General features: G+C 55.2%; 103 protein-coding genes and 1 tRNA gene (1 of these 104 only partly in view). 50 read left to right on the forward strand and 54 right to left on the reverse strand.

Annotated elements, in window-relative coordinates; genetic code table 11:
• The 4 genes from GJQ55_RS04675 to sufB all read right to left on the reverse strand — a co-directional run.
• Positions 1-1012 carry the 5' portion of an aminotransferase class V-fold PLP-dependent enzyme gene (locus GJQ55_RS04675; RefSeq protein WP_228346348.1) on the reverse strand. It extends 221 nt beyond the left edge of the window, so the window shows 1012 of its 1233 coding nt (coding positions 1-1012); the start codon lies at positions 1010-1012; its stop codon lies beyond the left edge, outside the window.
• Positions 1009-2364: a Fe-S cluster assembly protein SufD gene (gene sufD / locus GJQ55_RS04680; RefSeq protein ID WP_228346349.1), complete on the reverse strand. Its 1356-nt coding sequence runs from the start codon at positions 2362-2364 to the stop codon at positions 1009-1011. The genes GJQ55_RS04675 and sufD overlap by 4 nt, the downstream gene beginning before the upstream one ends.
• Before the next feature lies 1 nt (position 2365).
• The gene (gene sufC, locus GJQ55_RS04685; RefSeq protein ID WP_479266821.1) at positions 2366-3166 is read right to left on the reverse strand and encodes a Fe-S cluster assembly ATPase SufC; all 801 of its coding nucleotides are present in this window, start codon (positions 3164-3166) and stop codon (positions 2366-2368) included.
• A gap of 93 nt (positions 3167-3259) precedes the next feature.
• Positions 3260-4702, reverse strand: a complete 1443-nt coding sequence (gene sufB / locus GJQ55_RS04690; protein ID WP_228346351.1) for a Fe-S cluster assembly protein SufB — start codon at positions 4700-4702, stop codon at positions 3260-3262.
• Between the two features lie 207 nt (positions 4703-4909).
• Here sufB and GJQ55_RS04695 point away from each other — a divergent pair, with 207 nt between their 5' ends.
• From GJQ55_RS04695 to tcdA, 3 genes are all read left to right on the forward strand, one after another.
• Positions 4910-5380: an SUF system Fe-S cluster assembly regulator gene (locus GJQ55_RS04695; protein WP_228346352.1), complete on the forward strand. Its 471-nt coding sequence runs from the start codon at positions 4910-4912 to the stop codon at positions 5378-5380.
• A 182-nt stretch (positions 5381-5562) separates the two neighbouring features.
• Positions 5563-6192, forward strand: coding sequence for a hypothetical protein (locus GJQ55_RS04700; protein ID WP_228346353.1), 630 nt, complete (start codon positions 5563-5565; stop codon positions 6190-6192).
• A gap of 44 nt (positions 6193-6236) precedes the next feature.
• Positions 6237-7031 carry a tRNA cyclic N6-threonylcarbamoyladenosine(37) synthase TcdA gene (gene tcdA, locus GJQ55_RS04705; RefSeq protein WP_228346354.1) on the forward strand — a complete coding sequence of 265 codons (795 nt, stop codon included), beginning with the start codon at positions 6237-6239 and terminating at the stop codon, positions 7029-7031.
• 333 nt (positions 7032-7364) lie between these two features.
• Here tcdA and GJQ55_RS04710 read toward each other — a convergent pair whose 3' ends face one another.
• Both GJQ55_RS04710 and GJQ55_RS04715 read right to left on the reverse strand, forming a co-directional pair.
• Entirely contained in the window at positions 7365-8462 is a 1098-nt protein-coding gene (locus tag GJQ55_RS04710) for a nucleoid-associated protein (RefSeq protein ID WP_228346355.1), read from the reverse strand.
• Positions 8463-8472: 10 nt separating this feature from the next.
• Positions 8473-9015 carry an adenine phosphoribosyltransferase gene (locus tag GJQ55_RS04715; RefSeq protein WP_228346356.1) on the reverse strand — a complete coding sequence of 181 codons (543 nt, stop codon included), beginning with the start codon at positions 9013-9015 and terminating at the stop codon, positions 8473-8475.
• Positions 9016-9205: 190 nt separating this feature from the next.
• Here GJQ55_RS04715 and GJQ55_RS04720 point away from each other — a divergent pair, with 190 nt between their 5' ends.
• The 3 genes from GJQ55_RS04720 (at position 9206) to GJQ55_RS04730 (ending at position 11625) form a co-directional block, all read left to right on the forward strand.
• Positions 9206-10498: an NCS2 family permease gene (locus GJQ55_RS04720; protein ID WP_228346357.1), complete on the forward strand. Its 1293-nt coding sequence runs from the start codon at positions 9206-9208 to the stop codon at positions 10496-10498.
• 68 nt (positions 10499-10566) lie between these two features.
• Positions 10567-10950 carry a DUF2750 domain-containing protein gene (locus GJQ55_RS04725; RefSeq protein ID WP_228346358.1) on the forward strand — a complete coding sequence of 128 codons (384 nt, stop codon included), beginning with the start codon at positions 10567-10569 and terminating at the stop codon, positions 10948-10950.
• Between the two features lie 165 nt (positions 10951-11115).
• Complete coding sequence (locus GJQ55_RS04730; RefSeq protein WP_228346359.1) at positions 11116-11625, forward strand: glutathione peroxidase; 510 nt, start codon at positions 11116-11118, stop codon at positions 11623-11625.
• Between the two features lie 81 nt (positions 11626-11706).
• On the opposite strand, the gene GJQ55_RS04735 is transcribed toward GJQ55_RS04730, so the two are convergent.
• Positions 11707-13614 carry a phytase gene (locus GJQ55_RS04735; RefSeq protein WP_228346360.1) on the reverse strand — a complete coding sequence of 636 codons (1908 nt, stop codon included), beginning with the start codon at positions 13612-13614 and terminating at the stop codon, positions 11707-11709.
• A gap of 68 nt (positions 13615-13682) precedes the next feature.
• Complete coding sequence (locus tag GJQ55_RS04740) at positions 13683-16400, reverse strand: TonB-dependent receptor (protein ID WP_228346361.1); 2718 nt, start codon at positions 16398-16400, stop codon at positions 13683-13685.
• A 197-nt stretch (positions 16401-16597) separates the two neighbouring features.
• On the opposite strand from GJQ55_RS04740, the gene GJQ55_RS04745 reads away from it, so the two are divergent.
• Together GJQ55_RS04745 and GJQ55_RS04750 are read left to right on the forward strand one after the other, a co-directional pair.
• Positions 16598-17491 (forward strand): diguanylate cyclase domain-containing protein, encoded by an 894-nt coding sequence (locus tag GJQ55_RS04745; protein ID WP_228346362.1) that lies wholly within the window; start codon positions 16598-16600, stop codon positions 17489-17491.
• Positions 17491-18537, forward strand: a complete 1047-nt coding sequence (locus tag GJQ55_RS04750; RefSeq protein ID WP_228346363.1) for an AraC family transcriptional regulator — start codon at positions 17491-17493, stop codon at positions 18535-18537. Before GJQ55_RS04745 ends, GJQ55_RS04750 begins: the two co-directional genes overlap by 1 nt.
• 25 nt (positions 18538-18562) lie before the next feature.
• Here GJQ55_RS04750 and GJQ55_RS04755 read toward each other — a convergent pair whose 3' ends face one another.
• A complete protein-coding gene (locus tag GJQ55_RS04755) occupies positions 18563-19231 on the reverse strand; it encodes a glutathione S-transferase family protein (RefSeq protein ID WP_228346364.1) in 669 nt (222 codons plus the stop codon).
• 152 nt (positions 19232-19383) lie between these two features.
• Here GJQ55_RS04755 and GJQ55_RS04760 point away from each other — a divergent pair, with 152 nt between their 5' ends.
• Positions 19384-19614 (forward strand): hypothetical protein, encoded by a 231-nt coding sequence (locus GJQ55_RS04760; RefSeq protein WP_228346365.1) that lies wholly within the window; start codon positions 19384-19386, stop codon positions 19612-19614.
• Between the two features lie 19 nt (positions 19615-19633).
• Here GJQ55_RS04760 and GJQ55_RS04765 read toward each other — a convergent pair whose 3' ends face one another.
• Genes GJQ55_RS04765 through arsC form a run of 3 tightly spaced genes read right to left on the reverse strand, consistent with a single transcriptional unit; the run spans position 19634 to position 20960 of the window.
• Entirely contained in the window at positions 19634-20005 is a 372-nt protein-coding gene (locus tag GJQ55_RS04765; RefSeq protein WP_228346366.1) for a DUF2069 domain-containing protein, read from the reverse strand.
• Entirely contained in the window at positions 20005-20610 is a 606-nt protein-coding gene (gene wrbA, locus GJQ55_RS04770) for an NAD(P)H:quinone oxidoreductase (RefSeq protein WP_228346367.1), read from the reverse strand. Before wrbA ends, GJQ55_RS04765 begins: the two co-directional genes overlap by 1 nt.
• Positions 20607-20960 (reverse strand): arsenate reductase (glutaredoxin), encoded by a 354-nt coding sequence (gene arsC / locus GJQ55_RS04775; RefSeq protein WP_228346368.1) that lies wholly within the window; start codon positions 20958-20960, stop codon positions 20607-20609. The genes wrbA and arsC overlap by 4 nt, the downstream gene beginning before the upstream one ends.
• 55 nt (positions 20961-21015) lie before the next feature.
• Here arsC and GJQ55_RS04780 point away from each other — a divergent pair, with 55 nt between their 5' ends.
• The 4 genes from GJQ55_RS04780 to pgm all read left to right on the forward strand — a co-directional run bounded on the left by GJQ55_RS04780 (position 21016) and on the right by pgm (position 26232).
• Positions 21016-22257 carry a YihY family inner membrane protein gene (locus GJQ55_RS04780; protein ID WP_228346369.1) on the forward strand — a complete coding sequence of 414 codons (1242 nt, stop codon included), beginning with the start codon at positions 21016-21018 and terminating at the stop codon, positions 22255-22257.
• A 13-nt stretch (positions 22258-22270) separates the two neighbouring features.
• Complete coding sequence (locus tag GJQ55_RS04785) at positions 22271-23602, forward strand: DUF3422 family protein (protein WP_228346370.1); 1332 nt, start codon at positions 22271-22273, stop codon at positions 23600-23602.
• 195 nt (positions 23603-23797) lie between these two features.
• Positions 23798-24505 (forward strand): hypothetical protein, encoded by a 708-nt coding sequence (locus GJQ55_RS04790; RefSeq protein ID WP_228346371.1) that lies wholly within the window; start codon positions 23798-23800, stop codon positions 24503-24505.
• 152 nt (positions 24506-24657) lie between these two features.
• Positions 24658-26232, forward strand: a complete 1575-nt coding sequence (pgm, locus tag GJQ55_RS04795; protein ID WP_228346753.1) for a phosphoglucomutase (alpha-D-glucose-1,6-bisphosphate-dependent) — start codon at positions 24658-24660, stop codon at positions 26230-26232.
• A 286-nt stretch (positions 26233-26518) separates the two neighbouring features.
• On the opposite strand, the gene GJQ55_RS04800 is transcribed toward pgm, so the two are convergent.
• The 4 genes from GJQ55_RS04800 to pyrC all read right to left on the reverse strand — a co-directional run bounded on the left by GJQ55_RS04800 (position 26519) and on the right by pyrC (position 30669).
• Positions 26519-28408: a polysaccharide biosynthesis protein gene (locus GJQ55_RS04800; protein WP_228346372.1), complete on the reverse strand. Its 1890-nt coding sequence runs from the start codon at positions 28406-28408 to the stop codon at positions 26519-26521.
• 163 nt (positions 28409-28571) lie between these two features.
• Positions 28572-28937, reverse strand: coding sequence for a YacL family protein (locus tag GJQ55_RS04805; RefSeq protein WP_228346373.1), 366 nt, complete (start codon positions 28935-28937; stop codon positions 28572-28574).
• A gap of 9 nt (positions 28938-28946) precedes the next feature.
• Positions 28947-29627 (reverse strand): ribonuclease T, encoded by a 681-nt coding sequence (gene rnt / locus GJQ55_RS04810; protein WP_228346374.1) that lies wholly within the window; start codon positions 29625-29627, stop codon positions 28947-28949.
• 4 nt (positions 29628-29631) lie between these two features.
• Positions 29632-30669: a dihydroorotase gene (pyrC, locus tag GJQ55_RS04815; protein ID WP_228346375.1), complete on the reverse strand. Its 1038-nt coding sequence runs from the start codon at positions 30667-30669 to the stop codon at positions 29632-29634.
• Between the two features lie 185 nt (positions 30670-30854).
• On the opposite strand from pyrC, the gene GJQ55_RS04820 reads away from it, so the two are divergent.
• The gene (locus GJQ55_RS04820; RefSeq protein ID WP_228346376.1) at positions 30855-31814 is read left to right on the forward strand and encodes a flagellar protein MotY; all 960 of its coding nucleotides are present in this window, start codon (positions 30855-30857) and stop codon (positions 31812-31814) included.
• Between the two features lie 84 nt (positions 31815-31898).
• On the opposite strand, the gene GJQ55_RS04825 is transcribed toward GJQ55_RS04820, so the two are convergent.
• The 3 genes from GJQ55_RS04825 to GJQ55_RS04835 form a co-directional block, all read right to left on the reverse strand.
• A complete protein-coding gene (locus GJQ55_RS04825) occupies positions 31899-33122 on the reverse strand; it encodes an argininosuccinate synthase (RefSeq protein ID WP_228346377.1) in 1224 nt (407 codons plus the stop codon).
• A gap of 122 nt (positions 33123-33244) precedes the next feature.
• Entirely contained in the window at positions 33245-33769 is a 525-nt protein-coding gene (locus GJQ55_RS04830; RefSeq protein ID WP_228346378.1) for a M48 metallopeptidase family protein, read from the reverse strand.
• A 458-nt stretch (positions 33770-34227) separates the two neighbouring features.
• Positions 34228-35121 (reverse strand): LysR family transcriptional regulator, encoded by an 894-nt coding sequence (locus GJQ55_RS04835; RefSeq protein WP_228346379.1) that lies wholly within the window; start codon positions 35119-35121, stop codon positions 34228-34230.
• Positions 35122-35244: 123 nt separating this feature from the next.
• On the opposite strand from GJQ55_RS04835, the gene GJQ55_RS04840 reads away from it, so the two are divergent.
• The 3 genes from GJQ55_RS04840 to GJQ55_RS04850 all read left to right on the forward strand — a co-directional run bounded on the left by GJQ55_RS04840 (position 35245) and on the right by GJQ55_RS04850 (position 37829).
• Positions 35245-36018, forward strand: a complete 774-nt coding sequence (locus GJQ55_RS04840; protein ID WP_228346380.1) for a ferredoxin--NADP reductase — start codon at positions 35245-35247, stop codon at positions 36016-36018.
• A 206-nt stretch (positions 36019-36224) separates the two neighbouring features.
• Complete coding sequence (locus GJQ55_RS04845) at positions 36225-36674, forward strand: hypothetical protein (protein ID WP_228346381.1); 450 nt, start codon at positions 36225-36227, stop codon at positions 36672-36674.
• A gap of 108 nt (positions 36675-36782) precedes the next feature.
• Positions 36783-37829: a phospholipase A gene (locus tag GJQ55_RS04850; protein ID WP_228346382.1), complete on the forward strand. Its 1047-nt coding sequence runs from the start codon at positions 36783-36785 to the stop codon at positions 37827-37829.
• A gap of 21 nt (positions 37830-37850) precedes the next feature.
• Here GJQ55_RS04850 and GJQ55_RS04855 read toward each other — a convergent pair whose 3' ends face one another.
• From GJQ55_RS04855 to GJQ55_RS04865, 3 genes are all read right to left on the reverse strand, one after another.
• On the reverse strand, positions 37851-39728 hold the full coding sequence (locus GJQ55_RS04855; RefSeq protein WP_228346383.1) for a methyl-accepting chemotaxis protein: 1878 nt from the start codon (positions 39726-39728) through the stop codon (positions 37851-37853).
• A 73-nt stretch (positions 39729-39801) separates the two neighbouring features.
• Positions 39802-40335 carry a DUF1439 domain-containing protein gene (locus GJQ55_RS04860; RefSeq protein ID WP_228346384.1) on the reverse strand — a complete coding sequence of 178 codons (534 nt, stop codon included), beginning with the start codon at positions 40333-40335 and terminating at the stop codon, positions 39802-39804.
• Positions 40332-41270, reverse strand: a complete 939-nt coding sequence (locus GJQ55_RS04865) for a bile acid:sodium symporter family protein (RefSeq protein WP_228346385.1) — start codon at positions 41268-41270, stop codon at positions 40332-40334. Before GJQ55_RS04865 ends, GJQ55_RS04860 begins: the two co-directional genes overlap by 4 nt.
• 118 nt (positions 41271-41388) lie before the next feature.
• Here GJQ55_RS04865 and GJQ55_RS04870 point away from each other — a divergent pair, with 118 nt between their 5' ends.
• On the forward strand, positions 41389-42018 hold the full coding sequence (locus GJQ55_RS04870) for a flavin reductase family protein (RefSeq protein ID WP_228346386.1): 630 nt from the start codon (positions 41389-41391) through the stop codon (positions 42016-42018).
• 20 nt (positions 42019-42038) lie between these two features.
• On the opposite strand, the gene GJQ55_RS04875 is transcribed toward GJQ55_RS04870, so the two are convergent.
• The 4 genes from GJQ55_RS04875 to GJQ55_RS04890 form a co-directional block, all read right to left on the reverse strand.
• Entirely contained in the window at positions 42039-42806 is a 768-nt protein-coding gene (locus GJQ55_RS04875) for an SDR family oxidoreductase (RefSeq protein WP_228346387.1), read from the reverse strand.
• Positions 42807-42868: 62 nt separating this feature from the next.
• Positions 42869-45700 (reverse strand): insulinase family protein, encoded by a 2832-nt coding sequence (locus tag GJQ55_RS04880; RefSeq protein ID WP_228346388.1) that lies wholly within the window; start codon positions 45698-45700, stop codon positions 42869-42871.
• 29 nt (positions 45701-45729) lie between these two features.
• On the reverse strand, positions 45730-45990 hold the full coding sequence (locus GJQ55_RS04885; RefSeq protein ID WP_228346389.1) for a hypothetical protein: 261 nt from the start codon (positions 45988-45990) through the stop codon (positions 45730-45732).
• A gap of 63 nt (positions 45991-46053) precedes the next feature.
• Positions 46054-47904, reverse strand: a complete 1851-nt coding sequence (locus GJQ55_RS04890; RefSeq protein WP_228346390.1) for an EAL domain-containing response regulator — start codon at positions 47902-47904, stop codon at positions 46054-46056.
• An 81-nt stretch (positions 47905-47985) separates the two neighbouring features.
• Here GJQ55_RS04890 and GJQ55_RS04895 point away from each other — a divergent pair, with 81 nt between their 5' ends.
• On the forward strand, positions 47986-48528 hold the full coding sequence (locus GJQ55_RS04895) for a helix-turn-helix domain-containing protein (protein WP_228346391.1): 543 nt from the start codon (positions 47986-47988) through the stop codon (positions 48526-48528).
• On the opposite strand, the gene GJQ55_RS04900 is transcribed toward GJQ55_RS04895, so the two are convergent.
• On the reverse strand, positions 48529-48936 hold the full coding sequence (locus tag GJQ55_RS04900; protein ID WP_228346392.1) for a hypothetical protein: 408 nt from the start codon (positions 48934-48936) through the stop codon (positions 48529-48531).
• A 128-nt stretch (positions 48937-49064) separates the two neighbouring features.
• Between GJQ55_RS04900 and GJQ55_RS04905 the strand changes: the two genes are divergently transcribed.
• Positions 49065-50252, forward strand: a complete 1188-nt coding sequence (locus GJQ55_RS04905; protein ID WP_228346393.1) for a 1-acyl-sn-glycerol-3-phosphate acyltransferase — start codon at positions 49065-49067, stop codon at positions 50250-50252.
• On the opposite strand, the gene GJQ55_RS04910 is transcribed toward GJQ55_RS04905, so the two are convergent.
• Positions 50224-51021 carry a tetratricopeptide repeat protein gene (locus tag GJQ55_RS04910; protein WP_228346394.1) on the reverse strand — a complete coding sequence of 266 codons (798 nt, stop codon included), beginning with the start codon at positions 51019-51021 and terminating at the stop codon, positions 50224-50226. The two genes, GJQ55_RS04905 and GJQ55_RS04910, sit on opposite strands and share 29 nt — an antisense overlap.
• 165 nt (positions 51022-51186) lie before the next feature.
• Here GJQ55_RS04910 and GJQ55_RS04915 point away from each other — a divergent pair, with 165 nt between their 5' ends.
• The 3 genes from GJQ55_RS04915 (at position 51187) to GJQ55_RS04925 (ending at position 54468) form a co-directional block, all read left to right on the forward strand.
• Positions 51187-52050 (forward strand): cation diffusion facilitator family transporter, encoded by an 864-nt coding sequence (locus tag GJQ55_RS04915; protein ID WP_228346395.1) that lies wholly within the window; start codon positions 51187-51189, stop codon positions 52048-52050.
• 7 nt (positions 52051-52057) lie between these two features.
• Positions 52058-53065, forward strand: a complete 1008-nt coding sequence (locus tag GJQ55_RS04920) for a hypothetical protein (RefSeq protein ID WP_228346396.1) — start codon at positions 52058-52060, stop codon at positions 53063-53065.
• 152 nt (positions 53066-53217) lie between these two features.
• Positions 53218-54468, forward strand: a complete 1251-nt coding sequence (locus GJQ55_RS04925) for a GGDEF domain-containing protein (RefSeq protein ID WP_228346397.1) — start codon at positions 53218-53220, stop codon at positions 54466-54468.
• A gap of 3 nt (positions 54469-54471) precedes the next feature.
• Here GJQ55_RS04925 and GJQ55_RS04930 read toward each other — a convergent pair whose 3' ends face one another.
• From GJQ55_RS04930 to GJQ55_RS04960, 7 genes are all read right to left on the reverse strand, one after another.
• Entirely contained in the window at positions 54472-55353 is an 882-nt protein-coding gene (locus tag GJQ55_RS04930; protein ID WP_228346398.1) for an acyltransferase, read from the reverse strand.
• Between the two features lie 26 nt (positions 55354-55379).
• Entirely contained in the window at positions 55380-57494 is a 2115-nt protein-coding gene (gene pta / locus GJQ55_RS04935; RefSeq protein WP_228346399.1) for a phosphate acetyltransferase, read from the reverse strand.
• Entirely contained in the window at positions 57491-58672 is a 1182-nt protein-coding gene (locus GJQ55_RS04940; RefSeq protein WP_228346400.1) for an acetate kinase, read from the reverse strand. Before GJQ55_RS04940 ends, pta begins: the two co-directional genes overlap by 4 nt.
• Positions 58673-58701: 29 nt before the next feature.
• Positions 58702-59076 carry a PilZ domain-containing protein gene (locus tag GJQ55_RS04945; protein ID WP_228346401.1) on the reverse strand — a complete coding sequence of 125 codons (375 nt, stop codon included), beginning with the start codon at positions 59074-59076 and terminating at the stop codon, positions 58702-58704.
• Position 59077: 1 nt separating this feature from the next.
• Complete coding sequence (locus GJQ55_RS04950) at positions 59078-59872, reverse strand: glucosaminidase domain-containing protein (RefSeq protein WP_228346402.1); 795 nt, start codon at positions 59870-59872, stop codon at positions 59078-59080.
• Between the two features lie 89 nt (positions 59873-59961).
• The gene (locus tag GJQ55_RS04955) at positions 59962-60291 is read right to left on the reverse strand and encodes a hypothetical protein (protein ID WP_228346403.1); all 330 of its coding nucleotides are present in this window, start codon (positions 60289-60291) and stop codon (positions 59962-59964) included.
• Between the two features lie 130 nt (positions 60292-60421).
• Positions 60422-61198 (reverse strand): GNAT family N-acetyltransferase, encoded by a 777-nt coding sequence (locus tag GJQ55_RS04960; RefSeq protein ID WP_228346404.1) that lies wholly within the window; start codon positions 61196-61198, stop codon positions 60422-60424.
• A 238-nt stretch (positions 61199-61436) separates the two neighbouring features.
• On the opposite strand from GJQ55_RS04960, the gene GJQ55_RS04965 reads away from it, so the two are divergent.
• Positions 61437-61913 carry a hypothetical protein gene (locus tag GJQ55_RS04965; protein ID WP_228346405.1) on the forward strand — a complete coding sequence of 159 codons (477 nt, stop codon included), beginning with the start codon at positions 61437-61439 and terminating at the stop codon, positions 61911-61913.
• 4 nt (positions 61914-61917) lie between these two features.
• Here GJQ55_RS04965 and GJQ55_RS04970 read toward each other — a convergent pair whose 3' ends face one another.
• Both GJQ55_RS04970 and hemN read right to left on the reverse strand, forming a co-directional pair.
• Positions 61918-62436: a TlpA family protein disulfide reductase gene (locus GJQ55_RS04970; protein WP_228346406.1), complete on the reverse strand. Its 519-nt coding sequence runs from the start codon at positions 62434-62436 to the stop codon at positions 61918-61920.
• Positions 62405-63784 (reverse strand): oxygen-independent coproporphyrinogen III oxidase, encoded by a 1380-nt coding sequence (gene hemN, locus GJQ55_RS04975; RefSeq protein ID WP_228346407.1) that lies wholly within the window; start codon positions 63782-63784, stop codon positions 62405-62407. The genes GJQ55_RS04970 and hemN overlap by 32 nt, the downstream gene beginning before the upstream one ends.
• Positions 63785-64067: 283 nt before the next feature.
• Here hemN and gyrA point away from each other — a divergent pair, with 283 nt between their 5' ends.
• The 8 genes from gyrA (at position 64068) to rpsA (ending at position 76053) form a co-directional block, all read left to right on the forward strand.
• Entirely contained in the window at positions 64068-66722 is a 2655-nt protein-coding gene (gene gyrA / locus GJQ55_RS04980) for a DNA gyrase subunit A (protein WP_228346408.1), read from the forward strand.
• Positions 66723-66734: 12 nt separating this feature from the next.
• Positions 66735-67826, forward strand: coding sequence for a Wzz/FepE/Etk N-terminal domain-containing protein (locus tag GJQ55_RS04985; RefSeq protein WP_228346409.1), 1092 nt, complete (start codon positions 66735-66737; stop codon positions 67824-67826).
• Between the two features lie 84 nt (positions 67827-67910).
• Positions 67911-68993, forward strand: coding sequence for a 3-phosphoserine/phosphohydroxythreonine transaminase (gene serC, locus GJQ55_RS04990; RefSeq protein ID WP_228346410.1), 1083 nt, complete (start codon positions 67911-67913; stop codon positions 68991-68993).
• Between the two features lie 10 nt (positions 68994-69003).
• Positions 69004-70095: a prephenate dehydratase gene (pheA, locus tag GJQ55_RS04995; protein ID WP_228346411.1), complete on the forward strand. Its 1092-nt coding sequence runs from the start codon at positions 69004-69006 to the stop codon at positions 70093-70095.
• Positions 70096-70103: 8 nt separating this feature from the next.
• A complete protein-coding gene (gene hisC / locus GJQ55_RS05000) occupies positions 70104-71216 on the forward strand; it encodes a histidinol-phosphate transaminase (RefSeq protein WP_228346412.1) in 1113 nt (370 codons plus the stop codon).
• Complete coding sequence (locus GJQ55_RS05005; protein WP_228346413.1) at positions 71213-73456, forward strand: bifunctional prephenate dehydrogenase/3-phosphoshikimate 1-carboxyvinyltransferase; 2244 nt, start codon at positions 71213-71215, stop codon at positions 73454-73456. Before hisC ends, GJQ55_RS05005 begins: the two co-directional genes overlap by 4 nt.
• Before the next feature lie 81 nt (positions 73457-73537).
• Positions 73538-74218 (forward strand): (d)CMP kinase, encoded by a 681-nt coding sequence (gene cmk, locus GJQ55_RS05010; protein ID WP_228346414.1) that lies wholly within the window; start codon positions 73538-73540, stop codon positions 74216-74218.
• Positions 74219-74370: 152 nt separating this feature from the next.
• The gene (gene rpsA, locus GJQ55_RS05015) at positions 74371-76053 is read left to right on the forward strand and encodes a 30S ribosomal protein S1 (protein WP_228346754.1); all 1683 of its coding nucleotides are present in this window, start codon (positions 74371-74373) and stop codon (positions 76051-76053) included.
• Between the two features lie 106 nt (positions 76054-76159).
• Here rpsA and GJQ55_RS05020 read toward each other — a convergent pair whose 3' ends face one another.
• The 3 genes from GJQ55_RS05020 to purM form a co-directional block, all read right to left on the reverse strand.
• Positions 76160-76990 carry a DUF3108 domain-containing protein gene (locus tag GJQ55_RS05020; RefSeq protein WP_228346415.1) on the reverse strand — a complete coding sequence of 277 codons (831 nt, stop codon included), beginning with the start codon at positions 76988-76990 and terminating at the stop codon, positions 76160-76162.
• Between the two features lie 89 nt (positions 76991-77079).
• On the reverse strand, positions 77080-77751 hold the full coding sequence (gene purN, locus GJQ55_RS05025) for a phosphoribosylglycinamide formyltransferase (RefSeq protein ID WP_228346416.1): 672 nt from the start codon (positions 77749-77751) through the stop codon (positions 77080-77082).
• Positions 77748-78800, reverse strand: coding sequence for a phosphoribosylformylglycinamidine cyclo-ligase (gene purM / locus GJQ55_RS05030; RefSeq protein WP_228346417.1), 1053 nt, complete (start codon positions 78798-78800; stop codon positions 77748-77750). The genes purN and purM overlap by 4 nt, the downstream gene beginning before the upstream one ends.
• 166 nt (positions 78801-78966) lie before the next feature.
• Here purM and GJQ55_RS05035 point away from each other — a divergent pair, with 166 nt between their 5' ends.
• Together GJQ55_RS05035 and hda are read left to right on the forward strand one after the other, a co-directional pair.
• On the forward strand, positions 78967-79977 hold the full coding sequence (locus tag GJQ55_RS05035; protein ID WP_228346418.1) for a DUF2066 domain-containing protein: 1011 nt from the start codon (positions 78967-78969) through the stop codon (positions 79975-79977).
• Between the two features lie 8 nt (positions 79978-79985).
• Complete coding sequence (gene hda, locus GJQ55_RS05040) at positions 79986-80678, forward strand: DnaA regulatory inactivator Hda (protein WP_228346419.1); 693 nt, start codon at positions 79986-79988, stop codon at positions 80676-80678.
• A gap of 699 nt (positions 80679-81377) precedes the next feature.
• Here hda and GJQ55_RS05045 read toward each other — a convergent pair.
• Positions 81378-82562 carry a pyridoxal phosphate-dependent aminotransferase gene (locus GJQ55_RS05045; RefSeq protein ID WP_338149188.1) on the reverse strand — a complete coding sequence of 395 codons (1185 nt, stop codon included), beginning with the start codon at positions 82560-82562 and terminating at the stop codon, positions 81378-81380.
• A 111-nt stretch (positions 82563-82673) separates the two neighbouring features.
• Between GJQ55_RS05045 and uvrB the strand changes: the two genes are divergently transcribed.
• From uvrB to GJQ55_RS05060, 3 genes are all read left to right on the forward strand, one after another.
• Positions 82674-84707 (forward strand): excinuclease ABC subunit UvrB, encoded by a 2034-nt coding sequence (gene uvrB, locus GJQ55_RS05050; protein WP_228346421.1) that lies wholly within the window; start codon positions 82674-82676, stop codon positions 84705-84707.
• A gap of 138 nt (positions 84708-84845) precedes the next feature.
• Positions 84846-84922: transfer RNA gene (locus tag GJQ55_RS05055), tRNA-Val, on the forward strand.
• Between the two features lie 248 nt (positions 84923-85170).
• Positions 85171-85575 carry a ribonucleotide reductase subunit alpha gene (locus tag GJQ55_RS05060; RefSeq protein WP_228346422.1) on the forward strand — a complete coding sequence of 135 codons (405 nt, stop codon included), beginning with the start codon at positions 85171-85173 and terminating at the stop codon, positions 85573-85575.
• 31 nt (positions 85576-85606) lie between these two features.
• On the opposite strand, the gene ubiT is transcribed toward GJQ55_RS05060, so the two are convergent.
• Positions 85607-86095, reverse strand: coding sequence for a ubiquinone anaerobic biosynthesis accessory factor UbiT (ubiT, locus tag GJQ55_RS05065; protein ID WP_228346423.1), 489 nt, complete (start codon positions 86093-86095; stop codon positions 85607-85609).
• Positions 86096-86253: 158 nt separating this feature from the next.
• Between ubiT and ubiU the strand changes: the two genes are divergently transcribed.
• The gene (gene ubiU, locus GJQ55_RS05070) at positions 86254-87249 is read left to right on the forward strand and encodes a ubiquinone anaerobic biosynthesis protein UbiU (RefSeq protein ID WP_228346424.1); all 996 of its coding nucleotides are present in this window, start codon (positions 86254-86256) and stop codon (positions 87247-87249) included.
• 3 nt (positions 87250-87252) lie between these two features.
• Positions 87253-88131, forward strand: coding sequence for a U32 family peptidase (locus GJQ55_RS05075; protein ID WP_228346425.1), 879 nt, complete (start codon positions 87253-87255; stop codon positions 88129-88131).
• Between the two features lie 72 nt (positions 88132-88203).
• Here the strand turns inward: GJQ55_RS05075 and GJQ55_RS05080 are convergent, their stop codons facing one another.
• From GJQ55_RS05080 to GJQ55_RS05120, 9 genes are all read right to left on the reverse strand, one after another.
• A complete protein-coding gene (locus GJQ55_RS05080; protein ID WP_228346426.1) occupies positions 88204-88599 on the reverse strand; it encodes a putative zinc-binding protein in 396 nt (131 codons plus the stop codon).
• Positions 88600-88693: 94 nt separating this feature from the next.
• The gene (locus tag GJQ55_RS05085; protein WP_228346427.1) at positions 88694-89011 is read right to left on the reverse strand and encodes a c-type cytochrome; all 318 of its coding nucleotides are present in this window, start codon (positions 89009-89011) and stop codon (positions 88694-88696) included.
• A gap of 31 nt (positions 89012-89042) precedes the next feature.
• Positions 89043-89309: a hypothetical protein gene (locus GJQ55_RS05090; RefSeq protein WP_228346428.1), complete on the reverse strand. Its 267-nt coding sequence runs from the start codon at positions 89307-89309 to the stop codon at positions 89043-89045.
• 9 nt (positions 89310-89318) lie between these two features.
• Positions 89319-89906, reverse strand: coding sequence for a cytochrome c oxidase subunit 3 (locus GJQ55_RS05095; RefSeq protein ID WP_228346429.1), 588 nt, complete (start codon positions 89904-89906; stop codon positions 89319-89321).
• Entirely contained in the window at positions 89903-91750 is a 1848-nt protein-coding gene (locus tag GJQ55_RS05100; protein ID WP_228346430.1) for a nitric oxide reductase activation protein NorD, read from the reverse strand. The genes GJQ55_RS05095 and GJQ55_RS05100 overlap by 4 nt, the downstream gene beginning before the upstream one ends.
• A 2-nt stretch (positions 91751-91752) precedes the next feature.
• A complete protein-coding gene (locus GJQ55_RS05105; protein ID WP_228346431.1) occupies positions 91753-92655 on the reverse strand; it encodes a 4Fe-4S binding protein in 903 nt (300 codons plus the stop codon).
• A gap of 43 nt (positions 92656-92698) precedes the next feature.
• Positions 92699-94102, reverse strand: coding sequence for a cbb3-type cytochrome c oxidase subunit I (locus GJQ55_RS05110; protein ID WP_228346432.1), 1404 nt, complete (start codon positions 94100-94102; stop codon positions 92699-92701).
• A gap of 43 nt (positions 94103-94145) precedes the next feature.
• The gene (locus GJQ55_RS05115) at positions 94146-94592 is read right to left on the reverse strand and encodes a c-type cytochrome (protein WP_228346433.1); all 447 of its coding nucleotides are present in this window, start codon (positions 94590-94592) and stop codon (positions 94146-94148) included.
• 30 nt (positions 94593-94622) lie between these two features.
• A complete protein-coding gene (locus GJQ55_RS05120; RefSeq protein WP_228346434.1) occupies positions 94623-95441 on the reverse strand; it encodes a CbbQ/NirQ/NorQ/GpvN family protein in 819 nt (272 codons plus the stop codon).
• Between the two features lie 398 nt (positions 95442-95839).
• Here GJQ55_RS05120 and GJQ55_RS05125 point away from each other — a divergent pair, with 398 nt between their 5' ends.
• Positions 95840-97870, forward strand: coding sequence for a TonB-dependent receptor plug domain-containing protein (locus tag GJQ55_RS05125; protein ID WP_228346435.1), 2031 nt, complete (start codon positions 95840-95842; stop codon positions 97868-97870).
• A gap of 91 nt (positions 97871-97961) precedes the next feature.
• Positions 97962-99617, forward strand: a complete 1656-nt coding sequence (locus tag GJQ55_RS05130; protein WP_338149189.1) for a cytochrome D1 domain-containing protein — start codon at positions 97962-97964, stop codon at positions 99615-99617.
• A 76-nt stretch (positions 99618-99693) separates the two neighbouring features.
• Here the strand turns inward: GJQ55_RS05130 and GJQ55_RS05135 are convergent, their stop codons facing one another.
• Both GJQ55_RS05135 and GJQ55_RS05140 read right to left on the reverse strand, forming a co-directional pair.
• Complete coding sequence (locus GJQ55_RS05135) at positions 99694-100821, reverse strand: NnrS family protein (protein WP_228346436.1); 1128 nt, start codon at positions 100819-100821, stop codon at positions 99694-99696.
• Entirely contained in the window at positions 100808-101224 is a 417-nt protein-coding gene (locus GJQ55_RS05140; protein WP_228346437.1) for a MarR family winged helix-turn-helix transcriptional regulator, read from the reverse strand. The genes GJQ55_RS05135 and GJQ55_RS05140 overlap by 14 nt, the downstream gene beginning before the upstream one ends.
• A 102-nt stretch (positions 101225-101326) precedes the next feature.
• Between GJQ55_RS05140 and GJQ55_RS05145 the strand changes: the two genes are divergently transcribed.
• The gene (locus GJQ55_RS05145) at positions 101327-101887 is read left to right on the forward strand and encodes a Yip1 family protein (protein ID WP_228346438.1); all 561 of its coding nucleotides are present in this window, start codon (positions 101327-101329) and stop codon (positions 101885-101887) included.
• A gap of 34 nt (positions 101888-101921) precedes the next feature.
• Here GJQ55_RS05145 and GJQ55_RS05150 read toward each other — a convergent pair whose 3' ends face one another.
• Positions 101922-103712 carry an ATP-binding protein gene (locus tag GJQ55_RS05150; RefSeq protein ID WP_228346439.1) on the reverse strand — a complete coding sequence of 597 codons (1791 nt, stop codon included), beginning with the start codon at positions 103710-103712 and terminating at the stop codon, positions 101922-101924.
• A gap of 358 nt (positions 103713-104070) precedes the next feature.
• On the opposite strand from GJQ55_RS05150, the gene GJQ55_RS05155 reads away from it, so the two are divergent.
• The 8 genes from GJQ55_RS05155 to GJQ55_RS05190 all read left to right on the forward strand — a co-directional run bounded on the left by GJQ55_RS05155 (position 104071) and on the right by GJQ55_RS05190 (position 115325).
• Positions 104071-107871 carry a nitrate reductase subunit alpha gene (locus GJQ55_RS05155; protein WP_228346440.1) on the forward strand — a complete coding sequence of 1267 codons (3801 nt, stop codon included), beginning with the start codon at positions 104071-104073 and terminating at the stop codon, positions 107869-107871.
• 20 nt (positions 107872-107891) lie between these two features.
• On the forward strand, positions 107892-109427 hold the full coding sequence (narH, locus tag GJQ55_RS05160) for a nitrate reductase subunit beta (protein ID WP_228346441.1): 1536 nt from the start codon (positions 107892-107894) through the stop codon (positions 109425-109427).
• Between the two features lie 2 nt (positions 109428-109429).
• On the forward strand, positions 109430-110149 hold the full coding sequence (gene narJ, locus GJQ55_RS05165; RefSeq protein WP_228346442.1) for a nitrate reductase molybdenum cofactor assembly chaperone: 720 nt from the start codon (positions 109430-109432) through the stop codon (positions 110147-110149).
• A gap of 11 nt (positions 110150-110160) precedes the next feature.
• On the forward strand, positions 110161-110850 hold the full coding sequence (gene narI, locus GJQ55_RS05170; protein WP_228346443.1) for a respiratory nitrate reductase subunit gamma: 690 nt from the start codon (positions 110161-110163) through the stop codon (positions 110848-110850).
• 51 nt (positions 110851-110901) lie between these two features.
• Positions 110902-111672 (forward strand): peptidylprolyl isomerase, encoded by a 771-nt coding sequence (locus tag GJQ55_RS05175; RefSeq protein WP_228346444.1) that lies wholly within the window; start codon positions 110902-110904, stop codon positions 111670-111672.
• An 83-nt stretch (positions 111673-111755) separates the two neighbouring features.
• On the forward strand, positions 111756-112904 hold the full coding sequence (locus GJQ55_RS05180) for an alginate export family protein (RefSeq protein ID WP_228346445.1): 1149 nt from the start codon (positions 111756-111758) through the stop codon (positions 112902-112904).
• A gap of 307 nt (positions 112905-113211) precedes the next feature.
• Positions 113212-114807: an MFS transporter gene (locus GJQ55_RS05185; RefSeq protein WP_228346446.1), complete on the forward strand. Its 1596-nt coding sequence runs from the start codon at positions 113212-113214 to the stop codon at positions 114805-114807.
• Between the two features lie 59 nt (positions 114808-114866).
• Positions 114867-115325, forward strand: a complete 459-nt coding sequence (locus tag GJQ55_RS05190) for a universal stress protein (protein ID WP_228346447.1) — start codon at positions 114867-114869, stop codon at positions 115323-115325.
• Positions 115326-115343 lie beyond the last annotated feature (18 nt).

Here is a 115343-nt window from a genome sequence, read left to right on the forward strand (position 1 = left end):
CAGAGGCTTTATGGCGGGCGTTGCCGATAATGCGGATACCGCCGATTTGCGCTGCCCGTTGATTAGCGTGCGCCAGCAGGGCATCTTCATGGGCTGCCAGCGCCACGCGATCGAGGCTGTGCAGGTAATCCACCGCTGCCGCCAGGCCAATAGCACCGGCAATATTCGGGGTACCGGCTTCAAATTTATATGGCAGACCGTTGTAGGTGGTTTTACTGAAGCTGACGTGCTCAATCATTTCGCCACCGCCCTGATAAGGCGGCATGGCGTTTAATAAGGCTTCTTTGCCGTACAGCACACCGATGCCGGTCGGGCCGAATAATTTATGCCCGGAAAAGGCGTAAAAATCGGCGTCCAGCGCTTGTACGTCAACATTCCAGTGGGCGACGGCCTGGGCGCCATCCACCAACACTTTCGCGCCCACGTCATGCGCCATGCGGATAATATCGGCCACCGGGTTAATGGTGCCCAGCGCATTGGACACGTGCACGACAGAGACGAATTTTACCTGCGGTGTCAGCAGGCTTTTGTAGGCATCCATATCCAGTTCGCCGTTATCCAGTACCGGAATCGGCAGCAGTTCGGCGCCGGTTTGCTCGCACAGCATCTGCCAGGGCACGATATTGGAGTGGTGCTCCATACCGGAAACCAGAATGCGGTCGCCGGCTTTGATAAAGGCGCGGCCCCAGGTGGCCGCCACCAGATTGATGGATTCGGTGGTGCCACGGGTCCAGACGATTTCTTCGGCTTTTTTTGCGTTCAGAAAACGCTGCAGGGTTTTGCGGGCATTTTCAAAGTGTTCGGTCGCACGGTCGCTTAAGGTGTGCGCGCCACGGTGCACGTTGGAGTTGTCGTGCTCGTAATAACGCTGCAGGGCGTCGATAACCGCTTTGGGTTTTTGCGTGGTGGCGCCGTTATCCAGATACACCAGCGGTTTGCAGTTTACTTCCTGATGCAGCGCCGGAAATTGCTCACGGATCGCATTTAACAGCTCGGCAGACAAAGCACTCATGCGTTGGCTCCTGTCAGACCGGCCGCTTCATTTTCCAGCAGGTGCTGGTTCAGGCTGTCGTCACGGCCAAAGCGCTGCGCCAGCACCGGCCGCAGTAAATGGGTAATGGCGGCATCCGGAAGGGCTTCCAGCAGTTCATTGATAAAACCAAAGCTCAGCATCACTTCTGCTTCGCGCTGGCTGATGCCACGGCTCTGCAGATAAAAACGCGCTTTTTCTTCCAGCTGGGCGACGGTAGCACCGTGGGCACATTTAACATCGTCGGCGTAAATTTCCAGTTCCGGCTTGGTGTAAATTTCTGCGGTATTGGTTAACAGCAGATTTTTATTACTGAGCTGGGCGTTGGTTTTTTGCGCCTGCGGGTGGATATGAATGCGGCCATTAAAAATGGCTTTGGATTTGTCATTCATAATGCCGCGGAATACTTCATTGCTGGTGCAGTGCGCGACTTTGTGTTCAATGCAGGTATGGAAATCCACCACCTGCTGATTCTGCGGTACATAAACACCGGCAATTTCTGCGTGGGAGCCGCCTTCGTTGTGGTTTACCACAATATCGTTGCGGGTCAGGCGGGTGCCCATGCCCAGATGGAACGCGTTGTACTGCGCGTCACGGCCCAGGGCCACATGGGTGCTGCCGATGTGCAGCGCCTCTTCCTGCAGGGTTTGCAGGCGGTAATGCTGCAGGCGTGCATTGGCACCGACAGCGATTTCGGTAATGGCATTGGTAAAGCTGGATTGCGCTACAGAATCGGAACCGTATTGTTCAATCACGGTGGCGGCGGCACCGCTTTCCAGTACCAGTAGCATGCGGGCCGTTACGGCAAAGGGCTGCGGATTGGCAGTGGTTAACTGCACAATCTGAATGGGCTGCGCCAGTTGCTGGTTTTTACCGATATGAATCAGCACACCGTCGTTCACGCTGGCGTTGTTCAGGTCATTGAACAGGTGCGTGGTGCTGGGTGTCTGCGCCAGAATACTGCCCAGTTGTTCGGCAATAACGGCCTGCTGTTGCGCATCGGCCTGCGAAAACAGGCACACTTCCGGCAACGTTAAGGCATCGGATAAGCCGGTATCTAACTGGCCGTTAATAAACACCAGCCGGGCGGTTTTCAGTTCTTTAATGTCGCAGGCCGCCTGCAGTTCGGCGGTTATGCTGGCGCTTTCCGGTGCGATAAATTCACTGGTGCTTAAATTGTGCAGCGAGGTGTATTTCCAGGCTTCGGTTTTACGCGTTGGCATGGTGGCAGACGCAAAGGCGCTGCGGCCTTGTTCATTCAGTGCCGCCAGCAAGGGCAAACTGGTCTGTTGGCTGGCGAGCGCCAGCTGCTGAGTGTGGAATTCACTGGCCATATCATTCTGCTCCGTTGCTGTTTTCCAGCCAGCCGTAGCCTTTTTCTTCCAGTTCCAGTGCCAGTTCTTTGCCACCGGATTTCACGATACGGCCATTCGCCAGCACGTGAACGTAATCGGGCACAATGTAGTCGAGCAGGCGCTGATAGTGAGTGACTACGATAAAGCTGCGGTTGGCATCGCGCATGGCGTTAACACCCTGAGCCACCACCTGCAGTGCATCGATATCCAGACCGGAGTCGGTTTCATCCAGAATGCACAGGCTGGGTTCCAGCAGCATCATCTGCATCAGTTCGTTGCGCTTTTTCTCGCCGCCGGAAAAGCCTTCGTTCACTCCACGCTTGAGGAAACTCTGATCCAGATTCACGGCTTTGCATTTTTCCCGCGCCAGCTTCAGAAACTGTACGGAGTCCAGTGCCGGTTTGCCCTGATGAGCACGCACGGCATCGACCGAGGCTTTCAGGAACTCGAGGTTGGATACGCCCGGAATTTCTACCGGATACTGGAACGCCAGAAACACACCTTCGCGGGCGCGCTGTTCCGGTTCCATTTCCAGAATGTCTTTGCCGTTCAGGGTGACGGAACCACCGGTCACTTCATAACCATCACGACCGGCCAGCACATTGCCCAGGGTACTTTTACCGGCACCGTTCGGGCCCATAATGGCGTGCACTTCACCGGGTTTAATCTCCAGGTTCAGGCCTTTGAGGATCTCTTTGTCTTCCACTTGGGCGTGCAGGTCTTTAATGCTGATCATGGTGGTACCTATGTCTTTTAAGTTCGGTGTCTGCTTTGCAGCCACCTGAGTCAATATCTTGAATTATCTTATGTCTGGTCGTTATCTATCTGGGCGTTACCTATCCTGCGTTACGAGCGCAGTAGCCCGGACGGATCCTTACCCGACCGAGCCTTCCAATGACACTTCCAGCAACTTGCCGGCTTCCACGGCAAATTCCATCGGTAATTCTTTGAATACTTCTTTGCAGAAGCCATTCACAATCATGGATACCGCTTTTTCAGTATCAATACCGCGCTGGCGGCACAGGAATAACTGGTCGTCGCTGACGGTTGAGGTGGTGGCTTCGTGCTCGACCACTGCGCTCGGGTGTTTGCTTTCAATGTACGGGAAGGTATGCGCGCCGCACTGATCGCCGATTAACAGCGAATCACATTGGGTATAGTTACGCGCACCTTCAGCGGTCGGGTTCATACGCACCAGGCCACGGTAGGCATTCTGGCTTTTACCGGCCGAAATCCCTTTGGAAATAATGGTGGATTTGGTGTTTTTACCCAGGTGAATCATCTTGGTGCCGGTATCGGCCTGCTGGAAATTATTGGTTAAGGCCACCGAGTAAAATTCACCCACGGCGTTGTCGCCTTTAAGGATGCAGCTGGGGTATTTCCAGGTAACGGCAGAGCCGGTTTCCACCTGGGTCCAGCTGACTTTGGCGTTGGTATGGGCCACGGCGCGTTTGGTGACGAAATTGTAGATGCCGCCTTTGCCTTCTTTGTCGCCGGGGTACCAGTTCTGTACCGTACTGTATTTAATTTCGGCGTTATCCAGCGCGATCAATTCCACCACGGCGGCGTGCAGCTGATTTTCATCGCGCATCGGTGCGGTGCAGCCTTCCAGATAGGACACATACGAGCCTTCGTCGGCGATGATCAGGGTGCGTTCAAACTGGCCGGTTTTGGCTTCGTTGATACGGAAATAGGTGGACAGCTCCATCGGGCAACGAACGCCCTTGGGGATATACACAAAGGAGCCGTCAGAAAACACCGCGCAATTAAGAGCGGCGTAATAGTTGTCACGTTGCGGTACCACGGTGCCGAGGTATTTTTTCACCAGCTCCGGGTGCTCATGCACGGCTTCGGAAATGGGCATAAAAATAACACCGGCTTCAGCCAGTTTGGCGCGGAAGGTGGTGGCAACGGATACCGAGTCAAAAACCGCATCCACCGCGATGCCGGCCAGCGCCATCTGCTCATGCAGCGGAATACCCAGTTTTTCGTAGGTGCGCAGCAGCTCCGGGTCAACTTCATCGAGGCTTTTCGGTTTGTCGGCCATGCTTTTGGGGGCGGAATAGTAGGACACCGCCTGAAAGTCGATTTCCGGGTAGTGCACGTGCGCCCAGGTCGGCTCTGCCATTTCCTGCCAGATGCGGAAGGCTTTCAGACGCCATTCGGTCATCCATTCAGGCTCGCCCTTCTTGGCGGAGATAAAGCGCACCACGTCTTCATTCAGACCGGGCGCAATGGTGTCGGACTCAATGTTGGTGATGAATCCGGCCTGGTAGTCGTTACCGATGCGGCGTTCGATTTCGGCGTTGCTGCTCATAGTGCGCTCTCTTGTCTGGCTGGCCTGAAAGACGCCGGGATTTTAACCCGGATCAGGATAAAGTCAGAGTAAAATAGTAGGGTATATTAATCAATACCAAGTTGGTATGCTTTCTCGAATGTCGCGCATTCTAGCAAAGTGGTTGTTATCTGACCAATTGCGACAGTTTCTCGTTTAAGCCCGTCGTTGTGGCTCTTTGGGGGCGTTATGTTACGCATCAGTAAACTCACGGATTATGGTGTGGTGGTGCTCAGCCAGCTGGCGGATGCCGGATCGGTAAAGCTGTCCACCGATGATCTGGTCAGCCAGACCGGGCTGGCCCTGCCAACCGTGCGTAAAGTCATGAAGGCGCTGGCCGACAGTGGTCTGGTGATCGCGCAGCGCGGTGCTCATGGTGGTTACCGGCTGGCGCGGGCACCGGCGCAGATAAGAATGCTGGATGTGGTGCAGGCTTTTGAAGGGCCGGTGGCATTAACCGAATGTGCCGCGGAGGAGCATCAGTGTGAGATTACCGCCAGTTGTTCGCTGGCCAGTAACTGGGGCGGCATTAACCAGCTGCTGACGCAGGTATTGGCGCGGGTAACGCTGCAGGATATCCGTAACCCGCAGCGCCAGGAGCAGCTGATCCGCGACACAGTGCCCTTAACCTCGTTTATTGAACTGGTGAATGTGGTCTGAATCACGGCCGGGGCGGATGTGCGTCACAATTTTCGGGTTTATTCCTTATAAATTCTTTTTGACCATGAAACAGCGCACAAAAATACGGATGCAAAACACTACAGGGCTGGCGCTGTGGGTCGTAGAGTAAGTGGCCATTAATGGCCATGCTGTTACCTGTGAAATATTTGCAGGTAGTGGTTATGTGGCGCTGGTTTTTTATGGTTTTTACCCTGTTTTTTACCTCGGCTCAGGCCGCCGAGCTGCAAGGTGTGGGGGTATTCTCTACGCTGGAAAAGCCTTGGTTTTTAACCGGTCTGTATACCGATAAAGAACAACAGCCGCAGCGGCTGGAATTCCGTATTGTGGAAGAAAAAATTACCCCGTACCGCTTCCGTCAGTTATGGCAGCAAGCCTTTGCCGTAGCCCATGAAAATGATGTCTGGCAGCAGCATCAGCAGGATCTGGAACAGTTTTTTTCTGTACTGCACGGTCCGCTGCAGACGAATGATCAGCTGCTGGTTGAGCAGCAGGATGGCAGCACGGTGGTGAGTATTAATTACCGTGAGCATGCCCGTTTAAGTGAAGAATTCTTGCCGTTGCTGGTACAAACTCTTACCGCCCGCATCACGCTGGTGCCGGAATTGCGTGAGGGGTTAACCGGTCAGCAACCGGCGGCAGAGCAACGCGACTTGTTGCGTGATTACGACCGTGCTCAGCCGAGCCTGGGCCGCATTGCCGAAACGGCCCGCTGGTTACGCCAGCGTCAGCAGGCGGCGTCCGCGGCATCTTCTGCATCGTCTTCCTATTCCGGCTCCGTCGGCCAACTCTGATATACTGCGCGCCTTGTTTGATCTGATCTGACCGGCAGGTGCGCATGTCCCCCGATTATCTTGACCGCTTTGGTGGTATTGGCCGTTTATACGGCGTGGCTGGTTTGCAACGCCTGCACGATGCACAGGTGTGCGTGGTGGGTATTGGCGGGGTGGGTTCCTGGGCGGCGGAAGCGCTGGCGCGTTCCGGCATTGGCGCCATTACCCTGATTGATATGGATGATATCTGCGTCACCAACACCAATCGTCAGATTCATGCGTTAGATGGCGACATCGGTAAGCTGAAAGTGGATGTGGTGGCTGAGCGTATCCGCCGGATTAATCCGCAATGCCGGGTGCAGGCAGTGATGGAGTTTGTGACCGAAAAAAATCAGCAGCAGCTGATTCATAGCGGCTTTGATTACGTGGTTGATTGCATCGACAGCGTGAAAAGCAAAGCTGCCCTGATTGCCCACTGCAAACGCAATAAAATCCGCATTGTCACCACCGGTGCTGCTGGTGGCCAGACCGATCCGACGCAGATTCAGGTAACCGATCTGAATAAAACGGTGAACGATCCGCTGGCGAAAAAAGTGCGCTCGTTACTGCGCCGGGATTACCATTTTTCCCGCAATACCAGCCGTAATTATTCCATTCCCTGTGTGTATTCCACCGAACAGCTGCAATACCCGCAGGCCGATGGTTCGGTGTGTCAGACCAAGGCGTTTGCCGGTGACAGTACCAGGCTGGATTGCTCGTCGGGTTTTGGTGCCGCCACTATGGTGACGGGTACCTTTGGTTTTGTGGCCGCAGCAAGGGTGGTGAAGCGCATCGCTGAGGGGGCGGGGAAAAAAGGCTGAGGTTTTTCGATACTTACAGTCAGAGAATCGTGCATATTCAGAAGCAGCTGATGCAACTCGCCGTAAACCCATCCATGGGGGCTCGAGCGCGCCATCCATGGCGCACACGGTTGTATCAGCTGCTTCTGAACAGCACTCTAGCGAACTAATTTTCTAAGAAGATTGATGAGTTGCAGCCGCTTTCGTTGTGGTGTTCCGGGGTGTGCAGCACAGACCGTATGCCGCAGGGATGCGGCATTCGAGCCTACAAGGATGTATTTACGGTGAGTCTGTGCTGCACGCCCAGGAAGATAGCCACTGATAAGAAAGCGGCCTTTGCAAAGGCTGAAAATCTCAGCCTTCTTTCAATTGCTTCAGCAAGGATTCGGGCAGTTTGGTAAAGCGTAATTCGTTGGTCGCTTTATCGAACACCACTTCATGTTTCTCCAGCAGGCTGGCAGAAAAACTCAGGCTCAGTTCTTTGTTTTTGCCGCTGAAACGCACAAAACCGCGCAGTTTTTTCCGGTCGGGGATTAACTCGGTTTTAATGGCTTCGGCCACGTCCTGCATGCTGGCGCCGCTGGCGGCCAGTTGTTCGGGCGTTAAGCGCGGTTGTTGCTGGCTCAGGCGTTCTTTCTGTTTTTCCACCACATAATGCGCAAAGGCGCGGGCCGGTTCGGCTTTGACTTCGGCGGCTAAATAATCAGCCAGCTCGTCAAATTTAACCGGTTCACCGCGTAAATCCTGCTCCATGCAGTAATCCACCACCTTGGTTTTGCACTCAAACCCCTGTTCCGGCGGTAAGGTGTGGCTGAATTCTTCGACAATATCCAGAAAGGCTTCGGTTTCGGCGGCGGTGTTTAAGGTATCGGTAAAACCGAAGCTTTCGGCAAACAGGTTCTGCAGCGGCTTATCGCCGCGGCCAAAACTGAAGGTTACATAACGGCTGTCGTCATCGGCAATAAAATCGGTGAGGTTCAGCAGCAACCCAAAACCGGTATTGGAAAAATCCAGGTAATGGGTTTCGGTTAAGGTCATATCCGTATTAATCATCACGCTGCTTTTACGGCGCAGATGGAAAATATACAGCCGGTCACTGTCGGCCAGTTGTTCCATGAAAAACGCCAGGTAGCCGTCCACTGCCAGCTCGGTGTTATCCAGCGCATTGGCAAAGTGTTTGCTGAGGCGGCGGGTCAGGGCGATAAAGCTTTGCCGTTCGCCCAGCCAGTCCTGAATTTGCGCCCGGGCGTAGGTTATTTCCGGGTGGAACACGCCGTAACGCTTGCCGGAGCGCTGGGTCAGGATGCCTTTTAACTGCGCGGCGGTCTGGGCATAGAAGTGCGCCACGGCATCATTATCCAGATCGGTTTCCTGCTCGCTGCACAGCAGTGTGGCCGCGGGTTCCTGCAGTTCTTTGCTGATCTTGTGGGTAACGAAATGGCGCAAGCCCATACGGTGCTCCTCAGTGGCCGTCGAATTCGCAGATGGCGTACACCGGGAAACCGGCGTTACGCAGTTTTTCACCGCCTTTTAAGTCGGGCAGATCAATAATGGCAGCCACTTCCACCACTTCGGCCTGCAGTTTGCGCACCAGCTCGCAAGCGGCCAGCATGGTGCCGCCGGTGGCGATCAGGTCGTCCATCACCAGGACGCGGTCGCCGGGCTTGAAGGCATCGGTGTGCAGCTCAATGGTGGCGCTGCCGTATTCCAGATCGTAGCTTTGGGTAACGGTTTTGAACGGCAGTTTGCCTTTCTTACGCACTGGCACCAGGCTCAGGCCCAGTTCGTAGGCCAGCGGAGCACCCAGAATAAAACCGCGCGCATCAATGGCGGCAATGGCATCCAGCTGCATGTTCTGGTAACGGTGCACAAAGCTGTCGATGAGTTTGCGGAAGGCATTGCGGTTCTGCAGCAGTGGCATGATATCGCGGAACATCACACCGGGCTCCGGCCAGTCGGGCACAGTACGGATAGCGTTTTTGATTTCGTCGCGGTAGGCGCTCATAAGTGTCTCTTGATGTCTGGACCGCTGGCGTTGAACCCAGCATGCAGGCCGATGGTTAACAATGGCTGATCAGCCGGTCAGGTTTTCTTGGGGATTCGCTGGTCCGGCATTATAATCGCCGGCCACAAAAAGTCTCCCCCGGCTGACTGGCCGGTTAAGACCCCCGTTAACCACCACAAAGGTTCTTCCCATGCTGGAAAAGCTGTTTCAGCTGTCGCGTTTCGGCAGCAACTGGCGCACTGAGGTGCTGGCTGGCATTACCACTTACCTGACCATGGCCTACATCATTTTCGTTAACCCGGCCATGCTGGCCGACGCCGGTATGGATCGTGGCGCGGTGTTTGTTGCCACCTGTGTGGCAGCCGCCATTGGCTGTCTGGTAATGGGCCTGTGGGCGAACCTGCCGGTGGCGCTGGCGCCGGGCATGGGCCTGAATGCCTTCTTTACCTACGGCGTGGTGCTGGGCATGGGTTATACCTGGCAGGCGGCGCTGGGCGCGGTATTCCTGTCGGGCTGTTTGTTTATTCTGCTGAGCCTGTTCAAGGTGCGTGAGTGGGCCATTAATGCCATTCCGGATACGCTGAAAAAGGCCATCGCCGCGGGTATCGGTACCTTTCTGGCGCTGATTGCCCTGAAAAACGCCGGCATTATTGTTGACCATCCGGCCACCCTGGTGACTCTGGGTGACGTTACTCAGTTTGGCCCGGCGATGGCGATTCTGGGCTTTTTCCTGGTCATTGCTTTCGTACAGCGCAACGTGCCCGGCGCGGTAATGCTGGCGATTCTGCTGGTAACGGCAGCGGCCATTATGTTTGGCAAGGTGGAATACCACGGTGTGGTTTCGGCGCCGCCGTCGATTGCGCCGACCTTTATGCAGATGGATCTGGCCGCCGCCCTCGATGTGGCGATGCTGAGCGTGATTTTTGCCTTCCTGTTTGTGGATTTGTTTGACACCTCCGGCACCTTAATTGCGGTAACGCAGCGCGCCGGGCTGATCAAAGAAGATGGTCAGGTGCCGCGCCTGAAGCAGGCGTTAATGGCCGACAGCACAGCCACGGTTGCCGGTGCGGTACTGGGTACCTCCACCACCACCAGTTATGTGGAAAGTGCCGCCGGGGTTGCCGCGGGTGGCCGTACCGGTTTAACCGCCGTGGTGGTGGGGGTGCTGTTCCTGCTGAGCATTTTCTTTGCCCCGCTGGCGGGTATGATTCCGGCCTATGCGACCGCCGGTGCCATTTTTTATGTGTCCATTCTGATGCTGTTCACTCTGAAAGATGTGAACTGGGATGATCTGACCGAAGCCGCGCCGGTGGGCGTGGTGCTGTTGCTGACCCCGCTGACCTTCTCCATTGCGCATGGTATTACCCTGGGTTTTATCACCTATGCACTGGCGAAAGTGCTGGCGGGTAAAACCCACGAACTGTCGGGTGCCGTATGGGTGCTGTCGGCGCTGTTGCTGCTGAAAGTGATTTTTGTCCGCTGATATTCGCCGTAGGCATGACAGGGGGTGGCCGTTTACAATGGCCGCCCCTTTTTTTATTGGCGTCTATCATGAGCTACTCCCTCAGCCGCAGCGAGCATCTGGCAACCCTGAAACTGTCCAACCATCAGCGCTTTCAGCACTTTGTCGATAAAGTCACGGAGCATGGTGAGATCTGGAGTCTGGCCAACGCCGACGGCTGGGTTACCTTAACGTCCGAGGGCGACAACTGCCTGCCGGTATGGCCACACCCGGATTACGCCGCCGAATGGGCGACCGGGGACTGGGCTGATTGTCAGCCGAAAAGTGTGCCGCTGGCGCAATGGCTGGAACGCTGGACCAAGGGCCTGACCGCTGATGAAACCCTGTTGGTGGTTTTCCCTAACCTGAAAGAAGAGGCCCTGCTGGCCGAACCCGGCGAGCTGGATGAAGCACTGCGCGAAGCACAGGAATAAGCGTTTACTTCTTGTATAAGGTTTGTATAAAGTAACGGGGTAATCCACTGGTCTGGAGCCCCGCTTATGACGCTGTCTGCACAATTCCCCGTTTTTTTTCGTCCTATCCTGCGCCTGGTTTTGCTGGTGGCGGCAGCCGGCCCATTAGTCGTTCAGGCTGAATCTGTGGCTGAACCTGGTGCGCCTGATTCTGTTGCACCAGCCCATTGCCCACCGATTTTTCAGCATGAAATGAAACAGCTGCACAGTTCTAAGATTCTGAATCTGTGTGACCTGGTGCAGGGCCGCCCGGTGTTGCTGGTGAATACCGCCAGCCATTGTGGTTTTACCAAGCAGTTTGGTGACCTGGAGAAAATCCATCAGCAGTACAAAGATCAGGGCTTGGTGGTGATTGGCGTTTCGTCCGATTCATTTAACCAGGAAGCCGATGACGAAGCCGCCGCCGCCGATGTGTGCTTCAAAAACTTTGGCGTCAGCTTCACCATGCTGGCAACCGTGCCGGTAAAAGGTGCTGAGGCGCACCCATTATTTAAAGAAGTGGCGCGCCAGGATACCGCACCGAAATGGAATTTTTATAAGTACCTGGTGAACCGTCAGGGACAAATTGTGGATTCCAATTCCAGTATGACGTTGCCATCGGATAAAGCCTTACAGAAATTACTGGCAGCAGAATAAAAAACACCCCTGAAGGTTGCGTCAGGGTGCAACCTTTGGGGTGCCGTTCATCAGTACTGGCTTGTTATTGTTCAGTCGTTTTCAGTCAGCCTGCAGTTGTTTAAGAACATCCCGCATCGACAGATATTTATAATTCTGATTTGCCGCCGGTAATTGATTGCGGCCATCCTGTACCACCAGTAAACCGTGCGAAAAATCACCGCCCAGATCAGCAGAGGTGACCGTCAGTCCGTCGGTTTCGGAAGCGCCATCAATGCTTTTTCCGGTATTTAATCCGGCACGGAAGCGTCCGATATAGTCGTAAGGGGGCAAGGCGCTGAAAACCACATAGCTGTCATTGCCCTGGCTGGAAACAATTAACAGGCTGTTATCGCCGTTCTGATAAATATCCATGCCTTCGATATCATCCACCAGAATGTCTGAGACTGCGGCAACCTGAGTTAATGCTGTGCCGGCATCCGCTTCGGCACCGATGGTCCAGATGGCCACATCTTCTTCACCGACAAATAAACGCTGACGCAGATCGTCGGCGGCACAGCCTTCCGGTTGTGAATTTACCCGGAATTCCCGCACTTTTTTACCGCTCCAGCCCTCATTGGCACGGTCGGTAATTTCGTATTGCTCAAAGCGGCCGTCTTCATCGTTAATAAAAGCGTACACCGCCCCTTGCGGGTTTTTATACAGACAGAAGCCGTATACATCATCCAGCGTGGTGGGAATATCACCGGCACTCTGTACCTCACCGGTTTGCGGGTGAATGCTGAACAGGGCAATACTCTGGCGATCGCGCTGGCTGGCGGCGGCAATATCCATCGGCTTTCCATGCAGGGTAAAACCCTGCCGGACATCCACGTTATTCACCCGGCCCGCGGCCAGAAATTGCTGTTCATGGCCCTGCAGATCATAGACGTGCAGACCGGCTTTTTTATTTGTGCCCAATACCAGGCTGCGTTCCGGTTGTTGCGGATGAATCCAGATGGCCGGATCATCGGCCGCATCACCACTGGTATTAACCGGGTCGGTCTGTGTGTGTACCGCGACATAGGGAATACGCTGCTGTTGCACTGACATTGGGCGAGCCTCAACGCGGGTTTGCAGCAATTGGCTGCGGTTGTCATCACGCATTACTAATTGCAGGTTATCGCCCTGAATAACCGCACTGAGTGCATCCAGAGCAATATCATCGCCCAGTTTAAAATGCTGCGCGGTGGCACCGCTCAGGGAATAACGATGCAGTTGTGAATGGTCTTTTTCGGCCAGCCACAGGTCATCACCGGCAATTGTTACCGGGCCAGCGCCGTGCTGAAGGTTGCCCCAGGGCTGTACCAGATCAACCGGGGTGCGTATCAGTTCGCTTTCTGCGCGGGCATTGTATTGCCACAGCCCCATGGTTTCTTCGGTAATAAATAACCGGTCGGTATGGTCATCTACCACGCAAAACTCAGCCGCTGGTGGCAGCGGAAACTGGCGCAGCGTTTGTTCGTTTAAGCGGCCATTGGCGGGGTTAATAACCCACTGATGGGCCGTTTGTTGTTCGTCCAGCACGAATAATTGCAACGGCTGTCCCTCAGCCTGATACAGACACAGACCTTCTACCGGCTGCGCCAGCGGGGCGGCAAAATTCAGGTCACTGATGCGCTGGTCACGGACACGAAAACTGAACGGGCGGTTGCTGCGCTGATCGACACTGACAAAAATACTGCCCTCAGCATCGGTGCGCTGGTCCAGTATTTCGGCAGCAATATTCTGCTGATCCAGTAATTGGCCGGCAGCATTTAATAAACGCAGACCCTGTTCTTCATCCACGCTCAGCCACAGGGTATTGACCTGGGCAACCTTCATGCCGGTCCAGGCCAGAGGCTGAGAGACTAACCCGGACAGGTTGGCCGCTGCTGCCGGTGCGGCTGGTTTATTGGCCTGGCAGGCACTGAGCAGCGCACTGATGAGTGCCAGGGTTAACAGGGAAAATTTATATTCTGGTTTGTTCATTGGGGTGTTTCACCATTATAAAGAACCCGGCGCACAGCGCCGGGCGTAATAAATGAATACAGTGGATATCAGAAGCCGGTATAGCTGATACCGAAGCGATAAGTCGGGCCGTATTCTTCGTACTGAGCGTTGTATTTCTCCTGATGCTGATAGGCGTAGTAAGGCTCATCGGTCAGGTTGCTGATATCAAAGGTCAGTTTCAGTTTATTGGTCAGAGCGTAGGCTGAACTTAAATCCAGCTGGGTATGCGAGGCCTGGTGAATATCCCCGCGCTCATCGGCAACATCGCTGACTTCCAGCAGATAATCCGACTTGTAGTTGGCGGCTAAGCGGAGCATAAAGCCATTTTTTTCGTAACCAATAATCAGGTTGCCGGTTACGTCGGACTGGCTGGGCAGATCAATATCACGCTTAATCAGAGTGCCGCCATCATAGGTGCTGATGCTGGCATCGGATTGGCTGACGGTGGCGTTGGCGGATACCAGCAAACCATCGAACGGCGCCGGCAGCATGCTCAGTTTTTGTGAGAACGCCAGTTCGATACCACTGAGAGTGGCATCGTCACCATTACGGTAAGTAATGACTTCGTCGTAACCGGCCCATTCCGGTGAGCCAGCCAGGTCGGTTACATACACAAAGTTTTTAATGTCTTTGTAGAACAGCGAGGCTGACAACAAACCGGCGGTACCTGTGTAGTGCTCAATGCTCAGATCGAAGTTGGCTGCTTCCAGTGCTTTCAGGGCCGGATTACCCAGCTCGGCTTCCAGGCCGTCATTGGTAAAGCTGGGTGACATCTGCTCGAAGGTCGGGCGTACTACGGCATTGCTCCAGGCGGCGCGCAGCAATGTGCTGTCGCTCAGCGCATAGCGGATGTGCAGTGACGGTAGCAGATGGTCGTAATCATTACGGGCATTGGAGGCCACCAGGTTGCCCGTGCTGTCGAGGCCGGTACCCGTCAATTCCAGGTCGGTTTGCTCATAGCGGAAGCCGCCCAGAATGCGCAGATCGTTAATATCCACGCGGCCCATTACATAGGCAGCATCGATACTCTCATCAATCTGATAATCGCCAACGCGGGAGGCTTCTTCGTCCAGTGCCGCGGCTTTATCCAGACCATTAATTAAGGCATAAACTGAATCCGGGCGGATGTCGTTACCAAAATCACCCAACTCGTAATCCAGCTTGCCGCCACTGAAATTATCCAGCGTGGTGGCTGCACCACCAAAAGTGTCGAAAACGTATTCGCTGATGTCCTGGGTTTTTTCCCGACGGGTCATTTTGCCGCCGAATTTCACCAGTGCCGGGTAATTGCCGGCAAAAAAGTCGCGGGTAATATCCAGATTAACGCTGGTTTGTTCGTCTTCGGTTAAGCCTTCGGTGTATTCCACTTCATCCAGATCATAATTGGCCGGATCAAAAAAGGCGGCTGGGGCAATCAGGCGTGGTTTACGGGTACCGTTAAAGCCCATGTCGGTAAAGTCACCGGTAAAACCGGCACCACTGATGCCACCGCTTTCATCTTCGCTGGATTTACTGAAACCTGCGGCATATTCCACGGTCCAGGCATCGATAAAATGTTCGCCGCCGAGGGTAAAGGCCTGCATTTCCTGCGTTTCTTCCCGGTCTTTTAATTCACGGATGACTTCGGCCGGGCCGGTTGCGCCACTTAATTGCGCATCGTCGAACTCAACTGCGTTAGCAATGCGCTGCTCATCGTCTTTAAACGAGCTGAACAGAGTGCGCAGATACAAACGGTTGTTCATATCCAGTTCGTAATCGAAGTTCAGTGCCGCGCCGATGCGTTCGCGTTCGATGCTGTAATCGCGTTGCTCAAATTCTTCCAGCGCTTCGGTGCCGTCGAGATCCCATTTGCCACCGGTTTCGACGTTATCGGAACCGAATTGGCGCTGGTCGTAACTGAAGGCTCCGGCTACGCCTAAGCGCTGGCCGTTGCTGAAGGTGACGGTGTTACCGCCCGACAGGGCATAAGCCGGGCTGGTTTGATCGGTGTGTTCGTCGTAGCTGGCTTCGGCGCGCAGAGTATAAAACGCGCCTTCACGATCCAGCGCTGACAGGCTTTCCACTTCAATGCTGCCGCCGATGGCGTTGGCATCCATATCCGGGGTCAGGGTTTTGGTCACCACCAGAGAGCCGATCAGGTCGGAGGGAATCACATCCAGCGCCACTGCCCGGGTACCGGCTTCCGGTGCCGGTAACTGGGTGCCGTTCACCGTTACCGAGTTTAAGTCCGGGCTGATGCCACGCACACGCACAAAGCGGCCTTCGCCCTGATCGCGCTCAATGGATACACCGGGCACACGCTGCAGGGCTTCAGCGGCGTTATTGTCCGGCAGCTGACCGATGGCATCGGCGTTAATGGCATTGATCATATTGTCGGCGAACCGCTGACGGTCGATGGCGCGCTGCATCTGCGCGGCCTGGCCAACCACCAGTACTTCTTCCACCACCTCAGAGCCGCTGTTCAGCAGAATATCGGCGTTCAGGGTTTCGTTGTCGGTAATAACAATGCGCCGTTGTTCCAGCAGCTGATTACCCATGCGCACGCTTAAGGTGTATTCCCCCGCCGGTAACTGCGGTACGCGGAAACGACCTGCCGGCCCGGCCAGCACATCGCGCCTGAGTTCATCGATGCTGATAACGGCACCACGATAATTGGTATCGCCGCGGGCATCGGTAATACGTCCTTCCAGTTGACCGTCAGCCTGCACCAGGGCGGCACCCGAGAGGGCTATGGCCAGTACCAGGGGTTTTAATCGTGTTGTCATCGTCTGCTCCGTGATAGTTGGTAATTACGATGACAGCGACGTTAGGCAGGGCAGGTTGCAGTCCGGTTACAACCGGCGGTACCGGTATGAGCTGATTTAACCCGCTGAGGTCCTTGCCGGGCTGGTTGTCATATAACAGTAACACGAGTGACATATTTAATTGTTAATCAGTAACGCCCATTTACCGGAATTTGTGCATGTTTACCCATCTGCTTTTACACCGGCATAAATTGCTGCTGATTTCAGTGCTGGCCGTGATGTCGTTGCTGGTTACCTTATGGTTCGGCAATGCCAAGGAATGGCTGGAAATCGATTGGCTGGATGTGGTCGGCGAAGGTGGTACCGGACTGGCACTGGCGGTGTGGATGCTGCTGATACTGGGCAGCCGGCCGGCCGGACGGGTAACCGACTGGCTGACGCTGGGGCTGGGCTTTTTATTTCTGGCGCTGTGGCAGGATACGCTGGACGAATTTATCCGCCTGCCCGGTGAGCAATGGTGGGACCAGTCGCTGGAATCCATCACCATGCCCATTGGTATGGTGTTGCTGACGGTCGGTTTATTTTTATGGCACCGCGAACAGCTGGTATTAAACGAGCATTTACGTAAACGCGAACAGTTATTCCGCGAACATCACCTGAGCGATGATCTGATGTATCTGGGCCGGGCAGACTTTCTGCACCAGCAGTTGCAGCAATTTCAGCACCGTCAGCCAGCCATGCTGGTGCTGGTGGAATTAACCGATGCCGCCAACTGGCCACGCCGTTTGGGCATTACGGATGCAGACCGTCTGCTGCGTGAAAATGCGGAATTATTACTGATGAACCTGCGGCGTCAGGATCTGGTGTGTCGTTATGCCGGTGCGCGTTTTGCCATTGTTATGCCTGATACGACCGAAGCGCAGGCCTGTACCATCGCCTGGGAGTTGCAGCAGGCGCTGGAGCATTGTGCGCTGCGCAGTTCTTCCGGCGAGCGGGTGTTTCAACAGATTAACTGGTTTGCTTTACCGCTTACCGGCGAGGATGCCGGTACGTTATTGCAACGCGCCAACAGCGGGCTGGAAGCCCGTCAGCAGGCCAGGTCGGCAGCCTGATGAACGGCGCGGAACATAACGCGGGCGTAACCTGGTACGAACAGGATGAACGCTATTTAGCGGCGCATTATCAGCCCGGTTTATTACTGGATTTACTGCTGACACGGAATATTTCCAGCCATAAGGTGCTGCGCGGTACCGGCCTTTTTTATGATGATATTCTGGCCGGGAGCAGTCGTTTATCTGTCCGGCAATTACGGCAATTAATCAGCAATGGCGAAAAAATATCGGCCAGTGGTGATCTGAGTTTCCGTTGGGGGCAACTTCTGTGGCCGGGCCATTATGGGCTGCCCAGCCAGTTGTTGCAGCATGCCGGTTGTTTGGATCAGGCTCTGACGGTGCTTGGCCAATACCGTCGCCAGCTCAGCCCATTGCTGGTGCCCCGGGTCTTTACCGACCGGGATTATTGTTATGTGCAATGGCTGGATGCCTGTGGCTTAGGCGAGCAGAAGCGGTTTATGGTGGAAACCGCCATGACCGCGCTCAGCAGTTACAGCCGCTGGCAGTCACGGCAGCCACTGCCCTGGGAATATGGCTTCAGCTATGCGCAACCACGCACCTATGAACAGTACCGCACGCATTTGGGCGGGACGCTGTATTTTGACCTTGGTGTGGATGTGATGCGCATACCGAAAGCCTGGCTGCACGAACCCTGGCCACAGGCCTCGGCCACGGCCTTCCGGGTGGCGGCCCGGCATCTGCACTATGAGCCGCCACAGCCGGGGTCGGGCTTCAGCGAAGCCGTGTATCAGCATCTTTTGCAGCATATTCAGCAGCCACTATCACTGGCAGAAACGGCAGAGCATTTCGGCATGAGCAGTGCCACGTTCAAGCGCAAATTGCAGCGTCACGATACGCATTTTCAGCATTTACAGGATCAGGTGCGCCTGCACGCCAGCCTGTATTGTCTGCACATATTGGGCTGGAGCAACGAGCAGCTGGCGCAGTATCTTCAATTTAATGATCTGACCAATTTCCGGCGTGCGTTCCGCCGCTGGTGCGGTCGCACGCCGGGAGAAAGCCGCCAGTTGTTTTTACAGATCTGAGCGGTATTCCCGGGTTGCTCTGATTTCAGGCGTAATCGTACGGGCCACCCTGACGCAATGCTTCCTGATACGCCGGTAAGGCATGCACGCGCTGCACAAACGCGGCAATGTGCGGATAATCTTCCGCTTTGATGCTGGCTTTAATCGCCGCTTCCAGTGGGAATATCATCTGAAAATCGGCTCCGCTCATCTGCTCGCCGGCAAACCATGGCTGCTGGCTTAAATGTGTTTCGATAAATGTAAGGTTGTTGGCCATATTCGGGCCGACGTAGCTTTTCATTACCTGATCGGCAATGCCTTTGGCAATGGGGCGGATAAAAAACGGCATGGGGGCGGTTTTGATTTTGTTGAAAATCAGCGACATCACCATCAGCGGCATTAAGGTACCTTCGGAATAATGCAGCCAATATAAATACTGCCAGTAAGCAGGTGTATTTTCGGTGGGTAAAAACCGACCGTTATCATAGGTTTTTAACAGGTATTCAATAATCAGCCCGGATTCGGCAATGGTGTTTTCGCCATCGGTGATGACCGGTGATTTACCCAGCGGATGGATCTTTTTTAACGATTCCGGCGCCAGCGATGTTTTCGGGTCGCGGTTATAGCGCTCAATGCGGTATTCCACGCCCAGTTCTTCCAGCAACCATATAAGACGCTGGGAACGGGAATTTTCCAGATGATGCAGGGTAATCATAATAAGGCGTCCTGAATAATAGAAAGCCGACAGAATGCCCGAGGCTATTCAGCCTGAACAGTGCTGAATGTGCCAGCGACATAATCGGTTACCCCCATAGGCCCGCCGGTCTTTTGCGCGTAAAATGCGGCAAAAACCAACAGGAAACCGTTATGGAACGCATCGAACGCGATTTTTACGCCCGCGACAAAGACGACCAGCAGGCCTTCTTAACCCAGACCTGGTGCAACCACTGTATGGAAGCCGACCTGGGCATGGTTGAACCGGTGGAGTTTGAACTCAACGGTGTAATTTATGTAGAAGGTAAATGCGCTCGCTGCGGCGAGCCGGTGACCACCGAAATCGCCGACGATGATACCGACGGCGAGTGGGGCGACGAGTAAATCCTTGCTCAAGCGGCCTTCAGGCCGCTTTTTTCCAGCGTGTATACAGCATGGCGGCAATAATCAGCACCAGACTGCTGATGCTGACGCCCCAGCCCCAGCCGGATGCGCCCGGCGTAAAGGTCAGTAATACCCCAAATACAAAATACAGCATCGCCATATAGGCCAGCCAGGCGGCGGTGGTATGGCGGCCGGCACTTAAGCCGCGCACAAACAACAGCAGCGGCAGTATTTTAAACAGCGCCAGAATTGCGCCGGCGATCCAGATTTGCAGCGTACCAAGGCTTTCAGCAGCCGGTGGATTCAGCAGGGTTTGTAATACCAGCAACAGCAGCAGGGCGGTATAGCTGCTCAGCATGATCCAGCGGGCGGTATTTACTTTGGTGATCATTATGCGGTTCCTGCCAGTTGTTGTGCCAGCCGGGCGATGCGTTCGCCCTGTGCCTGACAGAGCTGAATTTCTTCAGCGGTTAAGTTGTTCTCATTTTGTACGCCGGCCCAGTGGCTGGCACCATAAGGCGTACCGCCGCCACGGGTGTTGGTTAAACCGGGCTCGGAATAGGGAATACCGCAAAACAGCATGCCGTGGTGCAGCAGTGGTAAGGCCATGCTCAGCAGAGTGGACTCCTGGCCGCCGTGCAGTGACGATGACGAAGTAAATACGCCCGCCGGTTTATCGATCAAGGCGCCGGTCAGCCACAGCGGGCTGCTGCCATCGAGAAAATATTTTAAGGGGGCGGCCATATTGCCGAAGCGTACCGGACTGCCCAGTAATAAACCGGCGCAGTGTTTTAAGTCGTCATAGCTGCAGTACACCGCGCCGCTGTCGGGTACCGCCGGCAGTGAAGCTTCGGTATCCGGGGATACCGCCGGCACGGTGCGCAGCCTCGCTTCCATACCGGTTACCCGCTCGACGCCGCGGGCCAGCTGTTTGGCTATGGCCTCGGTTTTGCCATGACGACTGTAATACAGCACCAGAATGTAAGGGTTGCTCATGCCAGAATCTCCAGCACTTGCTCGGGCGGGCGACCAATACGGGCCTGAGTGCCCTTAACCACAATGGGGCGTTCAATCAGTTTCGGGTGGGCAACCATGGCGGCAATAATATCGGCTTCGGTTAACGCCGGGTTATCCAGCCCCAGGGTTTTGTACTCGTCTTCTTTGGTACGCAGCAGGTCGCGGGCGGGAATACCCAGACTGACCAGAATGTCACGCAGTTCGGCAGCGGAGGGCGTATCTTTCAGGTACTCGACGATTTGTGGCTGAATACCCTGCGCCTGCAACAACGCCAGCGTTTCCCGCGATTTGGAACAGCGCGGATTGTGATAAATGCGGATTTCGCTCATGCTTGCCTCTGTGTGTGCGGTACCAAGGGCCGCTATGGTAACAAAGGAAACCGGAATGCAGAAAAAAGCCTTTCCCCGCCTGCTGGCTGGCCTGCGCCGTACGCAACGGTCGCTGGCCCGGGTTGGCCCGGTGTTATGGCAAACGGTGCAGCGTTTTGAAGGTACTGAGCGCCGCCGGGATGCTGCCGCCCTCACTTACACCACGCTGTTTGCGCTGGTGCCGGTATTAACCGTTATTTATGCCACCCTCAGTGCCATTCCCGCCTTACAAAGCTGGGGCGGTGATCTCAGCAACAACCTGCTGGCCTATGTGATGCCGGAAGGCAGTGAGCAGATTTCAGCCTATTTACTGGCGTTCAGTCAGCAGGCCCGCAGCCTCACCTGGATCGGTGTGGTGTTTCTGTTTATTACCGCATTAATGCTGCTGCGTACCATTGAAATGCAGTTCAACCGCATCTGGAACGTGGATAAACCCCGCTCCGGGTTGCAGAATTTTTTCCGTTATTGGGCGGTGCTCAGTCTGGGGCCATTACTGATTGGCGGTGCGATTGCCGCCAGTTCGCTGGTGGCGTCACTGCCTGTGGTCGCCGATCTGGAAAAAGTACCCTTGCCGTTCCGTTTTTTGCCCTGGTTATTCAGTGCCGCAGCGTTAACGGCCCTCTATATGCTGGTACCCAACTGCCGGGTGCCCTGGCGTAATGCGTTGCTGGCCGGCATGCTGATTGCGCTGTTATTTGAAGCCGGCAAGTTTTTGTTCAGCCGTATTATTGGCATGTTTCCGTCCTATCAGCTGATTTACGGCGCCTTTGCCGCCGTGCCGCTGTTTCTGTTATGGATTTATCTGGCCTGGATGCTGGTGTTACTGGGCGCGGAACTCAGTTATGCCCTTAGCCACTTCGCTCCGGCCAATCGTAAATTACCGCCCTTGTGGCGGCGCTTACGCCTGGTGCAAACCTTATTACAGCTGCAACAGCAAGGCCGGTTATTAAGTGAAGCGGCACTGGCGCGGCGCCTGCCCGACTTAACCCCGGTGCAGGTACGGGTGGGCTTGCAGCAACTGCAGCAGATGGGGCTGGTAACCCGCAGCCAGGAAGGGCAGTGGGTGTGGCTGGCTGACCAGCACCGCGTTACTCTGGGGCAATTACTGCAGGATCTGAGCCTGAACGATTTACAGGCCGGACTGCCCGCCGATATTAATGTCAGCCCGGCCGAACGCCAGCGCTGGCAGCAATGGCAGCAGGACTGGCAGCAGCAAAATCAAAGCGCGCTGGATACCCGTCTGCACGCATTTTTATAAATCAGGATCTGTTATGAAATACGCCTTACCGGATAAAACCCCCGACATTGCTGCCCCGGCGGTAGCCTTGCAGGTACATCCGTGGCGGTCAGCGTTGTATGAGGAACTGCATAACCGGCCATCGCCGGTTATTGAAGGGCCCTGTCAGGTTACGCATTTTACGGTGGTACTGAACGACAATCGTAAAGCCCTGCACGACCATGTGGTGGACCTGTGCAAGCGCTTCAGTGTGCCGGCACCGGCGCAGGATTCCTCCTGTCTGTATCAGGATTTCGGTGGTTTTGAACTGCGCTGGGAACGGCACATGGAGTTTGCCAACTTCACCTTTATTTGCCCGGATACCAGCCCCTTTGCGCCGGATGCCTTAGGCAATGTGCCGAAAGACTGGCTGGCGGCGTTACCCGGCGAATTAGTAGTGGCCCTGAACCTGGCCGTGGTGAATACCCCGCCGGACGACAAACAGCTGCAACGCTGGTTTGAAGGCCAGCGGGTGTCCGGTGCCTGGGTGGCAGACGAAAAAGCTCAGGTGTGGACCGCGTTTAAACTGCACAGCGATGGTTTTGGCCGCATGGTTGCCTGCAACCATGGTTTAACTCCGTATCAGAGCGGGCGACTGGTGCAGCGCCTGTTCGAACTGGAAACCTACCGCTTAATGTCGCTGCTGGCGTTGCCCATTGCCCGGCAGATGGGCGGCGAGCTGGCGCAGGTGGAGGAAAATCTGGCCACCCTGAACCAGAGCATTTCGGATATTGATGCCGGCAAAGATGAGCGGGTATTGCTGCAGGAATTATCGCAACTGGCGGCCGAAGTAGAACGCCATCGCAGTGATACCAACTTCCGCTTCTCGGCGGCGGTGGCCTATCACGATCTGGTTCGTGACCGCCTGCGCCAGTTAAAAGAAAGCCCGATTGAAGGCATGCAGAGCCTGCGGGAATTTCTGGAGCGGCGGTTAACGCCGGGTATTAAAACCTGTAACTCGGTACGCGACCGGCTGGAAGATTTATCGCGTCGTATCAGCCGCACCACCAGTTTGCTGCGCACCCGGGTGGATTTATCCATTCAGGAACAAAACCAGCACCTGCTGTCGTCGATGAACCGCCGCAGCCAGCTGCAACTGCGGCTGCAACAAACGGTAGAAGGGTTATCGGTGGTGGCCATTGGTTACTATCTGGTGTCATTGCTGGGGATCGGTTTTGCCGGAGCAGTAGCCTATGGTTTGCCGTTCAACACCGATGTTGCCAAAGGCATTGCTGTTCCCATCGTATTGGCGGTGGTGTATTGGGGTGTGCACCGGGTGAAGTCGCACATCGTGCGCCGGAATCCTGACGCTCAGAAGGATAAATGACGTCAGGATAACTGACAGATATCCGACGCGAAGCGGCCCTGATGGGCCGTTTTGCTTTTCAGCTTGTTGATTTTATTGGTTTTTTTAAGTTGGCCCGGGGTTTGCTGTGTACACATAGTATTAAGCGTCTTGCGCCCGGCTTCCGGCAGCGCGCATTGACCTACCAACGACCCTAATCATCAGGCCGAGGCATCTATGGATATCAACCCCACCAACAGCTACCAGAACATGCTGAATATGCTGGGTAAGGGCAGTAGTCAGAATACCGACGGCCAGCCTGCTGCCACAGATGCCAACGCCGGCAAGGTTAAAGCGGCCAGCCAGACCTCTGGTTCAGCTACCACCAGCCGCGCCAGCGATGCCAATGCCTACAGCGATAAAGTGTCACTTTCGTACCGGGCAGAAAAACTCAGCAAAATCAGCACAGAATTTTTTGGCGGCACCATTCAGTCCAGCCAGATTCCGGCCCTTACCCAGCGACTGTATGAAAACGGTTTTCTGAATGACAGCCAATACCGCGATTTAGGCGGCGCGCAGCAAAAAGTATCGGCCATCAGTCAGGCCAATGCCTTTATCAGCCGGCAGATTCTGGCCGAGCCGGATGGTAATTCTGAGATGGCCCGCCAACTGGTGCAGGTCGCCAATGTGCTGGCCAATATGGATGCCCCCACCACCCCCGAATTACGCCGCGCCGAAGCCGATGCTTATGAGTTTATGGCCAGCCATAGCGAAGCCTTGCAGCAGCAGGGCGCTCCGGAAGAACTCCGCCAGGGGTTTACCCGGGTAATGGAAGTGCTGGAAGCGCTGGATAAAGTGCGCAAGCAGGAACAAAGCACCGGTGCTCTCAGCAGCTATGCCAGTGTGCAGGAAGCCTGGCAGAGTATGCAGAATGATGAAGAATGACCGCTGAATTCCGCCTTTTTATACCCCGGTAACCGGAAAATGGGCTGCCGGGGCGCTTTTGCCTGCGTATAATCCCCGTCAATTCGTACTCATTGATCATATTCTGTTAACAGAGTGAGTACAGACTTGCGTATTTTGAGGGAGTTATCGTGATCGGATCATTAGTGGATGCTTTTTACACCGTTAAACCGGATGCTGCGGTCGCGGCTCAGCGCGTTGCGTTTGGTACCTCCGGCCACCGGGGTTCGGCCTTAAAAAATACCTTTAATGAGCTGCATATTCTGGCCATTGCACAGGCCGTGGCCGACTACCGTGCCAACGCCGGAATTACCGGGCCGTTGTTTTTAGGCCAGGATACCCACGCCTTATCACAACCCTCCTGGGAAGTGGCCCTGCAGGTATTGGCGGCTAACCAGGTGGATGTGCGCATTGCCGCCAATAATAGGGTAACGGCTACACCGCTGGTGAGCCGGGCCATTCTGGAGTTCAACACCGGTAAAACCACCGGCCTGGCCGATGGTTTAATTATTACGCCCTCACACAATCCACCGGAAGATGGCGGTATTAAATACAACACCCCCGATGGTGGCCCGGCCGATGCTGATGTGACCGGCTGGATTGAACAGCGCGCGAATGATTATTTGCAGAATGGCTGCGTTGATGTAAAGCGTACTGAACTCACAACCGCCCGCGCGCAGGCACAGGAATACGATTACGTTGGCCGCTACATCGCCCAGCTGGATCAGATTATTGATATGGACGCCATCCGCAACAGCGGCCTGAAGCTGGGTGCTGACCCCATGGGTGGCACAGCGTTGCCGGTGTGGCAGGCATTGGCAGCCGATACAGCACTGAATATTACTGTGGTTAACGAACAGATTGATCCGGCTTTTGCCTTTATGCCGCCCGATCACGATGGCCGTATCCGTATGGATTGCTCCAGCACCGCCGCCATGGCGAACCTGCTGAAGATCCGCAACCAATTTGATATCGCCTTTGGTAATGACCCGGATGCTGACCGCCACGGCATTGTCGATGCCGCCGGCTTAATGAACCCCAATCATTTTCTTTGCATGTGCGTGGATTATTTATTAACCCACCGGCCACAGTGGCGCAAAGACTTAAAAATCGGCAAAACCCTGGTGACCTCGTCGATGATGGACCGTGTGGTGGCGTCGCATCAGCGTGAGCTGTACGAAGTACCGGTCGGATTTAAATGGTTTGTACCGGGTTTATTTAACGGTGAGCTGGCCTTTGGCGGTGAAGAAAGTGCCGGCGCCAGTTTCTTAACTCTGGATGGCCAGCCCTGGAGCACCGATAAAGACGGTATTGTGCTGTGTTTATTGGCCGCCGAAATAACCGCCACCACGGGCTTAACCCCATCGCAATACTATGCCGAACTGGTGGCGCAGCATGGCAATCCGGTGTATCGACGTATTGATGCGCCGGCCACGCCGGAGCAGAAAGCAGCCTTCAAAAAGCTGACAGCAGCCAGCGTGACCGCGGCCGAACTGGCAGGCTCACCGATTACCGCTGTGCACACTCAGGCACCCGGTAATGGCGCTGCCATTGGTGGCATTAAAGTAAGCACGGAACAAGGCTGGTTCGCGGCGCGCCCCAGCGGTACTGAAGATATTTATAAAATCTATGCCGAAAGTTTTGCCGGTGAGAATCATCTTCAGCAGCTGATTGATGAGGCCAGAGCCTTATTAAGCGGAATTCTGTAGCTATTGGTCTATTGTTAACACCAATATCGTTTACGTATCAGGAGCCATGCCATGCCGACCAACTTTGCCAAGCCGGGCTTTGAGATATTACCGGTGGTTGGTGCGGCCTGAATTTATTGTGACAGCAATGTTGCTTCTCTGACGAACAGGTTGAGCGTTCCGGGTTAAGCGTTCTGCGTGCCCGGAATAGTGCTATCAGTTTTGATGAACGCTTAACGCCGAAGCCTTGAACAGCTTGGGGTTAATATCTTAGGAAACGGGCCGTCAGGCCCGTTTTGTTATGCTTTTATACACGCCCGGCGTTGAGTACCCAGTCCGGGCACTCGCCTTGTTTGTTGTAGGCCGCCGGTGCTTCCAGCAGCAGGCTGATAACATCTTCCACTTTAAATTCGTGACAGGCTTTATCCAGCCGGTTCAGCAGGTTGTGGGTTTCCGGCCAGGTCAGATGAACCTCGTTGGCGGTCATAATGCGCGGATGTTCGGTGCCTTCCACGTTGTCGCCAATCAGCAGCTCTTCGTACAGTTTTTCACCCGGGCGTAAGCCGGTGAATAAAATCTCGATATCACCCTGTGGGTTTTTCAGGCTGCGCTCCGTAAGACCAGACAAACGGATCATTTTTTTCGCCAGATCAACAATTCTGACCGGCTCGCCCATATCCAGTACAAAAACATCCCCACCTTTGCCCATGGCACCGGCCTGAATCACCAGCTGAGAGGCTTCGGGAATGGTCATAAAGTAACGGATAATATCCGGATGGGTAACCGTGATGGGGCCACCGTTTTTAATTTGTTTGCGGAACAGCGGCACCACCGAGCCGGAGGAGCCGAGTACATTGCCGAAACGCACCATACAGAACAGGGTGTCGGTTTGGCGCTTGGCCAGTGCCTGCAGCACCAACTCGGCCATACGTTTGGAAGCACCCATTACATTAGTGGGGCGCACGGCCTTGTCAGTGGAAATTAATACAAAACGTTCAACCCCGGCAGCAATGGCGGCTTCGGCACAGTACCAGGTACCGAATACGTTATTGCGCACGCCTTCAACCACATTATGCTCGACCATGGGCACGTGCTTATACGCCGCCGCGTGGTAAACCGTCTGAACTTTAAACGTACGGAATACGGTTTCCAGCCGGTTTTGTTTTTGCACGGAACCGAGGATGGAAATAATCGGCACATTAAGCTGATACTGTTCATTCAGCTGCTGCAGTTCCTGTTCAATGGCATACAGACTGTATTCGTTCAGTTCCAGCAGGATCAGTTTTTCCGGCTGTTGCAGTAAAGCCTGGCGGCATAATTCAGAACCAATAGAACCACCGGCGCCGGTAATTAATACGATTTTTCCGTGGATACTTTCTTGTAGCAAGTCAGCACGGGCATCGACCTGGTCGCGGCCCAGCAGGTCTTCAATATCGACTTCGCGGACTTCTTCAATACGCGCTTTGCCACTGATAATGTCGGGAACCGATGGCGCTGTTAATACTTCGAGATTGTTTTCGGCCAGTTTTTCGATCAGCAATTTACGTTGCTGAATGCTGGTGCGCCCCAGTGCCAGTACAATTTTTTTAACATGTTGCTGTTCAAGCAGATCGCTCAGATTCAATGGCGAATAGACCTTCAGGCCATGAATGCTGCTTTTTTGTTTTTTGGGATCATCGTCAATAAAGGCAAACGGCCGGAATTGATTGCTGCTGCTGAGCGCCTGAGCTAAGGCAATACCTTGCTGACCAGCCCCATAAATAATCACCGGTTCTGATTTGGCTTTGCTGAGCTGGGTTACCACGCTGCGGATAAACAACCGTGGGGTGCCTAACAATGCAAAGGCGGTAAAAAAGTAAATAATGACGCTGGAGCGGGGAATGTTGGCCGGAATCAGGAAGGACGCTGTAGCCATGGTCAGGGCAGAAACACCAATACCTAATGCCAGGGCACTGAACGCTTTACTGGTCATAAAGCGGACCACCGCGCGGTACAGCCCCAGCTTTACGAAGGCGACAGTGGTGATGATTACCGTAATGGCCACCATCAGGTACATGGCTTCTGTCGTCTTGATGCTGAACGTACCATGACGCAATGCCAGCGCCAGGTACATAGCGACCGGGATAGCAAAGACATCGTAAGACAGGGCAATAAAACGCTTGGTGGAACGTGACGCGTTGAGTAACAGATGAATCATAATTAACCTGCCACAGCCGGTGGAGCAGAGTGTACTCCGGCCATGGACTCTCCTTGTTTGGCCGATAAAGCAGCATCAGCCATTATGTGTTTGTGACGAAGTTGGCATTATCCTGCCTCGGTATTCTTGTTGGCAAGTTATACCTTGGCAGGTTACAAAGAGATTACAAAAAATCCCGCCACTCAATCAGCAGGTCTTTGAAGTCTTCCAGCCCGCAGGCGGCGCGGGATTCGGAGTCGTAAAAATCCAGATCTTCACCTTCCAGCTCTTCCAGCGAGTATTCCTGCAGCAACGTCAGGGCGGTTACTTCCGCGTCTTCACGGGTTAAGTGCAGCAGAAAATCGCGACCTTGCCACTGGTACTCACGCTGCGCACCGGCTTCCAGCTGGCCGATGGCCTGCAGAATAACGTCCAGTTGTTCTTTGTTGTTGCCCAGTTCATCGCTTAACCACAGGCCAAAGGCTTCATGATCCATGGATAAGCGGGCCGTGGGGATCTGGCGTTCGTTGTAAAAAAAGCGGTAATCCATGGTATTGGCTCAGTCGTTGTCGTCGTCGCTGTCGGCTTCGGTATTGGCCAGCGGCCAGCCCCCCAGGGTCTGGTAGCGGTTTACGATGTAGCAGAACAGTTCGGCGGTTTTCCAGGTGTCGTAGGCCGCGCTGTGGGCGGCATGGTTGTCAAAATCCAGCCCGGCCAGCCGGCAGGCGCGGGCCAGCACGGTATGGCCTAACGCCAGTGCGGACAAGCTGGCCGTATCGAACGAGGAAAACGGGTGAAAGGGATCGCGCTTGATATCATTACGGGCAATCGCGGCGCGCAGGAAGCCGTGGTCGAAGTGTGAGTTATGGCCCACTAACACGGCGCGGTTGCAGCCATGCAGTTTTACTTCGCGGCGAATGGTCTGGAACATGCTGGTTAAGGCGTCGATTTCAAATTCGGCGTCGCGTTCCGGGTCAAACGGGTCAATACCGGTAAAATCCAGTGCTTCTTTTTGCAGGTTGGCACCGTCGAAGGGATGGATGTTGGCGCTCATGCTCTCGTGCGGGTGCAGCAGGCCTTGTTCATCCATACGCAGGGTTACCATGGCGATTTCCAGCAGCGCATCGGTATCGGCATTAAAACCGCCGGTTTCGACATCGACCACTACCGGTAAAAAGCCGCGGAAGCGACGTGCCATGGGGGTTTTTTCTGCAGAGTTGCTGTTTTGTGTTACCGACATCCGCTTAGTACTCCAGTTTCCAGCGCAGGGTTTCACCCGCACGCAGCGGCACGATAACGTCTTGCCCGAACGGCATTTCCGCCGGCACCTGCCAGGGTTGTTTCACCAGCGTGATCTCGTCGCTGTTGCGTGGCAGGCCGTAGAAATCCGGGCCGTGGAAGCTGGCAAAGCCTTCCAGTTGGTCCAGCGCGCCTAAGTCTTCAAAAATTTCGGCGTACAGTTCAATAGCACCGTAAGCGGTGTAGCAGCCGGCACAGCCACAGGCGTTTTCTTTGGCGCCTTTGGCATGCGGGGCACTGTCGGTACCAAGGAAGAATTTGGCATTACCGCTGACCACCACATCCTGCAGGGCTTGCTGGTGCAGGTTGCGTTTCAGAATCGGCAGGCAGTAGAAGTGCGGTTTAATACCGCCAACCAGCATGTGGTTACGGTTGTAGGCCAGATGCTGCACGGTAATGGTGGCGCCCACGTTCGGCCCCTGGCTTTTTACAAAATCGGCGGCGTCTTTGGTGGTGATGTGTTCAACCACCACTTTCAGGGTCGGGTGGCGGCTGACCAGCGGTGCCAGAATGGTGTCGAGGAACTCTTTTTCGCGGTCGAAAATATCCACATGGTTGTGGGTGACTTCGCCGTGTACCAGTAATGGCATGCCATGTTCAGCCAGGGCGGAGGCAATATGATCCAGCTTGCCCAGGTCGGTAACGCCAGAATGCGAGTTGGTGGTGGCACCGGCCGGGTAGAGTTTGACCGCTACAATATGGCCGGCGTCTTTGGCCTCGGCGATCATGTCCGGGGTGGTGTGGTCGGTTAAATACAGCACCATCAGCGGGTCAAAGTGAATGCCCTGCGGCACGCGCGATAAAATGCGGCTGCGGTATTCCAGCGCTTGTTCGGCATTCATGACCGGGGGTTGCAGGTTCGGCATGATGATGGCGCGTTTCATTACCCGGGCAGTGGCGGGCACGGTGTGTTGCAATAATGCGCCATCGCGCAGATGCAGGTGCCAGTCATCAGGGCGGGTGATGGTTATGCGTTCGGTCATAGCGGCAACCTTAAGCTGGAAGCTGTTGGTGTGGGTTACAAGACGGGTTTCGTTCAGAATGCCGCATTGTACCCAAAGCCCGGCCGTTGCGCTTTGTTTTAAGGGCAGTTTTTACCGCTCAATTTTTTCGTCCGGCCGCCGATAACCCGTCCATACCCTTACTGTTTGTGGTAACAGGAATTCTGATGCTTAGTAACCAAACTCTGTCCAAGTCTGTTGTCGAGGCGCTGCGGTTCTGTGCTGGCCGCTGTTTGTTAGCGCTGGCCATGACTGGGGCTGCCGTTGCTGAGGCGGATCTGCACTATGGCAGCTCGGCGGAAGATACCCGCTGGCAGGTGAGTGGCTCGATCTTTGAGTGCCGGTTTGAACAGCCCATTCCCGGCTATGGCCGGGCTGTGTTCTACCATGAGGCCGGCGAAGATGTGGAATTCCGCCTGGAAACCCTGCGTAATTTAATGGCCTATACGCCTGCGGAAGTGACTATTTTGCCGCCGCCGTGGCAGCCGTCGGCGAAATCGGAGCATCTTGGCCAGGTGAAGGTGGTGGATGCAACACCGAACTTAAGTTTGGATGCCCGCCGTACCAATCAGTTTTTACACGCACTGCTGGAAGGCAAGTGGCCGGCGATTTCCCATACCGCTTATTACGATAAGGGCCGGCAGGTGCGGGTGCATGTATCGGCCGTGGCCTTTAATGATTTTTACCCGGTATATCTGCAATGCGTCGACCAGCTGTTACCCATGAATTTTCGCCAGGTGAACCGCCTGAAAGTGCAGTTTGGCAGCGGTGAAGAGAAAATTGACGCTGAGGATATGGCCATTCTGGATCAGATTATTCATTACATTCAGAACGACCCCAGAGTGTTTGCGGTGTATCTGGATGGTCATGCCGATAGCATGGGGCGTCGTTATGATAACCGGCAAGTGTCCAAAGCGCGGGTAGAAGATGTGGAGCGCTATTTTATTACCAGGGGCATTAACCCGGATATGTTAACCACCCGTTTCCATGGCGACCGTTATCCGGTGGCCAATAACCGCACCGCCGCTGGCCGGGCAGAAAACCGCCGGGTAACCATAAGACTGGAGCAGCGGGATGATATGCCGGTGCCGGATAATCTGATTTTCAGGCCGTCGGCGGGGGGGTAGGGGTTGCGGCGTTAAGCGTTCAGCGCGCGTTGTCGCAAGACTCTGAGCGCGCCAAACCCTCAACACCAAACGCTTAACGATCAATCACTTCAGCAATTTACGACCATTGTTGGCCGCAATACGCATCCGCAGGGCGTTCAGCTTAATAAAGCCTTCCGCGTCTTTCTGATCGTAAGCACCACCGTCGTCTTCAAAGGTAGAGATACGGGTATCGAACAGGCTGTTGTCCGACTTACGGCCCACCACGATCACGTTACCTTTATACAGCTTCAGACGTACCACACCGTTTACCGGCGCCTGCGACTCGTCGATCATGGTCTGCAGCATGGCCCGTTCCGGGCTCCACCAGTAGCCGTTGTAAACCAGGCTGGCGTAGCGTGGCATCAGTTCGTCTTTCAGGTGCGCCACTTCACGGTCCAGGGTGATGGATTCGATGGCACGGTGTGCTTTCAGCATGATGGTGCCGCCCGGAGTTTCGTAGCAACCGCGGGACTTCATGCCCACATAACGGTTTTCGACGATATCCAGCCGGCCGATGCCGTTGGCACCACCGATTTTGTTCAGCGTTTCCAGTACGGTTGCCGGGCTCATTGTTACGCCGTTGATGGCCACGATATCGCCGCGCTCGTAGGTCAGTTCCAAATAGGTCGGAACGTCCGGAGCGTTTTCCGGGCTGACAGACCAGCGCCACATGTCTTCTTCATGCTCGGTCCAGGTGTCTTCCAGCACGCCGCCTTCATAGGAAATGTGCAGCAGGTTGGCGTCCATGGAGTACGGAGACTTTTTACCGGCTTTGTTGAAATCGATCGGGATGTTGCGCTCTTTGGCATAGGCCATCAGGGTTTCACGGGAAGTCAGATCCCATTCACGCCACGGCGCAATCACTTTTACACCCGGCTTCAGGGCATAGGCACCCAGCTCGAAACGCACCTGGTCGTTACCTTTGCCGGTGGCGCCGTGGGAAATAGCATCGGCACCGGTTTCGTTGGCAATTTCAATCAGGCGCTTGGCGATCAGCGGGCGGGCAATGGAGGTGCCCAGCAGGTATTCGCCTTCGTAAATGGTGTTGGCGCGGAACATCGGGAAGACGAAATCGCGTACGAATTCTTCGCGCAGGTCTTCAATGTAAATTTCTTTAACGCCCATGGCTTCGGCTTTGGCGCGGGCCGGCTCGACTTCTTCACCCTGACCCAGGTCGGCGGTGAAGGTAACGATTTCACACTGGTAGGTGTCTTTCAGCCATTGAACAATAACCGAGGTATCAAGGCCACCTGAGTAGGCAAGCACGACTTTCTTAATGGCGGACATGGGGTTTCTCCGGGTTGGCAGTGGGCTGGCGCAGCCATAGGGCACGGCAGCAGTGAATTCTGAGGGGCCACATTGTACTGATTGTGCCGGCTATAGCCAACAGCGGGGCCCGGTGAGCATGGTTATGCTGGCGGGGTTTGCCACAATTCGCCGTAACGGTCGCGGTGGCTTAAGTACAGACGCAGGTCGAACTCCAGCTGGTGATAATCCGGCTCCATATAGCAGCACAGCTGGTAAAAGGCCTTGTTATGGTCTTTTTCGCGCAGGTGCGCCAGTTCGTGCACCACAATCATTTTTAATAAGGGTTCCGGCACGCGGCGGAACAGCGAGGAAATACGGATTTCTTGTTTAGCTTTCAATTTGCCGCCCTGTACCCGCGACACAAAGGTATGCAGCCCCAGTGCATTGTTAATAACGTGGATTTTGTCGTCATAGATAACCTTGCTGATCGGCGGTGAGCTGCGCAGATGGGCATTTTTCAGCGCCATGGCGTAATCGTACAGCGCCCGTTCGGAGTTCAGGCTGTGCGCCTGCGGGTATTTTTTCAGCAGCAAGCCGGCGGTTTTACCGGCGTCGAGCAGTGCCTGCGCCTGTTGCTGCAGGTTGGGACTGTAACTGCTGAGGTAATTCATGGGGGCTTTGTTCATGGCTGGCATTTTACGGCATATGGGTTGGCGCTTGCTACGCCATCGGCTTGACGCTTGCTGCGTTGCCGGCTTGACGCTCGCTGCGCTGGACGGGAGACGGGAGACGCACAAACATGCAGCTTGGCCAGCCTGGCGGCTGGCTTTTTGCGGCCTTCGGCCGCTGGTATTGCAAGGGGAGGTATCCCCTTGCGAACCCCTCTGGCCCGCGTCCCAGCTGATCCTCGTTTACCAAAGCCAATAACGCATACGCGGCCAAGGGGCATCCATGCCCCTACCCGCTCGTTTGGAATCATCCAAACGATGCTACTGGCTTTGGCAAACTTCGGGCTGGCCCGAATGGGCTGTTGCAACCCCCAGTGACGCGAAGGTGTTGGATGCGTCCACAACGCGCGCTGAACGCCCAACCCTCAACCCTGAACGACTAATAGCGTCTCCCGTAAAGCGTCCGGCCTCAAGCTTCAAGCGTCCGGCCGGCACATCTCAATCCACGCATTGATCCCGGCGCTGCGGTATTTTTGTTTATGAATAATCAGATACAGCTGGCGGCTGAAGTCACGTTGCGGTGCGGTAAGGCGGATAAGGCTGCCGCGTTTGAAGGCATCCCCCAGGGTTATCAGGGACAAACAGCCGATGCCGAGGCCGGCTTCCACCGCGCGTTTAATGGCTTCGGTGTGTTGCAGTTCCAGGGTGACGTGCAGTTCCGGCAGCAGGCCGTGCAGGGCGCGGTCGAAGGCCTGGCGGGTGCCGGAACCGGCTTCGCGCAGAATCCAGCGGGCGCTGCGTAAGTCGGCATCGGTCAGAAAGCCCTGTTGCTGCTGCCGTTGCGCCAAATTGTCGTGCGGGTGGCAGAACAGTGCCAGTTCATCGCGCCGCCAGGGAATGATGTCCAGGTCGGGGTGGTTCAGCTCACCTTCAATCAGGCCGATATCCAGTTCGTAATTCAGCACTTTGTCGGCGATTTGCCGGGTATTGGCGACATCCAGTCGTACTGTGGCATCGGGATGGGCAGTCATGTACTGCGCCATCATACCCACCGCCAGGTAGTTGCCGATCGACAGGGTGGCGCCGACATTCAGCGGTCCGGCTTCGGCGTGACGCAGCAGGGCCTGTTCAAAGTCCTGCGCCTGTGCCAGCAGGGCTTCGGCTTTGGGGCGCAGCAGCCGGCCCTGTTCATTCAGTTGCAGGCGTTTGCCGGCGCGGTCGAACAACTGCACACCAAACTGATGTTCAAAGTCTTTCAGCGCACTGCTGGCCGCACTTTGCGACATGGCCAGCTGGTCGGCGGCGCGGGTCAGGTTTTGAGAGTGGGCGATGGCAATAAACACCTGCAGTTGACGAAGGGTGTAGCGCATAATTGCCCCTTATTCGGTAAAACCGAACAAACTAATCTGAATAAGTTGATTTTCCGATAGCTTGCCCTCAGTTACTCTGCTGCGCAATCCGAATCGTTATGTGTTTTCAGTCAGGAACCCGCCATGAGCAATCTGATCCGCGAAACCGTTACCAGCGTGCATCACTGGAATGAAACTTTGTTCAGCTTTACCACCACACGCAGTCAGGGGCTGCGCTTTAAGAATGGTCATTTCACCATGATCGGTATTGAGGTGGAAAATAAGCCGCTGCTGCGCGCCTACAGTATTGCCAGTGCTAACTACGAAGAAGAGATGGAATTTTTTTCCATCAAAGTACAGGACGGCCCGCTGACTTCGCGTTTACAAAAACTGCAGGTGGGCGATGAATTGCTGGTCGGCACTAAGCCGGTGGGTACGTTAATTACCGATAACCTGCTACCGGGTAAAAACCTGTACCTGCTCAGCACCGGCACGGGCTTAGCACCCTTTATGAGCATTATTAAAGACCTGGATGTGTACGAGCAGTACGACAAGGTGATTCTGACCCACGGCGTACGCTGGGTGTCGGAGCTGGCCTATCAGCAGCGCATCGAGAACGAATTGCCGAACAACGAATATTTTGGCGATGTGGTGCGCGAGAAGCTGATTTATTACCCGACCGTTACCCGCGAGCCGTTCCGCAATAATGGTCGTTTAACCGATGCCATTACCAGCGGCAAGCTCACCCGTGATATTGGCCTTGCGGATCTGAACCCGGAAACCGATCGCTTCATGTTGTGTGGCAGCCCGGTCATGCTGGATGACTTAACGACAATTCTGGACCGCATGGGCTTTAAAGAAGCCCGTGGCGGCCAGCCGGGGCATTATGTGATTGAACGGGCGTTTGTGGAGAAGTAAGCCCGCTGCTTCTGGATAGATTGTGCGTCAACCGGCTCGGCCCGGTGGTGGTAGGAGGTGGCATCCTGGCCTGCTTTTTACCACCACCGGGCTTTTTTGTGGGCGCGGGGCAGGCTCTGGCATTAATTCTGCTTATTCCTTCTGATAGCGGTTTTCCCGACGGAAAACCGACACTGAGTATTGATTGCTGTGACGGAGGAATGACAATGCCGGGACAAGGTACCGTTGAAGACGTGGTGCGCTGCCTGAATTTTGCCCAGGACGTGGGTAAGCAGATTAAGGCGGCTGGCTACCAGCTGGAAAAAGCCGATATGAAGATGCTGCTGGCGGATCTGACTGCGGCGGTGGCGTCGGCCAAAATGGAGCTGAGCCTGTTGCAGGGCGTGTGTGAAGCCCGCGATGCGGAGCTGATCCGTATGAATGAAGTGCTGGTATTCAAAGGCAATTTACGCCGCCGCGGTGATGGCTATTACAAAACGCTGGATGGCCGCCCTTATGGCCAGCCTTATTGTTCTTACTGCTGGGAAGGCAGCCAGAAACTGCTGCATCTGCACAGTAAAATTCTCAGTCGTGATGTGCGGGTGTGCCCCGGTTGCAAGAACGAATATCAGGCGGCGCGTACGCCGTATCTGGAAGCGGATGGCTTAATGGTCTGAGCGCGCTGTGACCGGGTTAAAAAACCGGCCGCAGCGCGGGTTCAATGCTGTCAGAATCCGGATAAAGCTGGTTATAGTAGCGGCTTGCTAACTTCCGGAGCCACGCTGATGCTTACCCGTGCCAGCCTTATGTGCATATTGCTGTGTTTTTTGCCCTTGCCGGTCATGGCCGCCGCAACGTCGTCGGTTACTGAGGCGGAAGAGGATGATCCGGAAGCCAGTCTGGGCTCCTTATTGCCGGAAAGTGGCCCGGTACGGACGGAGACCCGCAAAGTGGAGGTGGTGGCAGAAGAAGAATTTAACCGGGCCATCCGCCGCCTGCCGCAACTGGTGGAAAAGATCCGCATTGAACGACTGGCGGCTGACAGCCGTTTTGTGTTGTTGCCGCACCGGCCCAATTATGTGCTGCCGTTAACCTGGCAATCGTCTCCCAGTGACCGGGAAGTGGATAAATTGCTGCAGAATATTACCGGTAACCCCACGGCCAGTCGCGGTGATGAGGGCAATGATCATCTGGAAGCGGTGTTTCAGCTGAGCATTAAATACCAGTTGGCTAGTGATATTATTGGTAAGCACAGCCGCATTGATGTGGCTTATACCAACCGGTCCTTCTGGCAGGCGTACAACGAAGATATTTCCCGTCCGTTCCGGGAAACCAACCATGAACCCGAACTGATTTTTTCCTGGCAAACGCGCAATAAATACGTCGATTATTTTTCCCTGGCGTTAAATCATCAGTCTAATGGTCAGACCAGCAGCTTATCGCGCAGCTGGAACCGGGTGATTTTTGAAGCCGGTTCGGTCACCCGGCAAGGCATTATCAGTGCCAAACTCTGGTGGCGGATGCCGGAAAAAAGTGGTGCCGATCCGTTAGACCCAACCGATGATGATAATCCGCGTATTGAACATTACATGGGGCCAGGTGAGCTGCGTTATCTGTACCCTTATGGTCAGCACAACTTAACAGTGATGCTGCGCAATAACTTTAAATGGGATGACAATCGCGGGGCTATTGAGCTGGGCTGGACCTTTCCGCTGACACCGCGCATTAAAGGCTATGTGCATTATTTCAACGGTTATGGCGAAAGCCTGATTGATTATGACCGCCATCAGCAGCGCTTTGGCGTGGGCGTGTCATTAAGCGATTGGCTGTAACAACACGCCTGGCCGGCGAACTTATTCAACAATAAATTTTTCGACGGTCTGGTTCAGACGGCTGGCCAGCTGCGCCAGCACCCGGCTGGCTTCGGCGGCCTGGCTGGCTTGTTCATGGCTGGTGGCAGCCAGTTCATTAACTGTAAGAATATTACGGTTAATTTCTTCCGCCGCGTAGCTTTGTTCTTCGGCAGCGGTGGCGATCTGGGTGTTCAGATCATTAATGCTGCTGATGTTGCTGTAAATGCTTTCCAGTGCGCTGCTGGTTTCACTGACTTTACGGATACCGACTTCGGCACGGTCGCGTGATTTCAATACGGTGGCCACCACATCGGCAGTGCCTTTATTGAATTCAGTAATATTGCTGCGGATGGATTCGGTGGATACCTGAGTGCGGCTGGCCAGGGTGCGCACTTCATCGGCCACCACGGCAAAACCGCGCCCTTGCTCACCAGCGCGGGCTGCTTCAATGGCTGCGTTCAGCGCCAGTAAATTGGTTTGCTCGGCGATGGCGCTGATTTCACCCAGAATTTCACCAATTTTCTGGCTGTCTTTCTGTAACCGGGTAATGGCTTCCGTAGCCTGCAGAATTTCAGTATTCAGGGTCTCAATTTCGGTACGGGCATCGCTGGCAATGCCACGGCTTTGGGTCACTTCATGATGGATTTCGCTGACGGCGCTGGCCGCCTGGCCGGCATTGTTGGCAATGTTCTGAATGGTGGAGGTCATTTCCGTCATGGCGGTTACGGCTTGCGACACTTCATCCTGCTGCTGGTGGCTGGCGTCACCGACGGCTTTGGTGATGGCCGACATTTCTTCTGAAGCGGAGGCCACTTCGGTGGCACCGGCCTGCACCTGTGCCACGGTTTCGCGCAAGGTGGTAATCAGGCGGTCAAATGATGACGACAACATGCCAATTTCGTCACCGGTTTTATGGTTGATTAAATGGGTTAAATCCAGATCACGGGCAATATGGCCGATTTTTTCGGTAATGGTTTGTACCGGCAAATAAATAGCGCGGGAAACTATAATGGTCAGGCCGGTAATAATGGCGAAGGTGAGCAGAATACTGATCCCCAGCGTCAGGTACACGCTTTGCGTTAACGCCTGCAGTTCCGTATCCAGTTGTTCGCGCAGCTGTTTAAAAATGCTGTCAGTCTGATGGATGGTGTCGCGCATTTCACCCTGCAGGCCTTCGCTTTCCGTTAACCCCATGTCCTGTTGTGCTTTAACCAGTTGCATAAAACGGTTCTGATACTGGTCGAGCAGGGCCTCTGCCTGGGTGGTGTCGTTTTCCTGCTGGTTCAAAATTAACGCTGAACGCAGGGGTTCTATGCCGTCGTTAAAACGCTGAATGTAAGCGGCATCGAGGCGCAACATAAAATCTTTTTCGTGCCGGCGCAGCATCAGCATGTGGTACAGCACATCGTAGGCCTGCGAGGCTTCCGCCATTTCTTCAATGTTGTGTACGGCTTTGCGTAATTCACCATACAGGCCCGATTTCGGATCCAGCCCAATGGTTTCCTGCAACGCCGTCAGGGCAATAAAACTGTCGTGATAGCGCTGGGTTTGTTGCTGCAGCTGACCGGTCAGGCGGGTATCAATTTCCAGCTGCTGCAGGGTATCGCTGAGGTTTTTGGTGTTATCCTGCAAGGCTTTAAAATTACTGCGGAACTGGTCGCGGTAGCGCAGTTCCAGCCGGGCCATAAAATCTTTTTCGTTCCGGCGCAGCAGCAGAATATCGCTGTCGAGGAGTTGCAGTTGCAGTTGTGCATTGGCCAGCTGGTTTAATCTGGAAAACTGCTGTAAGCCCAGCAAGGCGGTCGCCAGCAGACCGGCGACGACCAGGGTGAGAATCAGGCTGTGTTTGTGACGGATGCTCAGGTTATTCAGATTCATGGTATTGACTGTTATGTCGGGAAACGTCAGCCAAGCATAGAACAAAAGCCATAAAGGGCCACCCGGCGGATGGCTAAAATCCCAATTTTGCTACCACCGCCTGCGGTTCAATATGCAGGGATTTCAGCATCATGCGCGCCATCCCTTCCTGCATGTTGCTGTCTTTCAATGTGTACACCGGTTGGCCGGTAAAGGCCGGCGCCAGCAGGTTCTGGGCCAGATTCTGCAGCTGCGGCTGCAACGCTGGCGCCAGGCCCTCAATGTGCAGTTCCGTAACCCGCGGATCATCAATGTAAAAGCTGTAGTCGCTGCGCTGGTAGCGCAGCTGACCGTCAACCGTAATCCAGCCATCACCGGCAAACCCAAAGGCGGTGTTAACCGCGACCCGGGTGCGGATGCTGAGGCGTTGTTCTGGCTGCAGCAGGGTGAGTAACGGCTCACTCAGGCTGAGGCTGTAGAGGCTGTGCTGTTGATGAATGGGCAGGCGGCGATCCAGTTCCTGCTGCAATTGCTGGCGGCTGAAGCGGATGTCTTGTGCCATTACGGTGTTGCTTAACAGCAGGCTGACCAGCAGCAACAGCAGTGTTTTTGGTAGGGTTATGTTCATGAGCGCAGTTTCCGTAGGCGGCGGTTAATCTGCCATTTCCACAGTCCGGCCAGCAGACCGGCACTGATGTATTGGGCCAGGTTGAAGATGACGGCGGGCAGGGTGGCCAGCAGACCGCCGGCCTGTACCGCCAGCGCCATGGCCGCGCCGCTGTGTTGCATGCTGACATTTAAAGCAATGGCCCGGGCTTCGGCATCGGTATGGCCGTTCCAGCGGGGCAGGAAATAGGCCAGAGCCATAGCGAGCAGGTTGTACAGTACCACCGCAGCGACCACGGAGGCTGTGACCGCGGCGGTGAGAGCCAGTTCCGTGCGGCCTGTGGCAACCGTAATGGCGATGATCAGCAGCATCAGCAGGCTGATAATGGTGTCCATCTGCGGCTGCAGGGTTTTGCTGAGGGCCGGTATAAAGCGGTGGCAGAACATGCCGGCCAGCAACGGCAGCAGCATCAGGGTAAGGATATTCTGCAGGACCGCCGGCGCATAAAGAACGACCTCGCTGCCACTCAGAAAGCTGATCATCCAGGGGGCATGCACGATGCTCAGCAGGGCGCCGAATACGGTAAGGCAAAACGACAGGGCGACATCACCACTGGCCAGATAGGTAAAGGCCGTGGCGGCAATGGCACCGGCACAGGCGCCGGTAATAATCAGGCCCAGTGCAACCCCGGGCTGCAGGTTCAGCAGCAGGGTCAGGCCAAAAGCCAGTACCGGCATCAGGATAAACTGCAGTAACAGCCCCATGGCCAGCGCGCTGGGATGATTCCAGAGGCGGCGGAAATCGGCCGGGCGCAGAATCAACCCCAGACAAAATAAGGTGATGGTGAGCAGCGGCAACACGGCCTCGCCCAGGCCATTCAGGCCTTCCGGCTCGAACCAGGCCAGCAGGCTGACAACAACAACCAAAACAGGAAATAAACGGGCAACTGTGAACATGGGAACCTCCGTAGCGGAACGCTATGTTACCAGCCGGCGCTGGCTTTGTGTCTGGTTCTGACCGGGGCAGGCGGTGATAATGCGGTTTTTATTCATAACCACGTCAGGGGAGCCTGTTATGCAGATTGCGGTTAAGGATCTGGACTCGGTACAAAACTATCATTTGCTGATTCAGACGGTATTGCCGCGGCCCATTGCCTGGATCTTAACGGCCAATGTCAATGAGGCCAGTGATGGCAGTGCCGGTGCCTTTAATCTGGCCCCCTATTCATTCTTTGCGCCGGTTTGTGCCGAGCCGCCAACCCTGGTGGTGTCGATCGGTAAAAAACCCGCCGGCCCGGAAAAAGACACCTATGTGAATCTGCAGCGCGATGGCCGCTGTGTGGTGCACATTGCCTCGGTGGATGATTTACCGGCATTGAACGACAGTTCGGCGACGCTGGATTATGGCGTCAGTGAAATTGAGCGGCAGGGGTTGGCGCTCTGCGCTGAACCCGGTTGGTCGTTGCCGCGGCTGCAGCAGGCGCCGGTGGCGTTTTTATGCCGCTACCAGCAGCAGGTGGATATTGGCCCGCAGGCGCAGCATCTGGTGTTTCTGGAAGTGGAGCAGGTCTGGCTGAATGATGATATTGCCACTACGGAACCGCGCCTGCAGGTGGACGCCGCGGCACTGAATCCGCTGGCGCGGCTGGGTGGCAGTGAATACGCCAGCCTCGGCGAGCTGATTAAGCGCCCGCGGCCGGCCTGATGGCTGAGTAATAAGCCGGTTTACCGGCTCAGCAATCGTAATACCTTTCCCAGTACCGCGCGCGGCAGTATCTGGCTTAAGGCCCAGCCGAGTTTGAATTGCAGGCTGACGGCGCGGTGGGTACGGGGCTTTTCAATTTGTTGCAGCACCACATCGGCAACGTCTTCTGGGTACAGGTTAACCCCCAGTTTGTCGATGACCGGTGCACTGCGTTCCTGCGCGTTCAGCATGGGGGAGCTGACAAAGGGCGGCATGACGTCGACCACGCGAATGCCGTATTCCTCCCACTCCAGATCCAGCGCTTCGGTTAAGCCCGAGACGGCAAATTTGGAGGCGGAATAGCTGGCAAACATCGGAATACCGTAAGTTGCCGATGCTGAGCTCATGTTGATGACCAGTGAACCGCTGGTGTGGCGCAGGTAGGGAAAGGCCGCCAGGCAGCAGTTCATCACGCCGGTGACGTTAATATCGATAATCTGCTGGTGGCGTTCGGCGCTGATGTTCTCAAAGCGGTCGACCTGCAGAATGCCGGCGCAGTTAAACAGCAAGCGCAGCTGCTGTTCGTGGTCACCGGCAAAGCAACCGATTACCTGCCGGCATTGCTCGGCATCGCGTACGTCCAGCGCATAACAATGAATACGTTGTTCATCCCAGCCGAGCGTCAGCTCGCGCAGGCCGGCCTCATTAATGTCCGCCAGCCCCAGCTGCCAGCCCTGCGCGTACAGGGCTTTGGCGGTGGCCAGACCGATGCCGGAGGCGGCACCGGTAATAAAGGCGGTTTTCATCATGTTGGCGTTCCTTTTTTTGTTTTTTTGTTTTTTTGTTTTTGTGAAAGGGCTGATGGGCCGGGTTATTCCCCGGCCGGTACGGTAAAGCGTTGCAGCTGGTCACGCGGCAGGCTGGTCAGAGCCCCGGCGTTCTGCACCTGGCCACCCTGGGTAATAATCACCCAGGGCCGGCCCTGCTCCAGCAGGGCGTGCTGATACAGCGCGCGGACATCGTCCAGCGTCAGCTGATCCACTTCGGCGGCAATGGCTTCGTTGGTGTCGAAGGTTGACCGGCCAATATCAGCGTCGCGCCAGAAACGGGCAAATTTTTCGCCCATGTTTTTCGGTTTTTCCAGCAGCAGGGTTTTCAGGCCTTGCTGATACGCCTGAAATTCGGTTTCACCCATATTGGCAAGTACCGCTTCAAAGTCAGCAAAGAAGCGCTCGCTGCTGTCGAGAATATCCTGCGGGCCGGCGTCGGGTGACTGCACAATAAAGGCCAGTCCGGGCACGGTTTGCTGCGGAAATTGGGTAGCAAAGACCACATAGCCCAGCTGTTCTTCGGTACGTAGGCGCTGGTAATAGGGCGCACTGAGCATCTGCCCCAGCAATGAGAAGCGGGCGCGGTTGCGGTCACTGTTGTCCAGCCCCTGTACGTAGAGCACCAGGGCCTTGTCCTGATGGTCGAGGTCGAGGTTCAGCTGGTGGCGTGCTACCGGTGGTTGCAGCACCGCCGGCAGCGGCAGCTCCGTACCGGTGGCCGGGTAATGGCGGCTGACAGTATCGGCAAAGGTTTGGGCCTGGGCGGCGCTGAGGCTGCCGTGTACATACATTTGCAGGCTCAGGCCGGTACCGAAGCGTTGGGCAAAGTCCAGTACATCGGCGCGGGTTACGTTAGCCAGTTCCTGCAGCAGTTGGTGCTCGCTGAACGACGGGTCGTACAGCCACTGCCGCAGTTCCGCCAGCGCGCGTTCGAAGGGTTTATTTTTCAGCTGATTTTCCAGACTGCGTTGCAGCGAGGCGCGGTAGCGGTCGAAGTCATCATCGCTCAGCTGGCTGTCCTGCATTTGTTGCAGCAACCGCTCCAGCAGTACCGGCAGTTTGTGCTGATAACCGGCGAGGGTAATTTCCAGACCACGGCCGCTGGCGCTCAGCTGATAGCTGAGGCCGGCCAGATGCGCCGGATAGCTGAAGGTGTTCAGATTTTCATTGACGCTGCGGGCATACAACTGTGCCAGCACCCGGTCACGGGCGCTGTTCTGCACCGATGCTTGTTGCAGCTGGATCAGTACACGGGCTTTCGGCTGGGCAAATTCCTGTTCCGGGTAGTACCACAGGCGCAGACCTGTGTCGTTGCGCAGCAACGCTGGTTTGTTCTGCGGTTCACCCTTATACAGGCTGAAATCGGTCGGAATAAAAGGGTTGGGTTGTGGCAGGAACAGCGCCTGCTGCAGTTCCGCTTCCAGCTGCGCATCAGCCTGATAGTTCAGCGGGCGGATGCGGATGGGGGTGTTGTACCAGGGGTCAACGGTATCGGTAGCAACGCCCGGGGCAATGATGGTGCGCAGCATATTGTTGCCGTTCAGGGCATCCAGATAGGGCTTAAGCTGTGCCGGGCTGGCGGGCTGCCAGCGGTAATCGCCATAAATCACATCTTCGGGCGGGTACACCAACAGGTTGCTGCTGAGGCGTACGACATAGTCGGACAAACGGCTGTGCTCCTGAAAGCGGAACATCAGATCGCTGAGCTGATGCTGTTCCGTTAACAGATAATCCGGCAGCGGTTGTTGTTGCAGCAGGCCTATGTAGTGCAACAGTGCCTGGGTAATGCGGTCGGTCTGCAACAGGCCGGCGCGGGTCAGCTGGATTTGCACCACCAGGTTGGATTCGCTGTGGGTGCTGAGTGAGCGTCCGGCGCTTAAGCCTTCGGCCCAGCCCTGGGCTTTCAGATAGGCCAGCAGACTGCCTTCGCCTTCATGGCCGAGCAGATGGGTCAGCAGCTGCACCGGTTTCACCGCGTAGTTGGATTGGGTTTCCGGCATCGGGAAGGTGAATTGCAGACGGCGGATTTCTTTGACTGGTTCAATGTTCAGGTCCAGCGGCAGCTGGCCGTCGGCAAACAGCGGCGGGTTGGGCTGGCGCGGTGTGGTATTGCGCAGCGGTACGGCGGCAAAGTGTTGCTCGGCCCATTGTTGCAGCTGGTCCAGTTCGTAGTTACCGGCCAGCACTAAGGTCATGCGGTCAGCCGAATAATGTTTGGCATAAAAATCCAGCAGTTCATCACGCACATTGCCATCGGGGCGATCGGCCAGGGTATCCAGGTTGCCGGTGGCGAATGAGGCAAAGGGGTGCTGCGGGTTCATGGCCTGTTTTTCGGCCGAGAAAATCCGGCGGAAATCGTCTTTCAGCTTGGCACTGTATTCCGCATGCACGGCATTTTTTTCGCGCTCGACGTAGGTGGCGTCGAAGGTGGGGGAAATAAAGAAGGGTGCGAAGCGGTCAAGCGCACCGGGCAGGGCGTTGTTGTCCAGCTCGAAGAAATAAGTGGTTTGGCTGTGGGCGGTAAAGGCGTTGTGGCTGCCGCCGTGGCGGCTGATGTAAGCCTGGTACTCACCGGCTTCCGGATAGGGTTCGGTGCCTAAAAACAGCATGTGTTCAAGGAAGTGCGCCAGGCCTTCACGACCGGCCGGGTCATCGCCACTGCCGGCATCAACACTGACAGCAGCGGCCGCTTTGTCGGCGTCCGGATTCTGTACCAGCACCACTTTCATGCCGTTGGGTAACTGCAGATAACGATAACTGAACGGATCGGCGGGGCTGACAATCAGCTCCGGTTGGGCAGACATACGGAACATAGAGAATCCAATAGCAGCCAGAACAATGGCGAAAAATATCCAGTAACGGGGCGAGAACATGCCGTCTCCTTGGGGTATTGGGTTAGGCTTCAGTGCGACGGGCCGGTATGCCGGGCAATGGCCTGGGCATCGGCCAGACTGTGGCGCTGTGGGTCAAGCGCCGCAATGCTGCTCAGACGGTGTTGACAGTCATCCAGTTCCGCCAGCAGCAACGCCGTTTGTTGTGAAAAGGCCTGGTCGATCACCTCATACAGCGCCTGGGCCGGATCATGAGCCGCGGCGGCGGCCGGTGTGCGCAGGGCTTTCAGGCAGGCCAGAGCAATCTGGTGGTAGGCGTGGTCTTTGTTCACAGGGGCTCCTCAGCTGGGACAAACGGAAAACAGGGGCTGATCATACCCGATTCCGGGGTGGAATCACGCGCCCTGATCACCCTGTCCGGCGAACCATTGCAACTGTTCTGCGCTGATAAGAGGGGACAGCAGATCCCCGGCCAGCCAGTCCAGTTGGTTCAGGTGCGCCGCGGCCAGTTGTTCCGGGCTGTCTATGCGGTCGGCATACAGCAGCAGGGGTTGTTCATGCAGTTTTTGCAACAGACGCCGGCTCTGTGGTGTAACTTTGCTGCCACGCAACTGGCTGAGAAATTCGGCCGTCATACAGACGCCGGCAATGGGTTGTTGCAGGATCTGGCGCGGGTTCAGAAACCCCTGACCGAATTGCTGCAACAGCAGTTGGCAGTGCTGGTCACGCAGCTGGTCACGGAATGCGATGGCAGCATCGCTCTGGTCCAGCAAGTCTGCTTCGCTGATGCGGGCAAACCCCTGCCAGCTGTGGCCGGGTAATTGGTTTAACGCTTGCAACAGGGCGCCGGTATCACGGCGGGAGGCCTGACTGACATTCAGCAGTACCTTCATCGGGTTGCCAAACAGTGGTTGCCAGCGTTGCTGCAATTCCTGCAGCCCGCCATACCAGTCTGCCTGATCACGCTGATCTGGCGGCGGCAGTTCCACGGCCACCAGACGCCCGGAACGGTTGAAGACCGGCCGTATCTGCACCGGTGTGGTCGGACGGGTGGGCGTAACCACGGGCCTGGCGACAGCAGAATCGGCGGCCCCGGCGGGGATGCTGACGCGGGGCATTCCCAGTCGTTGGCGCAGCCAGTCAGTCCAGCAGTCAATGTCCGCCGGTTTCTGCTCCAGACTCAGTTGCGGATGCAGCGGTTGCTGGCGCTGTTGCAGCTGCAGCGGTTGTTCAAACTGCAGGCGGATCGCCTGTTGCAGAGCGTGCTGGGCAACGGGGTCGAGATCAGCCGGCAATAACAGCAGAAAACTCTGTGGTTGTGGTGAATAAATATTGTACCGATCGCCACTGGCCACCTGCAGTCGCTCAAAGCAGATGGAGGCCACGTCGCGGTTGCTGACCTCGCCGGGAGGGAAGGTAATCACCAGCAGTTGCACGTCGTGCGCCTGGGCCCCGGCATCCTGCTGCAGACGCTGCAGATGATGTTCGCCACTGTAGCGTTGCAGTTCGTCCTGCAGACCCCGTTCGGGTGCCAGTGTGCCGGTGACCGGCTGACACAGGCACAGGCGGAAATTCGGCCCCAGCGGACTGATGGTCATGCGGGTGGTCATGGCCGCCTGGTGGGGGCGCTGAAAGGTAAAAATACCCAGCCAGCTCTGTTGTTGTTCGGTCTGATGGGTAACTTCGGTTTCCAGACTGACCGGCATGGCGCTGAGTGCCGGGGCAAACAGATTGATGCCATGCAGGTCAGCGGGCTGGCAGTTTAACAACCGGCACAGCGGTTCATTGGCGTGGCGTACGACCCAGTTTTCATCGGTTAACAGCAGCAGTTCCTGCTGGCTGAGTTGTTGCTGCAGATGGTTGCTGTGTTGCAACAGTTGTTGCTGGCGCAGACCTTCGTGGATATCCAGTGTCAGCAGCAGGTTGTCCCAGGGTTTGGCGACGAAGCGGTGGATATCGCCGTTTTGCCAGGCCAGCCGCAGGGCGGCGTAATCAACCTGGCCGGACAGCAGCAGGCGATAGGTGGCGGGTGACCGTTCACGCACCTGCCGGCACAGGGTAAGGCCATCGGTGCCGGGCATTTTGTAGTCGGTAATCAGCAGATGGATACTGTGCTGGCCGAACATCTGCAGCGCCTCATCGGCGTTGCTGGCCTGCAGTATTTGCCAGGGTTCGCCCCGCAGCATACGTTTGATGGCATCGGTGATGCCGCTTTCGTCATCGACCAGCAACAGAGTGCGTTGCATGAAGTACTCCATAATTCAACTTGCTTTAAGCACAGGCTATCTATACTGGAATTCAGTGTGATAACCAAACGGGATGTTGCAGTGAGGGAAAAACAAGCCTTAACCACCGGAGATGTAGCCCGCTACTGTGGTGTGAACTTCCGGACCGTCATTCGCTGGATTGAACGTGGCCACCTGGAAGCCTATAAACTGCCGGGGCGCGGTGATAACCGGATTCCGGTGGCGGGTTTTATCAGCTTTTTGCAACGCAACAATATGCCGGTGCCGGATGAACTCCTGCAGGGTGGACGTACCCTGTTGTTGCTGACCGCCAATGAAGATTTTTCGGCTGAACTGGCTTCCTGCGTGCGTAAAGCCGGCTGGGATTGTTTGCTGTTGAATGATCCGTTGCAGTTTGGTTACCGGCTGGCTGAACAGCAACCAGCAGCGCTGGTGGTAACCAGTTGTGCGGCCCAGGATTCAGTAGCCCGCCTGTTGCGGGATACTGAACAGCGTGACCGTCTGTTGCTGGTGATCAATCAGGATATCGATCCGGTAACCTGTAACGATGGCTGGCACTGCTTTCAATGGCCCCGGGACCAGCAGGCCCTGCTGGCGTTACTGAGTGGCGCGGTAAGCGCCTGATCAGAGCACGCTGCCGTAAGGAATATACCGGTTGTCGGTCAGTTTCTTCAGTTGGCGTATGGCCTCTTTGTCGGGTAACTGGTTGTGCTGACGCAACCAGCGGAAGATCCAGATGGCCGGATTGCGTTTGCCGCATTGCCAGCCGCTGAGCTGCTGCTCGGCCAGGGTGTAAAAGAGTGCCAATGGAAACAGCTGCTGCGGTGGCAGTTGTTGCAGGGCTGGTTGCCAGTCTTCTTCCTGCAGTTGCAGCCAGGCGCTGGCCTGTTGTTGCTGCGCGGCACTGAGCTGATCCGCCAGGGTCTGCTCACCGGCCTGTATCCGCTCGCCCAAAGCAGCGAACATTTGTAACATTTGCAGGTCAATCTGGGCCGCGGTGGTGGTTTTTACTGGCTGCCATTCATTAATCATTTGCTGTATTTCCGGTCGTTAATACCTCTTTGGGACGTTAGGATATACCAGGATGGCGCAGTGATATACCGTGCCACCGGAGGCATAATAACGCCCCTGCATTGACCTGACCCTGTCTGTGAGACTTCATGCCGAACACCGATCCAGCCAATAGCGCCGATATTTACGCCGATATCCGTCCTTATGATGACGCCGAAGTTGCGGCGGTACTGCAACGTTTGCTGCACTCCCCGGATTTGTTCCGGGCGTTGCTGCGCTTCCGTTTTCCCGCTAAGCCCGGGTGGTATTACCGCCTGTTCAGCCCGCTGTTGCGCTGGTATCTGCAGCGTCAGGCCCGCACGATAAAAACAGTGGATGACTTTCAGCGCTGGCTGGCGCCATTAATTGCGCTGTTGCTGGAGCGTTCATCGCAGCAGATTGATGTGCGTGGGCTCGAGCATTTAACCCCGGGCACGCCGTATTTGTTTATTTCCAATCACCGCGACATCGCCATGGATCCGACGCTGATTAATTACAGCCTGCACCATGCCGGCTGGCCGACCAGCCGCATTGCGATTGGCGATAATCTGCTCAGCCACCCTGATGTGGCCGATATCATGCGGCTGAATAAAAGCTTTGTGGTGAAGCGTTCGTTCGCCAATAACCGCGAGAAACTGCGCGAATTGCAGAAGCTTTCGGGGTATATCCGTCAGTCGCTGGACGAAGGTGTGTCCATCTGGATTGCTCAGCGTGAAGGCCGGGCCAAAGACGGGCTGGATGCGACCGATACGGCAGTGCTGAAAATGCTGGCGCTTAATGGCCGTGAGCGTGGCGAAGACTTTACCCGCACCCTGCAGCAGATGCGGCCGGTGCCGGTCTGTATTCAATACGAGTGGGACCCCTGCGATGTCTTAAAAGCCAATGAGCTGGTGACATTGGCTAACAATGGCCGCTACGACAAAGCGCCGGGGGAAGACACCCGCAGTATCCTGCTGGGCATGACCGGTCAGAAAGGCCGCATTATTGTCGATTTTGGCCGCCCTCTGGCGGGTGATGAGCTGAACAGCGCTGACCAGATGGCGCAGGCCATTGACCGGCAACTGGAGCAGATGCGGGAAATTTTACCGGTCCAGCGTACCGCGCTGGCACTGCTGCAGCGTGACTTCAGCGGTTATGAGCAATTCAGTGGTGCGGAATGGCACAGTGAGGTGGCCAACCAGCTGGAGCAGCGTCTGCAACCACTGGCGGCACCGGTGCGCCAGCGGTTGTTGCAGACCTATGCCATGCCCCTGTTAGCGGCCGGTACGCTCAGTTCTGCCGGTTCAGCAGTTCATTAATGCGCCGGTTGGCCGGCTCGGCTACCGAGGTGCGGGGGAATTCGGTGGTAACTTTCCGCAGATAACCCAATGCCTTCTGGTTGTTGCCCTGCTGGTTGTAGGGGCTCATAAAAATCAGGCCGAGCTGATACAGCGCCTTGGCGCGCATCTCATCGGATGAGGCTTTGTTTTCGTACAGTATCAGGTACACCGCTTCGGCATCGTCGGTGCGGCTATGGGTGATCGCACGTTCACTCATGGGCGTTAATTCTGCGTCATAGGTGATGCGCTCGCTGCCCAGCAGTTCGTTACGGTTAACGTCTTTCAGTAACTGGCTGGCATTCAGCTGTACCGGTTCCTGCGCCCGCTGTTCCAGCAGTTGCAGACGATGGGCAATTTTCGGCCCCAGCCGTGAGGACGGAAATTCCTGCTGATGGCGCAATAAATAGGTGCGCGCCAGCTGGTCGTCCCGCTGATCGTTGTAACGGTTCATATACAGCAGGGCAATCTGGTACAGCGCCAGGGATTTCATATTGGTGCTGTATTCGCGGTTGTTATAGCCCAACAGATAGGTATTAACCGCTTCTTCGGTGCGGTCTTCACTGATGGCCTGCACCGAGTAGGTGAGTAAATCGGGTTCTTCGCGCAGGGCGGCGGCGGCCCGCAGCTTGATATTTTCGTCGTGTAACGCCAGTTGCTGGGCGCCGGTACCGGCAACCAGAATAGGGGTGGTAGCCGCACAACCCGCCAGGCCGGCCAGCGCGAAGGCGGTAAACAGTAACTTGATCATATTGGTATCCCTGATCATATTTTTGGAGTTCGGTGAGAAGCGCCAGTGTAATCAGGGCTGCCGGCGCTGCAAAGGTAGGTTCAGGCCAGCGGGAAGATATTTTCCGGTTCTGGCACAATGGCGGTGGCGATAGCCAGACCGGCTGATTTAACCAAGGAAAGATTCATGACCGATCAACGTGCCAGATTAATTAAAACCGCTGCGGTGGCGTCTTTATGCACCGCGCTGATATTGCTGGCGGCCAAGATTTTTGCCTGGGTATTGAGCGATTCCGCCAGCGTGCTGTCGTCATTACTGGATTCGCTGATGGACATTGCCGCCTCGGCCGTTAATTTTTACGCCGTACGCTATGCACTGGTGCCGGCCGACCGCGACCATCCTTTTGGCCATACCAAGGCCGAAGGCATTGCGGCGCTGATTCAATCGGCGTTTATTCTGGGTTCCGCGGTGGTGCTGCTGTTGCACGTGGTGGAGCGTTTGCTGAACCCGCAACCGGTCACGGCATTGGAAGAGAGCATCGGGGTGATGCTGTTTTCAGCGCTGGCTACTGCGGCACTGGTGTTGTATCAGCGTTATGTGTACCGGCAAACGGGCTCCCTGGCCATTAAGGCCGATTCCGCCCATTACTACGGCGATATTCTCACCAGTCTGGCGGTGGTTGGTGCGTTACTGGCCGCCTATTGGGAACAGTATTGGCTGGACCCGGTGGTGGCGCTGGTTATTGCACTGGTGTTGTTGTCCAGTGTGCTGGAAATTGTAAAAGCTGCGCTGACGGTGCTGATGGATCAGGCGATGGAGCCGGATGATCTGTCCCGTCTGCGGCAGGCGGTACTCAGCTGCCCCGGGGTGCGGGGATGCCATGATCTGCTGACCCGGCAATCCGGGCCGGTGCAGTTTATTCAGCTGCATCTGGAGCTGGATGGCCAGCAGTCTTTGTATGATGCCCATGCTATTGGCCGGCGGGTAGAGCTGGCGATTCTGGCTGAGTTTCCGCAGGCGCAGATTATTATTCACCAGGACCCGGTCTGACCCCCTGATGCGCTATTGGCTGTTGCTGACCATTCTGTGGATCGCCCCGGTGTATAGCTGGTGGCCCCAGCCGGTGTTGCTGCCGGAAGATGCGGCCGCCCGCTTACCGGACATGGCCGCGCCGCCGGAGACGGTGGCAGAACCGCAGCAAACACTGGCCGCCGACGGTTCGCTGGAATCATCCCGCGCCTGGCTGGCGGGGTATCTGAATTCGGTATCCGGCAGTCTGGACTCTTTCTTTGTGGATGCGTTTTTTGGCGACGACCTGATTGGCGATGACGTCAGTGGTACCCGCGGCAAAATCAGTATGGCGACGCGCAAGGTATCCGGTGACGCGCTGGAGTTTAAATTCGGGGTCAGCGTTAAGCTGGATCTTCCCAACACGAATGACCGGCTTAAGCTGCTGATTGAATCCGATGAGGAAGACGATGGCGTGCAGCAGAATTTTCTGGATTCCGTGGATAACACCAGTTATTCCACCGCCCTGCGTTTTCTGGTGAATGAACGGGCGGCCTGGCGTACCGATTTTGATGTGGGTATCCGCGGTGGCTTGCCGTTCAATCCTTTCAGCCGCTTCCGGGCCCGCCGTTACGCTTATCTGTCGGAATGGGAAATGCGGGCAACGCAGACGCTGTATTATTTCCGTGACGATGGCTGGGGGGAAGATACCGAACTGCGGCTGGATTATCCGCTGAACACGGAAAAATTATTCCGTATTAATACCCGCGCCCGTTATCTGTTGGATAACCGGTTTTTTGATCTGAACTACGATTTAGCGCTTTACCATGAGCTGGGGCCGCATTCGGTCTTGGCTTACAACGCGGGTGCCAGTGGCGATTCGGCACAGGGTGCCACCTTTTACAGTTATTACGCCGGGGTGCGTTACCGGCGGCAGGTGTATCGTGACTGGATGTTTTTTGAGATTGCACCGCAATTTGAATGGCATCGTGATACCGATTACCGCACCCGGCCGGTATTGATGTTGCGGCTGGAGTCGCTGATTTCAAAGGATTGACCAGCCGGCAGAACCGCCACTGTGTTGCCGAGGCAGCTGTTACCGAATGTACGTGGCCGGTGACAAAAAATAACTTCTGCTTTGTCACGTTCTGACCGATGCTCCTGTTGTTTTTTTAAATAATAACAATCCGCTTTATACGGAAGCACTGTGTGCAAAGTTCACATACCCTCAACCAGGATGATGCCCTGGAACAGATCAGTCAGAATGTTGATTTTCTGACTCAGCAACTGCACCGCGGGCGTCGTATCGGCCGGTTTCCCCGGTTGCTTGAACACGAATATCTGCGCGCCCGTAATCGCCGCTTTCTGGAGATCGACCGGCGGATTATTGCCGGTGGGTTGTTGTTTTATCTGGCATTTTGCTGGTCTGATATTCTGCTGGGAGGGGCTAGCGCCCAGTTGCTGGTCAGCCTGCGTGTCGGTTTTGCTGCGGTCTTGTTTGCCTTGTTGTGGTGGGTGCCACGTTCTTTTCTGGCCCCTTATATGATGGTGGTTGCCGCTGTGGGTGTCTTTGCAGCCGGTGCTTCAGTGCTGTTTTTTATTACCCTGATTCCTGCGGAAATGCGCTTCGCCTATCACCTGGGTATGGTACCGATTCAGGTGTTTACCATGGTGGCGCTGCGGCTCAGCATGCGGGCGATGCTGACGGTATCGCTGGGGTTGTTTGCGTTATATGTCTTGCTGCTGTTGTTGCAACCGTTACAAACCGGCCAGGCGGAGATGGATCAGATATTGATGGTCTTCGTTCCGCTGTTTGTGTCGTTCTGGCTGATGCTGATTGGTCTGGGTGCCTATCTGGCCTATGCCGTGGAGTCCGGCGCCCGTAATGACTATGTGCAGAACCGTTTGTTAACCCTGGAAGCGGTACGGCTGAAAGTATTAACCCGGCAACTGCATGAACTGTCGACCACCGACAGCCTTACCGGTATCGCCAACCGGCGTTATTTTGAACAGCAGCTGGATATTGAATGGCGCCGCGCCATCCGCCAGCAGCAACCTCTGGCACTGGTAATGATCGATGCCGATCGCTTTAAGGATTACAACGATTGTTACGGGCATCAGCAGGGCGATATTTGCCTGCAAAGCATTGCCGGAGTGATTGCTGCGCATTGCCAGCGTCCGGCCGATCTGTGCGCCCGCTTCGGGGGTGAGGAATTTGTTTTGTTATTGCCCGGCAGCAGCACGGCGGATGCCGCCCGGCTGGCGGAAAAAATCCGCCTTGATCTGGCGGCTCTGCAGTTGCCGCACGAACGTTCGGAGGCGGGTTTCTGTACCCTCAGTGCCGGGGTGGCAGCGATGATTCCGGCGGTCGGTGAGCACAGCGATGAACTGCTGCGCCGCGCCGACCGGCGCTTATATCAGGCCAAGGATAAGGGCCGTAATTGCGTGGTCAGTGCCTGATTGTCAGGCATTGTGCAGTTGTTGCAGTTGCTGGTCTTTTTGTTCCCAGAGCTTTTGCACCCACAACTGAAAATTCAGCCGGTATTGTTCATCGGCATCGTAATCACCCTGACGTAATTCCTGCGGAATATCGATTTCGTTGATGATGACGGTGCAGCGCTGCATTTTGCCCTGCAGAAAATCCCAGAAGGTCGGAATACCCTGCGGGTAATGAATGGTGACATCCAATACCGAACGGAACTGCTCGCCCATGGCACTCATGGCAAAGGCCATGCCACCGGCTTTGGGTTTCAGCAGATAAGTAAAGGGTGATTGCTGCTCATCGTGCTTGTGTTGGGTAAAACGGGTGCCTTCCAGAAAATTCATTACGCTGGTGGGCATATCGCGGAATTTTTCGCAGGCTTTGCGGGTGGTTTCCAGATCCTGACCACGCTTTTCCGGGTGCTTTTCCAGGTAGGCCTTGCTGTAGCGTTTCATAAAGGGGAAATCCAGCGCCCACCAGGCCGCCCCCATAATGGGTACTTTGATCAGTTCTTGCTTGAGGAAGAATTTCAGCAGCGGAATGCGGCCATTCAGCGCGTGTTGCAGTACCAGAATATCCACCCAGCTCTGGTGGTTGCTGATCACGAAATACCAGCCTTTTTTATCCAGCCCGGACGGGCGCTGAATGGTCCAGTCCATTTTCTGGGTTAACCACATCCAGCCAGAATTACAGCTGACCCAGGCGTTGGCAATTAACGTAAGAATGGCGGTCAGTAATTTCCGCACCGGACGGATGGGCAGAATGATTTTCAGCAGCGTAAAAGCAAACAGCAGGATGCACCAGAACATAATGTTCAGGGTCAGCAGCAGGCTGGCAATAACGCCGGTGATTACAGGTGGCATAACGGTGGCTCCCGGGTATTTTTTTATTATTCAGTTGGTTGTTGTTCTTGTTGCTGGGCCTGAATGGCCGTCAGCGCAATGGTATAAACGATGTCCTCAATTAAGGCCCCACGCGACAGGTCGTTGACCGGCTTGGCCAGGCCCTGCAGCATCGGCCCGATGCTGATGACATTGGCGCTGCGCTGCACGGCTTTGTAGGTGGTATTACCGGTGTTCAGATCCGGGAACACCAGTACCGTCGCCTGGCCGGCCACCGGGCTGTCGGGTGCTTTGCTGCGGGCCACACTGGCGGTGGTGGCGGCGTCATACTGCAGCGGGCCGTCAATAATCAGATCGGGGCGCAGCTGACGCACCAGTTCGGTGGCGGTGCGGACTTTTTCCACATCGGCACCGCTGCCGGATTTGCCGGTACTGTAACTGACCATGGCAATGCGCGGGCTGATGCCCATGGCCAGGGCCGATTCCGCACTCTGAATGGCAATATCAGCCAGCTCTTCGGCATTTGGGTCGGGGTTAACCGCACAGTCGCCGTACACCAGCACCTGATCGGGCAAACCCATAAAAAAGACCGACGACACCAGCTTGGCGCCGGGCGCGGTTTTGATCAGCTGCAGCGCCGGACGGATGGTGTTGGCGGTGGTGTGAATGGCGCCGGATACCAGCCCGTCGACTTCGTTCTGCGCCAGCATCATGGTACCCAGCACCACGTTATCTTCCAGCTGCGCCAGCGCCATGGGTTCGGTCAGTTGTTTGTGTTTGCGCAGCTCGACCATACCGGCGACGTAGTTCTGGCGCACGCTGGCGGGGGCAATCATCTGCAGCCCGTCGGGCAGTTCCACTTCGTTGGCCTGGGCTATCTGGACGATGCGTTCCGGGTCTCCCAGTAACACGCAGTTGGCAATACCACGGCTCTGACAAATCGCCGCAGCCTGAATGGTGCGGGGTTCTTCACCTTCCGGCAGCACAATGCGCTTGTTGGCCGCGCGGGCTTTTTCCACCATCTGATAGCGGAACGCGGCCGGACTGAGGCGGCTGGCATGGGGTTGCCCCAGTTGCTGCATCAGGGTGGGCATGTCCAGATGGTTGGCCACGGTTTCCATAATCAGCTGGACGCGGTCGGCGTCATCAATGGCGACCTGGGTATCCATGTGGGTCAGCTGCTGCGCCGTGGCAAAGGTATCGAGGTGGGTCTGCAGCACCGGAATGCCGGTTTGCAGCGCGCTGCGGCACAGGTTGATCAGGTTGTCGGCCGGTTTGATGCCGTGGGTCAGCAGCAAGCCGGCCAGCGGGGTGCCGTTGGTGGCGGCCATGGCGGCGGCGACCAGAATATCGTCGCGGTCGCCGGGGGCAACCAGCAGGGTGCCGGGGCGCAATACGTCGATCATATTGCCCAGCGAGCGGGCGCCCATGGCAATGCGCATAACCCGGCGGGTGTCGAGTTCGCCGGCGTTCAGAATCTCGGCATTCAGGGCGCGGGCGACATCCAGGGTACGCGGGCTGATCAGCTCGGCGGTCCAGGGAATGGTACCCAGCAGCGGACAGTTATTCAGTTTCAGCTGGCTGAAATCTTCGCTCTGGGTGGCCGGGGTAACTTCACCCACCGACGGGATGCCGGTATGGCGCGGGCCGCGGCCGGCTTTGTTAATCACACAACCGAGCAGATTGGCCTGGGCTCCGCCAAAGATACCCAGCTGGATTTTCAGCTCGGTCTGGACCTGCTGGACGGTGCGGTTACGGCCGCTGGCAACCAGCAGAATTTCAGCATTCAGGGCCTTGGCAATTTCGGCGTTCAGTTTGGCGGTGTAAGGTTCGCTGCGGTCCGGTACCAGGCCTTCAATAAGCACCACGTCGCAGTCGCGGCTGGCAATGGCATGCAGGGCGACGGTGTCTTCCAGCACCCGGTCGAGCATGCCGTCACTGACCCGCTGTTGCACCAGATTCAGGTGCATGGGGTCGGGTGTCTGCAGATGCAGCAGGGTGCGCACCAGATGGGTAGAGCGCTCGCTGGCGGCATAGCCGGGCGCTACCGGTTTAACAAAACCCACTTTCAGACCCTGCGCGTCAAGCGCCCGGATTAACCCCAGGCTGATGCTGGTTAAGCCACTTTCCAGCCCGGTGGGGGCAATAAAAATATTGATCATAAGGCCTCGGTCAGCTGGTAAGTATCCAGCGCAATCATGCGTTCTTCATCGGTCGGAACGACCAATACCAGTGGTGATCCTTGCTGGGTAATGCGGCCCTGGTCATCACCATGTTGCTGGTTCAGGCTGCTGTCGAGGCGGAAGTTCCGGTTACGCCAGGCGGCCAGAATCCGCTGACGCACTCCGGCGGCGTGCTCACCGATACCGCCGGTAAAGACCACGGCATCGATATCGGCCAGCGACACTGACAAGGCAGCAAAACTGCGCGCGACGCGGAAGCAGAACACATCGATGGCGCGCCTGGCCGTGGCGTTGCCGTCGGCCTCCGCCTGTAACAGGGTGCGCATATCGTTACTGAGACCGGATAAGCCTTTCAGACCGCTGTTGCGGTTGAGTTCGTGCATGCATTGTTCCAGCGTCAGGCCACGGCTGCGTTGCATGTGTTCGATCAGGCCGGGGTCAATATCGCCACAGCGGGAACCCATCACCAGGCCTTCCAGTGGGGTTAAGCCCATGGTGCTGTCGACGGACTGGCCAAAACGAACCGCGGTGGCGCTGCAGCCGTTGCCCAGGTGGGCAATCAGCAGATTGGTTTCTTCGACCGGTTTGTGCAGCCGGCGGGCCGCTTCCTGAGTAACGTAGCGGTAACTGGTGCCATGAAAACCATAGCGGCGTACGGCATCCTGTTCATACCAGTCATAAGGTACGCCATACAGGTAAGCCGCTTCCGGAATGCTCTGGTGGAACGAGGTATCAAAAACTGCAATCTGCGGAATGCCGGCAAAGAGTTCACGGCACAGTTCAATGCCCTGCACATTTAACGGGTTATGCAATGGGGCCAGGGCCGATAAGCTGGCCAGATCGGCCAGGTTGCTGTCGTCAATAACGGTGCTGTGTGCAAAACGCTCACCGCCATGTACAACCCGGTGGCCAACACCGCGCAGATTGCCAAGCCAGGGTTGCGCCAGTTGCAGAAAGGCCTGCATGGCGCTGCGGTGGCTGGCGTGTTCGCCGAGAGATTGCTGATGTTCCAGTTCGCCCCGGATGCGGATGGCAGAGCCGGGTTCATTCAGGCGTTCGGCCAGTGCCGTAAGGGCAGGGTGGGCGGCGGTGGCGGAGGTATACAGGGCAAATTTTACCGAAGAGCTGCCGCTGTTAATAACCAGTACAGAATCCATGTGTATGTTCCCGGGTAAGTGGAGCGGTGTCAGGCTGCCTGTGGGCGCTTCAGACCTTGCTCCAGTTGATGCAGTACGGAATAGGCCGCGCGGCTGGCGCCGGCAGGCATGTCGCCAAGGGTAAACTGAACGGCGTAACGATAGTGGCCGGTATGTTCATCACCACGGATGATGCGGGCGGGGACCGCCTGCAGGCGGTGATCATGGCTGGCCAGATTCAGCAACAGGCGCTGGCCGGGCTTCAGCCTGAGATCGCTGAGCATGGTCAGGCCGCTGATGGCAAAGTCGCTGACGGTGGCCGGCTGGGGTTTTTTCGGGCGTCCAAACCAGTTGAACAGACAAAATTCGAGTTTTAACCGGCCAGCAGGTTGGCGCTGACGGAAACGACGTTCGGCTGGTTGCACTTTATTCCCCGGAAGCAGAATCAGAATCGCGCTGATTGTCGCCGCCCGGAGAGGTTACGTCAAAGCGTTGCAGCTGATTAAACTCAATCATCTGCTGAATTTCATCAATATAGTCCTGGCCGCGCTCGGAATAGCTCTGTAATCCCTCGCTGAGGGTAATACCGCTGGGGTAACCCTGTTGCTCCAGTTCCTGCAGGCGTAATTCACGCAGTTGCCGGTAGCTTGGGTGGCTGTTGAGGTTGCGCATATAGCTTTCGATGGATTGCAGCGGGTCAGCAAAAGCGCGTACTTCATGGCGTGCATCGTCGCCCCGGCCTTCCGGAATCAGGCCGCAGCCTTCACTGAAACACCACTGGCCGAACAGGTTGTTGCCGTCGCGGGCAAAGCGTGACGTGCCCCAGGCCGATTCGTTGGCGGCCTGCGCCAGTACCAGCGATGGCGGAATAGCATTCACGCGGCGCAGCAGTAAGTCCTGCTGTTGTTCCGGAATATCGGTGGTAATACGGTATTTTTCCAGCAGGTGCTGCAGTTCCTGCTGTTCGGCTGTGCTCAGGCTGTCGGGTTCCAGCAGCCATTTTTCGGCCAGCGCGCGTTCAGCCAGAATGCGGCTGTTGGCTTCCTCAACCAGCGGCAGCAGGTAATCGAAAAATGCCTGCTTTTTTTCTTGTACATCATTGATGGTGGAAAAATCGGGCATGGGCGGCACGTCGAAGGACGTGGCCGGGCCGGCGGTGTGCTGGTCTGGTTGATCACAACCGGCGAGTATCAGCAGCAGACTGAAGAGTATTTTTTTCATCGGATAGCAGTTTTGTTTGCGATACCGCCTAGTGTAGCGGATGGATCTCATCCGCCATTGAACCTGAATGTCCGGAAATGTCAGGAAGTTTACAGATGCAGATGGTGATTAAAGCGTTTCAGCAGGCTGGATAGCTGCTCGGCCGTACGTTGGCGACGGGTCAGGCCGTGGCAGGCCAGCTGGAAATCTTCCAGAGTATGCAGCAGTTCATGAGGGCTTACGGTGATTACTTCGTATTCATAATGGTGATCCTGCACGCTGATCTTCAGCAGCTCCATATATTCGTTGGTCAGCAGGCGGATAAGGTTGAATACCTGATCTTTGCCGTCACAGGTGTTGGCTTCCCAGTAGGTGTCTTCCAGAGTCTGCAGCAGATCCCAGATGAGTTCGCTGGCCTGGCTGATGGTGATGCTGGTCATAATGCTCCCGCTGTGGCTTAGGTAACTGCCGTTAAGGTTAGCTGATAATTGCGCCCGGGGTGGCTGATCTGCGGCAAGGGAAGAGAAGGAAAAAAAGGCGGCCTGAGCCGCCTGCATTAAGCGCCGCCGGTCAGGCTTCGGCGCGGGTAAAATGACGCAGGTAACGCTGGTTCATATCCTTACGGTCCAGCAGAATCAGGGCATCGGCGACGTTAAAGGCTTTATCGAGGCAGGGCTCGCCGCAGACTTTCAGGCCAATACGCAGATAGGCTTTTAACAGGGGAGGCATCAGCGCCTTGCCGTCCAGATCGGTGTCGACCGTTGGCATCGGGACTTTGGGGGTGGCGCGGAGATGTTCCGGGGTGAAGTGATTGTCACGCAGATGGTTCACAATGGCGACAGCACGGCTGTAGCCATCGCGTAACGGGATACTGGCGCAACCCATCAGGTAATCAATGTTGTGGGCGGCCATAAACTGGGCGATGCCGGACCACAGCAGGCCAATGACGGAGCCGCTGCGGAATTCGGTATCTACGCAGGTGCGGCCAATTTCCATATAGCGCTTACCGGGCAGTAAAATGGCGCTTAAATCAAACTCGGTCGCGGAGTAGAAACCACCGGCTTTGGCCGCCAGTTCGTTGGTAAGAATGCGGCTGTAACCCACCACGCGATCATTGGCGATGTCTTTTACGATCAGATGCAGACAGTATTCATCAAAATGATCCTGATCCAGCCCCTGTTCGCTGCCGCTGACGGCGGCGCCCATATCTTCAGCAAAGACGCGATAGCGTAAGGCCATGGCCTGGCGGATTTCAGCCGGGTCCTGAGTAACCCGGGCCACTAGAGTGGAATCGAGTATGTCAGCCTGAAGCTGATGCTGCTGTGCAGTGGCTTGCTGCATGGTCATATCCGTTCTCGTTAAGGTAAGGGGAATCTAAAACCGGGCTGTGACATTTGCATGACAATCCCCGACAATCCCCGACGTTCGTCTGATGGCGCGCTATGCTAAGTGACCGGGAGGAATTATGAAACCGTTGATTGTTACACTTCTGTTACTTTTTTCTGTGTCCGTTCCGGCGCAGCCAGGCTTGTCAACAGCGACTGCGGAAGCCGTGATACGGGCGGCTCTTAAGGCGGAAACGCTGATGTGGAGCCCCTTTCCTTTGCCTTATGAGGTCGACCGCTCGCAGACCACCACGGACAGTGTGCTGCTGGAAGCTTTGTATAAGCATGGGCAGGTAACGCGGGAAAGTGAACTGCGGCTGGCCGGTGAAACGGTCAACGGGCGCTCACGCAAAGTGGCTCAGGCTTTATGGATATACCGTTACCCGGAAGGGCGTGCAGAAGATACGGGCGAGGGCTTTTATTACGGCCGGCCGGAATTGCTGCGCATTGTCGAGCTGTCTGCCCCTTATCTGGTCGGCGAGTATTACTACGCTGAGGCCTTTATTCAGTGGGCGGCGGTGGATCTGGAGGCCTGGATTCAGGATCCGGCCTTACGTACGGCCCGGACTTTGCGGCGCAGTCTGGAATCCCGGACCAGGCCCTTTGAACGGCGGGTGTATCTGCAGTTTGATGGACAGCAATGGGGCTTCTGGCGCGGCCAGCCGGGGCAGCTGTGACGGGTTAGCGGGTACGCAGTAATAACCCCGGCGGGGTGGTAAAACCGCGGTCGCGGTGCAGTACCTTGCCATCACGGCCGACCACGTAATAGCTGGGAAAGGCATCGATTTGCCAGCGCTGCATGGTGCCTGCTGTGCCCAGTAATACTTCCCCCTGAAAACCACTGCTGCGGACAAAGTCTTCCACTTCGGCCTGGTTTTGCCAGTCCAGAGCGATAACCACCACGCGCAGGTCATCGCCGGACAGCAGATTCAGTGACGGCATACTGACTTTGCACACCGCACACCAGGGGGCGAAAAAATACACCAGAGTTTTGTTGTGTGCGGCAGGCCATTGCAGGGTGCCGGTTCCTGCCGGAACAGCGGGCAGCGTTTCTGCCGGCGCCGGTTCACCGCTGTTCAGCATATGGCGGCTTAGCCACAGACTGAATCCGGCAACCAGCATCAGCACCAGTGCCATTTCAGCCAGCCAGCGGCTGCGCCGGCGTGGCTCAGATGGCACGGGAGAAGCGGTTTTGCTCATGCTGCTGCAGGTAAGTATCAAAGGCCATGCAGACGTTGCGTGACAACAAACGGCCGCGCTCGGTAATACGGATACCGCTGGCGCTGATTTCGACCAGCTCGTCTTTGACCATGGGTTCCAGCTCGGTCAGGCTGGCAGCCAGTGCCGCCCGGCTGTCGATGCCAAACTGCTGATCCAGAACAGCAAAATCGACACCCAGATGGCACAGCAGGCCGCTGATCACGGCCCGGCGCAGACGATCGTCAGCACTGGTATGCAGTTGCTTCATGACCGGCAGCTGGTCCAGCCCCAGGGCTTCTTCATAACCGTCCATGGTGGTCTGGTTCTGCAGATACCAGTCACCGATCTGGCTGATGGATGAAATGCCAAAACCGATCAGGTCACAGTTGCCGTGGGTGGTGTAGCCCTGGAAATTACGGTGCAGTTTGCCACTGGCCTGAGCCCGGGCGAGTTCATCATCCGGCTTGGCGAAGTGGTCCATACCTACATAGTGGTAGTTGGCTTCCGAAAGCTTGTTAATGCAGTGCCCCAGAATCGCCAGTTTTTCACCGGCATCGGGCAGATCTTCGGCGTTAATACGGCGTTGTGGTTTAAAGCGTTCCGGCAGGTGGGCGTAGTTAAACACGGACAACCGGTCCGGGCTCATGTCCACAATGGCATCCAGGGTGCGGTCGAAGGTTTCCAGGCTCTGGAAGGGCAGGCCGTAGATCAGATCCATATTGATGGAGCGGAAACCCAGTTCTCTTGCTTCCAGCATTACCGCGCGGATCATGCTTTCCGGCTGAATACGGTTAACGGCTTCCTGCACTTTATGTTCGAGGTCCTGCACACCAAAGCTGATGCGGTTAAAGCCCAGCTGGCGCAGCAGTTTCAGGGTGTTGGGGCGCAGTTCACGCGGGTCGATCTCAATCGAGAAATCGGCATCAGCGGCGGTGCTGAAACGGAACTGTGAGCGCAGAAATTCCATCAGCTCGGTCAGCTGCTCATCGGTCAGAAAGGTGGGGGTGCCGCCGCCCAGGTGCAGCTGTTCGACCGGGGCGTCGCCCTGCAGCAGCGCACGCTTCATAAGGATTTCCTGTTTCAGAATCTCCAGATAGGGCGCTGAGCGGCTGGTGTCTTTGGTAACAATCTTATTGCAGCCACAGTAGTAGCAAACATGGCGGCAGAACGGAATGTGCAGATACAGCGACAGCGGTTTGGCCGGATCACGCTGGGCAAAGGCACTGCGTTCATCGGCATCGCTGACGGCAGGTTTGAACTCGACCGCGGTCGGGTAAGAGGTATAGCGCGGGCCGGCTTTGTTATAGCGCTGGATCAGCAAGGGATCCCAGAACAGAAATTCACTCATGGTCGTACTCACCTGATAGTTGCAGGAATGCTACCGCATTGGTGCCGGTATTGTTATTGCCCCATATCAATTCTGCCGGCGCGGAGGGGGTAGGTGGCGGCTCCTGATGGTGTAGGCCGATGTCGCCGGACTCGCTAGGTATCCTGTTGATTTATGGTATGATTCGGGCCTTTATTGGCAGCCCGCCGGAAGCCCTTGCAGGCCCGGTGGTGCACCAACCACAAGGACAGAGTCACCTGCTACAACCATAACAGGGTGATTCCAGACGACGGGCCGGGTATCTATGGGTGAGTTAGCCAGAGAAGTTCTTCCGATTAACATTGAAGACGAGCTGCAGCAGTCTTATCTCGATTACGCCATGAGCGTGATTGTGGGCCGGGCGTTGCCAGATGTGCGTGACGGTCTTAAGCCGGTACACCGCCGCGTTCTGCACGCCATGAACGTGCTGGGTAACGATTGGAACAAGCCCTATAAAAAATCTGCCCGTGTGGTGGGTGACGTGATCGGTAAATACCACCCGCACGGCGATTCGGCGGTGTATGACACCATCGTGCGGATGGCGCAGGACTTCTCCATGCGTTACCGGCTGGTGGATGGTCAGGGTAACTTTGGTTCGGTCGACGGCGACTCTGCGGCGGCTATGCGTTACACCGAAGTGCGGATGGCTAAAATCAGCCACGACATTCTGGCTGATATCGACAAAGAAACTGTGGACTGGGTGCCCAACTACGACGGCACGGAACAGATTCCGGCGGTTATGCCGACCCGGGTGCCAAACCTGCTGGTAAACGGCTCCTCCGGTATTGCCGTGGGTATGGCCACCAATATTCCGCCGCACAACCTGACGGAAGTACTGAACGGCTGTCTGGCGCTGATCGATAATCCGGAATTGGATATCGATGGCCTGATGGAATATATACCCGGCCCGGATTTCCCGACCGGTGCTTTTATCAACGGCCGTGAAGGCATCGTTGAAGCCTACCGCACCGGCCGTGGCCGTATTTACCTGCGCGCCCGGCATCATTTTGAAGAAGACGACAAAAACGGCAAAGTCTCCATCATCTTCACCGAGATTCCGTATCAGGTGAACAAGGCCCGTCTGATCGAAAAGATCGCCGAGCTGGTGAAAGAAAAGAAAATCGAAGGCATCACCGAACTGCGCGACGAGTCTGACAAAGACGGTATGCGTATTGTGGTGGAACTGCGCCGTGGCGAAATGCCGGAAGTGGTGTTGAACAATCTGTTTGCGCAAACCCAGCTGCAGGGCGTGTTCGGTATTAATACCGTGGCGCTGGTCGACGGTCAGCCGAAAATTCTGAACCTGAAACAGCTGCTGGAAGCCTTCGTTAAGCACCGCCGTGAAGTGGTGACCCGCCGGACCATTTACGATCTGCGCAAAGCCCGTGAGCGTGGCCATTTGCTCGAAGGTCTGGCGCTGGCGCTGGCCAATATTGATCCGGTAATTGAACTGATCAAAAAATCCCCGACTGCCGCCGAAGCCAAAGAGCGCTTAATCGCCACGCCCTGGGCGCCGGGTGATGTGCTGGATATGCTCGAACGTGCCGGTCCGGATGCCTGTCGTCCGGATGATCTGCCGGAAGAATACGGTTTCCGTAATGGTTCTTACCATCTGTCACCGGCTCAGGCACAAGCCATTCTGGATCTGCGCCTGCAGAAGCTGACCGGCCTTGAGCACGAAAAACTGATTGAAGAATACCAGCTGAAACTGGAAGAAATTGCCGGCTTCCTGGAAATTCTGGGCAGTGCTGAACGCCTGATGGAAGTCATCCGCGAAGAGCTGGTGGCCATCCGGGAAGAATACGGCGATGCCCGTAAGACCGAAATCATGGCGCAGAAACGCGACCTGACCATGGCCGACCTGATTCCGGAAGAAACCCTGGTATTAACTCTGTCGCACGGTGGCTATGCCAAAACCCAGCCGATGGATGCTTACCAGGCGCAGAAGCGCGGTGGCAAGGGCAAGTCAGCGGCCAGTGTCAAAGACGAAGACTTTATTGAACGCATGCTGGTGGTGAACAGCCACGATACCGTGCTGTGCTTTACCGACGCCGGCAAAGTGTACTGGCTGACCGTGTATGACATTCCGCAGGCCAGCCGTAACGCCAAGGGCCGGCCGATTGTGAACGTGCTGAACCTCGGCGAAGGTGAGCGCATCACGGCTATTTTACCGGTGCCTGAATACCGCGAAGACCGTTTCGTATTCATGGTCACCGCCCGCGGTACGGTAAAGAAAACCACGCTGGACCAGTTCAGCCGTCCGCGTTCAGTGGGCCTGATTGCCTGTGAACTGGACGACGGCGATCATCTGGTGGGTGTGGCCATTACCGACGGCAGCCAGGATATTCTGATGATGTCCAATGCCGGTAAAGCGGTGCGTTTCAAAGAGTCGGATGTCCGTGCCATGGGCCGTGGTGCCCGTGGTGTGCGTGGTATCAAACTGAATGAAGGCCAGCGCGTAATCTCCCTGATCGTACCGGAAGAAGGTGGCACCATTCTGACCGCGTCTGAGCGTGGTTACGGTAAGCGCACCGAGGTTACCGAATTCCCGACCAAAGGCCGTGGCACCCAGGGCGTTATCGCCATGGTGGTGGATGACCGTAACGGCCCGCTGGTCGGTGCCGTACAGGTATTTGATGGCGACGAAGTGATGCTGATCAGCGATCAGGGCACACTGGTGCGTACCCGGGTGAACGAAGTATCGGTGCTGGGCCGCAACACCAAAGGCGTGACGCTGATTAAAGTCGATGCCAAAGAAAAACTGGTGGGTGTGGAACGTATCTGCGATACCGATGAAGAAGATGCCGATGTGCTGGATACCGAGGGTGTTAACCCGGATGCCGCAGAGCCGGGAATGAATGGTGCAGACGATGCTGCAACCAATAACGACGTAACAGAAGAAAGCGATAACGAGGAATAAGGAATGGAGCCCATGAATCAGGGACAGTACAACCACGCAGCCGATGAAATTGATCTGTTTGATCTGATCGATGATATCAAGGAGAAATGGTACTGGCTGATCGGTACCGGCTTGGTCAGCGTAGTGCTGGCGGGTTTGTATGCTTTTATGGCAACTCCTACCTTTCAGACCGAAGTGGTGTACAAGCCTGTTACTGAAGCGGAATTGTTGCCGCTGAACCAGCCGCGTCTGAAAGATGTGTTCGATATTGCTGCAGATAAAAGTTATATGACCGCTGAGCAGGCGTTTAAGGATGTGCGTGCTCAGGCCCTTTCGGGGTCATTATTGCGGGAATTTTATAACCTGTTGCTCAGTGAAAAAGATCCGCAGCTGTTGCCGTTGATTTTTAATGAAAAAATTTCACCGGAGCAGAATTTCAGCAAATTTACCGAGCGTTTCAGCAGCGTGGACCCGGGCGCTAAGCAAAATGATGTTTTTTTACGGCTGAAATTTGAGCTGTCTGATGCAGCACTGGCCAGTGCAGTACTCAATCGTTACAGCGATTTTATGTTGCAAAAACATCGTGATGAAACCCGTGAAGCGGTCAGTATGCGTATTGAAGCCAAACTGGACCAGTGGCGGATTCAGGCGGATGAAATGCGTACCAAATATCTGGCTGAAAAAGAGCGTCGCCTGCTGACTTTGGAAGAAGCCGCAGCGGTTGCAGCCAGCATTAATCAGCAGCGCCCACTGTACGATGCTGAACGTGTTTCCGTGGGCGCTCAGCCTCCGCTGTATATGATGGGTGAAAAAGCCTTGCGCTCAGAAATTACCCAATTAAAAGGGCGCGCTCAGCGCGGCGAGGATGCTTATATTGCTGGCTTGCCTGAATTACTGTGGAAAATTAAAACGGTAGAAGAAACCCAAATTGCCTGGAATCGGGTGAAATATATTCAGCTGGATCAGTCTGCTATTGTGCCGTTGTCGGCGATTAAACCACGCAAGTTGCTGGTCCTGGCACTGGGTGCTGTCGCAGGTGGCATGGCTGGTATTATGTTTGCACTGATGGCCGCTGCACAGGTGCGGCGTCGCCAGCGGAAACTGAATGAAAAAGCACGTAGTTGATCAATAAGTTTTGAATCAGGTGCGTCTGCAAAGGCGCACCTTTTGTATTTTAAGTGTGTGAGTTCTTAGCGAGTGCCTTTGCAAATGACCCGACTGTATAACTTCTGTGCCGGCCCGGCCGCGTTGCCACTGCCTGTTCTGGAACAAGCCCGCGATGAAATAACCGATTGGCACGGCAAAGGCCTGTCGATTATGGAAATGAGCCACCGCAGTAAAGAGTTTGTGGCAGTGGCGGCGCAGGCTGAACAGGATCTGCGTGATCTGTTAAAAATTCCGGCCAATTACAAAGTGCTGTTTATGCAGGGCGGCGCCCACAGTCAGTTCAGCATGGTGCCGATGAACCTGCTGCGCGGTGGCAAAAAAGCTGACTATATCGTTACCGGTCAGTGGTCCAAGAAGGCCGTGGGCGAAGCCAAGCGCTATGCCGATGTACATATTGCGGCCAGCACCGAAGGCAATAATTTCACGTCTGTACCGGCGCAGCACGAGCTGGACCTGAGTGCGGATGCCGCCTATGTGCATTATTGCCCGAACGAAACCATTGGCGGGGTGAAGTTTGATTACATTCCCGATGTCGGCGACAAAGTGCTGGTGGCGGATTATTCTTCGTCGATTTTGTCTGAGCCGATTGATGTATCGAAATTCGGTTTAATTTACGCCGGCGCACAGAAAAACATTGGTCCTGCCGGTATCTGTGTGGTGATCGTCCGTGAAGATCTGCTGGGTGACACTCTGCCGGGCACGCCGACCATGTTTGATTACAAAGTCTGTGCTGATAACGACTCCATGTACAACACGCCGCCGACCTACAGCTGGTATCTGGCCGGGCTGGTATTCCAGTGGCTGAAAGCTCAGGGCGGGGTAGAAGGCATTGCTGTGGTGAATCATCGCAAAGCCGCCAAACTGTACGATTACATTGATAACAGCGGTTTTTACGCCAACCCGGTGGTAAAAAATAACCGTTCCATTATGAACGTGCCGTTCACCCTGCAGGACGCCGCGCTGGATAAAACCTTCCTGGCGGAAAGCGAAGCGGCTGGCTTACTGAATTTAGCCGGTCACCGCAGTGTGGGTGGTATGCGTGCGTCCATTTATAACGCGGTTTCGGAAGAAGCCGTTGACGCTTTAATCGCCTTTATGGCGGATTTTGCCAAACGTCACGGTTGAGAGAATACCCATGAGTGAAGCCCGGGAACTTGAGCAGCTGCGCCAGCAGATCGACAGCTTAGATCAGCAGATTCAGAGCCTGATTAATCAGCGTGCCCGCTGTGCTCAGCAGGTGGCCGAGGTTAAGCATAAATATGCTCAGCCGGGTGAACCCGTGGTGTTTTATCGCCCGGAGCGCGAAGCGCAGGTGTTGCGTAATGTGATGGCCCGTAATGAAGGCCCGCTGCCCAATGAGGGCATGGCGCGGTTATTCCGGGAAATTATGTCGCAATGTCTGGCGCTGGAAGAGCCGCTGCAGGTGGCCTATTTGGGCCCGGAAGGGACCTTTACCCAACAGGCAGCGGTGAAACATTTTGGCCATGCCGTTACCTGCCGCAGCCAGATTTCCATTGCTGATGTATTCCGCGAAGTGGAAAGCGGTGCTGCTCATTACGGCGTGGTGCCGGTGGAAAATTCCACCGAGGGCGTGGTTACCCACACGCACGACAGCTTTTTTGATTCCAGCCTGAAAATCTGCGGTGAAGTGGCGTTGCGTATACACCATAATTTGCTGGTTACAACTCCGGATCAGAAGGTTGAGCGCATTTATTCCCATGCGCAGTCGCTGGGCCAGTGCCGGCGCTGGCTGGATCAGCATTACCCGGGAATTGAGCGCATTGCGGTCAGCTCCAACGCCGAAGCGGCGCGGCGGGCCAGTAAAGAAGAAGGCAGCGCGGCGATTGCCAGCGAAGCGGCGGCCGAGCTGTATCAGCTGCATACCCAGGCGGCCAATATTGAAGACCGTCCGGATAACACCACGCGCTTCCTGATTATTGGTCGTCAGCCCACCACCCCCAGTGGCGATGATAAAACCTCGGTATTAATTGCCAGCCGCAATCAGCCGGGGGCCCTGTATCAGGTGCTGGAGCCGTTCCACAAAGCAGGTATCAGCCTGACCCGGATTGAAACCCGGCCCGCGCGCAGCGGTACCTGGAGCTATGTATTTTTTATTGATTTTGAAGGCCACCGCGACGATGCCAGCATCGCGCCGGTGATGGAAGAATTACGCAATATTGCGGTGGATTTCCGCTGGTTAGGCTCTTACCCCAAAGCAGTGATGTAAGGTTTCTTATGACAGTGAATTTTCAGCAGTTAGCCGTGACCGGCGTACAAAGTCTGCAGCCGTATCAGCCGGGTAAGCCCATCGATGAGCTGGCGCGTGAGTTGGGCCTGAACGAAGCCGACATCGTTAAACTGGCCAGCAATGAAAACCCGCTCGGCCCCAGTCCGAAAGCATTGGCGGCGGCGCAGGCAGCGCTGACGGATATGACCCTGTACCCGGACGGTGCCGGTTTTGTGCTGAAAAAAGCCTTGTGTGACAAGCTCGGCATTCAGCCGCAGCAAATTGTATTGGGCAACGGCTCCAGCGATATCCTCGATTTTATTACCCGGGTGTTCGTCAATGACGGCGACAACGTGGTGACCTCGCAGCACGCCTTCGCTATTTATGGTCTGGTGGCCAAAATGGTTGGTGCCGAATGCATTAATGTACCGGCGAAAAACTTTGGCCATGATCTGGATGCGATGGCCGCCGCCATTAATGATCGTACCCGCATCGTCTTCGTCACCAACCCGAATAATCCGACCGGCACTTGGCTGAAAAAAGACGAGTTGGTCGCGTTTTTAAATAAAGTACCGGCGCAGGTCCTGGTGCTGCTGGACGAAGCCTATTTTGAGTATGTGCAGGAAGCCGACTACCCGGATGGTATTCAGCTGTTACCGCAGTATCCGAACCTGATTATCGCCCGTACCTTCTCCAAGGCTTATGGTCTGGCGGCCTTGCGCGTCGGTTACAGTGTCTCCAGCCCCGAACTGGCCGATTTAATGAACCGGGTGCGGCCGCCGTTTAACGTTAATTCGGTGGCGCTGGCTGCTGCCGCGGCGGCGTTAGCGGATGACGATTATGTGGCGCGCAGCGTGGCGGAAAATACTGCGGGTATGCAGCAGTTAACTAACGCTTTTGCAGCCATGAACCTCAGTTATATTCCGTCGGTGGGTAATTTTATTGCTTTTAAAGTACCGGCTGGTGTGAAAGCCATGGATGTGTACAACCAGCTGCTTGGTAAGGGCGTAATTGTTCGTCCGGTCGGTAATTACGAAATGCCGGATTATCTGCGTGTTTCTATCGGCACGGCCGCGGAAAACACCGCGTTTATTCATGCGTTGCAAGCGGTGCTGTCTTGAGTGCGGAAACCCCTTTCTTTATTCCCCGCCTGAGTATTATCGGGCTGGGTTTAATTGGCTGCTCCTGGGCTAAGGGTTTGCGTGTGCGCGGCTGTGTTGGCGAAGTGCTGGGCTACGACCGTAATCTGGATTCCATGCAGGAAGCGCTGAACAGCGGCATTATTGACCGTATTAGCTCTGACCTGGCGGCGGCGGTTGCGGGTGCTGACCTGGTGATTATTTCCGTACCTATTCTGGCGGTACGGCAGGTGCTGCAGGAAATTGCACCGCATCTGGCTGCCCATGCGGTGATTACTGATGTGGGCTCGGTTAAAGGCTCGGTGGCGGACGATGTGGCGGCGGTGTTCGGTGCCGATTTTCCGCGTTTTGTGCTGGGCCACCCCATTGCCGGTTCCGAGCGCAGTGGTGTAAGTGCTGCCGACGAAAATCTGTACGTGCGGCACAAGGTGATTATTACCCCGCAACCGCATACCGATAAAACCGCGCTGCGGTTGGTGCGCCGGGCATGGCGGGCGGTGGAAGCCGACGTGGAAAGCATGGACGTGGTGCATCACGATGAAGTACTGGCCGCCACCAGCCATCTGCCGCATCTGATGGCCTATTCACTGGTGGATACGCTGGCCAATACCCACGAAAACAAAGAAATTTTTAATTACGCTGCCGGCGGCTTCCGCGATTTTACCCGCATTGCCGCCAGCAGCCCGGTTATGTGGCGGGATATTTTTTCTGCCAATAAAACGCAGATTCTGAAAACACTCGATCTGTTTACCCACGATCTGCATTTTTTACGCGCGGCCATTGAAGCCGATGACACCACCACCGTCATGGGGGTGCTGACCCGGGCCAAAGTGGCGCGCGATCATTTCTCTAAAATACTTGCCCGCAGGGCCTATGTAGAACCTATGAAAACGGCATCTGTTACTTATATCGCTTCACCTTCCGGCGCGCTGACCGGCACCTTCCGTGTGCCCGGCGATAAATCCATTTCCCACCGTTCCATCATGCTGGGATCGCTGGCCGAAGGCACCACGGAAGTGACTGGCTTTCTGGAAGGCGAAGACAGCCTGGCGACGCTGCAGGCGTTCCGCGATATGGGCGTGGTGATTGAAGGCCCACACCGTGGCCGGGTGACCATTCATGGTGTCGGTCTGCACGGTCTGCAGCCGCCACCGGGGCCGCTGTATCTGGGTAACTCCGGAACCTCTATGCGCTTGCTGGCGGGCTTAATGGCCGGCCAGACCTTTGATGTGGAGATGAGTGGCGATGCGTCGTTGTCCAAGCGTCCGATGGGCCGGGTGGCCGATCCGCTGAAACGGATGGGCGCGGTGGTGGATACCGCCGACGGCGGCCGTCCGCCCATTAAAGTGCACGGCGCGGGTAAGCTGACCGGCATTCACTACGATCTGCCGATGGCCAGCGCCCAGGTGAAAAGCTGTGTGCTGCTGGCCGGCCTGTACGCCGAAGGCGAAACCTCGGTAACCGAACCAGCCCCGACCCGTGACCATACCGAGCGGATGCTGAAAGGCTTTGGCTACGACGTGCAGGTGAACGGCAACACCGTCACCCTGCGTTCCGGTGGCAAACTGACCGCCACCAATATCGACGTACCAGCCGATATTTCCTCGGCCGCCTTCTTTATGGTGGGGGCCAGCATTGCCGAAGGATCGGATATTACCCTTGAGCACGTCGGCATGAACCCGACCCGCGATGGCATCATCAATATCCTGCGCGCCATGGGCGGCAATATTGAGGTGCTGAACCCGCGTGAAGTCGGCGGTGAGCCGGTAGCCGATATCCGTATCCGCAGCGCCAGACTGAAAGGCATTCATATTCCGGAAGATCAGGTGCCGCTGGCCATTGACGAATTTCCGGCGCTGTTTATTGCCGCCGCCTGTGCTGAAGGCGAAACCATTCTGACCGGCGCGGAAGAACTGCGCGTGAAAGAAAGCGACCGCATTCAGGTGATGATCGACGGCCTCACCACGCTGGGCGTACAGGCCGAAGGTACTGCCGACGGTGCCATCATTCAGGGTCTGGGCCACAGTGGCCTGCTCGGTGGCGGCGAAGTGATCAGCCACGGCGACCACCGCATTGCCATGAGCTTTGCCATGGCGTCATTGCGGGCGTCCAGCGCCATCACCATTCTGGATTGTGCCAACGTCGCGACCTCGTTCCCGGGCTTTGTCGATCTGGCTAACAATGCTGGCCTGGAACTGGATGTGCTGACCACCAAGGCCTGAGGCTTGGTGGCAGAAGCAAGACGGGAGGCGGGAGACGCAAAGCGCTGCCCGTCTTAAACGGAAAAAATGAAAGGATCAGCCATGAATACTCAGGCTCCTGTAATCACCATCGATGGCCCGTCCGGTGCCGGCAAAGGTACGGTGTGTGCCCGTCTGGCGCAGGTGCTGAACTGGCAACTGCTGGATAGCGGGGCGCTGTACCGTATCACCGGCCTGGCCGCCAGCCGCAAGGGCCTGGCACTGGATGACGAAGCTGCCGTGGCGGCGGTGGCGGCGGCGCTGGATGTGCGCTTTGAACCGACTCCGGTGGGCGTGCGTGTGATTCTGGAAGGCGACGATGTCACCAGCACCATCCGTACCGAAGAAGTGGGCAGTCTGGCCTCCCAGGTGGCGGCCTTGCCGGCAGTGCGCGATGCGCTGCTGCAGCGTCAGCGCGACTTCCGTACCGCCCCGGGTGTGATTGCCGACGGCCGCGATATGGGCACGGTGGTGTTCCCTGATGCGCCGGTGAAAGTATTCCTCACCGCCAGTGCCGAGGAACGCGGTCAGCGCCGCTACAAACAGTTGCTTGAAAAGGGCTTTCATGCTAGTTTGCCGGCCCTTATCGAAGACATCCGGGCCCGCGATGAGCGTGACAGCAACCGTGCTGTTGCCCCATTGAAGCCAGCGCAAGATGCTGTGCTGATCGACAGCACCTCAATGAGTATTGAGGAAGTGTGCGATCAGGTTATGAATCTTGTCCGAACAGCAGGACTGATCTGAGATGAAACAGGCGTGTGAGCCGGCTCTGTAAGAGAACACATGCCCGTTTTTTTGTCTGACTAACCCCAAATGTCTGGCCATTTGGATAGCGTCGTCTTCCATTATTCACCCCCGGAAGCGCGCACTAACGAAATAGGTAAATACTCATGAGCATGAGCGAAAGCTTTGCAGCACTGTTTGAAGAATCCCTGAAAGAACTGGACATGCAGACTGGTTCCATCGTGACCGGTACCGTTGTTGATATCGACAGCGACTGGGTTACTGTGAACGCTGGCCTGAAATCAGAAGCCGTTATTCCGCGTGTACAGTTCCTGAACGAAAAAGGTGAGCTGGAAGTTAAAATCGGCGACACCACTCAGGTTTCTCTGGAAGCCGTTGAAGATGGTTTCGGTGAAACCAAGCTCTCCCGCGAAAAAGCCAAGCGTGCTGAAAGCTGGATCGAGCTGGAAAAAGCCTTCGAAGCTGACGAAATGGTCATGGGTATCATCAACGGTAAAGTCAAAGGTGGCTTCACTGTTGAACTGAAAAACATCCGTGCGTTCCTGCCAGGCTCTCTGGTAGACGTGCGTCCTGTGCGCGATACCGCTCACCTGGAAGGCAAAGAGCTGGAATTCAAAGTTATCAAGCTGGACGCCAAGCGTAACAACGTTGTGGTATCCCGTCGTGCCGTTCTGGAAGCTGCTAACAGCCAGGAACGCGAAGAACTGCTGGCTAACCTGCAGGAAGGCCAGTCTGTTAAAGGTATCGTTAAGAACCTGACCGACTACGGTGCATTCGTAGATCTGGGCGGTGTTGACGGCCTGCTGCACATCACTGACATGGCGTGGAAACGCATCAAGCACCCGAGCGAAATCGTTGCTGTTGGCGATGAAATCGACGTTAAAGTGCTGAAGTTTGACCGCGAGCGCAACCGTGTGTCTCTGGGTCTGAAGCAGCTGGGTGATGATCCGTGGGTCAGCATCAACGAGCGTTACCCGGAAAATGCCCGTGTGAAAGCACGCGTAACCAACCTGACTGACTACGGCTGCTTCGCTGAGCTGGAAGAAGGCGTTGAAGGTCTGGTGCACGTTTCTGAAATGGATTGGACCAACAAGAACATCCACCCGAGCAAAGTCGTTCAGGTTGGTGATGAAATCGACGTAATGGTTCTGGACATCGATGAAGAACGTCGTCGTATTTCTCTGGGTATCAAGCAGTGCACCATGAACCCATGGGAAGAGTTCGGTACCAAGTTCAACAAAGGCGACAAGATCAACGGTAAGATCAAGTCCATCACTGACTTCGGTATCTTCATTGGTCTGGACGGCGGCATCGACGGTCTGGTTCACCTGTCTGACATTTCCTGGAACGAAACCGGCGAAGAAGCCGTACGTCGCTACAAGAAAGGTGATGAGCTGGAAACCGTTATCCTGTCTATCGACCCAGAGCGTGAGCGTATCTCTCTGGGCGTGAAACAGCTGGAAAGCGATCCGTTCTCTGAGTTCGTAGCTGAAAACGACAAAGGCACTCTGGTTACCGGTAAAGTGATTGCCGTAGAAGCCAAGTCTGCCACTGTTGAAATCGCTCCGGGCGTAGAAGCCACTCTGAAAGCGTCTGAAATCAGCCGCGACAAAGTGGAAGATGCCCGTAACGCTCTGAACGAAGGTGACACCGTTGAAGCGGTTATCACTGCCGTTGACCGTAAGAACCGCACCATCAGCCTGTCTGTTAAGTCTAAAGACGATGTAGCTGACAAAGCGGCTCTGAAAGAACAGCGCGCTAAAGCAGAAGCTGAGATGACTGGTCCGACCACCATCGGCGACCTGCTGAAAGAACAGCTGAACAAAAACAGCTGATCGGTACTGACCGATACCGGGTGGTGTAACAGCCACCCAATAAAAAACCCGCTACGGCGGGTTTTTTATTGGGTTTTTTCTGCGCCGATGGGGTGCCGGCTGCTGGTTATTCGATGCCGCTGACATCAATCTGATAGCGCAATTTGCCTTTTTCATAGTAGGCCAGCCGTATCAGCTGATACTGATGCCGGGGTGAGAACCAGGCAAACAACTGCCGTTTATTACTGCTGCGGATCTGCTGCACCTTAATGGCCTGCAGTTGGCCGATGGCGGTATCCAATGGTTCTTCACCGACCACAACAAAACGGTGTTCACGGATTTTATCTTCATCAAACACCGGATAGTTCAGTTCGGTTTTACCCTGTGCCAGATCCAGGCTGGCCTGCAGCATATAGCTGAGGCTGTCCTGCACGCCGGGCTGCCAGATATCCTTGTACAGCTTGTTGTTCTGCGCATCGGTGATCTCTTGCCGTGCCGGTGCAAATAACACCGTCTGCGTGGGTGTGTTCAGAAAGCCGGTGGTCTGGTAACGGTACAGCAGTGGCTGCAGCTGTTGTTCCTGTAAAGAGAACTCAGTGCTTTCGTGCAGGGTGGCGATACTGGCTTCGGCATCAAAGGTAAAGCGCCAGCGGTTATTATCCAGCCGTTCCAGCTGGCGTTTGCCTTCAATATCAAAGCTGAACCAGCCCAATTCATAACGGGTTTTATAATGCACGGTAAAGGGCTGCAGGGTCAGGCGGTTCTCTGTGGCGGCTGCTGTCACTGTGTTGGTATGGCTGAGCACGGCGGCTGGTTCTGCTGTCGCCACGGGCACGGCATTGGTTGCGGTTTCCGGTGCACTGTCAGCTGCGGCCGGCAGCGCTGCTAACAGACTGGCGGGCAGTGTTATCAGCAGGGTGGCGGCCAGAGGCCGGAAGGGGGCGTGGGCTATTAACATAACGGCATCCGTTAAGAATGTGCCGGCAGTATAACGCGCTTAAAAAGAGGAAGTCAGGGACCGTGTTGGTCCCTGTTCGGCGTCGCTGTTCAGGATTCCAGCGCTAAGCCACTGGCAGGCAGGGGATTACCGTCCAGCATGGCCTGCTTACCCTGCATTTTCAGGCGGCCTTCAACAAACCATTTCACCGCAATGGGGTAAATAATGTGTTCCTGGGCATGCACCCGTTGTTGCAGGCTGGTGGCGTCATCAGTGGGCTGCACCGGCACCACGGCCTGAATAATATTCGGGCCGTCATCCAGCACTTCCGTCACAAAGTGCACGGTGACCCCATGTTGGCTGTCGCCGGCGTCCAGAGCGCGCTGATGCGTATTCAGGCCCTGATATTTGGGTAGCAGTGACGGATGAATATTCAGCAGGCGGCCTTCGTAATGGGCGACAAATGCCGGGGTAAGAATACGCATAAAGCCGGCCAGTATGACCAGGTCGGGTTCGCAGTCATCAATCTGCTGGCGCAGTTCGGCGTCAAAGGCTTCGCGGCTGCTGTACTCTTTATGGTCGATAACCAGCGTTGGCAGACCGCGGTCGCGGGCTTTCTGCACGCCGGCGGCATCCGGGCGGTTGCAGATAACGCCGGCAATATCGGCATCAATCTGGCCGGCACTGATGGCTTCGGCAATGGCCAGCATATTGCTGCCACTGCCGGAGATCAGAATTACGAGGCGCGGCGTGTGACCGGCCCCGGCATTGCTCAGGTTCATACGATACGGGTACCGGTAAACTGTACCTGAGCTTCCTCAGCCTGACGGGCAGCCACTTCACCAATGATCCAGCTTTGTTCACCTTCGGCGTTCAGCAATGCCACGGCGGCATCGGCTTTGGCTTCCGGCAGGGCCACGATAAGGCCAACACCACAGTTAAAGGTGCGGAACATTTCTGCGGTAGCCACGTTGCCAGCCTGTTGCAGCCACTCAAACACCGCCGGCCATTTCCAGCTGTTGGTATCAATAATGGCTTTGCAGTCGTCCGGCAGTACGCGCGGAATATTTTCCTGGAAACCGCCACCGGTCACGTGACACATGGCGTGCACTTCACTGGCATTAATCAGCTTCAGGGCGGACTTCACATAAATACGGGTCGGTGCCATCAGGGCATCCGCCAGGCTCTGGCCGTCGACGTCTACGGTCAGGTCGGCATTGGATACTTCCAGGATCTTGCGAATCAGGGAGTAGCCATTGGAGTGCGGGCCAGAAGAGGCAACGGCAACCAGTTTGTCGCCGGCGGCCACTTTAGAGCCATCAATAATCTGGGATTTTTCGACGATACCCACACAGAAACCGGCCAGGTCGTAATCTTCGCCTTCGTACATGCCCGGCATTTCAGCAGTTTCACCGCCGACCAGAGAAGCGCCGGCCTGTTCGCAGCCGATACCAATACCGTTGATTACATCGGACGCAACATCAACATTCAGTTTGCCGGTGGCGTAATAATCGAGGAAGAACAGCGGCTCGGCGCCGGCGACTACCAGATCGTTCACACACATGGCCACCAGATCAATGCCGATGCTGTCGTGCTTTTTCAGGTCCATGGCCAGACGCAGCTTGGTGCCCACGCCATCGGTACCGGATACCAGTACCGGCTCGCGGTAGCCCTGCGGCAGTTCAAACAGGGCGCCGAAACCGCCCAGGCCTGCCATTACCTCGGGGCGGCGGGTCCGTTTGGCAACGCCTTTGATGCGTTCAACCAATGCATTACCAGCGTCGATATCGACGCCTGCGTCTTTGTAGCTCAGGGATTGCTTGTCACTCATGCCGTCGTCACTGGGTGGCCAAAAGAAAGGCGCACATTCTAACGATTTGTTGTCCTGTCTGCATCTTTCTTCTGGTGTTTTCGGTGTTGCGTGAGGTGTGGGCATTGCTGACCCTGCGTGGCACAATACCGGCCTTTTTAAACGACGGTCACAGAGGGAGCCGGTTGTGCGTATTATCGGCCTGTTGTTGGTGTGGTGCCTGAGCCTGAATGCGCAGGCGGTTATGGTGTCGGATTTATATGAAATGCAGGTGCCGGTGGCAGACCAATCGGCCGTCAGCCGTGCCCCGGCGATGCAGGAAGCCTTAATGCTGGTGCTGGTGAAAGTTGCCGGTGAGCAGGGAGCGGCCCAGCACGAATTGCTGCAGCAACAGCTGAGTAATCCGGAGGTGTTCGTCAAAAGTTTCCGCTATGTGCGCGATGAAGCGGATGCTTCGCTGCAGCTGAAGGTTAGCTTCGCCCCGAATCTGATTGATGATGTGCTGCGCCAGGCGCAACTGCCGGTGTGGGGCAAAAGCCGGCCATTGGTGTTGTTGTGGCAGGCGGTGGAAGACAACCGGCAACGGCTGGTGCTGAACCAGAATGAACAGCAATGGCGTCTGCAGCTCGAGCGCGCAATGAGCGAACGCGGCATTCCGTTATTGTGGCCGGCGCTGGATATGGAAGATGAAATTGCCCTGCCGGCGGGCAGCTTGTGGGGCTTATTCCGCGCCGATGTGCGTAAGGCCTCTGAGCGTTATATGGCCGATGCGCAAATGGCTGGCCGGTTGGCGCCGGCGGCCGGCATTGGCTTTGCCTACCGGGGGTTTCTGCTGCACCGCGATGAGGCGCTGGAATTAAGCGCCGAGGGCGAAGATGTGCTGGCTGTATTGCGTCAGATTGCGGATCAGGTCGCGGTTTTTCTGGCCCAGCGTTACGCGGTACGCAATCAGGGGGAAACTTCCGGACAGATGATTATGGTGTCGGGGGTGGATAATTTCCGCCAGTACCATGAGTTGCTGGCTTATCTGAACAGTAACAACGCGATTGATCAGGTGCATATCCGCAGTGTCGATACCAATAATCTGATCCTTGAACTGGACCTGGCTGCCGACTGGGCTCAGGTCTGGAGCGTACTGGCTCTTGACCGCCGTCTGGTGGCCACCGAACAACCCCAGGTATACCGCTGGCAGCCCTGAGATAACCGATGAATCAGCAGTTAACCTTATCTGTCGCCATTCGCGACGATGCCCGTTTTGCCAACTATTATGCTGGCCCTAACGAGCAGATCGTGCAGGCCCTGCAACAGCAATGGACGGTGCGCGGCGAGCCCTACATTTATTTATGGGGCAGTCCTGGCAGCGGTTGCAGCCATTTACTGCAGGCCTCCTGTCACTATGCCGAAGGGCTGGGGCATCAGAGTGTTTACCTGCCGCTGGATGAGCTGGCCGATTATGGCCCGGCGGTGCTGGACGGTATGGACCAGTTGCCGTTGGTGGCACTCGACCATCTGCAGGCCGTGGCTGGCCGTTCGGACTGGGAAGAAGCGTTATTTCACCTGTTTAACCGCATCCGTGACCGGCAAAGTCATTTGCTGATTGCGGCTGGCCAGCCGCCGGCGGCGCTGGGTATTCAGCTGCCGGATTTACTCTCACGACTGAACTGGGGGGTAAGCTACGCGGTGCAGGAGCTGGATGACAACGACAAAATACTGGCGTTGTTGTTGCGCGCGCGCCGCCGTGGGTTGAACCTCAGCGACGACGTGGCGCGCTTTATTCTTACCCGCGGCCCGCGGGATATGCAGGGGTTGTTCGATTTGCTCGAACGGCTGGATGCGGCGTCGTTGGCGGCGCAGCGGAAGCTGACCATTCCTTTTGTTAAAGCAGAGCTACAGTGGTGACACTGCCAGCCTGCCGGGCTGGTTTAGCTGCCACTGCGTGGCAGCTATTGCGGGGCTCCGCCCCCGCGCCCCGATTGCGAGGAACTTATCCTCGCGCTCCAGCTTGGTTGCCTGCCATCCATGGCGGCAACCCTTCGGGCCATCATTTTGTGATGTCACAAATTGCTCCTGCAATTTGTTGCGCTGTATAGCACGTATTTCCTCATTCACCGTCATTGCCTGCGGCCACGGATCGTAAGGCGCGTCGTGCGCCACGATCCTCGCCCGGTCCATCCGGGCGGGCCTGTCAATGACGGTTCATTTTGGCGTGCTATAGGCGCGGATAAAACCGCAGCGGCTACGCCGGTATGGCTTTATTGAGCGCGCTACGCGCGCAAAACCAAAACCCAAATTTGATTATTTCCGGCCGCAGGCCGCATTAGCTTTTCAAGTTGCTGCTGTTTTGCCCGGCCCATTCGTTCCAGCCCGAAGTTTGGCAAAGCCAATAGCATCGTTTGGATGACTCCAAACGAGTGGCCAGGGGCATGGATGCCCCTTGGCCGCGTATGCTCAATTGGCTTTGGTAAACAAGGATCAGCTGGGACGCGGGCCTTAGGGGTTCGCAAGGGGATACCTCCCCTTGCAATACCAGCGGCCGAAGGCCGCAAAAAGCCGTCACGCAGTGACGGCTCAACCAGCCTGTAAGGCTGGCCTACAGGCTCAGCTCAGCGCTTTTTTGATGCGCGCCAGCGCGTCTTCCAGCACTTCCATGCTGGTCGCGAACGACAACCGCATATAACCCGGCGTGCCGAACGCCGAACCCGGCACCAGTGCCACGCCAGCTTCCAGCAGCAGTTTTTCGGCGAAGTCGATGTCGTTGTCGATACCAGCCTTGGCCATCGCTTCTTTCACGTTCGGGTAAGCGTAGAACGCACCGTCAGCTGCAATGCAGCTGAAGCCCGGAATTTCATTCAGGGTTTTCACCACATAGTCGTGGCGTTCTTTAAACGCTTTCACCATTGGCGTAACGCAATCACGGCCGCCGTTCAGGGCTGCTTCCGCGGCAATCTGAGAGATGGAGGTCGGGTTAGAGGTGCTCTGTGACTGCACTTTGGTCATGGCGCTGATCAGTTTCACCGGGCCAGCTGCGTAGCCGATGCGCCAGCCGGTCATGCTGTAGGCTTTGGAGACACCGTTCAGCACGATGGTGCGGTCGTACAGATCCGGGCACACGGTCAGAATGTTTTCGAAACCGAAATCCGCCCACCAGATGTATTCGTACATATCATCGGTGGCCACCAGTACGTGCGGGTGCTTGCGCAGCACGTCGCCCAGGGCTTTCAGCTCGTCGGCGGTGTAGGCCACGCCGGACGGGTTGGATGGGCTGTTCAGTACCACGATTTTGGTTTTCGGGGTAATGGCGGCATCCAGCTGGGCGGCGGTAATTTTGAAGCGGGTGCTTTCATCGGTATTCAGAATCACCGGTACGCCGCCGGCCACTACCACCATATCGGGGTAAGACACCCAGTAGGGCGCCGGAATAATGACCTCATCGCCCGGGTTGATAAAGGCCAGGCTCAGGTTAAAGAAGCTCTGCTTGCCACCGCACGACACCAGAATCTGATTCGGCTCGTAGCTTAAGCCGTTGTCATTTTTCAGCTTATTGATAATGGCTTTTTTCAGGCCAGGGGTGCCATCCACGGCGGTGTACTTGGTGAATCCTTTATTAATGGCTTCAATAGCGGCCTGTTTGATGTGCTCGGGGGTGTCGAAATCCGGCTCGCCGGCGCCCAGGCCAATAATGTCTTTGCCGGCTGCTTTCAGTTCGGCAGCCCGTTTGGTCACTGCGAGGGTAGGGGAAGGCTTGATCTGTTGCACGCGATCAGACAGTTGCAGGTCCAAAATGGTATCCTCAAAACACAGTGTGGATGGCGGCAGGCGCAGCACCGCAGGGGCTGACCGCCGGTCAAAAAAACCGCATGATTCTATCTGATAAAGAGCATTTCTGGAATCCTGATGACCAAAGCATTTGAGCTTTCCTCCAAATATTCTCCGGCCGGTGATCAGCCGGAGGCTATCCGTCAGCTGGTGGCTGGTGTGAATGCCGGCCTGCTTAAGCAAACCCTGTTGGGCGTGACCGGCTCGGGTAAAACCTTCACCATGGCCAATGTGATTGCCCAGTGTCAGCGCCCGGCCATTATCATGGCGCACAACAAAACCCTGGCGGCGCAGCTGTACGGTGAGTTCAAAGAGTTTTTCCCCAATAACTCGGTGGAGTATTTCGTTTCTTATTACGACTACTACCAGCCGGAAGCCTATGTGCCATCGTCCGATACCTTTATTGATAAAGACGCCTCGGTTAACGAACACATTGAACAGATGCGCTTGTCAGCCACCAAAGCGCTGATGGAACGCCGCGACGCTATTATTGTGGCGACGGTGTCGGCCATTTACGGTTTGGGTGATCCGGATTCTTACTTAAAAATGATGCTGCATATTGTGCGTGGTGACAGCATTGATCAGCGTGCGATTTTGCGCCGGCTGGCGGAATTGCAGTACACCCGCAACGAAATGGATTTTCATCGCGGTACTTACCGCGTGCGCGGTGATGTGATCGATATTTTCCCGGCTGAAAGCGACGACGAAGCGGTACGCATTGAATTATTCGACGACGAAGTGGAACAGATCAGTTTGTTTGATCCGCTCACCGGCGAGGTGCTGAATAAACAGGCGCGCGTTACTATTTATCCGAAAACCCACTACGTAACGCCGCGCCAGCGCATTCTGGATGCCATAGAAGGTATTAAGGTGGAGCTGGACGAACGCCTGCAGTATTACCGCGATAATAATTTACTGGTAGAAGCACAGCGGCTGGAACAACGCACCCGTTACGACCTGGAAATGATGCAGGAGCTGGGTTACTGCTCGGGCATTGAAAACTACTCGCGCTATTTATCCGGCCGTGAAGCCGGCGCGCCGCCGCCAACGTTGTTCGATTATATTCCCGATGATGCACTGATTTTTGTCGATGAATCGCACGTTACCATTCCGCAGATTGGCGGCATGTACCGGGGTGACCGTTCGCGTAAAGAAACCCTGGTACAGTTTGGTTTCCGGCTGCCATCGGCGCTGGATAACCGCCCGATGCGCTTTGAAGAATGGGAAGCCATTGTGCCGCAGTGCATTTTTGTCTCGGCCACACCGGGCAACTACGAAAAAGAGCATCAGGATGCGGTGGTCGAGCAGGTGGTACGCCCAACCGGCTTAATTGATCCGGTGATTGAAGTGCGTCCAGCCACCGGCCAGGTGGACGATGTACTGCATGAATTGCAACTGCGCACCGCCGTGGGCGAGCGGGTATTAATTACCGTGCTGACCAAACGCATGGCGGAAGATTTAACCAACTTTCTGCAGGAACAGAATATCCGCGTGCGTTATCTGCACTCCGATATTGATACCGTCGAACGGGTGGAAATTATCCGCGATCTGCGTCTCGGCGAGTTCGATGTATTGGTGGGTATTAACTTACTGCGCGAAGGACTGGATATTCCGGAAGTGTCGCTGGTGGCCATTTTTGATGCGGATAAAGAAGGCTTCCTGCGCAGCGAACGCTCATTAATTCAGACCATTGGCCGCGCTGCCCGTAACCTGAACGGCAAGGCCATTCTGTACGCCGACCGCATCACCGATTCCATGCAGAAAGCCATAGACGAAACCGACCGCCGGCGAGAAAAACAGGTACGTTTTAATACCGAACACGGCATTACCCCGGTGGGAGTCACCAAATCGGTGGCCGATATTCTGGAAGCCGCACCGCCACCGGGTAAGAAAGGCAAAGCCATGAAAACCCGGGGCCGCAAAGTGGCGGAAGACAAGGGCGCGTACGGTAGTGGTGACTGGCAGCATCTGCCGGCGGCAGAGCTTGTGAAACAGGTGGCTAAAGTGGAAGACCAGATGTTCAAAGCTGCCCGCGACCTGCAGTTTGAAGAAGCCGCGCGCCTGCGCGACCTGCTGCATGAGATGAAGCAGAAGGTGATTGCCAACAGCTGAGCTGAAGCCGGCTCTGGACTGCATGTGGTTGTTTTTGCAGGGAATTCCGGCATTGCCGCCGGCGGGAAGCGGAAGGGCAGGTAGCGCAAAAAAGCACTTGCGCGACCCCGGTGGCGTGGGTAATATACGCGCCACTTCAGGACTATAGCTCAGTTGGTTAGAGCGCTACCTTGACATGGTAGAGGTCGCCAGTTCGAATCTGGCTAGTCCTACCAAATACTAAAAGCCACACCTGCCGGTGTGGCTTTTTTTTACCCCTCTCTACCCACAATGAACCTGCAGCAGCGGTTGCTGCGGCTTTTGCAGCCGATAGAATCGATATATTGCTGATGGCTCCTGCGCGGGCTTGTACCGGGTACCGGCGTTGGCATCATTCTGGATATGAGGGTTGGATGATGCTGTTTTGGTGGGTTACCGGGCCATTGGCGTCTTTATTTCAGCAGCCTTGCAGAGCAGGTAAGTTATGCAGATTGATAATTACGAAGACCTGATTATGGCCGCCATGGCGCAGACTGAGCCGCAACGCCTGTTGTTTGTGTTTGCCAAATCCGAATTACCCGAAGGCTATACCGCCGAGCAGCAGCAGCGCTTTGAACAGGGCGAAGGCGGGGTGCTGAGTCCGGTGCTCTGCGTGGATAAGCTGCCAGGTGAAGTGATGCATTTTCACGAGCTGGTCAGTGAGTCGCAAAAAACCGGGATTGATTGGGATGTGGCCTTTGTCGGTGCAATGGCTGGGCGTGATGGTTTTCCGCCAATGCCGGATGATGCCGAGCCTGCTCTGCAGTTAATGATGAATAAAATTAACGCCGGCATGATCGGCGAATTTCTGACCTTTAACCGCCAGGGCGATATGATCGGTTTGTATTAATCCGGTCTTGTTCTGACTTATTTAGAGTCACTCACTTCTCTGCCTGCCGGCTCTGGTAGATGTGGCTTAATAAGCGCATCAACGGGGCCGGAATCCGTTGCGTTAACGGTACGGTATCAATCATATTTTTCAGGTACAGCCCCAGCTCGGTATCGCCGGTAATTAATAATTTACGGCGGAAAAACAGCGTATCCGGGTCGGCGTCACCGTGCAGTATCTGCAGCAGTGAATACTGATCACTGCGCAACATCACTTCCGATGGCTGCGCCGGCAGCAGTGCCTGCAACCGTTGGCCGTTAAAAGTCAGGCTGAACGAGAAATTCAGGTCGGTAATTTCCACCCTCGCAATCCGTCGGCGCAGAAATTCCAGCTCACCGGCGCGGCATTCTGGTTGTAAAACATGGTTCAGCGCCTGCGTCAGTATGAGCTCCATAACAGGCGCCGGCGTGTAACGGGTGACACGGGCGGGTAATTGCGGCAAGTAGTGTTGTACCCGCTGGCGTAATGCGGCAGCCATCATGGTGCTGATCCTGAAAAAAATACCCCGTAAGGCTAACGACGATAGATCTGTACGGCAAAACCCCGGAATGGGTAGCTGCGGATTACTCCTTCCTGGGCTTAGTCAGCGGCGGCCGCTTTTTATAGCATGGCCGCTGAATTATCAGCAGCGGACAGGTTATGGAACTGTTGTGTCCGGCGGGGAGCTTGCCCGCCTTGAAAGCGGCCATCGATCATGGTGCCGATGCGGTCTATGTCGGGCTGAAAGACGATACCAATGCCCGGCATTTTGCCGGCTTAAATCTGGCCAGTGCCGGTCTGGATGAGGCGGTGCAATACGTGCACCGGCATGGCCGGAAAATTCACGTTGCCATTAATACCTTTGCCCACCCCGATGGCTGGGAACGCTGGCAGCGCGCGGTGGATATTGCGGTTAACAGTGGTGCCGATGTGCTGATTCTGGCGGATATTTCACTGCTCGCCTATGCCCATGAGCGTTACCCGCACATTGAAAAACATTTATCGGTGCAGGCGTCATCCACCAACCCGGCCGCCATTGATTTTTACCGTCAGTTTGGCATTTCCCGGGTGGTGTTGCCGCGGGTATTGTCGATGCAGCAGGTGCGGGCGTTAGCGCGACTGTGTGAAACCCCGCTGGAAGTCTTTGCCTTTGGCAGCCTGTGCATTATGGCGGAAGGACGCTGTTATTTAAGTTCTTATATGACCGGTGAATCACCCAATACCGCCGGGGCCTGTTCGCCGGCGGCTTATGTGCGCTGGGATGAAAAAAGTGACGGTACGCTGGAATCGCGCCTGAACGGTGTGGTAATTGATCGCTTTGCTGAAGGCGAAAATGCCGGTTATCCCACTCTGTGCAAAGGTCGTTTTCAGGTCGGTGATGATCTGTACAACGTGCTGGAAGAACCCACCAGTTTAAATACCCTGGAATTACTGCCCGAATTATACAAAGAAGGCATTGTGTCGCTGAAAATTGAAGGCCGCCAACGCAGCCCGGCCTATGTGGCCAGCATTACCAAAATATGGCGCCAGGCCATTGATGCCGTGCAGCAGGATGCTGAGCGCTTTCAGGTTAAGGACGAGTGGAACCGGGTACTCAGTTCACTGGCGGAAGGCAGCCAGACCACGCTGGGTGCGTATCACCGCAAGTGGAAATAAACCATGAAATATTCCTTAGGCGCTATTCAGTATTTCTGGCCCAAAGAGGTGGTGCAGAGTTTTTATAAAGACGTTGCCGATGATGCCGGGGTGGATATTGTCTACTTAGGTGAAACCGTCTGTCAGAAACGTACCGAACTGCGTTTTGCTGATTATATGGACATTGCCCATCAGCTGCGTGAAGCCGGTAAAACCGTGTGTTTATCCACCATGACGTTACTGGAAGCGCCTGCACTGGTGCGCGAGATGGTGCGCTATGTGGATAACGGCGAATTTATGGTGGAAGCCAACGACGTGGGGGCCATTCAGATTGCCCGGGAAAAGCATCTGCCTTTTGTCGCCGGCGCTGCCATTAATTGCTACAACCAGCACAGCCTGAAATACCTGTTGCAGCAGGGCATGCAGCGCTGGGTGATGCCGGTGGAATTATCCCGCGACTGGCTGCAAACCCTGTTGCAACAAGACAGCCTGCAGGAGGATATCGGCCGCTTTGAAACCGAAGTGTTTGCCTTTGGGCATTTACCGCTGGCCTGGTCGGCACGCTGTTTTACCGCCCGATCGGAAGACCGCCAGAAAGACCAGTGCGAGCTGTGCTGCATTAAGTACCCGAAAGGCCGCGAGGTAATCAGCCAGGATGGCCAGCAGGTGTTTGTACTGAATGGTATTCAGACCCAGTCCGGCCACCGCTGTAATTTAATTAACGATCTGCCTTCCATGCAGGGGCTGGTGGATGTGGTGCGGATCAGTCCGGAACCCGAAGGCACGCTGGAGTGGCTGGCCGCTTTCCGCGCCAATGAGCAGGGCGGGCAGCCGGTTAAGCTGGGGCCGACCGACAGCAACGGTTACTGGCGCCGGGTGGCCGGTATGCTGCAGGTCAGTTAACTGACGTTTCATGGGCACAAGTGGGTGCTGGTGGGTACTGACGGTCAGTCAGAATCGATCAGTCAGAATCGGTCAGTCGGAATCAACGATGGCCGTTAACGGAATCAACTGCGGCAGAATCGTCTGGTTGATTTCCTGCACCAGCTGTTCGGCCACCTCATCACTGTATTCTTCCGCGCATTTCTTTTTCAGGCCGTAATCAGCCAGCTGCAGATGGTGGCTGGGTTGTACGCCAATATTGGCCAGGCTGTGTTTGGCACAGCTGAGTGCGCAGCCATCAATGGCCAGAATCGGGCGGCCGGAACGGGCCAGTTTCAATAAGGGTTTTACCTGCCCGCCGACACCGGCAATACAGGACATTTGTGCGTGCTGGCGACGATCGAGGGTTACGGCAATGCGGTTAGCCAGTTGTGCTACCTGCGAGCAACCGGAACAGGAATAAACCAGCGGTAAATCATTCTTTTTCATAAGCAGACTCCGGCCCGCAACGGGCGTGTTTAGCCTGCAGCGACGGATAATCAGAAGCGTGCCGGCCGGAACACCGGCCGGCAGCCGGCACAGATTATTTGTGCGCTTGCTGGCTGTAATAAGCGGCCAGGTTGGCGATATCGGCATCGCTCAGGCCTTTGGCCATTGGTGCCATAATGGCGGCGTTACCACCGGTACGCTGACCGTCACGGTAGGCCTTCATAGACGCTTCCAGGTAGGTAGCGTGCTGACCGGCCAGTTTCGGGTACATTGGCACCATGCTGTTGCCATCCGCACCATGACAGGCGGCGCAGACACCGGATTTAGCCTTACCAGCTGCGGCATCAGCGGCCATAGCGCCACCTGACATCAACAAACCGGCGACGGCGGTGAACAGTACGATTTTTCTCATCATCTTTCTCCTTGGTTTTGCCTTGAGGCTTTTACTGCCATACAGCAGTCAGTGCGACGGCAGTGGCCGTTATAAATAACCACCCCTGCAGTATACGACGCAAAAACGCAGGCGCCTGCCTGAGTTCCATAAAATCCTGAATAATCCACCAGCCTTTGACTAATGTCGCAGCCCAGGCCAGCCCATACCACAGCAACATATTGCCGGTGTTGCCCGGCGACAGGGCGACCACCAGGGTCAGCAGCAGCATAATCAGCCACAGTATCAGCAGCCGGTTACCGGTTACAGCGGTTGTCATTATGCCTCCTCAGCGCAGCAGATACAGGGTTGGAAACAACACAATCCAGACCAGGTCCACCATGTGCCAGTACAGCGCCACGTTTTCTGCGGTTTTGGTCCGGTCAGCAGGGTTGTGACGGTGATTTTTCAACCAGCGCGCAACCAGCAGCAGAAACAGAATACCGGCTAATACGTGCAGAAAATGAAAGAACGTGGCGAAAAAATAAAAACCGAAAAAGGCATCATAATGCAGGCTGTATCCCTGCTCATAGAGTGCCGTATATTCCGATAATTTGACGATGATATAGATCATGCCAGCCGCTGCCGCCGCGATAAAATAACGCCCGGCCTCAGGCTGCTGCCGGCGTACCTGTTGTACCCCCACGGCTGCCAGCCAGCTGCCGGTCAGCAGTGCCATCGTGTTGATAATACCGGCATGCAGGTGCAGCTGTTGTAAGCCGCTGGCGACCATTTCAGGCTGAAACAGCCGCAGCAGGGCGAAACCGATAATCAGCAGGCCGAATACCCCCAGTTCAGCGCAGAGGAAAAACCACAGCGCAATATCACCGGGAATATCGTCTTTAACATCATCGACAGGGTGGCTTTGGGTATTCATAGCATACGTCCGGTCAGATTCAGGTACAGGCGTGGTAACAACTGCGGCAACTGGTCGGCGCGGTTCAGACGGAAATAGCGCTGCTGGCCGAACACATAGGGCACATAGTCGGCGGTGCTCTGGTCAATGGTGACGCAGTAGGTAATAACGCCGGCGCGGTGCGCTTCCTGAATGGCCATGCGGGTGTCTTCAATGCCGTAGCGGCCTTCGTAAATATCCAGGTCATTGGGTTTGCCATCGGTCAGCAGCAGCAGCAGACGTTTTTCGGCCGGATGGTCGTTAATAATATCCACCGCCTGCCGGATAGCGGCACCCATGCGGGTGTAATAGCCGGGTTCCAGCGCCTGAATACGGCCATGAATCACATCGTCCCAGGCTTCGTTGAAATTCTTGATTAAATTAAACCGTACATGGTCGCGCCGGCGCGAAGAAAAACCGTACAGGGCAAAATCGTCGTCACTGGCATCCAGCGCTTCCCCCATCAAATGCAGGCTGTCGCGGATTACGTCAATCACCTGTTTTTCGTTATTGGCCCAGGCATCGGTCGACAACGATAAATCGGCCAGTACCAGACAGGATAAATCGCGGTGGCGGTGTTGCTGTTGTTTCCACACTGGCGCACTGCTGAGACCCTGGCCACGCAGCTGCTGGATGCGGTGGTCAATACAACCGGCCAGATCCAGCTGTTCCCCCTGCAGCTGACGGCGCTGTATCAGAGGGGCGGTGCTGAAGGCAGAAAATTGTCGGCGTAAGCGCGCGGCAGCCTGCTGTAATTCGGCCGGCAAGGGCGTGGGTTCGGCGGCGCGCGGTAGCATCGGAATCACCCGGCAATAATCCGGCCGCAAGGTGTTTTTGCGGTAATCCCATTCCGGGTAGGGCAGACCTTCGCCGAGGGGAATGTCGTCTTCGGCGGCGCTGGGTAAATCGAGGTCGAGACGGATGCGCGAGGCCTGATTGCTACGGTTCTGTGACAGGGTAATACGGTCCAGGTCTTCGGCAATGCGGCCGGCATCGGGGTCGTCACTGTCATCAGAGGTGCGGTCAACCGGAATAAATTCCGACCAGGAAAACAGGCTTTCCAGCCGGAATATTAATAAGCCATCACGGCCATCCGGGTCGTCGGCAAAATCGGCCTGGCGGCGAACCTTGCTGTCGGTTACGGCACCACGGCCAGCGGGATGTTGGTCGCCGCTGTCGTTATCCGGCTGGCGGCTGATTGCCTTGGGCGGGCGGCCATCGTACAGCCACAGCGGTACCGGATCGGGGTCGCCGGGACCGGTGGGTAACACAGCTACTGAACCGGGGTCAGCCAGCGCCAGCCGGATGGCTTCCTCCCGTGGCCAGGCGGATTTTTTCAGGCTCAGGCGTAAATCCCGCTCCTGAATTTCGGCCACCACTAAGCGGTGGTAAAGCGGTTCCAGCCCCGGGTAATGCTGCAGGCATAATTTCACATTCTGTTGGTTCAGGCTGTGCCATTCCTGCCCGGCTAAGACCAGCAGCGGCTGGCAGGAGGCCAGGGCGGTTAACCATAAATACAGCTCCCGGTTCAGCTCGGCTGACGGGTAAAACTCCAGCTGGGCGGGTAAATACAGGGTATCGGCATCGCGCCAGGCTAAGGCAAAGCGTAAACCGTTGCCGGCCACTTTCTGCAGCCAGCTGCGCGAGGTGTTCAGGCGTTGTTCGGCGGCAGCCCGGATACTGAGACCGGCATCACCACCCAGGGCGCGTAACACCACCGCCAGCCGTGGCTGTTCCTGCTCCAGTGTGACGCGCGCCTGCGGATAGCTGCGTTGCGCCATGCGGGTAATAAAGTGATGCCAGCGGATACCAACAGCTTCTTCCATGGTTAATCCCTCTCGCGGGCAATGATTTTGGGTAATTGACGCTCCTGACTGGCCGCGTCGTCACCGCTGGCCCAGTACAGTAACGGGCCGGCGGGGTTGTCTTTCTGCACGTCGGCGCAGGTGCTGATGCACTGGGCGCATTGGGTGCAGGTAATTTTGCGTTGCTTGGAGGCGCGTGGCGCCAGCCGCATCGGGCAGACCTGATCACAGGCATTGCAGTCGCGGCAGTCTTTGCCGCGGTTTTTCTGAAAGCCCACCACCATGGCGCGCGGGTTTAATGACCAGATCAGGCTCTGGAAAATACCCACGGCGCAGCCATAACGACAGAACCAGTGGCGGGCAAAGGTAAATTCAATCACAAATAACAGCGTGGCGACGGCCAGAAAAATCAGCGGATATAACGGCACGCTGAATGTCCATAATTGCTGCCATAAAGGAATGGGCGGCAGCAGATAGCTGAGCAGGGAAACGGCCCATAAAAACGATACCGCCAGAATCCACAGAGCCAGTACCAGTTTGGCGCCGTAACGGGCCGGGGCAGTGTTTTTTTCCCACACCGAGCGGCGGCCAATCCAGTGCTGCATTTTGTTATCCAGCCATTCCAGCATGCTGAAATGCGGGCACAACCAGCCGCAATAAATACGACCCCAGCGCCAGACTATTACAATGAGTAAAATCAGTGTTCCCAGTACCGGTAAGCCCAGTGACCAGAACAGCTGGGAAAAAACAGAGGCCGGGCTTTGGCCGGCTACCGGGGTTAACCCCAGGGTCCAGTCAAAACCCAGCACAATAAAATGGCCGCGGGTCAGATCCAGGCGAAAAATATCCAGCACGGGTGCCAGTACAAACAGCCAGAAAAATGCGCTGCGGGTAACTAAGCGAAGATCCTGCGAACCGGTTTTCATACTTTACTCCGGTAGCCGCTGCCCGCAGGCAGCGGCGGTTTCATCAGGCTTTAGCCGGCAGCGGCGGGGCCTGGTCGTGCGTACGATTGGCGACAACAAAGCTGTACAGATACATCAGTACACCAACACCAAAGGCCACACCACACCACAGACGCGCCCAGTAGATCGGCATAATAACGTCCTGAGTGGCCATGTAGCCCAAGGCGATGCCATCGGCCGGCATGCGCTGTTGCATCACCTGCACCACACCGGCGGCGGTCAGCAGCAGGGTAATGGCCAGCATGGCAATACACATCACCCAGATCGACGCAATTTCGACTTTCTGCGCTTGTGGGCTGTTGCTCAGGCGGCCTTTCATCTGCGGCCAGGCGTAGGAAATAATCGCCAGCACAATCATGACGTAGGCACCGAAGAAGGCCAGGTGGCCGTGGGCCGCGGTAATTTGTGAACCGTGGGTGTAGTAGTTAACCGGGGCCAGGGTGTGCAGGAAGCCCCATACGCCGGCGCCCAGGAACGCCATAATGGTGCAGCCGGCCGCCCAGGCCACCGCGGCTTTGTTCGGGTGTTCACGACGACGCTGTTTGATCATGCTGAAGGCAAATACCATCATCATAAAGAACGGCAGCGGTTCGATCGCCGAGAAGACTGAGCCAATCCACAGCCAGTATTCGGGCGCCCCGATAAAGAAGTAGTGGTGGCCGGTACCAAGGATGCCGCTGATCAGTGCCATGGCAATAATCAGGTACAGCCATTTCTCTACCACTTCACGGTCAACACCGGTGGTTTTGATCAGTACAAAGGCCAGGATAGAACCCATAATCAGCTCCCACACGCCTTCCACCCACAGGTGCACAACCCACCACCAGAAGTACTTATCCAGCGTCAGGGAAGACGGGTTGTAGAAGGAGAACAGCCAGAACACGGCCAGGCCAATCAGGCCGGTGATCAGCACCATGTTAATAACAGTTTTACGACCGCGCAGAATGGTCATCAGAATGTTGAAAATAAAACCCACCACCACTACGGCAATGCCCACTTTGGTAATAGTGGGTTGTTCCAGGAATTCCCGGCCCATGGTCGGCAGAATGTCGTTATAGGTGATTTCCGCCAGTGTGGCGTAAGGCACGGCCAGATAACCAATGATGGTTAAGGTGCCGGCAATGGCATAGGCCCAGAACAGAATCCACGCCAGTTTCGGGCTGTACAGCTCGCACTGGGTTTCTTCCGGCACCAGGTAGTAGGTAGCGCCCATAAAACCGCACAACAGCCATACAATCAGCAGGTTGGTGTGCACCATACGGGCAACGTTAAAGGGAATTTCGGGGAACATAAAATCGCCCACGACATACTGCGCGCCCAACACCAGACCAAACACGATCTGACCGATGAACAGCAACATGGCAAAGGCAAAGTACGGTTTGGCAACCGCCTGGCTTTGATATTTCATGATGGTGTGTCCTTAATAAAAAAATAACCGGGGAATGTCTGCATCAGCCTTCGATATTTGGCGGCCAGTCGTTGGTATCGATGCGTGATGTCCAGATCAGGAATTCCGCCAGATCGTTCAGTTCTTTTTCGCTCAGATTAAACTGCGGCATTTGTCGGCGGCCTTCTACTCCGGTTGGCATAGCCTTCATCCAGGCGGAAAAATAGGCTTTGAAAATGGCTTCATCGTTCATGCCACGGCGCGGAAATACGTTACCCAGTTCCGGGGCAAAATAAGCCCCTTCACCCAGCAGCGAATGACAACCTACACAGTTGTTCTTTTCCCAGATTTCCTTGCCATGAGCGACTTCCACCGTGAGTAACTCACGGTTTTCACGCTTCGGCAGGACAGTGACGGTATCCACCGTCAAAGCGACAAACAGCAGGAAGAAAAAAGCACCTCCGCCGTAGTAGATGTTGCGGGCCATGCCCTTGGTAAAACGTTCAGACATAGACTTTCCTCGTCACGGTTGGGTAAAAAATTAAAGAGCGTCTGCCGGCAGCAGCGCGCGGATAACATCCCGGATGGCCGCCTGGGTAGCCGGTTCATCCGTTAAGGTCTGGGTCAGGGCGGCTTCGGCGGCAATATTGGCCGGTAAACCGCTGACCATCAGGTGCGCACAATGAATCAGCAGCCGCGTAGAGGGTGCTTCTTCAAGGTCGGTATCGCGCAGTTGCCGCAGGGCGGCGGCAATACGGCTGAGGCTATGTGCCTGTTCCGGTTTAATGCCGGATTCATGGGCAATAATGCCGGCCTCGGTAATCTCATCCGGGTAATCAAAGCCGATGCTGACAAAGCGCTGGCGGGTACTGGGTTTCAGCCCCTTCATTAAATTGCGGTAGCCCGGGTTGTACGACATCACCAGCATAAAACCGGGGGCAGCCTGCAGCTGTTCACCGGTGCCATCTAACGGCAGGATGCGGCGGTCATCGGTGAGCGGGTGAATTACCACCGTGGTGTCTTTGCGCGCTTCAATCACCTCATCCAGATAACAGATGGCACCTTCGCGCACGGCCCGGGTCAGCGGGCCGTCCTGCCAGAAGGTGCCGTCTTTACCAATAAGGAAGCGGCCAATCAGATCGGCGGCGGTTAAATCATCGTGGCAGGCGACGGTATAGAGCGGGCGCTGCAGGCGTTCGGCCATGTGCTCGACAAAACGGGTTTTACCGCAGCCGGTCGGGCCTTTTATCAGTACCGGCAGGCGGTTCTGACTGGCGTGCAGGAAAAGATCCACCTCACTGCCTTGCGGCTGGTAATAGCGGCCCGGTGATACCACCGGTGAAGAGGCTGGAGCATTCATAACAGGCATTCCGGTATTCAGCATTTATATGCGTATGCTGGCCGGATGGTCGCTAGTCTTAAATACCGATGTATAGAGCCTGATATACCTATAAGGTGGTAGTTCGGGTAATTTTGTGTCAATTATACATACGGATAATGACATTTTATGGGTGGGCGATATTTATTTAAGTCTTTGATTTATATAGATTAAATATTTTAAAGGGCGAGTATCAAACGACTGGCTTGTTATTTTTACTTAGATTATGGTTAAAAATACCTTTTTATTAAAAATACCAATCCAGATCAAATTATTACGCCAGATAACGACGTTTTTATACAGAATTGATTTGCGTCAGTATTATTTACCGGCCAGCTGAGCCAGCATGATCACATCGAGACACGAATGGAATTAAGCGGATGAGAAATAAGCTGTTTTTAGCCATCAGTGCCCTGGCCGGAGCCGGGCTGGCATCGTTCACTCAGCTGGCAGTGGCCAATGATGAAGGTGTGACACTGCCGTTACAGGTGGTGTCGGCCACCGGGTATCGTCAGCAGGCCTTACTGGCACCAGCGGCTATTACTGTGATCGACCGGGAACACATCAGTCGTGCGCCGGTGGCGGATCTTGGTGAAGTGTTCCGTGATATTCCCGGTGTCGCCATTGTTGATTCCAATGTCGCTGGCATGAAGCGGTTGTCGCTGCGCGGTGAAAATTCCCGGCGCGTGCTGATCAAAATCAACGGTCAGCCTTTGGCCGACCATTCCAATTACGGCACGCCGCTGCTGCTCGATCCCGCCATGATCGAACGTATTGAAGTGGTGCGTGGTTCGGCGTCCGTCGTACACGGCAGTAATGCAGTGGGCGGGGTGGTGAATATTATTACCCGTCAGGTACAGCCGGGTGATCAGGAACTGAGTCTGAGCGCGGGTTACTATTCGGCAACCCAGGGTTATCGTGCTTCTGCCGGGGTTCTTGGTGCGACCGAGTCGGTCGATTATCGTTTACAGGTCAGCCGCTCCGAACATGGTGATCGTCGTATTCCGCATGATCGTCTGGAAAATTCCGACTCTGACAATAAATCCGTGTCTGCTGAGCTGGGTTACCGCTTTGGCCTGCACCGCATTGCCTGGCAGGGGGATTATTTCCGCCAGGCGGCCGATACCTGGTTTGAACCCACGCCGCCCATGGTGTTTACCCTGACGTTTCCGGAGCGTGAGACCAACCGCAACTCACTGAGCTATCTGTACGAAAATGCAGACGCCCTGTTTCAGCGTGTTGAAGCCCGTGTTTATCATCACGAAGGTAAGCGGGAGATGGTTAATACCAGTCGTATTCCTTTTCCTTCGGTTTCTTTTACAACGTCCACTTCTTATGACGACCTGACCACTCAGGGCCTGCAGCTGACCACCACCAGTCAGTGGTTAAATGGCAATAATACCGTGCTGGGTATTGAGTATCAGTCGGATGAGCTGGATGCGGATAAATATGAAGTCAAAAATTCGGTTCCACAGACACCTTCATTTCAGGTCGCCGAACAGAGTTTCTGGTCAGCCTTTGTACAGCAGCAGGTCGGTATTCTCGATAACCTTGAACTCAATATCGGTGCGCGTTTTTACCAGATGGAATCTGAGTTAAAACGCAGCACGGTAAGGTCGCTTACCGATCAGGACGATGATCAGTTGCTGGGGTCTCTGGGGCTGGTATGGCAGTTGTCGGACAGCAGCGCAGTACGTGCCAATATTGCCCAGGGCTATACCTATCCCAGTGTTACTCAGCAATTTTCAGCCACTCCGGGCAATCGGGTAATGAATTTCGGCAATCCGGATTTGCAGCCTGAAGAATCCACCACCTATGAGCTGGGTTACCGGGTAGATAACCGTAACCTGACGCTGGATGCCACGCTCTATTTTGTCGATTCCGACAACTTTATTGATAAAGAACCCCTTACTACTGCACCGGCTGAATACACCGGTACTTATAGCAGCAGTACCCGTCTGTTCCGCTGGATTAACGTCAGTGAAGCGAAAACCTATGGTCTTGAGTTGACCCTGGCGTATCAGATTGATGCGCTACGTCCCTACATCAACCTGAGCGCACAAAAACGCGAGCTGATTTATGCCCCCGGCAACAGTACCTGGAAAAGTGGTTTGCCGATTTATCGTGCCCGTGCGGGGGTGGAATGGAGCTTGTCTCCCAATCTGAATATGGATCTGTTTTTACGCAGTTATGGGCATTCAGAATATCTGTCCTATGACGCCTCAGGTGCTCCGGTTCTGGAGGAAACCACTACCTACGTGACGCCGAATATCAGTATTCAGTACCAGCCAGATCAGCACCTGAATGTCACGCTGGCACTGAGTAACTTAACCAACAGAAGTTACCGCAATCCTGAAGAATTACCGGCCGCTGAGCGGGCGCTGGATATGGAAGTGTCCTGGCGTTTCTGATCGGCCAATCATGTTGGAGCTGTGAAGCAAGAGAGGAACAATCATGAAATATTTAAAACATCCACTATGGATTGCCGCTGCGGCAATCAGCATGGCTGTACAGGCCGTGCCGAACCCGGAAAATGCCGCTGCGGCTTATCAGGGAGAAGCATCCACTATTGATCCGGCCAGTCTGAAAGTGGTGCGTTCACCAGGCGCACCGGATTTAACCGAAGCCGAATTTGAAAAAGCCAAGGAAATTTATTTCCAGCGCTGCGCCGGCTGTCACGGTGTGTTGCGTAAAGGCGCCACCGGTAAGCCGCTGACCCCGGATATTACCCAGGAACGTGGCCAGGCCTATCTGGAAGCTTTAATTGGTTACGGCTCGCCGGCTGGTATGCCGAACTGGGGTTCTTCCGGTCAGTTCACTCCGGAAGAAGTGACCCTGATGGCTAAATACATCATGCACGAACCACCAACACCGCCGGAGTGGGGCATGGAAGACATGCGCAAATCCTGGAAGGTACTGGTGAAGCCGGAAGACCGTCCGAAAAAACAGATGAACAAGCTGAATCTGGCCAACCTGTTCTCCGTAACCCTGCGTGACGACGGTAAAATTGCCCTGATCGATGGCGACACCCATAAAATTGTGAAAACCATTGAAACCGGTTACGCCGTTCACATTTCACGTATGTCTGCTTCTGGTCGTTACCTGCTGGTCATCGGTCGTGATGCGCGCATCGATATGATTGACCTGTGGATGAAAGAGCCGGCCCGCGTAGCCGAAATTAAAGTGGGTATTGAAGCCCGCTCGGTAGAAACGTCCAAATACAAAGGCTATGAAGATAAATACGCCATTGCCGGTGCTTACTGGCCGCCCCAGTACACCATTATGGATGGTGAAACACTGGAGCCGCTGCGCATTGAATCGACCCGTGGTATGACCGTAGACAATCAGGAATACCACCCGGAACCGCGTGTGGCTGCCATTATTGCGTCACACGAGCACCCGGAATTTATTGTTAACGTAAAAGAAACCGGCAAAGTGATGCTGGTGAATTACGAAGACATTAATAACCTGACCACCACTACTATCGGTACTGCGCCGTTCCTGCATGATGGTGGCTGGGACGTAACTCACCGCTACTTTATGACCGCAGCCAATAACTCCAACAAGATTGCCGTTATTGACTCGAAAGAACGGAAAATGGCCGCTCTGGTGGAAGTGGGTAAAATCCCGCACCCGGGTCGTGGCGCAAACTTCACGCACCCGAAATTTGGTCCGGTCTGGGCGACCAGCCACCTGGGTGATGAAACCATTTCCCTGATCGGTACCGATCCGGAGAAAAACCCGAAACACGCCTGGAAAGTAGTGGAAACACTGAAAGGTCAGGGCGGTGGTTCCTTGTTTATCAAGACCCACCCGAACTCTACCAACCTGTACCTGGATACCACCTTCCATCCGGATCCGAAGGTCAGCCAGTCGGTGGCCGTGTTTGATATCAACAATCTCAGCGCTGGCTACAAAGTGCTGCCGATTGGTGAATGGTCAGGCATTAAAGAGGGCGCCAAGCGTGTCGTGCAGCCGGAATACAACGCCCGTGGCGATGAAGTCTGGTTCTCGGTATGGAATGGTCAGGAAGAACCGTCAGCCATCGTGGTGGTGGATGACAAAACCCTGAAACTGAAAAAAGTAATCAAAGACAAACGTCTGATTACCCCAACCGGTAAGTTCAACGTGAAAAATACCCAGTTCGATATTTACTGAGTTATTCGGTTAACCACCCTAAACCGGCGCCTTGTGCGCCGGTTTTTTTATGCCTGTTTATCGGCTTAACGCCGGTTTATTCTTTTTGCTGCTGTGCTTGTTGCAACAACAACAGTAATTGCAGGGCACAGCCGCTGTAGGCGATGGTCCAGAGCAGGGTGGCAACCAGCATTCCGGGTTGCCATTCCTGTGTCACCCCCAGCCAGCGTGCCAGTGCCGCGGCACTTAATAACAGCGCCACTGCCCAAACCTGCCACCCAGGTGGCGGGCATTTTTTTGTCCGCTGCCAGGCGGTTCTCAGCATGACACTGATGGATAAAATACCCAGCGCCCCAATGGTTAGCAGGTGCAGTGCAGCCGGATCCGGTTGCCAATTCAGCAGGGCGCCTGCCAGTGCTGCACCACCCAGCGCCAACCAGGCATAGCCGATAAAGAACACCAGCAGATCGCTGCGCCGAATAATCCGCCAGGGTTGCCAGCGCAGCAGACGCAACAGAATTAAACCCGCCATCAGCAATAATAAAATAGCGCTGAACACTGGGCTAAGCGGTGTCAGAATCAATAGCAAAGCCAGCAGGCCGGTAATAATCAGAGCGCCTTCAATGCCCGGTTGTAAGCCGCAAGCCAGGCGGACTTTCTGGCGTTGCAGCGTGGCTGATAAGGCGGGAAAAATAATCCGGCCACCGATATACGCCATCAGTAATAACAAACCGGTCAGGGTGGCCAGCTGCAGCTGACGCCGGTCTGCAACAGGAAAAATACCCAACAGGTGGGCGGTAAATAACAAGGGCAAAATTAAACAAAGAATTAACAGTAACGGTACCAGCATCTGATTCCGCCATTGTTTGGCAGCCCGGAAACGGGGCACCGCAAGAATGCTTAAACCAATAAAAAATACACTGTTGAGGGCATAAACCCAGACCGAGAACGGCAGTGCTAACCAGAGTAGCCGCGCCAGTAACCAGACCGACCACAGCATAATCAGCCGTTGTCGTGGCTGTTGTCCAAGGGTGTAGCCGGCGATCAGGGCCAGTACAAAACCAAACAGCATTTCATGAGCGTGCCCGGCCGGGCTGAAAGCCGGCATCTGTCCCCGGGTATATTGCAGCCAGGTCAGTGGAATCCAGATGGCAGCCAGCCAGGCGGCAGACGGAAAAAAGAACCAGAATGCGTGGCTCTTCGGGGCTGATTTAACCGTTGTCATGGGGCGTTCTCCGGGTGATCAGGGGAAACTCCTGCTGCAAATGGTCCAGTTCCGGCCGGTGCAGCCAGGCTATGCGGGCTACCATTTCATCGCCTTTAGGCAGCAGATGAATTTCCGTATGGCGTTTGTCAGCCTGTGATTGTCGCCGTTCGACCAATTTCTGCTCACAACAGCGGTCTATCAGCATCACCGTACCGTGGTGCTTGGCCTGTAGCTTTTCGGCCAATTCACTGATCGTGGCCCATTCCCGTCCGGGAAAACCTTTCAGATGCAGTAACAACTGGTATTGCAGGGCCGTGATCCCCTGGGCTTTGCAAATGTCTTCACTGTGGCGCTGGAATATCCGTAGCCGGTAACGAAAGTCAGAAAGGTGTTGGTAGTCCTGTTTATCAAGGAAAGTCATAACCGGATTCCTGCGGTGTGAAAATATCTGCGTTATTGCTTGCGCTTACCCGAAGGTTAGGCTAAAACAAAAAGCATCACAATATGATATATGGAGGCGGGCATGAATATTATGCAAATAGCGGGATTAGCCACCACCAGCCGGGGCTGGCAACGTATGCAAGCAATGAACCTGTCGATACCAGTCCTGGCCTGGACTCTGGTGGTTCCGCTTTCTTTGTTGCCGGCCATGCTGTTGTACTATGCCGGCACGCACTATGGTGATGATTTTATTCAGGGTTTTTCAGCCCGGAATTGGCACTTTATTTCCACCACCTTTTTTCTGACTGAACTGCTCAGTTTTTTCATTATGGGATGGTTGATCCACTCCGTTCTGGAAGGGCACAAGCTGAACATCAGTTACCATGATGCGTATCTGGTTGCTGCTTTCGCACCGGTACCCATGTGGTTGTCTTCATTGGGATTGCTTATACCTGTTGTGCAGATAACGGCAGCGGTTGCAGCCGTTGGATTGGTCGCCTCATGCGTATTGGTATTTACCGGAATACGGTCATTATGCCGGCGCCAGGCCGATGACGTGGTCAGTATGTCGGCCACCTATACGGTTATGTCGGCTGCCGTGCTGGCCTGGGTTTTATTAATGGTGGTTATTTGGGCCTATTGATTTTGATCCCGGCACACATTGCGTGCCGGGATATTTATTGCGTAATTTCAGCAGCTGTACCGGCGTTGTCTGTTCCCGCTGCCAGGCTCTCGGGCACAAAGCGGAAATACACTCCGGTACCACCTTCTTCCAGCGGCCGGATTTCAATCTGGCCACCCAGTTGTTCCGCGCGCTCTTTGATGATTGCCATACCATAATGGTTGGTTTTTTCCGGTGAATTACCAATACCAATACCGTTGTCTTCCACCTGTAATAACAGCTCGTTGTGTTCTGAGCGGGTCAGCTGTATCCGTATAGCATTGCCGCGGGAGTGGTGAATGGCGTTCTGACAGGTTTCGCGGATAATCTGCAGCAGATGAATTTCTTCCTGTGAGGTCAGCGGAATATTCATAATCTGATAATTAAGGCTGATCTGCATATTGGACTGTTCACGGAACTGATTAACCGTTTTAATTAATGCTTCATTCAGTCCGCGACCATCCACTTTCAGACGGAAAGTGGTCAATAATTCACGCAGTTGCCGGTAGGCGGAATCCAGCCCTTGTTTCAGTTCGGCCGACACATCCATCATCAAAGCGTAGTCTTCTTTGCCGATGGAACGGTTCAGCCGGCTGACCTGAATTTTCAGATAAGAAAGTGCCTGCGCCAGTGAATCATGCAGTTCCCGGGCAATCACATTACGTTCGTTCATCAGTGCAATGCGGCGGATGTTTTCTTCTTCTGATTTTAAGGTCATGGCAATCGCAAACATACCGGCTACTGACACCAGCAGGTCGTGCTGCCAGGCTTCCAGATGAGCCGGCGGGTTGCGGATAACAATTACACCATGTTCAATATTTTCCCGGATAACCGGGTAGTGCAGTTCGTTATCGAAATGCTTGTCACTGTGCATGCATTCGCGGCAGTCACGTTGCTGACAGTCGATGTCAGCATGTTTATTGCCATTAATCTGCAGGTAGGGGATATCACCATTTTCCGTCAGCAGGCAGAGTTCAATATCGGTCAGACCGGTAATATCACTTAAGCTCTGTACGATGTTGCTGAAATCATTGCGGTTAATTTCGTGGGTCGTGATGCGGCGGGCAATGTTGTACAGAAAGGCCAGGGTCTTATTGCTGTTGCGCAGTTCGGTGGTTTTCTCTTCCACCTGGGCTTCCAGCGATTCGTACATATAGGCGATGGCTTTGCACATGCGCTCAAAAGAGCGCGACAGTAAGCCCAGTTCGTCATCATCGTCGTTAACCGCAATATTGCAGCTGAAATCCCCCCGGCTGATTTGCCGGGCGGTATTGATCAGATCATTCAGCGGTTGGGTAAAACGCCGGTGAATCCAGTACATAACAATGGCTGACAAGGCAACGGTAATAAAAAAAGCCAGTATCTGAAATAACCGTAAAGTGCGGATTTTACTTTCAGCATGCTGCTGAATGCTCAGCACCAGTTCATTAATACGGCTGACAAACTGATTCAGGAAAATTACTTTCTGCGCCTGGGTATTATCAGCAAGGTGTATAACCCGGTGCAGCTCGATCCAGTCGTCGTTTAACTGAGCAAACAGGCTGCTTAAGCCGGCGGTATCGATAACATTCAGCATCACCGGATTCTCAAAAATCTGGCTGATCACCTGATCATCATCCGGATAATGATCCTGCTCCAGCATAATGCGGTAACTGTGCATGCGCAGCGAGCCGGCTACGTTAATGGCGTAGGCATCGTTATCGGCCTGATCCGATAGCCAGTAGGACACCATAATGGTGGATATGGCCATAACGATCACGGCAATCAGGGCAAGATTAATGCGGGTAATAACAGACAGGCGACGCATGATGACCAACACTTTGCAGCAGAAAACCCGCCTATCTTACCTGTAGCCGGAGCATCCCGGTATGCGCTATTTGCACAGGTTGAAAATGATTCTTAAATCGGCAGATTACTTTTAGCTACTCCCCTTGCTTCATGGTGTTGGTTGTTTAGCCTTTAGTTACGGAAGTATTTTAAAAAAAATTAATAGAATCAGAAGGATACAAAAATCCAGTGCTACCACCTTGGGGGTATTTTGGGCGTTTTTTACCGGTTTTCCTGTGGCTTCGCAGGCATCCGGACTGGTCCTTAATAAACGCATTCTGATTAGACTGTTGCGGTATGTTTCCAGTCGGTCCTGCGGGACACATCAGGAGTGAGTTATGAGTCACCTACTCGAAAAGCTGCGGTTTTTCAAAACGCGCAAAGAGCCCTTCGCGAATGGTCATGGTGCTACCACCGACCAGGACCGCAGTTGGGAGCAAGGATATCGCCAGCGTTGGCAGCACGACAAAATTGTGCGGTCTACCCACGGGGTAAACTGTACCGGTTCCTGCAGCTGGAAAATCTACGTTAAGGATGGTCTGGTAACCTGGGAAACCCAGCAAACCGATTATCCGCGTACCCGTCCCGATCTGCCGAACCATGAGCCTCGTGGTTGTCCGCGTGGCGCCAGTTATTCCTGGTATATCTACAGCGCCAACCGCCTGAAATATCCGAAAGTCCGTGGTCAGCTGATGAAGCTCTGGCGCGAAGCCAAAGCTCAGCACAGCGATCCGGTGAAAGCCTGGGAATCCATTGTTAATGATCCGGTGAAGGCTAAAAGCTACAAAGAACGTCGTGGCCTGGGCGGCTTTGTACGCGCCAGTTGGGATGAAGTGAACGAGCTGATTGCCGCGTCCAACGTTTATACCACCAAAACCTATGGCCCAGACCGCGTCACCGGCTTCTCACCGATTCCGGCCATGTCGATGGTATCTTATGCCGCCGGCGCCCGTTATCTGTCATTGATTGGCGGTAACTGTTTAAGCTTCTACGACTGGTACTGTGACCTGCCGCCAGCCTCACCGCAGGTGTGGGGTGAGCAGACCGACGTGCCGGAATCGGCTGACTGGTACAACTCCAACTACATTATTGTATGGGGTTCCAACGTTCCGCAGACCCGTACCCCGGACGCTCACTTCCTGACGGAAGTGCGTTACAAGGGCACCAAAACCTGCGTTATTACCTCCGACTATTCTGAAGCCTCAAAATTCGGCGATACCTGGCTGGCACCCCGTCAGGGTACCGACGCCGCGCTGGCGATGGCTTTCGGTCATGTCATTCTGAAAGAATTCCACGTCGATAACCCGAGTGCGTATTTTACCGATTACGTAAAACGCACCACCGATATGCCGATGCTGGTAATGCTGGACAAAATCGTCGGGAGCGATTTTGGACGCGGGAGCGCAGCGACGGCGGCCGGCGTAGCCGGTGAGCCTCAGGGAGGAGGCGAACATCAAGGGAAAATTACCTACTCACAAGGCCGGTTTTTACGCGCCGCCGATCTGGTTAATAACCTCGGTGAAGATAACAACCCTGACTGGAAAACCATTGCCATTAATAACGATGGCCGCTTAACCAGCCCGAATGGTGCCATTGGTTATCGCTGGGGTGAAAAAGGTAAGTGGAACCTGGAGCAGAAAGACCGCAACGGCGAAGTGGATCTGATGCTGTCCCTGAAAGACCAGAATGATGGTTTTGCCGAAGTGGCGTTTCCGTATTTTGGTGGTGCGCCGCACGAATATCAGTATTTCCAACATACCGAACACAACGAAGTTCAGCTGCGCAAAGTACCGGTTAAAACCGTGCAGCTGGCATCCGGTGGCACCGCTCAGGTAGCGACGGTATTCGACCTGATGCTGGCACACTACGGTGTGGATAACGGCATCGGCGACAGCAGCCGTGCCAGCAGCTTTGATGACAATGTGCCATACACTCCGGCCTGGCAGGAAGTGATTACCGGCGTAAACCGTGCTGATGTGATCCGGGTTGCCCGTGAATTCGCCCGTAATGCCGACAAAACCCGTGGTCGTTCCATGGTTATTGTGGGCGCGGCGCTGAACCACTGGTACCACATGGATATGAACTACCGCGGCCTCATCAATATGCTGATGATGTGCGGCTGTATCGGTCAGACCGGTGGTGGCTGGGCACACTATGTGGGCCAGGAAAAACTGCGTCCGCAAACCGGCTGGACCCCGCTGGCCTTTGGTCTGGACTGGGTACGTCCGCCGCGTCATATGAACGGCACCTCGTTTTTCTATAACCACTCCAGTCAGTGGCGCTATGAAAAACTGAACATGACCGAAGTGATTTCGCCGCTGGCACCGAAAGAAAAATGGAACGGCAGCATTATTGACTTTAACAGCCGTGCCGAGCGCATGGGCTGGTTGCCATCCGCTCCACAACTGGGTACCAACCCTCTGCATATTCCTGCTGCAGCGGCCAAAGCCGGCATGGACGTAAAAGACTATGTGGTTGAACAGCTGAAGAAAGGCGAGCTGAAATTTGCCTGTGAACAGCCGGACAATCCGCAGAACTTCCCGCGCAATATGTTTATCTGGCGTTCCAACCTGCTGGGTTCTTCCGGTAAAGGCCATGAATATATGCTCAAGCATTTGCTGGGCACCAAGCATGGTTTGCTGGGTAAAGACCTGGGTGAGTTCGGCGGCCAGAAACCGCAGGACGTGGAATGGGTGGATAATGGTGCCGAAGGCAAGGTTGACCTGTGGGTAACCCTGGACTTCCGTATGTCCACCACCTGTCTGTATTCCGATATCGTGCTGCCGACCGCTACCTGGTACGAAAAAGACGATATGAACACCTCGGATATGCACCCCTTCATTCACCCGCTCAGTGCGGCGATTGATCCGGTGTGGGAAGCCCGCTCCGACTGGGAAATTTTTAAAGGCATTGCCAAAGAATTCTCCCGCGTCTGTGTCGGCCATCTGGGCGTGGAAAAAGATCTGGTCACCACCCCTATGCACCACGACACCCCGGCCGAACTGGCCCAGCCCTATGGCGTAAAAGCCTGGTGGAAAGGTGAGTGTGAAGCGATTCCGGGCAAAACCATGCCAGGCCTGACGGTGGTAGAGCGGGATTACCCGAATACTTACGCACGCTTTACCTCCATCGGCCCGCTGCTGGAAAACATCGGTAACGGTGGCAAAGGCATCAGCTGGGATACCAAAGACGAAGTGAAACTGCTGCGTCAGCTGAACTACACCCACACCGACGAAGGCGTCAACAAAGGTATGGCCAAGCTGGATACCGCCATTGATGCCTGTGAAATGATCCTCACCCTGGCACCGGAAACCAACGGCCATGTGGCGGTAAAAGCCTGGGAAGCGCTGGGTGAAATTACCGGCCTTGACCATACCCATCTGGCCAAGCCGAAAGAGGAAGAGAAAATCCGCTGGCGCGACATTGTGGCGCAGCCGCGCAAGATTATTTCTTCGCCCACCTGGTCCGGTCTGGAAGACGAACATGTGTCGTACAACGCCGGCTACACCAACGTGCATGAAATGATCCCGTGGCGCACCATTACCGGTCGTCAGCAGTTCTATCAGGACCATGAATGGATGCGCGATTTCGGTGAGCAGCTGTGCTCTTACAAGCCGCCGATCAACCTGAAAACCGTGGCACCGGTGCTGAATAAAAAGCCCAACGGTAATAAAGAGATCGTCCTGAACTGGATTACCCCGCACCAGAAATGGGGTATTCACAGCACCTACTCCGACAACCTGCTGATGCTGACCTTGTCACGCGGTGGCCCGATTGTGTGGATGAGTGAAACCGATGCCAAAGCCGCCGGTATTGTTGATAACGACTGGATCGAAATCTTCAATGTCAACGGCTCCATTGCTGCCCGTGCGGTGGTGTCACAGCGCGTACCGGAAGGTATGAGCATGATGTACCACGCACAGGAACGCATTGTGAACGTACCGGGTTCAGAAATGACCGGCACCCGTGGCGGTATTCACAACTCGGTTACCCGGGCGGTGATGAAACCGACGCACATGATTGGTGGCTATGCCCAGCAGGCCTATGGCTTTAACTACTACGGTACGGTCGGCTGTAACCGCGATGAATTCGTGGTGGTTCGTAAGATGAACAAAGTCGACTGGCTGGACACCCAATAAGGTTGGAGTGAGGTAATCCTATGAAAGTAAGAGCACAAATTGGCATGGTGCTGAATCTGGATAAGTGTATCGGTTGCCACACTTGCTCCATCACCTGCAAAAACGTCTGGACCTCCCGTGAAGGGGTGGAATACGCCTGGTTTAACAACGTGGAAACCAAGCCCGGTATTGGTTTCCCGAAAGAGTGGGAAAACCAGGAAAAATGGAAAGGCGGCTGGAAGCGCGATGCCAACGGCAAACTGCAGCTGAAAATCGGCGGTAAATTACGGGTGTTGGCGAATATTTTCGCCAACCCGGATCTGCCGGAAATTGACGACTATTACGAGCCGTTCGATTTTGATTACCAGCACCTGCATAACGCCGGTAACACCAAGCACCAGCCGGTGGCGCGTCCGCGTTCACTGATTTCCGGCCAGCGCATGGAAAAAATTGAATGGGGTCCGAACTGGGAAGAAATTCTCGGTACCGAATTCGAAAAACGCAAAATCGATAAAAACTTCGATGACGTGGTACAGAAAGACATCTACGGTCAGTTTGAAAAGACCTTCATGATGTATCTGCCACGCCTGTGCGAACACTGCCTGAACCCGGCCTGTGTGGCTGCCTGTCCGTCCGGCGCCATTTACAAGCGGGAAGAAGACGGCATTGTGCTGATCGACCAGGAAAAATGCCGCGGCTGGCGTATGTGTGTATCGGCTTGTCCGTACAAAAAGATTTATTACAACTGGAAATCCGGTAAATCCGAGAAGTGTATTTTCTGCTTCCCGCGTATTGAAGCCGGTCAGCCGACAGTCTGTTCGGAAACCTGTGTGGGTCGTATCCGTTATTTAGGTGTACTGCTGTATGACGCCGACAAAATTGAAGCGGCGGCCAATACCCCGAACGAAAAAGACCTGTATCAGGCCCAGATTGATCTGTTCCTGGACCCGGATGATCCGCAAGTGATTGAGGCTGCCCGCAAAGAAGGCATCAGCGACAACTGGATTAAAGCCGCCCAGCGTTCACCGGTATACAAAATGGCGATGGACTGGAAAGTGGCCCTGCCGCTGCACCCGGAATACCGCACGCTGCCAATGGTGTGGTACGTACCGCCACTGTCACCCATTCAGTCAGCGGTACAGGCTGGCCATGTGGGCATGAACGGTGAAATTCCGGACCTGAAATCGCTGCGTATTCCGCTGCGTTATCTGGCCAACCTGCTGACTGCTGGTGATGAACAACCGGTAGTCACTGCGCTGGAACGTATGATCGCCATGCGCGCCTTCAAGCGCTCACAGCAGGTGGATGGTGTGGAAGATCTGGAGGTGCTGAAACAGGTTGGTTTAACTGCCGTCCAGGTGGAAGAAATGTACCGTTATATGGCACTGGCGAATTACGAAGATCGTTTCGTTATTCCGACCAGCCATACCACTTACGCAGAAAGCGCTTACGACCTGAAAAACAGCTGTGGTTTCAGTTTCGGCAACGGCTGCAGCGATGGTAATAACAGCGTTAATCTGTTTGGTGCCCAGCAGACGGGTGTACGTCAGGTTATCCCGGTTGTGGTGGAGGAATAAACATGAAAATTCTGCGCGTTATTTCCCTGCTGCTGGATTATCCGACTCCGGAACTGGTAGCAGCACAGGCGGAACTGCAGGAGGCCGTGGCGGCATCGCCACTGGCCGCTGCCGATAAAGAAGCACTGCAGCAGTTTATTCAGAGCCGTTGCAGCGGTGATCTGTTCGACTGGCAGGAACAGTACGACGGTTTATTTGAGCGTGGTCGTTCGTTATCACTGCTGTTGTTTGAGCATGTGCATGGCGAGTCCCGTGACCGCGGGCAGGCGATGGTCAATCTGCTTAATCAATACAAAGAAGCCGGGCTGGATATCGCGGTGAATGAATTGCCCGATTACATACCGCTGTATCTGGATTTTCTAAGCACCCAGGGGGATGACAACGCCCGTTTAGGCTTGCAGGAAGTGGCGCATATTATGGCGTTGCTGGCCTGCCGGCTGGAACAGCGTGAATCGGATTATCAGGCCTTATTCCACAGCCTGCTGCGTATCAGTGAGATGCAGCTGGATCTGGACGATCTGCGCACGCAGATTGCCTCTGAAGCCCCCGATCACACCCCCAAGGCATTGGACAAAGTATGGGAAGAGGAAATGGTCAGCTTTATGGACAACGCCGAGTCGTCCTGTGGCACCAGTAACCGTCCCGCTGAAGGGCAGCGGCGCGATCAGTATATTCCGCTGAATACTGAACTGTTGAACGCGTCTGCCGGCAATCAGGCGTAAAGGAGCTGATGATGACTTATTTCAATACACTGGCGTTTGGAATTTACCCCTACGTTGCCATGATCATTCTGTTTATCGGCAGCTGGATCCGTTACGACCGCGAGCAATACACCTGGAAAGCCAGTTCCAGCCAGTTGCTGGAGAAAAAGAAACTGCGTACCGGCAGTATTCTGTTTCACGTTGGCGTACTGGGCATTTTCTTCGGTCACTTTTTTGGCTTGCTCACGCCGGTGGAAGTCTGGCACGTGCTGGGTGTCAGTGCGCCACTGAAGCAGATTGTTGCGGTGGTGGCCGGTGGTTTGTTTGGTGTGATCTGTTTTATTGGTCTGACCATTCTTATTCACCGTCGTCTGTTTAATGCGCGCATCCGGGCGACCAGCAAGAAGATGGACATTGTGATTCTGCTGTTATTGTACGGACAGCTGATTCTCGGTTTGCTGTCGATCGTCGTTTCACTGGGCCATCTGGATGGTAAAGAAATGACCCATCTGATGCTGTGGGCGCAGAACATCATGACCTTCGATATGGTGGAAGCCGTGCAGCAGGTGAGTGGTGTGCACTGGATCTTTAAACTGCACATTATGCTGGGTATGACGTTGTTCGTGGTGTTCCCGTTCAGCCGTCTGGTCCACATGCTGAGTGCACCGGTACAGTACGTTACCCGCCAGCACCAGATTGTCCGTAAGCGTTTCGCCCGTTAATGCGCCGTGCTATGGCTGCGGATATCGCAGCCATAACACCACCGGAGACTGATGATGATTAAAGTAAACGACGTAGCCATTCCGGAATCTGCCATCCTGGAAGAAATGCAATACCATCCGGCGGAAACCAAGCGGCAGGCCATGCTGAAAGCAGCAGAAACGCTGGTGATCGGCGAAATTCTGCGCCAGCGTGCTGCGGCTTTGGGGCTGAGCGTTGCCGACAGCGGTAGCCTGGCCGGGCAGGATGATTTTATTGAACAACTGCTGGATCGGGATGTAGACATGCCGCAGGCCAGCGATGATGAATGCCGGCATTATTTTGAAAAAAACCGCCCGCGTTTTACGACCTCGCCGCTGGTGGAATTGCGTCATATCCTGGTGGCTGCCGCCCCGGATGATGAGCAGCAGCGGGTAGAGAGCCAGACCATTGCCGAAACCTTACTGGCCCAATTACGGGCGGGTGAAAACTTTGCGGCACTGGCCAAACAGTATTCAGCTTGCCCCTCCAAAGAAACCGGCGGCAGCCTGGGCCAGATCAGTGCCGGGCAGACGGTGCCGGAATTTGAGCGGCAGATCTTTGCGGCCGAACCGGGTTTATTACCGGCACCGGTGGAAAGCCGTTATGGTTTTCATATTGTCAGCATTGAACGCAAAGTCGCGGGAAAACCTCTGCCTTACGATCAGGTAGAAGGGCGCATTCGCCAATATCTGAACGAAAAGGTAAAGGCCAAGGCGACTGCACAATATATTCAGTCGCTGATCCAGCAAATCAGGCTGGAAGGCTTTGATTTTGCCGTGTCCGAATCACCGCTGATGCAATAGTGTTTTAATTAATAATGAGCGCCGGACCGACCGGCCGGCGCCGTACTCAACGCTCCGTCATTTTCTACCCAAGGAGCTTTATCATGAACAAAACCGTTCTGTCTGCTGCCATCGCCATCGGCAGTCTTGTTCTTGAGTCCTCTGCTGGTGCAGAAGAACTCAGCCAGTTTATCAGCGCTGGCAAAGCCACTGCCGATCTGCGTTTGCGCTACGAAAATAACGATACCGACAATAACCTGAAAACCGCCGATGCCCTGACCCTGCGTTCCCGGCTGGGGTTGCAAAGCGGCCAGGTGAACGGGTTTTCCGCGCTGGTGGAAATTGACGATATCCGCGCGCTGGTGGATAACTACAGCCCGGAAAGCCCGGGCTACAACCTGGTCGCCGACCCGGAAGATACCGAATTTAACCGGGTACAGATCAGCTGGAATAACGATGAATTTTCAGCGGTGCTGGGGCGTCAGCGTATTCTGCTGGATAACACCCGTTTTGTCGGTAATGTGGGCTGGCGGCAGAATGAACAAACCTTCGATGCGGTTAAATTAGGCTATAAAACACCGGTTTATCAGGCGCAGTATGCCTATATTAATCAGGTGAACGACATCACCTTTAACGATGTTGATGTGTCGCACCATTTACTGAACGTCAATTACAGCGGCTTTAAACCCGGCAGCCTGACCGGTTACGCCTATTTGCTGGAAGACGATGCAACCGATACCAGTAATGATACCTACGGTGTGCGCTTTAGCGGTAAGCAAGCTGTTAATGATTTATCGGTTCTGTACACCGCCGAATACGCGCTGCAGAAAACCGATAAGTTCGATGCCAGCTATCTGGCGCTGGAGGGCGGTGTGCTGGTGCAGGGTGTTACCCTGGCGCTGGGTTATGAAAGCCTGGGCAGCGATGATGGCGCCTATGGCTTCCAGACACCTCTGGCCACTAAGCATGCTTTTAACGGCTGGGCCGATAAGTTTCTGAATACACCCAACGACGGCTTAACCGACACCTATGTGAAAGTGGCCACGGCGGTCGCTGGGGTTAATCTGCTGGCGTTTTACCACGATTACAGCGCCGAGCAGGGCAGTGATGATAAGGGCAATGAAGTTAATGTTCAGGCCGGCAAAAACTTCGGCAAGTATTACAGCGCCGGGGTTAAATATGCCGCTTATCGTAAAGGCGATAATGGTACCGATACCGATAAAGCCTGGTTGTGGCTGGAAGCCAAATTCTGAGCTGTTTTGCATGACCGAAAGATTCCTCCTCATTGGCCACCTTCGGGTGGCCTTTTTTTGGTGGCCTTTTTTACGGCCTTTTATTGGGTAGTAAGCACCCCTTGTGGGTATCCCCTTTGAGTAATAAAACGCTGATTCAGGCTGGATTTCGGGGTTCTTGTCCGGGTTTTTTGATCTGTATCAGGAATCGGCAATCCCCTTGGGGGTAGGGCTGTTTAATGCGTGGCTGCCGGGCAATTTTTATCCATCTTGCGGTCGCGACAGCGCTGGATAAAGATGATGCAACAAAATTTTTCAGGGGTTGCACATGGCCAATCAGCGAGCAGGAACCATCGAACACTGGGACGTGGAAAATAAGGAATTCTGGGAGCGGGAAGGCCGCACCATTGCCAATCGTAATTTATGGATTTCCATTCCCAGTCTGCTGGCCGGTTTTGCGGTGTGGATGATGTGGGGCATGATCACCACCCAGATGGCGAACCTGGGTTTTTCCTACAGCAACGAACAGCTGTTTGCGCTGGTAGCCATTGCCGGTTTATCCGGTGCCACGCTGCGGATTCCGGCCTCATTTATGATCCGCATTGCCGGTGGCCGTAATACCGTTTTCCTGACCACCGCCATGCTGATGATCCCGGCGGTGGGTACTGGCATCGCCCTGATGAATCCGCACACACCCTTCTGGGTGTTCCAGCTGATGGCGCTGCTGTCGGGCATTGGCGGCGGCAACTTTGCCTGCTCTATGAGTAATATCAGTACCTTCTTTCCGAAAAGCCAGCAGGGTTATGGCCTGGGTATGAATGCCGGGTTAGGCAATTTTGGTGTGACCACCATGCAGATTCTGATTCCGCTGGTGATGACGGTGGGCTTATTCGGTGCCATTGGTGGTGAGCCGATGATTCTGCAGAACGCTAGCGGTACGTTAATCGGCCGCATTGAGGCGGGCTCAGAAACCTGGATTCAGAATGCCGGTTTTGTCTGGTTATTTCTGCTTATTCCGCTGGCCTTTGCTGGCTGGTTTGGTCTGAATAATCTGAAAGTGGTCACCCCGGACCCAGGTCATCCGTTAGCGGCGTTCGGTAAAATTACCGGCTTGTACCTGATTGCGTTGTTTACCGCTGCGGTGGGCATTTATGCCATGGCCTTTATTGGCATGTGGCTGGCGCTGCCGTTAACCATTCTGCTGACGCTGGGATTGTTGCGCTTATTGCCGGGCAGTATTCAGCCGAATATTAAAAATCAGTTTAAGATTTTCAGTAACAAACACACCTGGTCGATGACCATTCTGTACATCCTTACTTTCGGTTCGTTTATTGGTTTTTCCGCAGCTTTACCGCTGTCCATCTCGGTGATTTTCGGCAAGATGATGGCGGTGGGTGCTGATGGTGAACTGATCCGTATTGCCAACCCGAATGCTCCCAGCGCCTTAACCTGGGCCTGGATTGGTCCTTTTGTCGGGGCGTTAATCCGCCCGGTCGGTGGCTGGATTTCCGACAAATTTGGTGGTTCGGTGGTAACCCAGATAATTTCCGCCGTTATGGTGGTGGCATCGGTGGTAACCGGCTATGTGATGATGCAGGCCTATAACTCCACCAATCCCAACGAATACTTTATGGTCTTTATGGTGCTGTTTGTGGTGCTGTTTGCTGCCAGCGGTATTGGTAATGGCTCGACCTTCCGCAGTATTGGTTACATTTTTGACCAGCAGCAAAAAGGCCCGGTACTGGGCTGGACGTCTGCCGTAGCGGCCTATGGTGCCTTTATTGCTCCCAAAGTGATGGGCGGCCAGATCAGTGCCGGTACCCCGGAAATGGCGATGTATGGCTTTGCGGTGTTTTACGCGCTGTGCATGCTCATTAACTGGTGGTTCTACCTGCGTAAAAACGTCGAAATTTATAACCCCTGATACTGTGCGGCCGGTTAGCCAAACCGGCCGTTTATTGTTACCACTTCGGAGAGGTGTGTATGAGAATTATGCTTGCTTACGACGGTTCCCGTAATGCGCGTCTGGCATTGGCCAGAACCATTACCATGTTCCGCGAGATGAACCCGCAGCTGATTCTGGTGGCGGTCGCAGAAAACCCCCGTGACATTACGGAAAATAATGAAGCCTTATTCAATGACGAAGTACAGGAGCTGCGCAGCGCTTTAACCGAAGCGGAAGCGGTATGCAGCAAAGAGGGTCTGCAGGCCGACGTGATGCTGCTGGATGGTGATGCCCGGAAAATGCTGTTGGCCGCTACCGAAAAACTGCGCCCCGATTTATTGGTAATTGCCCGCCACAGCCATGAGCCGGACGGTGGTTTTATTGCCCGTTCGCTGACCTATTTTGTCGATGAACTGGATTATATGACCTTTGGCAGTGTCAGTTCGTTTCTTACCCGTCGGGCACAGTGCCCCTTGCTGATTCTGCCCAGCCTGTAAGGGCAGAATTAAGGAGTT

Origin of the sequence: Venatoribacter cucullus (assembly GCF_016132445.1) — a bacterium.
Taxonomy (GTDB): domain Bacteria; phylum Pseudomonadota; class Gammaproteobacteria; order Pseudomonadales; family Oceanobacteraceae; genus Venatoribacter; species Venatoribacter cucullus.

Coding starts and splice junctions, on each gene's coding strand:
- GJQ55_RS04915 (WP_228346395.1), top strand. CDS start 51,187: ATGACCGATCAACGTGCCAGATTAATTAAAACCGCTGCGGTGGCGTCT.
- GJQ55_RS05080 (WP_228346426.1), bottom strand. CDS start 88,599: ATGAAAAAGAATGATTTACCGCTGGTTTATTCCTGTTCCGGTTGCTCG.
- GJQ55_RS05145 (WP_228346438.1), top strand. CDS start 101,327: ATGAATATTATGCAAATAGCGGGATTAGCCACCACCAGCCGGGGCTGG.
- pyrC (WP_228346375.1), bottom strand. CDS start 30,669: ATGACCGAACGCATAACCATCACCCGCCCTGATGACTGGCACCTGCAT.
- sufD (WP_228346349.1), bottom strand. CDS start 2,364: ATGGCCAGTGAATTCCACACTCAGCAGCTGGCGCTCGCCAGCCAACAG.
- ubiU (WP_228346424.1), top strand. CDS start 86,254: ATGGAACTGTTGTGTCCGGCGGGGAGCTTGCCCGCCTTGAAAGCGGCC.
- tcdA (WP_228346354.1), top strand. CDS start 6,237: ATGTCCCCCGATTATCTTGACCGCTTTGGTGGTATTGGCCGTTTATAC.
- narJ (WP_228346442.1), top strand. CDS start 109,430: ATGAAAATTCTGCGCGTTATTTCCCTGCTGCTGGATTATCCGACTCCG.
- gyrA (WP_228346408.1), top strand. CDS start 64,068: ATGGGTGAGTTAGCCAGAGAAGTTCTTCCGATTAACATTGAAGACGAG.
- GJQ55_RS04880 (WP_228346388.1), bottom strand. CDS start 45,700: ATGTTCTCGCCCCGTTACTGGATATTTTTCGCCATTGTTCTGGCTGCT.
- GJQ55_RS04875 (WP_228346387.1), bottom strand. CDS start 42,806: ATGATGAAAACCGCCTTTATTACCGGTGCCGCCTCCGGCATCGGTCTG.
- GJQ55_RS04785 (WP_228346370.1), top strand. CDS start 22,271: ATGAAATACGCCTTACCGGATAAAACCCCCGACATTGCTGCCCCGGCG.
- GJQ55_RS04750 (WP_228346363.1), top strand. CDS start 17,491: ATGAACGGCGCGGAACATAACGCGGGCGTAACCTGGTACGAACAGGAT.
- GJQ55_RS04805 (WP_228346373.1), bottom strand. CDS start 28,937: ATGGATTACCGCTTTTTTTACAACGAACGCCAGATCCCCACGGCCCGC.
- sufB (WP_228346351.1), bottom strand. CDS start 4,702: ATGAGCAGCAACGCCGAAATCGAACGCCGCATCGGTAACGACTACCAG.
- GJQ55_RS04985 (WP_228346409.1), top strand. CDS start 66,735: ATGAATCAGGGACAGTACAACCACGCAGCCGATGAAATTGATCTGTTT.
- GJQ55_RS04845 (WP_228346381.1), top strand. CDS start 36,225: ATGCCGGGACAAGGTACCGTTGAAGACGTGGTGCGCTGCCTGAATTTT.
- GJQ55_RS04940 (WP_228346400.1), bottom strand. CDS start 58,672: ATGGATTCTGTACTGGTTATTAACAGCGGCAGCTCTTCGGTAAAATTT.
- GJQ55_RS05135 (WP_228346436.1), bottom strand. CDS start 100,821: ATGACAACGGTTAAATCAGCCCCGAAGAGCCACGCATTCTGGTTCTTT.
- GJQ55_RS05020 (WP_228346415.1), bottom strand. CDS start 76,990: ATGTTAATAGCCCACGCCCCCTTCCGGCCTCTGGCCGCCACCCTGCTG.
- GJQ55_RS05150 (WP_228346439.1), bottom strand. CDS start 103,712: ATGCGTCGCCTGTCTGTTATTACCCGCATTAATCTTGCCCTGATTGCC.
- GJQ55_RS04855 (WP_228346383.1), bottom strand. CDS start 39,728: ATGAATCTGAATAACCTGAGCATCCGTCACAAACACAGCCTGATTCTC.
- GJQ55_RS04950 (WP_228346402.1), bottom strand. CDS start 59,872: ATGAAAAAAATACTCTTCAGTCTGCTGCTGATACTCGCCGGTTGTGAT.
- GJQ55_RS04970 (WP_228346406.1), bottom strand. CDS start 62,436: ATGAGCAAAACCGCTTCTCCCGTGCCATCTGAGCCACGCCGGCGCAGC.
- GJQ55_RS04840 (WP_228346380.1), top strand. CDS start 35,245: ATGAGCAATCTGATCCGCGAAACCGTTACCAGCGTGCATCACTGGAAT.
- wrbA (WP_228346367.1), bottom strand. CDS start 20,610: ATGAGCAACCCTTACATTCTGGTGCTGTATTACAGTCGTCATGGCAAA.
- GJQ55_RS04725 (WP_228346358.1), top strand. CDS start 10,567: ATGAGCTACTCCCTCAGCCGCAGCGAGCATCTGGCAACCCTGAAACTG.
- GJQ55_RS04910 (WP_228346394.1), bottom strand. CDS start 51,021: ATGATCAAGTTACTGTTTACCGCCTTCGCGCTGGCCGGCCTGGCGGGT.
- narH (WP_228346441.1), top strand. CDS start 107,892: ATGAAAGTAAGAGCACAAATTGGCATGGTGCTGAATCTGGATAAGTGT.
- GJQ55_RS04745 (WP_228346362.1), top strand. CDS start 16,598: ATGTTTACCCATCTGCTTTTACACCGGCATAAATTGCTGCTGATTTCA.
- GJQ55_RS04960 (WP_228346404.1), bottom strand. CDS start 61,198: ATGACCATGCAGCAAGCCACTGCACAGCAGCATCAGCTTCAGGCTGAC.
- GJQ55_RS04865 (WP_228346385.1), bottom strand. CDS start 41,270: ATGTTCACAGTTGCCCGTTTATTTCCTGTTTTGGTTGTTGTTGTCAGC.
- GJQ55_RS04755 (WP_228346364.1), bottom strand. CDS start 19,231: ATGATTACCCTGCATCATCTGGAAAATTCCCGTTCCCAGCGTCTTATA.
- GJQ55_RS04765 (WP_228346366.1), bottom strand. CDS start 20,005: ATGATCACCAAAGTAAATACCGCCCGCTGGATCATGCTGAGCAGCTAT.
- GJQ55_RS05105 (WP_228346431.1), bottom strand. CDS start 92,655: ATGAAAACCGGTTCGCAGGATCTTCGCTTAGTTACCCGCAGCGCATTT.
- GJQ55_RS04835 (WP_228346379.1), bottom strand. CDS start 35,121: ATGCGCTACACCCTTCGTCAACTGCAGGTGTTTATTGCCATCGCCCAC.
- GJQ55_RS05120 (WP_228346434.1), bottom strand. CDS start 95,441: ATGAATGCTCCAGCCTCTTCACCGGTGGTATCACCGGGCCGCTATTAC.
- cmk (WP_228346414.1), top strand. CDS start 73,538: ATGAATACTCAGGCTCCTGTAATCACCATCGATGGCCCGTCCGGTGCC.
- arsC (WP_228346368.1), bottom strand. CDS start 20,960: ATGAGCGAAATCCGCATTTATCACAATCCGCGCTGTTCCAAATCGCGG.
- GJQ55_RS04780 (WP_228346369.1), top strand. CDS start 21,016: ATGCAGAAAAAAGCCTTTCCCCGCCTGCTGGCTGGCCTGCGCCGTACG.
- hemN (WP_228346407.1), bottom strand. CDS start 63,784: ATGAGTGAATTTCTGTTCTGGGATCCCTTGCTGATCCAGCGCTATAAC.
- GJQ55_RS05090 (WP_228346428.1), bottom strand. CDS start 89,309: ATGACAACCGCTGTAACCGGTAACCGGCTGCTGATACTGTGGCTGATT.
- GJQ55_RS04790 (WP_228346371.1), top strand. CDS start 23,798: ATGGATATCAACCCCACCAACAGCTACCAGAACATGCTGAATATGCTG.
- purN (WP_228346416.1), bottom strand. CDS start 77,751: ATGAACCTGAGCAATGCCGGGGCCGGTCACACGCCGCGCCTCGTAATT.
- GJQ55_RS04955 (WP_228346403.1), bottom strand. CDS start 60,291: ATGACCAGCATCACCATCAGCCAGGCCAGCGAACTCATCTGGGATCTG.
- pta (WP_228346399.1), bottom strand. CDS start 57,494: ATGATCAATATTTTTATTGCCCCCACCGGGCTGGAAAGTGGCTTAACC.
- GJQ55_RS04760 (WP_228346365.1), top strand. CDS start 19,384: ATGGAACGCATCGAACGCGATTTTTACGCCCGCGACAAAGACGACCAG.
- GJQ55_RS05075 (WP_228346425.1), top strand. CDS start 87,253: ATGAAATATTCCTTAGGCGCTATTCAGTATTTCTGGCCCAAAGAGGTG.
- GJQ55_RS04825 (WP_228346377.1), bottom strand. CDS start 33,122: ATGTCCGCCATTAAGAAAGTCGTGCTTGCCTACTCAGGTGGCCTTGAT.
- rpsA (WP_228346754.1), top strand. CDS start 74,371: ATGAGCGAAAGCTTTGCAGCACTGTTTGAAGAATCCCTGAAAGAACTG.
- GJQ55_RS05185 (WP_228346446.1), top strand. CDS start 113,212: ATGGCCAATCAGCGAGCAGGAACCATCGAACACTGGGACGTGGAAAAT.
- hda (WP_228346419.1), top strand. CDS start 79,986: ATGAATCAGCAGTTAACCTTATCTGTCGCCATTCGCGACGATGCCCGT.
- GJQ55_RS04820 (WP_228346376.1), top strand. CDS start 30,855: ATGCTTAGTAACCAAACTCTGTCCAAGTCTGTTGTCGAGGCGCTGCGG.
- rnt (WP_228346374.1), bottom strand. CDS start 29,627: ATGTCGGTAACACAAAACAGCAACTCTGCAGAAAAAACCCCCATGGCA.
- GJQ55_RS04700 (WP_228346353.1), top strand. CDS start 5,563: ATGTGGCGCTGGTTTTTTATGGTTTTTACCCTGTTTTTTACCTCGGCT.
- GJQ55_RS04695 (WP_228346352.1), top strand. CDS start 4,910: ATGTTACGCATCAGTAAACTCACGGATTATGGTGTGGTGGTGCTCAGC.
- GJQ55_RS04740 (WP_228346361.1), bottom strand. CDS start 16,400: ATGACAACACGATTAAAACCCCTGGTACTGGCCATAGCCCTCTCGGGT.
- GJQ55_RS04965 (WP_228346405.1), top strand. CDS start 61,437: ATGTGGAGCCCCTTTCCTTTGCCTTATGAGGTCGACCGCTCGCAGACC.
- serC (WP_228346410.1), top strand. CDS start 67,911: ATGACCCGACTGTATAACTTCTGTGCCGGCCCGGCCGCGTTGCCACTG.
- GJQ55_RS04890 (WP_228346390.1), bottom strand. CDS start 47,904: ATGCAACGCACTCTGTTGCTGGTCGATGACGAAAGCGGCATCACCGAT.
- GJQ55_RS05110 (WP_228346432.1), bottom strand. CDS start 94,102: ATGAAATATCAAAGCCAGGCGGTTGCCAAACCGTACTTTGCCTTTGCC.
- GJQ55_RS04900 (WP_228346392.1), bottom strand. CDS start 48,936: ATGATTAATGAATGGCAGCCAGTAAAAACCACCACCGCGGCCCAGATT.
- GJQ55_RS04920 (WP_228346396.1), top strand. CDS start 52,058: ATGCGCTATTGGCTGTTGCTGACCATTCTGTGGATCGCCCCGGTGTAT.
- GJQ55_RS05190 (WP_228346447.1), top strand. CDS start 114,867: ATGAGAATTATGCTTGCTTACGACGGTTCCCGTAATGCGCGTCTGGCA.
- GJQ55_RS04850 (WP_228346382.1), top strand. CDS start 36,783: ATGCTTACCCGTGCCAGCCTTATGTGCATATTGCTGTGTTTTTTGCCC.
- GJQ55_RS05060 (WP_228346422.1), top strand. CDS start 85,171: ATGCAGATTGATAATTACGAAGACCTGATTATGGCCGCCATGGCGCAG.
- GJQ55_RS04905 (WP_228346393.1), top strand. CDS start 49,065: ATGCCGAACACCGATCCAGCCAATAGCGCCGATATTTACGCCGATATC.
- GJQ55_RS04830 (WP_228346378.1), bottom strand. CDS start 33,769: ATGAACAAAGCCCCCATGAATTACCTCAGCAGTTACAGTCCCAACCTG.
- ubiT (WP_228346423.1), bottom strand. CDS start 86,095: ATGATGGCTGCCGCATTACGCCAGCGGGTACAACACTACTTGCCGCAA.
- GJQ55_RS05115 (WP_228346433.1), bottom strand. CDS start 94,592: ATGTCTGAACGTTTTACCAAGGGCATGGCCCGCAACATCTACTACGGC.
- GJQ55_RS04710 (WP_228346355.1), bottom strand. CDS start 8,462: ATGGGCTTGCGCCATTTCGTTACCCACAAGATCAGCAAAGAACTGCAG.
- pheA (WP_228346411.1), top strand. CDS start 69,004: ATGAGTGAAGCCCGGGAACTTGAGCAGCTGCGCCAGCAGATCGACAGC.
- hisC (WP_228346412.1), top strand. CDS start 70,104: ATGACAGTGAATTTTCAGCAGTTAGCCGTGACCGGCGTACAAAGTCTG.
- GJQ55_RS04800 (WP_228346372.1), bottom strand. CDS start 28,408: ATGATTCATCTGTTACTCAACGCGTCACGTTCCACCAAGCGTTTTATT.
- GJQ55_RS04860 (WP_228346384.1), bottom strand. CDS start 40,335: ATGAACATAACCCTACCAAAAACACTGCTGTTGCTGCTGGTCAGCCTG.
- GJQ55_RS05130 (WP_338149189.1), top strand. CDS start 97,962: ATGGCTGTACAGGCCGTGCCGAACCCGGAAAATGCCGCTGCGGCTTAT.
- GJQ55_RS05100 (WP_228346430.1), bottom strand. CDS start 91,750: ATGGAAGAAGCTGTTGGTATCCGCTGGCATCACTTTATTACCCGCATG.
- GJQ55_RS05095 (WP_228346429.1), bottom strand. CDS start 89,906: ATGAATACCCAAAGCCACCCTGTCGATGATGTTAAAGACGATATTCCC.
- GJQ55_RS04720 (WP_228346357.1), top strand. CDS start 9,206: ATGCTGGAAAAGCTGTTTCAGCTGTCGCGTTTCGGCAGCAACTGGCGC.
- GJQ55_RS05155 (WP_228346440.1), top strand. CDS start 104,071: ATGAGTCACCTACTCGAAAAGCTGCGGTTTTTCAAAACGCGCAAAGAG.
- narI (WP_228346443.1), top strand. CDS start 110,161: ATGACTTATTTCAATACACTGGCGTTTGGAATTTACCCCTACGTTGCC.
- GJQ55_RS05175 (WP_228346444.1), top strand. CDS start 110,902: ATGATGATTAAAGTAAACGACGTAGCCATTCCGGAATCTGCCATCCTG.
- purM (WP_228346417.1), bottom strand. CDS start 78,800: ATGAGTGACAAGCAATCCCTGAGCTACAAAGACGCAGGCGTCGATATC.
- uvrB (WP_228346421.1), top strand. CDS start 82,674: ATGACCAAAGCATTTGAGCTTTCCTCCAAATATTCTCCGGCCGGTGAT.
- GJQ55_RS05125 (WP_228346435.1), top strand. CDS start 95,840: ATGAGAAATAAGCTGTTTTTAGCCATCAGTGCCCTGGCCGGAGCCGGG.
- GJQ55_RS04715 (WP_228346356.1), bottom strand. CDS start 9,015: ATGAGCGCCTACCGCGACGAAATCAAAAACGCTATCCGTACTGTGCCC.
- GJQ55_RS05180 (WP_228346445.1), top strand. CDS start 111,756: ATGAACAAAACCGTTCTGTCTGCTGCCATCGCCATCGGCAGTCTTGTT.
- GJQ55_RS04930 (WP_228346398.1), bottom strand. CDS start 55,353: ATGCCACCTGTAATCACCGGCGTTATTGCCAGCCTGCTGCTGACCCTG.
- GJQ55_RS05140 (WP_228346437.1), bottom strand. CDS start 101,224: ATGACTTTCCTTGATAAACAGGACTACCAACACCTTTCTGACTTTCGT.
- GJQ55_RS04735 (WP_228346360.1), bottom strand. CDS start 13,614: ATGAACAAACCAGAATATAAATTTTCCCTGTTAACCCTGGCACTCATC.
- GJQ55_RS05085 (WP_228346427.1), bottom strand. CDS start 89,011: ATGAGAAAAATCGTACTGTTCACCGCCGTCGCCGGTTTGTTGATGTCA.
- GJQ55_RS04870 (WP_228346386.1), top strand. CDS start 41,389: ATGCAGATTGCGGTTAAGGATCTGGACTCGGTACAAAACTATCATTTG.